The sequence below is a fragment of the Pseudomonas sp. SJZ074 genome (assembly GCF_007828215.1).
Classification (GTDB): domain Bacteria; phylum Pseudomonadota; class Gammaproteobacteria; order Pseudomonadales; family Pseudomonadaceae; genus Aquipseudomonas.
Genome location: NZ_VIUE01000020.1, coordinates 1 through 115008 on the forward strand (window position 1 = coordinate 1; position 115008 = coordinate 115008).

Below are 115008 nucleotides of genomic sequence, written 5' to 3' on the forward strand. Positions count from 1 at the left end.
GGCCTCACAGTTATAACGATTACCGGTCGCCGGTCGTCAGGGAAAGACTGGCGGCGTGAACCTTAAATGGTGTCCAAGAATACTTGACCAGTTCAAGCCCGCTCCCACATTGGATCGGTAGTGGAACACAAAATTTGTGTCCACCGAGGAACCCTGTGGGAGCGGGCTTGCTCGCGAAGGCGGTGTGACAGTCAGTGAAGGTGTTGAATGTGCCGGCCTCTTCGCGGGCAAGCCCGCTCCCACATTGGATCGGTAGTGGGGCACAAAATTTGTGTCCACCGAGGAACCCTGTGGGAGCGGGCTTGCTCGCGAAGGCGGTGTGACAGTCAGTAAAGGTGTTGAATGTGCCGGCCTCTTCGCGGGCAAGCCCGCTCCCACATTGGATCGGTAGTGGAACACCAAATCTGTGTCCGCCGGGGATCCCCTGTGGGAGCGAGCCTGCTCGCGATAGCTGCGCTGCGGTGTTACTGCCCGGCTGGCGCTACTTCACGCATAGGCTTGCCCTTGACCGGCGCGTCGCCAGCCACATAGTACGGTGCGGTGCTGCGTGGCAGTGGCTTGCGGCCGCGGATCTTGTCGGCGATTTTCTCGGCGATCATGATCGTCGGCGCGTTCAGGTTACCGGTGGTAATGATCGGCATGATCGAGGCATCCACCACCCGCAGGCCTTGCAGGCCATGCACGCGGCCTTCGCCGTCCACCACCGCCATGTCGTCGGTGCCCATCTTGCACGAGCAGGATGGGTGGAAGGCGGTCTCGGCGTGTTCGCGGATGAACTGGTCCAGTTGCTCGTCGGTTTGCACCTCGATGCCCGGACTGATTTCGCGCCCACGGAACGGGTCCAGCGCCGGCTGCTGCATGATCTCGCGGGTCAGGCGGATGCCGTCGCGGAATTCCTGCCAGTCCTGCTCGGTGGCCATGTAGTTGAACAGGATGCTCGGGTGCTGGCGGGGATCCTTGGACTTCGCCTGGATCCGCCCTCGGCTCGGCGAGCGCATGGAGCCCATGTGCGCCTGGAAACCGTGCTCCTTTACACCGTTACTGCCGTTGTAATTGATTGCCACCGGCAGGAAGTGATACTGGATGTTCGGCCATTCGAATTCCGGACGGGTGCGGATGAAACCGCCGGCCTCGAACTGGTTGCTGGCACCGATGCCGGTGCCGTTGAACAGCCATTCGGCACCGATGGCCGGCTGGTTGTACCAGAGCAGCGACGGGTACAACGAGACCGGTTGGGTGCAGGCATATTGCAGGTAAAGCTCCAGGTGATCCTGGAGATTTTCACCGACGCCCGGCAGGTCGTGGACCACAGGGATGTCGAGGCTTTCCAGCAATCTGGCCGGGCCGACGCCGGAGCGTTGCAGGATCTGCGGCGAGGCGATGGCGCCGGAGCACAGCAGCACTTCCTTGCGCGCCCTGGCTTCGACGCGTTCTTCAGCGGCGCCCACCAGGTAACGCACGCCCACGGCACGCTTGCCTTCGAACAGGATCTTGTCGGTCAGGGCATGGGTGACGATGGTCAGGGTCGAACGCTTCTTGGCCACATCCAGGTAGCCGCGCGCGGTGCTGGCGCGTCGCCCATTCGGCGTAACGGTGCGGTCCATCGGGCCGAAACCTTCCTGCTGATAGCCGTTGAGGTCTTCGGTGCGCGGGTAACCGGCCTGCACGCCGGCTTCGACCATGGCGTGGAACAGCGGGTTGTTGCCGGGCTTGGGCGTGGTCACGCTGACCGGGCCGTCGCCGCCGTGGTAGTCGTTCGGGCCGATGTCCCTGGTTTCAGCCTTCCTGAAATAGGGCAGGCAGTCCAGGTACGTCCAATCCTCGAGGCCGGGCAGTTTTGCCCAGTTGTCGTAGTCCAGGGCGTTGCCGCGGATGTAGCACATGCCGTTGATCAGTGAAGAACCGCCCAGGCCCTTGCCGCGCCCGCATTCCATGCGCCGACCGTTCATATGTGGCTCAGGATCGGTCTCGTAGGCCCAGTTGTAGCGTCGACCTTGCAGCGGAAACGCCAGGGCGGCGGGCATCTGGGTGCGAAAGTCGAGGCGATAGTCCGGGCCGCCGGCTTCGAGCAGCAGGACGGTGACGCCCTCGTCTTCGGTCAGACGGGTGGCTAATGTATTGCCTGCCGACCCTGCGCCCACAATGATGTAGTCGTATTCTGTAGTCATAGGTTCTCCGGGGAGCTACAAGCTCCAAGCTTCAAGCTGCAAGAAAGAGCAGCGAGCGGTGCGTATGCGAGGGGCGGCAAACCTGAACTGCTTTTACTTGCAGCTTGAAGCTTGCCGCTCGAAACTCCTCAGAACACTGACGCGTAATCGCCCAATTCAACCTGTACCGATTTGATGCGGATGAAGTTGTTCAGCGAACTGATGCCGTTCTCGCGGCCCACGCCCGATTGCTTGTAGCCGCCCACCGGCATCTTGGCGTCGGACTCGCCCCAGGCATTGATCCAGCAGATACCGGCTTCCAACTGGTGGATGATGCGGTGGGCGCGGTTCAGGTCGCGGGTCACAACGCCGGCGGCCAGGCCGAACTCGGTGTCGTTGGCGCGACGGATCACTTCTTCTTCGGTTTCGTAGCTGAGGATTGCCATCACCGGGCCGAAGATTTCTTCCCGCACGATGGTCATCGCGTCGGTGCAGTCGGTGAACACGGTCGGCGCGACGAACGCGCCCTTGGCGAACTCGCCGTCGGTCAAGCGCTTGCCGCCACACAGCAGGCGTGCGCCTTCAGCCTTGCCCTTCTCGATGTAGCCCAGCACGCTCTCCATGTGGGCGAAGCTCACCAGCGGGCCGAAATTGGTATTTTCGTCCTCTGGGTTGCCGATGCGGATGCGCGCCACGCGTTCGGCGATCTTGGCTTCGAACGCCGCCTTGAGATGGCTTGGCACGAACACGCGGGTGCCGTTGGTGCAGACCTGGCCGGAGCTATAGAAGTTGGCCATCATCGCGGTGTCGGCGGCGCGATCCAGGTCGGCGTCGTCGCAGATGATCAACGGCGACTTGCCGCCCAGTTCCATGGTCACGTCCTTGAGCGACGAACTCGAGGCGCTGGCCATGACTTTCTTGCCGGTATCGGTGCCGCCGGTGAACGAGACTTTCTCGATGCGCGGGTGCTCGGTCAGCCAGGTGCCGACTTCACGGCCGCTGCCGGTCAGTACGTTGAACACCCCAGGCGGAACGCCGGCTTCGGTGTAGATCTCGGCCAGCTTCAGGGTGGTCAGTGAAGTGACTTCGCTTGGCTTGAAAATCATTGCGTTGCCGGCGGCCAGGGCCGGTGCGGACTTCCACAGCGCGATCTGGATCGGGTAGTTCCACGCACCGATCCCGGCCACGATGCCCAGGGGTTCGCGACGGGTGTAGACGAACGAGGTATCGCGCAACGGAATCTGCTCGCCTTCGATGGCGGGCACCAGGCCGGCGTAGTATTCCAGCACGTCGGCGCCGGTGACGATGTCGACGTAGCGGGTTTCGGAGTAGGCCTTGCCGGTGTCCAGGGTTTCCAGGGCGGCCAGCTCGTCGTTGCGCTCGCGCAGGATGTCCACGGCGCGGCGCAGGATCCGCGAGCGCTGCATGGCGGTCATGGCAGCCCAGATTTTCTGGCCCTTTTCGGCACTGGCCACGGCGCGCTCGACGTCCTCGAACGTTGCGCGCTGCACTTGGGCAAGCACTTCACCGTTGGCAGGGTTGATGGCTTCGAAAGTGGCGTCGCCGCTGGCATCGCTGTATGCGCCATCGATGTAGAGTTTTTGCAGTTCGAAACGGGCCATAAAGTCCTCGCAAGTGCATAAGTGGTTGGCTGCCCCGTGCGCGTCTTCTAAAGCTGACTACGCAGTTCGGCGGCGGTTCAGGAGTCCAGCGGCTCTGTGTGCTCTGATGCCCCTGCCTTGCCCAGTTGGAAATCCATGTATTCGTAAGCGATCCGGTGTGCCTGGGCGGTGTCGAACGCGTCTCCCGACAGCGCCCCGCGCAGCCACAAGCCGTCAATCAGCGCGGCCAGGCCCCGTGCCGCACTGCGTGCCTCATCAAGGGGCAGGGCGCGACGGAACTGGCAACACAGGTTGGAATACAGACGGTGATCGTTGATCCGCTGCAACCTGTGCAATGACGGGTGGTGCATGCTGGTGGCCCAGAAGGCCAGCCAGGTTTTCATTGCCGGGCCATTGACCTGGCTGGCGTCGAAGTTGCCCTCGATGATTACTTTCAGGTGCGCCCGCGGGCTCTTGTCCTCCAGTGCCAGCCGGCGCGCGGTGACGTTCTCACTCAGCACCGTCATCAGGTACTGGGCCGTAGCCGCGATCAGGCCATTCTTGTCCTGGAAATAGTGACTGATGATGCCGTTGGACACCCCGGCCAAACGGGCGATCAGCGCAATGCTGGCGTCTCCCATGCCGACCTGATCGACGGCCTGCAACGTGGCTTCGATCAATTGCTGACGGCGGATGGGTTGCATACCGACCTTGGGCATTGGGGTCTCTCTCCTCGATCATCCAGCGGACAGAGAGTTGCCCGATGGAGCTGATGAGCAGTCTATTTTGTTTTGATTGAACGTTCAATCAATAAAAAATCGGACGTACGTCAAGGCTCAAAGATCGCTTTCCAGGCATGCAAAACCCTGTGGGAGCGAGCCTGCTCCCACAGGGCTCGCTCCCACAGGGTTGAGGTTCAGCCCAGGTTCTTGCCCAGCAGCGCGTGGTACAGCTCGCTGTCGCCAAGGATCCCGACTACCTTCTGGTTGTCGTGGAGCACCAGCTTGTTACCGGTCTGGTAGCGGATCTGCAGCGCGTCGCGCATGCCGATGTTGGAGTCCACCAGTGTCGGACGACGGCCCAGGCCTTCGACGGGTTGCCCCTGGACCCAGTTCTGCAGGTCCAGTGCCGCGCCGTTCTGGCGTGCACCCTTGATGGTGTTGCCTTCGGCCAGGTCGAGCCAGGAGTCGCCGCCTGGATCCAGGCACACCGAACCGTTGATGCGCTTGCAGTTGTCCAGGGTGCGCATCAGGCTGCGGCCACACAAGACGTTGAGCGGGTTGGTATGGGCGACGAAAGTGCGCACATAGTCGTCCGCCGGGTTCAATACGATTTCTTCCGGCTTGCTGTACTGGATGATCCGGCCGTCTTTCATGATCGCGATCCGGCTGCCCAGCTTCAGGGCTTCGTCGAGGTCATGGCTGACGAACACGATGGTCTTGCTCAATTTGCGTTGCAGTTCCAGCAGTTCGTCCTGCAGGCCTTGGCGGATCAGCGGGTCGAGAGCCGAGAACGGTTCGTCCATCAACAGGATGTCTGCGTCCATCGCCAGGGCGCGGGCCAGGCCGACCCGTTGTTGCATACCGCCAGACAATTCATCGGGCTTCTTGTTGCGCCATTGGGACAGGCCCACCAGCTCAAGTTTCTCATCCACCAGCTTGCGTCGTTCCTTTTCCGGACGGCCCTGCATTTCCAGGCCGAAGCTGATGTTCTCGCGCACCGTCAGCCAAGGCATCAGGGCGAACTTCTGGAACACCATGGCGATACGCTTGGTGCGCATCATCTTCAGTTCGGCAGGGCTGCAGGAGGCAATGTCGATCTGCCGGCCTTCATGCTCGACGAACAACTTGCCACGGCTCACGGTGTTCAGGCCGTTGATGCAGCGCAGCAGGCTGGATTTGCCGGAGCCGGAGAGGCCCATCAGAACGCAGATTTCGCCTTTCTCGATGTCCAGGCTGGCTTTTTCCACGCCGACGATTTGCCCGGTCTTCTTCAGGATCTCGTTGCGGGTCATGCCTTGGTCGAGCAGTTTGAGGGCCTCGCGTGGATCCTTGGCGAAGATCACATCGACCTGGTCGAAGCGGATTATGCTCATGCGTCACCCCCTGCTTTGGCGTCGGGTTGTTTGCAGATACGGTCGAGCATGATCGCCAGCAATACGATCGCCAGACCGGCTTCGAAGCCCAGGGCGATATCAGCGGTGTTCAGTGCGTTGACCACGGGTTTGCCCAAACCGTCGGCACCTACCAGTGCGGCGATCACGACCATCGACAACGACAGCATGATGCACTGGGTGACACCGGCCGCGATGCTTGGCATCGCATGGGGCAGTTCGATGCGCGACAGGAGCTGGCGACGGGAGCAGCCAAAGGCCTTGCCAGCGTCCATCAGTTCTTCCGGAACGTCGCAGATGCCCAGGTAAGTCAGGCGGATGGGCGCGGCAATCGCGAACACCACCGTGGAGATCAGACCCGGGACCACACCCAGACCGAAGAGGGTCAGGGTAGGAATGAGGTAGACGAAGGTCGGTACGGTCTGCATCAGATCGAGTACCGGACGCATCATGGTGTAGAACATCGGCTTGTGCGCGGCAACAATGCCCAGCGGCACACCGATCACAACGCAGACCAGGGTAGCGAACATCACCTGGGCCAGGGTTTCCATGGTTTCCTGCCAGTAACCCAGATTGAGGATCAGCAGAAAGGAGGCAATGACGAATACGGTGAGGCCCCATTTGCGCTGGATGAAATGCGCCAGCAGGGCAATCAGGCCAATCAAGGCCAGGGGGTTGAACCAGGTCAGCGCAAATGTCACGCCGTGAATCATCGTTTCCAGGAACAGTGCGATGGCGTCAAAGGTGCTGGCGCCATGTTGCGTCAACCATTCGACGAAGTCCGCAATGTACTGGCCCAAGGGTATTTTCTGATCAATCAGCATGGTAGTGAACGTCCGCATGCAAGGGATAAACAGCCCGGGCGGGTGGACCCGCCCGGCATAACTATTACTGTGCGAGCTTGGCTTTCACGGCTTCCAGGCCAGGTTTTCCGTCAATGGTGGTCACGCCAGCGAGCCAGGTATCGAGTACCTGTGGGTTTTTCTGCAGCCACGCCTTGGCGGCAGCTTCAGGCTTCATCTTGTCGTCGAGCACGTTGCCCATCAGCGTGCTTTCCATGTTCAGGGTGAATTCCAGGTTCTTCAGCAACTGACCCACGTTGCTGCATTCCTGGACGTAGCCCTTGCGGGTGTTGGTCGCCACGGTGGCGGCACCGAAGTCCGGACCGAAAAAATCATCACCACCGGTCAGGTACTGGATCTTGAAGCGGGTGTTCATCGGATGTGGTTCCCAACCGAGGAACACCACGTCGGTGTTGCGTTTCGAGGCACGTTCGACTTGGGACAGCATGCCCGCTTCGCTCGACTCGACGACCTTGAAACCGGCGTCCTTCAGGCCGAAAGCGTTCTTGTCGATCATGCTCTGGATCAAACGGTTGCCATCGTTGCCGGGCTCGATGCCGTAGATTTTGCCGTCGAGCTCTTTCTTGAATTTGGGGATGTCTTTGAAATCCTGGAGGCCCTTTTTGTACAAGGCTTCGGGAACCGCCAGGGTGTACTTGGCGCCTGTGAGGTTGGTCCGCACGGTTTCCACGGTACCGGCATCGCGGTAGGCCTTGATGTCGTTTTCCATGGTCGGCATCCAGTTGCCGAGGAACACGTCCATGTTCTTGCCGTCGGCCAGGGACTTGTAGGTCACCGGCACGGAAATCATGGTGGTCTTGGTCTTGTAGCCCAAGGCCTGGAGAATGACGCTGGTGGTGGCGGTGGTCACGGTGATGTCGGTCCAGCCGACGTCGGAGAAGTTAACAGTGCTGCACTGTGCGGGTTCAGCAGCGTTGGCCAGCATGGGAAGACTCAGCATGGCGGCCAACAACAACGTCTTGGAACCTTTCATGAGTGGACTCCTGGTGTTTTATTGGCGGTGTCCGGTCGGACAATCGCGCTTTGTATTGGATGTTGCGGTTGGGGCGCGTGAACACTGTCTCGACACGCGGCCTTGAAAACGAGCCGTAACCGATCATGTACCAGCGCAAATCTGTCGCCTACAGGGTGAGTCGTATCCAGTACAGGGAGGGTCGCATCCAGTGTCGGTGACGTCGTTTACAGATTTTTTCCGCCTCTGGCAGGTCTCTGACACGCAAAAAAACGGCGTAGAACCCTGTCATGGGGCCGGCGACGTTGGTGGGCATAATTGCGTCGGTGTCAGACGTCGACCCCTAGGGCAAAAACCGGATGATGCGGCCATCCGGCGTTGAGCGTAGCAGCTCCGTCACCGGGCGCTCCTGCGCCCGGATATGCCCGTTCTGGAGGTTCTAGGCAATGGCAATCAGTGTGTTCGATCTGTTCAAAATCGGTATTGGCCCGTCCAGTTCTCACACGGTCGGCCCGATGCGCGCCGCGGCGCTGTTTGTCGAGGCGCTGCGGGCAAAGGCGTTGTTGAACGACGTGCGGCGGGTCGAGGTTCAGCTCTATGGTTCGCTGTCGGCCACCGGCATCGGCCACGGCAGCGATACCGCGGTCATCATGGGGCTGATGGGCGAGTGGCCGGATGCGATCGATCCGTCGCAGATTGCGCCGCGCATCGCGCGGTTGCGCGAAACCGAGACCCTGCAATTGGACGGTCGCTTGCCAGTACCTTTCGTATGGGCGCGGGACATGCGCCTGATCGACGAAAACCTGCCGTTCCATCCCAATGCCATGACGCTGGTGGCCGAAGGCGCCAGCGGTGAGTTGTTCCGCGACACCTATTATTCAGTTGGCGGTGGCTTTGTCGTCGATGAGGCCCAGGCCTCCAGCGGCGTAGCGGACCTGGACACCACTCAGCTGCCTTATGATTTCTCCAGCGCCGAAGAACTGCTCATGTTGTGTCGCACCCACAACCTGCGCGTGGCCGAACTGATGATGGCTAACGAAAAGGCCTGGCGCTCGGAAGAAGAAATCCGCAGTGGGCTGATGAAGCTCTGGCGGGCCATGCAGGATTGTGTCGAGCAGGGTCTCAAGCACGAAGGTATCCTGCCCGGCGGGTTGAACGTGCGCCGGCGTGCGGCCAAGTTGCACCGCAGTCTGCAAGAATTGAACAAGCCGAATGTTATCGGCTCGACCCTGAGCGCGATGGAGTGGGTCAACCTCTTCGCCTTGGCGGTCAACGAGGAAAACGCCGCCGGTGGACGCATGGTGACGGCGCCGACCAATGGCGCGGCCGGGATCATTCCAGCAGTGCTGCACTATTTCATGAAGTTCAGCGAGGACGTTACCGACGCCAACGTGGTGGATTATTTCCTCGGCGCGGCAGCGGTGGGCATCCTGTGCAAGAAGAACGCCTCGATTTCCGGTGCCGAAGTCGGTTGCCAGGGCGAAGTGGGCTCGGCCTGCGCCATGGCGGCGGCGGGTCTGGCGGAGATTCTGGGGGCCACGCCGGAGCAACTGTGCAACGCGGCGGAAATCGGCCTGGAGCATAACCTCGGCCTGACTTGCGACCCGGTGGGCGGTCTGGTTCAGGTGCCTTGCATCGAGCGCAATGCGATTGCCGCGGTAAAAGCCATCAATGCGGCGCAAATGGCCCTGCGGGGTGACGGCCAGCATTTCATATCCCTCGACCGGGTGATCCGCACCATGCGTGATACCGGCGCCGACATGCACGACAAATATAAAGAGACGTCGCGCGGTGGGTTGGCGGTCAGTGCGGTGGAGTGTTGATCGGATCGCAACGGTCCCTCCTTGTGGCGAGGGGATAAATCCCCTCGCCACAAGCGCCTCTGAAACTGCTCAATAAACGAACATTGCCTCCTGAATCCGCCACCTTTTAGCGCGTCGCAATCAGATAAGACCCTGTTCTCGGATCAGCCGGCGCGCAGCTTTCGACCGTTCGTCTCCCGTGCTTGCGGTGACACTGTGCCGAAAACGGCGCAGCCCAGTTACCACAAGTGCTACCGAACTGCTCACTGCTCGCTGGACCAAGCGCCGGAAGCCTTTGAAGACCCCGATAATCCACACGCGGTATGCGCCTTATATAGACGGCTCGGCATGTCGTTTTCAGGATTTATTGAATGCGTATTCAAATTTAGGCACGGCAATTGCTCTATCCATAACAAAGCCCGTCTCCTGCGTAGAGACCGAGGGCAATCACCAATAAAAAGAGCCTCCGCCTGAGGCCATCACCCGCTTTGTGTGAGGAGATACCGCGATGACGTCGACCCACTCCGGGGCCCAACCCCAGAACCGTGCGCCTCAGTCCATCGGCTTTTTGCTGCTGGACAATTTCACGCTGATTTCCCTGGCGTCCGCAGTGGAGCCCCTGCGCATGGCCAACCAGCTATCCGGTCGCGAGCTGTATCGCTGGACCACCCTCACCGTGGATGGCGGGCAGGTCTGGGCCAGTGACGGTCTGCAGATCACTCCGGACGCGTCCATGCACAAGGCACCGGCTCTGGATACCGTTATCGTCTGTGGCGGCATCGGCATCCAGCGCACCGTTACCCGCGAACACGTGTCCTGGCTGCAGGGCCAGGCCCGCCAGTCCCGCCGCCTTGGCGCGGTCTGCACTGGCAGTTGGGCATTGGCCTGCGCCGGTCTGCTCGATGGGTTCGATTGCAGCGTGCACTGGGAATGCCTGGCGGCGATGCAGGAAGCTTTCCCGCGGGTGTCGATGAGCACCCGCCTGTTCACCCTCGACCGCAACCGTTTCACCAGCTCCGGCGGTACCGCGCCGCTGGACATGATGCTGCATCTGATCAGTCGCGACCATGGTCGCGAATTGTCGGCGGCCATCTCGGAAATGTTTGTCTATGAGCGCATCCGCAACGAGCAGGATCACCAGCGTGTGCCGCTCAAGCACATGCTCGGCACCAACCAGCCGAAGTTGCAGGAAATCGTCGCGCTGATGGAGGCCAACCTCGAAGAGCCGATCGACCTGGACGAACTGGCGGTGTACGTCGCCGTGTCCCGGCGTCAGTTGGAGCGGCTGTTCCAGAAATACCTGCACTGCTCGCCGTCGCGCTATTACCTCAAGCTGCGACTGATCCGTGCACGGCAACTGCTCAAGCAGACGCCGATGTCGATCATCGAAGTGGCATCGGTGTGCGGCTTCGTCTCCACGCCGCACTTCTCCAAGTGCTACCGCGAATACTTCGGCATTCCACCGCGCGACGAGCGCGTCGGTTCCAACACCACGCAACAGGTGGCGATGATGCCATTGCCGCAGGCCCTGGTGCTGTCGCCGTTGTCCGGTCCGTTGTCGGCATTGAGCCAGGCGCGCAACGAGTCGACGTTTGCCAGTGTGAGGCTCTAGACCGAGGCGCCTTCATCGCGAGCAGGCTCGCTCCCACAGGGGATGCTGCGGGTGTCACAGATAGTGTGCACGCCGCAGACCACTGTGGGAGCGAGCCTGCTCGCGATTGGTTTTTCAGGCGCTGTGGTTCTGTTGGTATTGCGCCAGTGCCGGCAACAGCTGCTTGTCGATCGCCTGGCGCACAGCCGGCAAGATGGTAGCGCTGCTGGTGTACATTTCCTTGACCATCCGGCGCAGTTCATTGGCACGAGCCTTGTCCAGGCCGCGCACCGCACACTCGCAGGCCTGCTCGGCGGTAGAGCCGCTGGGTATCTGAAGACCGAGAGCCTTGAACTGGCCCAGCAGGTCTTCCTGGTCGATCAAATCGGCGTGCATCATGACGCTTTTCCTTGTTCCGGGATTGGGGTCTGATCCGATTCTGGTAGCCACCCGAAGCGGCGGCAAGGGCAAATCGTCGCGATGACCTATATGGCTATGAGTGTGTCGTTTTCGGCTAACTGACGCTGATCGGGACTGGGCACACTGGCCTCAAGCTGAATCACGATGGTTTGGTCACCCTCGCGCGACAGCTCCTCCAGTAACGCCTCCTGCCCCGATCCTGTCACGGCTTGATCGGGGATTTTTTTGTCTTCTGCAACTGTAAAATCAGTTTACGACTGCTCGTATGCAAAGGATGGCTACGAGTTGCTGTTTGGCATTAGCATTACGACCAATTCAGATTGGACTGTCTATGCTTGCTCTTCACTTGTTCCGCGCTCGATAGGGCGACGGTTACAGGCTGAAACTCGTCTATCCGGGCCGAACCTCCAGTCAGATGGACAAAACGGAAGGTAACGTAATGCTGAAACTCTTGACCCTTAAAGGTGTTGGCCCGGCAGAGGTCTTCGGGCCTGTCGAGTTTGCTCCTCGTCTGAATTTCATCACTGGCGATAACGGATTGGGGAAAAGTTTTCTGCTGGATGCTGCGTGGTGGGTTCTCACACGAACTTGGGCGAGAGGTATCGAAGCCGTCCCCCGGGAGAGCGCTACCAGTGCCAGTATCGGATTTGCTTTCAGCAAAGTGACAGCGGGAGACAAGGAAGGCGTAATTCCATTCGATGGCGGTATTTGGCGAAAGCCGAAGGCACGCCCTTCTATTCCGGGTGTGGTGATCTATGCCGGAGTGGACGGAAGCTTTTCTGCGTGGGACCCAGCACGAAATTACTGGAGTGACCAGCAAGCGGATGCAGAAGAAAAAATCCGTGCGTTCAATTTTTCACCCGATCAGGTCTGGAAAGGAGCGGTATCCGACAAAGGTACGAATATCTGTAATGGCCTTATTCACGATTGGGTTCGCTGGCAACGAACCAGCGGTGATTCTGCATTCAAGGAATTGACGCTGGCGCTGGATGCTTTATCACCTTCAGGCATCGAGAAGTTATCACCGGGTGAGCCTTGTCACATCGGTGCGCTCGATGAAACTGAATATCCAACGTTGAGGATGTCGTATGGCCTTGATGTTCCGTTGGTGCATGCATCGGCGGGGATGCGTCGTATTGCGGCCCTGGCCTACATGTTGGTCTGGACTTGGAATGGCCATAAGCGCGCGTGCAGACAACGGAAAATCAAACCGGCGAAGGAAATTATTTTTCTCGTCGATGAGGTGGAGTGTCATCTTCATCCTCAATGGCAGCGTCGAATCGTTCCCGCATTGCTCAAGGTCGTTCAAGCCATGACGGGGGAGGAGGTGGCTGTTCAATTGTTGATTGCCACTCACTCTCCTCTGGTCCTTGCGTCTGTTGAGCCTGACTTCGATCAGTCGATCGATGCGGTGTTCAACATCAATCTTGAGGCGGGTGAAGCCCATATCTCCAGAGAGATTTGGGCCAAGCAAGGGGATGTTGTCAATTGGTTGGTCTCGGAGTCTTTTGGCTTGAGGCAGGCTCGGTCCGTGGACGCTGAGCTGGCGATAGAGGCAGCCGAGGCTTGGATGCGAGATGATCGAAAGGATCTGCCTGCGCACCTTGATAGCGAAAAGGAAATTCACGAGGCGCTAATTAAGGCCCTGCCCGAAACCGACCATTTTTGGCCTCGCTGGATTGTCTCTGTGGAGAAGAGCGTTGAAGACAGACGGCGTAGGCGGCAGAAATGATTCCTGTACCTAATCCTATCGATGAGCCAAAAGAATTCGACAAGGACTGTCGCAAGAAAGGAGCCGCTTGGCTCCTGGCCAATCCCGATAAAAGCCGTCCTACAGACTTTTGGTCCGCATTCAAACCGGCCCTTGCACAAGGATTCAGTGACCGTTGTGCATTAGGTGCCATGTGGATATCGGACGGCACCGTTGACCATTTTGTTAGCTGTCATGAAGACATGGCTCTTGCCTACGAATGGTCCAACTATCGATATATGGCAGGCTGGCTGAACAGTTCCAAAAGCAAGAAGAAAGCGGCTGACTTACTTGATCCGTTCCTTGTTGGTGCTGGTTGGTTTGAAATATTACTGCCTTCACTTCAGTTGGCGCTCACAGACGAAGTTCCCCAGCGTTTTCGAAAGCGCGCAGAAAATATGCTGACCAAACTGCCTATTCGAGACGACGAGCGCTTGCTGCGCACTCGCCGCGAATGGTTGCGAATGTATGAAGACGACGAGCTCAGCCTGGAAGGATTGCGTAAGAAAGCACCTCTGATTGCCGCTGCCGTTGAGAAGCGAAACATCAAACAACAGATTGTTGCTCTGTCGCACGAGCAAGTAAGAAATGCCTATGAAAGCGCGTGTAGTGCGGGTCGGGACGCGGTTCGGGAGCAAACAAGACTGAACGGTCGTCGTGGCGAGGATGGTCACAGGCGCCAAATGATAATTTGGACAGCAGAAGGGAGAGCGGATGCCGTCGTTACACTGATAGCCCTTCAGCTTGCCACTCCGAGGGGTGGGGATTTCCATGAGTTGTCCATGGGGGTGGTCGATGCCTCTGGCGATATTGCTTTTCAGGGGGCAAGGCAAGCCGCCGCCAGCTTGACGGATTCGTTGGGAGTGCAATTCCATGCCGGCGATGATCACGTGCTGCGGCGTGATGATTGAATCCAACCAAAGCCCGCGACGGCACGCTTGCCGTGTCTAGCGCTGCAACACCAGGATCCGCGACAGCAACTCATCCCGATCCACATAGCAGCCCTGGAAATGCCGCGCGCCGGTGGCCGGGTCGAAGGCGTTGCGGGCATGGAGGGTGCGGCGGTTGTCGAAGCACCACAACTGGCCGGGCTCCAGCCGCTGCATCAGGCGAAATGACGGTTCGCGGGTCAAGGCGATGAAGCGCCGGTAGGCGCGGTAGAGCCTGGGCATCTGCTCGACCGAGGTGTCGAACGGCCCGCGCAGGAAGTTGGCCATGCGGATTTCCGCAACCTGCCCCAGCGCATCCAGCGCGATGATCGGCGCCAGGCAGCGATAGTCGCTGTGGCGATCCTTGTTGCGAAACTCCACCGGGATCTCGCATAACGCTGCAAAAGCCTCGGGGTCTTCCTGGCGCAGGGCTTGGGCGATGGCGAAACCGTCGACGAAAATGCTCTCGCCGCCGTCCGCGTCATTGACCAGGCAATGCAGGAACTGCAACCCCGGCTGCAACTCCCGGGTCGGCAAGTCGCTGTGCAGGGGCAGGTTGAAGGCGGTATAGGCGTTACTGTCGGCATCGGCCTTGGATTGCACATTGAACAGCACGCCGAAGTTGCTCTCGCGGATAAACGAGATGCGCTGGGCAATCTGTTTCAGCGAGCCGGGTTCGGTGGGTACACCGCGGACCTGGGTCAGGCCGACGTCCCGTACCGCCAGCAGCCATTGCAGCAGCGCGTCGGCATCTTCCATCAGCGCCGGGTAATCGAATACCGGCAATTGCAGATCGTGTTTCCACAATTGGCGCTCGGCCTTGCCTGCCAGACGCTCGGCCCTGGATTCATCATCGTAGGCGTGGGCACGGAGCCAGCCCGGATCGAAACGGCTGCAATGGCCGTCCTGCCAATCCACACACAGGCAGCCTTCGGCATCGAGGCGGATCGCACCAGGCGCCAGGTCTTCAGGCACATCGACGATTTCCAGCACCTGTTCCCGGGTAACGGTATAGACGCACTGCGGGCAGGGGCAGTTATCCCGCAGCCATTGATGATGAAACGGGCTGAGCCGGCCGTCGGCCCAGGTGACCTGTATCCGGTCGGCGAAGGGACTTGCCGCGGTCAGCGCGCAAACCAGGGGATAGCGGCGGAAGTCGGCAAAGGCAGCGGCGGTGTTCATGGCGATCTCCTGTTCGAAGCTTAACGGGCAGGCGGCAGGGCAATGATCCGACCGATGTAGTCCGGCGATGGCAGATCGGATTGTTCAGTGATCAAGGCCTTGAGTTTGCCCAGGGTGGCCTCCGTGAAGGGCGCCGAACGCGGGCCCGACAGATCGACGTGCAGCAGCATCTGCTCGTTACCCGCCAACGCCTTGTCCCCGCCGACCAGGTGCAGGCTGTGATAGAGATGCAGGCGTTTGGCGTCGTGACCGATGATCTGGGTATGCACCTCGACGTCGGCGTCGACCTTCACCTCGTGCAGGTAATTGAGGTGCAGTTCGAGGGTGAACAGCGAGTGGCCGCTGGCGTCGCGGTTCTGGCTGTCCATGTCGAGCATGTCCATCAGCGCGTCGGTGGCGTAGCTGAAAATCAGCAGGTAGTACGCGTCGCGCAGGTGACCGTTGTAATCGACCCATTCGGGGCGAATATGGGTTTGATAGGTGGTGAGGGTGGGCATGATGACAATCCAACTGAAGATTGGGTTTCATGTGGGAGCGGGCTTGCTCGCGAAAGCGGTGTATCGGCCAGAACATCTTTAGCGGATGTACTGGCCTCTTCGCGAGCAAGCCCGCTCCCACAAAGGTTATTCGGTGAAGTTCATGCCATGTTTGGCCTTGGTGGTCTTCACCGCCTCCAGCACCGCCAGCAGGCAGTCGTCACGATAGCGCTCCAGCGCCGCAATGCTGTGGCTGCCCAACTGATCGCTGGTGCCTTCCACCACGTCGTCGATCAACTTCTCAGTCAGTTCCGGTGCCGGTAGGTAGGTCCACGGCAGTTGCAATGCCGGGCCGAACTGGGCCATGAAATGACGCATCCCGGCATCGCCGCCGGCCAGGGTGTACGTCAGGAACGTACCCATGAACGACCAGCGCAGCCCGGCACCGAAGCGGATGGCGTCATCGATTTCGCCGGTGGTCGCCACGCCGTCGTTGACCAGGTGCAATGCTTCGCGCCAGAGCGCTTCAAGCAGGCGGTCAGCGATGAAACCGGGTACTTCCTTGCGCACGTGCAGGGGGCGCATGCCGAGCGATTCATAGACCTGCATGGCGGCCTGGATGGCTTCTGGCGCGGTGTTCTTGCCACCGACCACTTCCACCAGTGGCAGCAGGTACACCGGGTTGAACGGGTGGCCGACCACGCAGCGCTCGGGATGAGTGGAACCTTCGTAGAACTCGCTCGGCAGCAAGCCTGAGGTGCTGGAGCCGATCAACGCGCCCGGCTTGGCGGCGGCGCTGATCCGGCTGTGCAGATCGAGTTTGAGTTCCAGGCGCTCGGGGGCGCTTTCCTGGATGAAGTCGGCATCGCGTACACACTCCTCGATGGTCGCGACAAAACGTAGCCGGTCCTGGGAGGCGCCAGGCGCCAGGCCTTGCTTCTCCAGTGCGCCCCAGGCACTGGCGACGCGTTTGCGCAGCGCTGCCTCGGCACCCGGTGCCGGGTCCCAGGCCACGACGTCCAGGCCGTGGGCCAGGGCTCGGCTGACCCAGCCGCTGCCGATGACGCCACTGCCCAGGGCGGCGAAGGTCTTGATGTCGGTGATAAAGCTCATGGTGGTTTCCTGAATAGTTCGGTGAGCCAATTGTGGGAGCGGGCTTGCTCGCGAAGGGGCCGGTACATCCAATGGCTATCTCGTGAACGGAACACCGTCTTCGCGAGCAAGCCCGCTCCCACATTTGTTCTGTAGCGTACAAAAATCTGGGTTTTCAGTAGGTGTGATGTACAAGCTCGGTTCAGCTACGCTTGACTAACCCCATCTTCTTGCGGCCTTCGGCGGGCGTGAGCACGCGGGCACCGAGGCGGCTGAGAATCTCGCCAGCGCGCTCCACCAGTTGGCCGTTGGTGGCGAGCACGCCCTTGTCCAGCCACAGGTTGTCTTCCAGGCCGACCCGCACGTTGCCGCCGAGCAGCACCGCCTGGGCCGCCATCGGCATTTGCATGCGGCCGATGCCGAAGCCGGCCCACACCGCGTCTGCCGGCAGGTTGTCGACCATGGCCTTCATGGTGGTGGTGTCGGCCGGTGCGCCCCATGGGATGCCCAGGCAGAGCTGGAACAGTGGGTTGTCCAGCAGGCCTTCTTTGATCATCTGCTTGGCGAACCACAGATGGCCGGTGTCGAAGATTTCCAGCTCGGCTTTGACCCCCAGCTCGGTGATGCGCCTGGCCCCGGCCCGCAGCTGCGCCGGGGTCGAGACGTAAATGGTGTCACCGTCGCCGAAATTCAGGGTGCCGCAGTCCAGGGTGCAGATTTCCGGCAGCAGTTCTTCGACGTGGGCCAGGCGGGTCAGCGGGCCAACCAGGTCGGTGTTGGGACCGAACTCCATCGGCCGTTCGCCGGGCCCGATCTCCAGGTCGCCGCCCATGCCGGCGGTGAGGTTGACAATGATGTCCACGTCCGCCTCGCGGATGCGTTCCATCACTTCGCGATACAGCGCCACGTCGCGGCTGAACTTGCCGGTCTGCGGGTCGCGGACGTGGCAATGGACCACCGTGGCCCCGGCCTTGGCGGCTTCCACGGCGGCTTCGGCGATCTGTTTCGGCGTGACCGGTACGTGAGGGCTCTTGGCGGTGGTGTCGCCAGCACCGGTGAGTGCGCAGGTGATGATGACGTCGTGGTTCATGGTGCGGTTTCCTTCAGGCGTAGTGAGTCACTGCGCAGCCAGTCGGGTGCTGCGCAGAGGGATAACGTTCGATCAGTTACTGGTCAGTTTCAGGTTGTCGGCGGCCGGCTTGCCGTCGAAGGTGGTCACGCCTTCGAGCCAGCGCTGCTTGTCCTGGGGGTGGTCCTTGAGCCATTGCCGGGCCGATTCGAGCGGGTCCTTGTGATCCAGCAGTGGCTGCATCATCTTGCTCTCGTCCTTGGCACTGAAGGTCAGGTTGCTCAGTAGCCGGCTGACGTTCGGGCATTGTTCGGCGTAGTTCGGTGCGGTGACGGTCCATACGGTGGCCATGCCTTCATTCGGGCCGAGGGCGTCTTGGCTGCCGGTGAGGTAGGTCATCTGTACGTTAACGTTCATCGGGTGCGGCGCCCAACCGAAGAACACCACGGCTTCCTTGCGCCGCACGGCACGGTCCACGGCGGCGAGCATGCCGGCCTCGCTGGACTCCACCAGTTGGAACTTGCCCAGGCCGAACTGGTTCTTGGCGATCATTGCCTTGATCTGAGTATTGGCGCCGGAGCCGGGTTCGATGCCATAGATCTTGCCGCCCAGTTCCTTCTCGAACTTGGCGATGTCGGCGAAGGTCTTCAGGCCCTTGTCGGCCAGGTAAGTCGGCACCGCCAGGGTGGCGCGGGCGTCCTTCAGGCTGGGTTGCTCCAGTACCTTCACCTGCTTGGCCTCGACGAACGGCGTGATGGTCTGGGTCATCAGCGGGTTCCAGTAGCCCAGGAACAGGTCCAGGCGCTGGTCGCGGATGCCGGCGAAGATGATTTGCTGGGAGGCGCTGGTTTGCTTGGTCTGGTAGCCGAGACCGTCGAGCATCACCTGGGTCAGGGCGCTGGTGGCGATGACGTCGGTCCAGTTGACCACGCCCAGGCGCACGTTCTGGCACGCTGCCGGTTCGGCGGCCAGGGTGGCGGAGCTCATGCCCAGGAAGGTGGTACCGCTGAGTGCAAGAACGCAGGAGCTGATCAGTCGTTTCATGTCGGGTTCCTCGGCAGCTTATTGTTATGGGTTCCGGCGTCTGCGCGCCGGTGATGCCAAGTTACGCAGCCGGCCCTTTCGCAAAACGCACTGCGGCGACCCGCACTTGCACTGCGGCGACCTCTTGAACGGCCCCGGCAAGTGGCGTATCAAGATCTCCACGCTGCCCGTCGACCGAGTGCGCCATGTCCCAGGACTTCTATTTCTTGCTGATGCCGGGTTTTTCGGCCATCGGCTTCATTTCGGCCATCGAGCCGTTGCGGGTAGCCAATCGCTTTCGCGGTGAACTGTACCGCTGGCATGTGTTGAGTGCCGATGGCGGTGCGGTCCTGGCCAGCAACGGCATGTCGGTCAACGCCGATGCTGCGCTGGAGCCGTTGAAGAAAGGCGCGACGTTGTGGGTGGTGGCGGGGTTCGAACCGCTGAAATTCGCCACGCCGGCGTTGGAGCGCTGGTTGCATCGACTGGACAAGGAGGGCGTGACCCTCGGCGGCATCGATACGGGCAGTGTGGTTCTGGCCGACGCGGGGTTGCTGGAAGGGCACCGGGTCACCCTTCACTGGGAGGCCATCGAGGCGTTCAAGGAGTCTTATCCACAGCTCAGCGTGACCCAGGAGCTTTTCGAAATCGATCGTCGCCGCATCACCTGTGCCGGGGGCACTGCTTCCATCGATCTCATGCTGGACCTGATCGGCCAGGCCCATGGCGCGGACCTGGCGATTCAGGTCAGCGAACAATTCGTGCTCGGCCGCATCCGCCCGCGCAAGGATCACCAGCGCATGGAGATTGCCAGCCGCTACGGCATCCGCAACAAAAAGCTGGTGCATGTCATTGGTGAGATGGAAACCCACAGCGAACCGCCCCTGAGCACCCTTGAGCTGGCCGAATCCATCGGTGTCACCCGGCGCCAGCTCGAGCGGCTGTTCCGCCTGCACCTGAACGACACGCCCAGCAACTTCTACCTGCGCCTGCGTCTGGAAAAGGCCCGGCAACTGCTGCGCCAGACCGACATGAGCGTGCTGGAAGTGAGCATAGCCTGCGGATTCGAGTCACCGTCGTACTTCACCCGCAGTTATCGGGCGAGGTTCGAGCGGTGTCCTCGGGAGGATCGGCGCAAGGTGGTCTGATGGCCGAACAAAGGGCCTGTGGGAGCGAGGCATTATTGTTTCATCAACGCCGCACACGCCGCCTTGTACGCCTCATGCTGATACTTGTTCAGCGTCGCCGGCAAAGCGAAGTCATGTTTCTTGCTCTGTGCATTGATGGTCTGTGGCGAAAGCAGGGTCACTTCGCAGCCTTCCAGCAACTGGAAAATCCCTTCGATCTTGAACGTTGTGGGGCCGCCGGCGAATTCGCCCTTCTTGCTGCGTTTCTTGATGGCGATGCGTTCGATGCCGTTCTCCAGCACAAACGCCCGTACTTGAGCAGCGAACGCTTTGACGTTGGCGGCCTCGTCATCCTCGTCCAGGGTGATTTTCTTGGTATTGAGCGCGACGTGGCTCAAGGCCTGTTGATCCAGTGAAGCGACGGCGATGATTGCTTCGCTGCCTTTGATTTCAATGCCGCAGATAATCATTCGAACCTTCGGGATTTGGATATGAGGCTCAAGTCTATCCACATCGAAGCCAGGAGACGTGGTGATTTTGTTGCCTCAGTCCATGGTCTTGCGCAGGTCCAGCATGATTTTGTCGAAGTAGTCGACCCGGATGACGCCGAAGCGGGGGTACTCGAAGTCCAGGATCACATACAACACGCAGACCATGACCGCCGCGTAGCCCAGGCTGTGCAGCCAGTGACGCTGCGCCGTACCGGCCATGCCGTAGCCGATCAGCACGGCACTGACCAGGGTCATGGTCACCAGCATCAGGTAGATGATCAGTGGTGGGTGGGTTTCGTGGGCCACGGCGCGGGTGGTGGTGATGTCGATCATTTCATTCTGCGCCTGCAGCGCACTGACCCCCAGGGTCGGCGTGGGCATCTGCTGCAGGGCGGCGACCGTGCGTTTCCAGATGGTTCGCTGCAACTCATTGGCCCGGTCATGGGCGGTTTCGTCGATCTCGTCCTCGCGCAAGTCGCGGTAGTAGTCGATCCGGGCGTCGACATAATCCCTGAAAACCTGGCGCACCGCCGGTTGCTCGCTGGCCGGCAGCAGGTCCAGACGCAGCCAGGCGGTGCCCATGGCGTTGGTTTCGGCAACGATCAAGGCTCGCCGCTGATCCAGGCGCGAGGCCGCACCGGAGAAGGTAAAGGCAATCAACAGTGCCAACAGGCCGAACACCGCGCCCTCAATAGCCCCGATGCCCTGGCGGGCGCCCTCGGGATCCAGGGTCAGATGGCGATTGCCGATCCGGCGACCGGCCTCGATGCCCAGCACGATGGCGATGAAAATGGCCAGGCCGTAGAGGGGCAGGACGGTGAGCGCATGCATTCGAGAATCCCCGCAAGGCGAAGCGTGGGCTCATCCTAGGATTCTCGTTGTGATCCGCCTACTGTCAGAGTTGACAGTAGGCGGGAGTGACGCCTCTGGGTCACTCCTGTCCGATTGACTCCAAAAACTCCGACCGATCATCGCTCACCTGGGCCATGCAGTCGTTTTCAGCGATCTTGTACGCTTCGCTGCCCGGTTTGGCCGGAAAGGCGGCGATGGCGCAGTCGGCGTCGCGCTGCTTCTGCCACAGTTGCTGGGCGGCCTTGATCTTGGCGGTGATGTCGTTGAGCTGGGCCTTGTCGCTGCCGTAACGGGTCTGCAGGCGTTCGTTGAGGCTTTGCAGGTTTTCGCTCAGCAGCTGTTCGGCGGCCGTCTTGCCGTAGGCGGAGCAGGCGAGGGTCTGGACGTCGTTTTCGACGGCGTCGCAGGGGTTCTGTTCGGTGTCTTCGGTCGCGTGGGCGACGGTGCTGATCAATGCCAAAGCCAGGAAGATTGATTTCATTGCGTTGCCGCTCAAGTCCAGTGAAAACCAGTGATGCAGCGGATTCTGGCGCAAGCGCCGGGCAAAGAACAGACGGCGAGGGTGGGCCTCGCGCAGCCCTTTGTCGCGGATTGACGCTTTCGGCAATTCCCCTGTCGTTTTTGCACCGGGTCGCCACGGCCCTCAGGCATATGCTGGCCCCAAAGCGCCGGCAGACGATTCGGCGCATGAAATCCGATAAAAGGGGACTGCCTGATGAGCCCAGCCGAATTGCACGCCGACAGCATCGTTATCGACGGGCTGATCATTGCCAAATGGAACCGCGAACTGTTCGAAGACATGCGCAAGGGCGGCCTGACCGCAGCCAACTGCACCGTGTCGGTATGGGAAGGCTTCCAGGCCACCATCAACAACATCGCAGCCAGCCAGAAACTGATCCGTGAAAACAGCGACCTGGTGATCCCGGTGAAAACCACCGCCGACATCCGCCTCGCCAAGGAGCAGGGCAAGACCGGCATCATCTTCGGCTTCCAGAACGCCCACGCCTTCGAAGACCAGCTCGGCTATGTCGAGATCTTCAAGCAGCTCGGTGTCGGTGTGGTGCAGATGTGCTACAACACCCAGAACCTGGTGGGCACCGGCTGCTACGAGCGCGACGGCGGCCTGTCGGGCTTCGGTCGTGAAATCGTCGCCGAGATGAACCGTGTCGGCATCATGTGCGACCTGTCCCACGTCGGTTCCAAGACCTCCGAAGAGGTCATCCTCGAGTCGAAGAAGCCGGTCTGCTATTCCCACTGCCTGCCGTCCGGCCTGAAAGAGCACCCGCGCAACAAGTCCGATGAAGAACTGAAATTCATCGCTGATCATGGCGGTTTCGTCGGCGTGACCATGTTCGCGCCGTTTTTGGCCAAGGGCATCGATTCGACCATCGACGATTACGCCGAAGCCATCGAATACACCATGAACATCGTTGGCGAGGACGCCATTGGTATCGGTACCGACTTCACCCAGGGCCACGATCAGGCGTTCTTCGAAATGCTGACCCACGACAAGGGCTACGCCCGTCGTCTGACCAACTTCGGCAAGATCATCAACCCCCTGGGCATCCGCACCGTGGGCGAGTTCCCGAACCTCACCGAGACGCTGCTCAAGCGCGGTCACTCCGAGCGGGTGGTACGCAAGATCATGGGTGAGAACTGGGTGAACGTTCTGAAGGACGTCTGGGGCGAGTGAATACCTCTGGAGCCTACTGCGCTCGCCGATAGCTGCGTCAGGTCCTCGCGCCAAGCTCGCCGTACATGCGTACTGTCTCGCTTGTCGCTCCGGTCCTTCCTTGCTCTCGACGTGCTCGCTACGGCTCCAAAGGCATTCACACAGCTTTTTATAAGAGCAGAAGCAAACGCTTCGCTCAGTAACGATTACGAATTCTGGAGTCAAGTTTTCATGGCCAAAATCGCCCCTCAACTGCCTATCGAAGTCGACAGCGAAACCGGTGTCTGGACCTCCGACGCCCTGCCGATGCTCTACGTGCCGCGTCACTTCTTCGTCAACAACCACATGGGTATCGAAGAAGTGCTGGGCGCCGACGCCTACGCCGAGATCCTCTACAAGGCCGGCTACAAATCCGCCTGGCACTGGTGTGAAAAAGAAGCCGAATGCCACGGCCTGGAAGGCGTCGCGGTGTTCGAACACTACATGAAGCGCCTGTCGCAACGTGGTTGGGGCCTGTTCAAGATCCAGGACATCGACCTCGACAAAGGCACCTGCAGCGTCAAGCTCGAACACTCGGCGTTCGTCTACGTGTACGGCAAGGTCGGACGCAAGGTCGACTACATGTTCACCGGCTGGTTCGCCGGTGCTATGGACCAGATCCTCGCTGCCCGCGGCAGTTCGATCCGTACCGTGGCCGAGCAGGTCTACGGTGGTTCCGAAGAAGGCCACGACGACGGCCTGTTCATCGTCAAGCCGTTGTAAGTCGAGGATTGCGCCATGGCTTTTGAAGCAATGTTCCAGCCGATCCAGATCGGCAAACTGACCATCCGCAACCGCGTGCTCAGCACCGCTCACGCCGAGGTCTATGCCACTGACGGCGGTATGACCACCGAGCGGTACGTGAAGTATTACGAAGAGAAGGCCAAGGGCGGCATCGGTCTGGCGATCTGCGGCGGCTCGTCGGTGGTCGCCATCGACAGCCCGCAGGAATGGTGGAGCTCGGTGAACCTGTCCACCGACCGCATTATCCCGCACTTCCAGAACCTGGCCGACGCCATGCACAAGCATGGCGCCAAGATCATGATCCAGATTACCCACATGGGCCGTCGCTCGCGCTGGGACGGCTTCAACTGGCCGACCCTGATGTCGCCGTCGGGCGTGCGTGAGCCGGTGCACCGTGCCACGTGCAAGACCATCGAGCCGGAAGAAATCTGGCGGGTGATCGGCAACTATGCCCAGGCCGCGCGCCGGGCCAAGGCCGGTGGCCTGGACGGCGTCGAGCTGTCCGCCGTGCACCAGCACATGATCGACCAGTTCTGGAGCCCGCGGGTCAACAAACGTACCGACGAATGGGGCGGCAGCTTCGAAGGCCGGATGAAGTTCGGCCTGGAAGTGCTCAAGGCCGTGCGTGCCGAAGTGGGCGACGATTTCTGCGTGGGCATGCGCATCTGCGGTGACGAGTTCCACCCGGACGGCCTGTCCCATGAAGACATGAAGCAGATCGCCAAGTACTACGACGACACTGGCATGCTGGATTTCATCGGTGTGGTAGGTTCGGGTTGCGACACCCATAACACCCTGGCCAACGTCATCCCGAACATGAGTTATCCACCGGAGCCATTCCTGCACCTGGCCGCCGGCATCAAGGAAGTGGTCAAGGTACCGGTGCTGCACGCGCAGAACATCAAGGACCCGAACCAGGCCACGCGGATCCTGGAGGGCGGTTACGTCGACATGGTCGGCATGACCCGCGCCCACATCGCCGACCCGCACCTGATCGCCAAGATCAAGATGGGCCAGGTCGACCAGATCAAGCAATGCGTCGGCGCCAACTACTGCATTGACCGTCAATACCAGGGCCTGGACGTACTGTGCATCCAGAACGCCGCAACCTCCCGTGAATACATGGGCGTGCCGCACATCATCGAGAAGTCCACCGGGCCGAAACGCAAGGTGGTGGTGGTCGGTGCCGGCCCGGCGGGGATGGAAGCCGCTCGCGTGGCGGCCGAACGTGGGCACGACGTGACCCTGTTCGAGAAGAAGGAATTCATCGGTGGACAGATCACCACCGCTTCGAAAGCCCCGCAGCGGGACCAGATCGCCGGTATCACCCGTTGGTTCCAACTGGAGCTGGCGCGACTGAAAGTCGACCTGCGCCTGGGCGTGGCGGCCGACGCGGCAACCATCATGGACCTGCGTCCGGATGTGGTAGTGCTGGCGGTGGGCGGTCATCCGAACCTGGAGCAGAACGAACACTGGGGCGCCGCCGAAGGGCTGGTGGTCAGCAGTTGGGACGTGCTGGACGGCAAGGTCGCTCCGGGCAAAAACGTGTTGGTCTACGACACCATTTGCGAGTTCACCGGCATGTCGGTGGCCGACTTCCTCGCCGACAAGGGCAGCCAGGTCGAGATCGTCACCGACGACATCAAGCCGGGTGTGGCCATTGGCGGGACGTCGTTCCCAACCTACTACCGCAGCATGTACCCGAAAGAAGTGATCATGACCGGAGACATGATGCTGGAGAAGGTCTACCGCGAAGGCGACAAGCTGGTGGCGGTGCTGGAGAACGAATACACCGGTGCCAAGGAAGAACGCGTGGTGGATCAGGTGGTGGTGGAGAACGGCGTGCGTCCGGATGAGGAAATCTACTACGCCCTCAAGGAAGGTTCGCGCAACAAGGGCCAGATCGATGTCGAAGCCCTGTTCGCGATCAAGCCTCAACCATGCTTGGAGCAGAGCGGCGATGGCTATCTGCTGTTCCGCATTGGTGACTGTGTAGCGCAGCGTAATACCCACGCCGCGATCTACGACGCCCTGCGGCTGTGCAAGGATTTCTAACGGCTTGTGGATAACCCTGTGGGAGCGGGCTTGCTCGCGAAAGCGGTGGATCAGTCGACATCAATGTTGAATGTGAGTCCGCCTTCGCGAGCAAGCCCGCTCCCACAGGAATCGAGCAAGACATCCAGGTTTCTGTGCCTGCAAGACCTGAGGTCTTTGGGAGCTTCACCATGCTGAACACCCTTCTTCCAATCCTGCTGTTCGCCGCCCTGGGCCTCGCGGCCCTTGGCGCCTTGCGGCGGGTGAACATGTGGCGTCGAGGGCGACCGTCCAAGGTCAACCTGATCGGCGGCCTTTTAGCCATGCCCAAGCGCTACATGGTGGATTTGCACCACGTGGTGGCGCGGGACAAATACATTGCCAACACCCACGTTGCCACGGCCGGTGGTGCGGTGGCGTCGCTCGTGCTGGCGATCCTGGTGCACGGTTTCGGCCTGCATAACCGCATCCTTGGTTATGCACTGCTGTTGATGTCGGCGGTGATGTTCGTCGGTGCGATCTTTGTCTACCTGCGTCGGCGCAATCCGCCGGCGCGCCTGTCGAAAGGCCCGTGGATGCGCCTGCCGAAAAGCCTGTTGGCGTTCTCGGCTTCGTTCTTCCTGGTGACCTTACCGGTGGCCGGTATTCTCCCGGAGAACTTCGGTGGCTGGTTGTTGGCGGCGATCCTCGGCGTCGGCGTGTTGTGGGGCGTGTCGGAACTGTTGTTCGGCATGACTTGGGGTGGGCCGATGAAGCACGCCTTCGCCGGTGCCCTGCACCTGGCCTGGCACCGCCGTGCCGAGCGTTTTGGCGGCGGTCGTTCTACTGGCCTGAAACCGCTGGACCTGAACGATCCAACCGCGCCGTTGGGCGTGGAAAAACCCAAGGACTTCACCTGGAACCAGTTGCTCGGCTTCGACGCTTGCGTGCAGTGCGGCAAGTGTGAAGCTGCCTGCCCGGCGTTCGCCGCCGGCCAGCCGCTGAACCCGAAGAAACTCATCCAGGACATGGTCGTCGGCCTGGCCGGTGGCACCGATGCGAAGTTCGCCGGCAGCCCGTATCCGGGCAAACCGGTGGGTGAGCACGGCGGCAACCCGCACCAGCCGATCGTCAATGGCCTGGTGGACGCTGAGACGCTGTGGTCCTGCACCACCTGCCGTGCCTGCGTCGAGGAATGCCCGATGATGATCGAGCACGTCGACGCCATCGTCGATATGCGTCGGCACCTGACCCTGGAAAAAGGCGCTACGCCGAACAAGGGCGCCGAGGTGCTGGAAAATCTCATCGCCACCGATAACCCTGGCGGCTTCGCACCGGGCGGCCGGATGAACTGGGCGGCGGACCTCAACCTGAATCTGCTCAGCGAGAAGAAATCCACCGACGTGCTGTTCTGGGTCGGCGACGGTGCCTTCGACATGCGCAACCAGCGCACCTTGCGCGCCTTCGTCAAAGTGCTGAAGGCGGCGAATATCGATTTCGCCGTGCTCGGTCTCGAAGAACGCGACAGCGGCGACGTGGCCCGGCGCCTCGGCGACGAAGCGACGTTCCAACTGTTGGCCAAGCGCAATATCCAGACCCTGGGCAAATACAGCTTCAACCGCATCGTGACCTGCGATCCCCACAGTTTCCACGTGCTGAAAAACGAATACGGCGCTTTCGATGGCAACTACCTGGTGCAGCACCACAGCACCTACCTGGCGGAGATCATTGACGCCGGTGCGCTGAACCTCGGCCAGCACAAGGGTGACAGTGTGACCTATCACGACCCGTGCTACCTGGGCCGCTACAACGGCGAATACGAGGCACCGCGCCAGGTGCTGCGTGCGCTGGGCATCGAGGTCAAGGAAATGCAGCGTTCCGGCTTCCGTTCGCGTTGCTGCGGTGGTGGCGGCGGTGCGCCGATCACCGACATTCCGGGCAAGCAGCGGATCCCTGACATGCGCATGGAAGACATCCGCGAAACCGGCGCCGAGTTGGTGGCCGTGGGTTGTCCACAGTGCACCGCCATGCTTGAAGGCGTGGTCGAGCCACGGCCGGTGATCAAGGACATCGCCGAGCTGGTGGCTGACGCCCTGCTCGAAGATGCAGCGCCGAGCAAGCCTGCGGCCTCGGTCAAACGTGAACCTGCGGAGGTGCATTAATGAGCGACATCATCCGCCGCGACCCTCGCGCCGAGTGGATCGCCCGCAACCGCCTGCACCCGCTGCACGCGGCCATGCAACCGGTCCAGCACAGCTGGATGGGCCCCAACGGCATCGTTCGCAAGAACGTCCATGGCGTCGGCTTCATCGGCCCCAACGGTATCAAACGTATCGACCGCAGCGGTGCCCAACAGGGTGGCACCGCCAAGCGCAGTGCCGCGACTGAAGTGCAACTGCCGTTGCATCAAGTGCCGCAACCGGCGTTCCACATCTGTGTGGTACCGGACATGGTGGGCGGACGCCTCAGCAGCCACGACCGCGATCTGCTCGGCCTGGCCCATCAGCTGGCCGGTACGGACGGTGCCGTGCTGGCAGTGGTCTTCGGCGAGCACAAGGAAAGCGCGTTCGCCACGGCCGGCGTCGATCGCCTGTTGGTGCTGGACGGCGAGGAGTTCAGCGGTTATGCACCGGAACAACGGGTGCAAGGCCTGCGCGCTGTGGATAACCAGTTCAACCCACGTCATTGGTTGCTGCCTGACAGTCGCAGCGGTGGCGCCGAGCTGGGCCGGCGCTTTGCTGCGGCCCTGGGCGAACGCCCGGCTACCCGCGTCTGGCAAGTCAAGGGCGAGGAGTGCATCGGTCGCGCCGGCGCGGGCTTGCAGGACTTGGCCCGGCCTCTGGCCCGGTTGATCCTGGCCGCCGCCGAATGTGCCGAACCGGTCAGCGAAACCCGACACGAGGCGTTGCCGGTGGAGTTATCCACAGGCGTGGCCCGCAGCCTGTCGCGCATCGAGGATTTGGGTGCGGTGGCGGTGGACCCGGGTGCGATCCCGATGGCCGAAGCCGAATTCATTTTCTCCGGCGGTAACGGGGTCAAGGACTGGGCGCTGTTCCATCAGACCGCTGCGGCCCTGGGCGCCACCGAAGGCGCTTCGCGGGTGGCGGTGGACGATGGGTTCATGGCCCGGGACCGTCAGGTCGGCGCCAGTGGTACCTGGGTCACCGCACGGGTCTATGTGGCCGTTGGGATTTCCGGAGCGATCCAGCATCTGCAAGGCATCGGTGCCTGCGACAAGGTGGTGGCGATCAACCTCGATCCGGGTTGCGACATGATCAAGCGGGCGGATCTGTCGGTGATCGGTGACAGCGCGGCGATTCTCCAGGCGCTGATCGCGGCCGTAGAGGCTTACCGCAACGAAGCCAAACGCGATGCGGCTTAAGTTAAGGATTCAACCATGACGATTCAAGTGATCAGCCTCGTCTCCATCGGTGCCCACCCTACCTCCGGTCGGCCAAGGCGTGCCGATCAGGACGCCCGGGCTGTGGAGTTGGGCTTGCAACTGGCCGGAAGCGACCTGCAAGTACTGCATGCCGGCGACGTGGCCGAACCGGCCCTGCGCGCTTACTTGGGCATGGGCCTGGACGAGCTTCGCGTGCTGGAAAACCCGGCGGGGGCCGACGCGCTACCGGCCCTGACCGATTACCTGCGCGACGCGGGGCCCCAGGTGGTGCTCACCGGTAGTCAGGCTGAGACCGGCGAAGGCTCGGGAATGCTGCCGTTTCTGCTGGCGGAGAATCTGGGATGGCCGTTGGTGGTGGGGTTGGCCCAGGTGGAATCCATCGACAACGGCGTGGCTCTGGTGTTGCAGGCGTTGCCTCGTGGCCAACGGCGACGGCTGAAGGTGCGCCTGCCATTTCTCGCCACTGTGGATAACGCGGCGCCAAAGCCTCGCCAAAGTGCCTACGGTCCGGCCCGACGTGGCGCCTTGCATGCCGAAGAAGTCGAAGTGATCGACGACGAGTTGCTCGCGGCGGCAACGCTGCAGCCGGCCAAGCCACGCCCCAAGCGCCTGAAAGTGATCAAGGCCAAGAGTGGTGCCGATCGCATGAAAGCCGCCACGGCCAAGGCCAGCGGCGGAGGCGGGCAAGTACTCAAGGGCGTCAGCCCGGAGGCCGGTGCCGAAGCGATTCTCAAGTTGTTGGTGGAGGAAGGGGTGGTTCGCTAGTCCGCTGTAACCACTGCAAATCCCTGTGGGAGCGGGCTTGCTCGCGAAGACGGCACGTCAGCAACATTTTCGTCATTGACACACCGTCTTCGCGAGCAAGCCCAAACAAGGGAGTCCGGTTTACCCACAATTCCTGTGTGCGCCTCTGTGGATAAGTCATAAAGGCGTCTGATAGCTACTGGAATCTCCTTTCATGAATATTGAATTTCGCCCGGCTTTACCCGCGGATACGCCCGATATTGCTCGCTTGTTCCAGATTTCCTCCGAAGGTGCTTCGGATTATATCTGGAGCCAGTTGGCGGAGCCTGGGCAGGACCTCGTGGAGGTGGGCGCAGCTCGTTACGCACGTGAGGATGTCGATTTTTCCTACCAGAACTGTGTCATCGCAGAGGCTGAGGGGCGAGTCATCGGAATGATGCATTGCTACGTGATGCGTCATGATCCGCTGGCGACTCCTGTCACCGATCCGGTGCTGGCGCCTTACGCCGATATGGAAATTCCCGATACGCTCTATATATCAAGCCTGGCCTTGCATGAAGGTTGGCGCAACAAGGGCCTGGGCGTGCGCTTTCTCGAGCTGGCACAACAGCGGGCCGATCGATTGAAGCTCAAGGGGTTGAGCCTGATCGACTACGCAGCGAACACTGGCGCCCGGCGCTTCTATGAGCGCCACGGCTTTGAAATCGTTAAAACCTGTCAGATTTTTCCGCATCCGATGATTCGGGTGACGGGAGAAGCGTATCTCATGCATCGGCCCTGACCGCTGAAGGAAAAAATCCTCGAGAGCGAGCGGGTTCTTCCCCAGGATCAGTGCTTACCCACAATTGCTGTATACCCACTTGTGGATAACCTGTTCGCTCCTTGCCATACCCCTTGCCAATCAAGCACTCCAGGCTTGCGATCAAAAATTGAGCAGCTCAACCCACGGTTTTTATTGGCTTTTTCCCGCCACTGCAGACAGGTGTGATGCCCATTTTGCCCCCAATAGTTGTTGGCGCTTTTGTGGATAAGATGTTCGCCGTCCTCTACAAGCCGCGCGGGACGGGCCTTTCACTGAGTTGATCATAAAATGATCAATTCGTCTCTCCGAGAGGAAAACTCCCCATAAAACCTTGGATTAAGGCTCGTGGAAGTGTTTTTCCACAGATTCGTCAAATTTACCCCCAAACGCTGTTGGCGCTTCTGTGGATAAGGTGTTCGCTCACCTCTGCAGGCCATGCAGATCAAGCTCTCACGACTTTTGGTTAAAAAATATCCAATATGGCGGAAGAACCCTTCACTGTGCATAAAACCCGGTTTTTGCTCAGTTTTTTCCTGGGCTCATCTATCTCGGACCGCATTTGTCCCCATTAGCTGTGGGTGGCCATGTGGATAACTTGTTCGCGAAAGGCTGCGGCGCCCGGCGGGCATAGTCTTAAACGCTATAGGTCAAATTTCATACAGTTCTAAGGAACTGCCTTGACGCAAACCTGTCGCGTGTCTTCACTCCAAACCACAAGGACATCAGCGTTTTTATCCACATCTGGTTCAGGGAGAACAGGATGGATAGCCGACACCCTCACTCGTACCTCCCCCCCTCGGTGAATTGCATCCCGACGCCGCCCATGTTGTTGCCCAGGCGCATTCGCCGTCGCGCCGCCAATCAGCGTGCACGCCAATAGCGTTTCACCCACGGCTCGTTTCACCTGCCATACCGTTGACTGCCGCAGGTCCCTCTACGGGACTGTGGCCAGGCGCTTGGACGCCTTCGATTTACAGGCAACCGCAGAGTTGCCCTTTCTGCCTGAGAGGACTTGGACATGACACGGATCTCGACCCCCATCAGTGATATCAAGGAACACTATGACGTGATCGTCATCGGCTCCGGTTACGGCGGCGGTATCGCCGCTTCACGGCTATCCCGGGCCGGGCGCAAGGTGTGCCTGCTGGAGCGGGGCCGTGAGATTCAACCCGGCGAATACCCCAACACCCTGCTGGCGGCCACCGAGGAGTTGCAGGTGCATGACCCTGACGGCCACATCGGCTCGCGCACCGGCATGTTCGACCTGCACGTCAATGCCCAGCAGAACGTGGTGGTGGGTTGCGGCCTGGGCGGCACTTCGCTGATCAATGCCAACGTCTCCCTGGAACCGGAGCCTGGCGTGTTCGAAGACCCACGCTGGCCGTTGGAGGTGCGCGAACACCGTGACACGCTGCTCAAGGACGGTTACGCGCGGGCCAGGGAGATGCTCAAGCCCAATGCCTACCCGTCTTCGGAGCCGAAGCTGCCCAAGCTCGAAGCCCACCGCAAGTCGGCCGACTACCTCAAGCAAACGGCGCATTTCTATCGGCCACCCATCAACGTCACGTTCGACAAGCTGCCCAACAACCTCAACCACGTCGGCGTCGAACAGTTGCCATGCAACGGCTGCGGCGACTGCGTCTCCGGTTGTAACAACAAGGCCAAGAACACCACGCTGATGAATTACCTGCCGGATGCCTGGAACCACGGCGCGGAAATTTTCTGCCAGGCTGAGGTGCGGCACCTGGAGCGCGACGGCGATGGTTGGATCGTGCACTTCCAGTACCTGGATAGCGGTCGCGAATTGTTCTCGGCACCGACCCTGTTCGTGCGGGCCGACATCGTGGTGGTGTCCGCCGGTACCCTGGGTTCTACCGAGATCATGTTGCGCTCCAGGGACAAGGGGCTGTCGATGTCCAATCAGCTGGGCGAGAACATGAGCGGCAACGGTGACATCCTCGGGTTCGGCCACAACTGCGACCAGACCATCAACGGTATCGGTTTCGGCGCCCATTCGGCCAAGGAGCTGGAGCCGGTGGGGCCGTGCATCACCTCGATCATCGACATGCGCACCGAGGGCGACTGGCGCAGCCGCATGGTCATCGAGGAAGGTTCGATCCCCGGCGCCCTCGGCCGGCCGATGGTGCCGAGCATGGCGGCATTCGCCGAGATGATTGGCGTGCCCACCGATAAAGGTTTCGGTGCCAGCCTGAAATACAAGGGGCGGGAAGCCGAAAGCTTCCTGCGCGGCCCGTATTACGGCGCGTTGCACAACATGCAGACCTACCTGATCATGAGCCACGACAACGGCAAGGGCCGCATGGTGCTCGACAGCAAGGACCAGTTGCGCATTGACTGGCCCGGTGTTGGTGAGCAGGAAAACGTCACCCTCGGCAATGAGCGTCTGCATCAGAGCACCAAGGCCCTGGGCGGGATCTGGGTCGAGAATCCGATCTGGACCAAGCTGCTCAAGCACAGCATCGTCTCGGTTCATCCCCTGGGCGGTTGCGTGATGGGCGAGGACGCGACGCAAGGCGTAGTCAACCACAAGGGCCAGGTGTTCAGTGGCACCAGCGGCACGGATGTCTACCCCGGCCTGTATGTGGCCGACGGTGCGGTGATTCCGACGTCCCTGGCGGTCAATCCGCTGCTGACCATTTCGGCGGTGAGCGAGCGCAACATGGGCCTGCTGGCGGCCGATCGCGGCTGGATGATCGATTACACATTGCCCTCAGCCCCGCAAAAGTCGGTGGCGCCGCCAACCCTCGGCGTGCAGTTCACCGAAACCATGAAGGGCTATTTCTCCACCGCCTTCACCCAGGCCCAGGGCACCGATCTCACGCTTTACGAAGCGGCGGCGAAACGCGGAAAAACCGACAACTCGACCATCGAGTTCACCCTGACCATCACCGCCGATGACCTCAATCGCATGATCAAGGAGCCGGAGCACGCCGCGACGTTGGTGGGTACCCTGGATGCGCCCCTGCTCTCGCCGCAGCCGCTGGTTGCCAGCAATGGCGTATTCAACCTGTTCGAGCAATATCAGGAGCAGGTGGGCGTTCGGCACATGAACTACGACATGAAGCTGACCGCCGAGGACGGCAGCGACTATTACTTCAGCGCCTTCAAGACCGTGCCCGAGGACAACGGCGTGCTGAATGTCTGGCATGACACCAGCACCCTCTATGTCACCCTCTATCGCGGGCCGGACAAGACCGGCGCGGTACTCGGCTCGGGTGTGATGCACATCCTGCCGGCGGATTTTGCCAAGCAGATGACCACCATGAAGGTGCTCAACGCCCGTAACGAGCGCGAACGGGTCGAGGCCCTGGCACGGTTCGGCAAGTTCTTTGCCGGCATCCTGTGGGAGAGTTACGGCGGGGTGTTCGCCGGGGATATCTACTTCAACCCGGATGCGCCGCCGAGGATCAAGCGGCCGCTGGACGCACCGGCACCGACCGTGCATTTCTTCGAAACCGAAGACAGCGTCCAGTTGCGCCTGACCCGCTATCAGGCGGGCAGCAAAGGTCCGGTGATGCTGGTTCACGGCCTGGGCGTGGGCTCGAACATCTTTTCCACCGATACCATTCACACCAACCTGCTGGAGTACCTGTGCAAGCATGAGTACGACGTCTGGCTGCTGGACCTGCGGGTGAGCATCCTGCTGCCCGCCAGCAAGCATGAGTGGAACGGCGACCAGGTGGCCCAGTACGACTTCAAGGCAGCCATCGAACAGATCCAGCAGGCGACCCTCGCCCGCGACGTGCAATGCGTGGTGCATTGCTACGGTGCGACGACCTTCTTCATGTCCATGCTGGCGGGCCTGCAAGGCGTGCGCTCAGTGGTCTGTTCGCAGATCGCCGCCGATACGGTGGTTGCCACGGCCACCGGCCTGAAGGCCGGCCTGCACCTGCCGGGCATGCTCGACGCCATCGGCATCAAGTCCCTGACCGCCTACGCCGACACCAAGGAGAACTGGTTCAACAAGCTCTACGACAAAGCGCTGAACGGCTATGCCCGGATCGAGGCCCAGGGCTATTGCACCAACCCGGTCTGCCATCGCATCACCTTCATGTATGCGTCGCTGTACCGCCACGACACCCTCAACGAAACCCTGCACGACAACCTGCATGAACTGTTCGGCGAGTCGAACATGCACACCTTCGAGCACCTGGCGCTGATCGTGCGCAAGGGGCACCTGGTGGACTTCAAGGGCAATGACGTCTACATGCCGCATTTCGATCGGTTGAAGTTGCCGATCTGCTTCATCAGCGGCGCCGACAACCAGTGCTACCTGCCGCAAAGCACCCTCAAGACCTATGAACGGCTGTGCGACATGCATGGCCCGCAACTGTTCAGCCGCCACGAGGTGCCAGGCTACGGCCATATCGACTGCATCTTCGGCAAGGATGCGGTGGTGGATGTGTATCCGATCATCCTTGAGCACCTGGAGAAAACGGCCCTCGGCTGACATCAGATCGAGTCGACTTCTTCGCGAGCAAGCCCGCTCCCACAGGGGCACGCGATCTCCTGTGGGAGCGGGCTTGCTCGCGAAGACGGACTGAAAAGCACCGCATTTCAGGAACAGGCCCCAAGGAAAAAGGATGCCCATGAACACTTACATCCGCTGGTACCAACGCATCATCTGGGTCGGAATTGTCATGAACATGTTCTTCGCGATTCCGGCGTTGTTCGCGCCGGCGTTGCTGACGTCCATGCTCGGGCTGCCGCCTGTGCTGTCCGATCCCTGGCTGGAAAACACTGGCATGTTGCTGGTGGGCATCAGCCTGTTCTACATGCCCTCGGGGTTCAATGCGCCGCGTTTCGTGGTGAATTCGTGGTTGTGCGTGCTCTCGCGACTGGTGGCGGTGGTGTTCTGGATCTACCTGATCAACACCAACAACCAAGGTCCGTTGTTCGTGCCGATGCTGATGGGCGACCTGAGCATGTTCCTGATCCTGGGCGTGCTGCTGTACCTGGGCAGCCCGGTTGCCAATCGCCCCCTGGCCTTGATCTGTGCCGGTTGCCGGGAGTGGCGTGATGGCTGGATACGGCATTGGCACAGTCCCCGCTTCAGGACCGGTGCGCTGGTGGTGGTGCTGGTGCTGGGCTTCATCGGTTACCAGACCTGGTACCAGATGATCCGCGAGGTACCGCAACCGGACTTCGCATCCGACGAAGACCATTACAAATACGCCGCCATCGGCCTCGGCATCGAGGCGCGGATTCCTTACTACCTGTTCGCCGTGCTGCCGCAGATGTGCCCGGAAAAGATGCCCAAGCCTGGCGGTTACGAAGTGTTCGGCTTCCTCTACGAGAACGGTAGGGACCTGCCCATCGGCATGGCCAAGCGGCAACTGGGTTACCCCACCGTGGAGCCGAACTGCGCCCTGTGTCACACCGGCTCCTACCGGGCCAGCGCCACTGATGTCGCGGTTCCGGTCGCGAGCGCGCCGGCCAATACCTTGCAACTGCAAGCCTTCCAGTGGTTCGCCTACGATTGCGCCAGCGACCCGAAATTCACCCCCGATGCGATCATGGCCGCGATCAACGGCAAGTTCCAGCTGGGCTTTTTCGAGAAGCTGTACAACCGCTACCTGATCATCCCGATGGCCAAGAGCGCGCTGCTCAAGCAGAAGCAGGCCTACGCTTGGCAGAAACTGCGTCCGGCCCAGGGGCCCGGGCGGACCGACACCTTCAACCCGACCAAAATGGTGGTGTTCGGCTTCCCGGATGACTCCACCATCGGCACCGTGGACCTGCCGCAGGTCTGGAACCAGAAACCCCGCGAGTCGATGTACCTGCACTGGGACGGCAATAACAACAATATCCACGAGCGCAACTACGCAGCCGCCATGGCTGTGGGGGCGACGCCGGAATCGGTGCTGCCGCCCAGCTTCAACCGGGTGACCAACTGGTTACTGGGGCACAAGGCGCCGGCCTGGCCGTTCGCCCTGGACCAGGCGAAGGTGGCCCAGGGCAAACCGATCTGGGAGAAGAACTGTGCCGGTTGCCACGACTTCGGTCGCACCGACACGGGCCAGGTCACCACCAACATCGACCAGTTGGGCACCGATCCCCATCGCCTGGATTCCTTCACCATCGGGTTGGTGACGGCGTTCCATGGCTTCAAGAAACCGCCGTTCGACTTCAGCGCGTACCGCAAGACCCAGAGCTACAGCAATACCCCCACCGACGGCGTCTGGTTGCGTGCGCCGTACCTGCACAACGGTTCGGTCCCGACCCTCTGGGACCTGCTGCTGCCGCCGGAACAGCGTCCGCAGGTGTTCTACACCGGCTCCGATATCTACGACCCGCAGAAGGTCGGCTTTGTCACCAGTGGTGCGCAGATGAAGGCGTCGGCGGATTTCAAATACGACACCCGCCTGGAAGGCAACCACAACGGCGGTCACCTGTATGGCACGCAACTGTCGGACACCGACAAGCGAGCCCTGATCGAATTCATGAAGACCCTGTAGCCCAGGGCACGGCGAAGGAGCATCCACATGTCATTACTGCACCATTGGGAACATGAGATCGACAAGGTCAAGGTCCGCCTGCATGGGTTGGTCACGCGGCTGGAGATGTCCTGGAAAAAACTCGTCAATGACCTGGAACCCGAGGAGTTCGAGGCCATCGTCAAGCTGTTGCAACGCGGTCACGACCAGGCCCGGCACGTGATCGAGCATGGCGACCTGCCGGACGACGAACCGGCGGTGCCGTGGGAACTGGCCCACGGCCTGTCGATTCTGAAGATCGGCAACGCCAAGCCCTTGCCGCAAAGCGAGGACGAGTTGCCGACCCGGGTACTCAAGGACGGCACGTTGCTGGGCTGTCGCAAATGGGAGCTGTTGGATCTGTTGTGGAGCGAGGCGCTGCTCAAGTGGATCGAGAACCTGCGCCACCACGCGACGTTCGGCACCACGCCGGCACTGGTGAAAATGGACAGCGACGTGGTGCTGGCCATCGCTGGCGACTGGGGCACCGGACCGTTCGACAGCCACGCCCCGGCGGTGGCGGTGGCCAATCAGATGCAACTGGCCCAGGCTGATTTCACCATTCACCTGGGGGATGTCTACTACGCCGGTTCACATTCCCAGGAGGATGTTGACATGGTCGGCTGGCCCCAGGGCAAACATGGCTCGTTCACCCTCAATTCCAACCACGAGATGTACAGCGGTGCCCATGGCTATTTCAAGGAGCTGGCCAAGCGCTTTCCGGGACAGCAGGGCACCAGTTACTTCGCCTTGTACAACGACGACTGGCTGGTGGTCGGCCTCGACAGCGCCTACGCCTCGGACGCCATGAACCTGTACATGGACGGCACGCTCAACAGCCAGCAGATCGACTGGATGAAAAGCCTGCCCAAGCGCAAGAAGCTGATGGTGCTCAGTCACCACCAGGGGTTCGATATTTCCGGGCACAACAAGACCGCGCTATACCAACCGGTGTGCGATGCACTGGGCCGTGAGCCGGATTACTGGTACTGGGGTCACCTGCACAACGGTATCTGCTACGCCACCCAGGGCGGATTGCACGCACGTTGCGCCGGGCATGGGGCGATTCCCTATGGCACCACCAGCGAACTGAACGGGCATGCGCGGGTATTGTGGTCGGAAACGGAACTGGCCGGGGATGAGGTGTATCCGGAGCGAGTATTGAATGGGTATGTGAAGGTGCGGCTGGTGGGGGAGAACATCGAAGAGACGTTCTATGGCGAGGATGGGTCGGTGCGGTGGTCTTCGAAGTGATCGGTGCTGCTTAAGCCGCTTTCGCGAGCAAGCCCGCTCCCACATCAGTCCGGTGTGGGAGCGGGCTTGCTCGCGAAGCTTTTGCTTTTAGGCCTGGACCTTGATGCCCTTGAGGTACGGCGCAGGCTCGGCGCCCAGGTTGTTCAGCATGCGGCCGCTGTACCAGTCCACGAAGTTGACCACGCCAAACTCATAGGTCTTGGAGTATGGGCCCGGCTGGTAGGCCGTGGAGTTGATGCCGCGCTGGTTTTCCTCGGCCAGGCGACGGTCCTGGTCGTTGGTGGCGTCCCAGACTTCGCGCATGCGCGCCACGTCGTAGTCCACGCCTTCGACCGCGTCTTTGTGCACGATCCACTTGGTGGTAACCATGGTTTCCTGGGCGCTGATCGGCCACACGGTGAACACGATGATGTGGTCGCCCATGCAGTGGTTCCAAGAGTGCGGCAGGTGCAGGATACGCATCGAGCCCAGGTCCGGGTTCTTGATGCGGCCCATCAGTTTGGCGCAGCCCTGCTTGCCGTCCATGGTCATCGACACGGTGCCCTTGAGCAGCGGCATGCGCACGATGCGGTTACGCAGGCCGAAGCTGGCGTGGGCGTAAGGGATCTTCTCGGCTTCCCAGGCGGCGGCGGAAGCGGCCACGTGGTCCTTGAACGCCTGGTCGGCGCGCGGATCGGTGACGTCGTCCCATTCCAGCAGGGTCTTGAGCAATTCCGGGTGCGAGCCGCCGCAGTGGTAGCACTCGCGGTTGTTTTCCAACACCAGTTTCCAGTTGGCCTTTTCCATCAAGGTGGTTTGCACCGCCACCTTGGTGTTTTCCATGTCGTAGGGCTCCATGTAATGGGCCAGGGTCGACAGGAAATCATCGATGGCCGGCGGATTCTCTGCCAGGCTGATGAAGATGTAGCCGCCGGCGGTTTTCACGTTCACCGGCTTGAGGCCGTACTGCTTCATGTCGAAGTCGGCGCCCATTTCGGTGCCGGCGAACAGCAGGCGACCGTCCAGCTCGTAGGTCCATTGGTGGTAATGGCAGACCAGCTTGGCGACCTTGCCCTTGTCGCTGGTGCACAGGCGCGAGCCACGGTGACGGCAGACGTTGTGGAAAGCGTGGACCACACCATCAGCGCCGCGGATCACGATGATCGGATTCTTGCCTACTTGCAGGGTCAGGTAGTTGCCCTTGGCCGGGATCTCGCAGGTCATGCCGGCGATCAGCCATTCCTTCTGGAAGATCTCCTGCATGTCGATGTCGAACAGGCGCTCGTCGCTATAGAATGGCTGCGGCAGCGAATAGGTGCGCTCGCGCTCCTGCAGCATCTGCACGGTGGCCTTGCGTGCGGGTTCCAGTGGATCGCCCAGGCTCAGGGTTGTGGTCACGTCCATCGTTTTATCCTCATGGCCATCTGTGTGGCCGGCGAAATATGGCTAATCGGTTGTGCTACGCAAGGCAGAAAACGTTGTTTGTCTGTTGGGGCGAGTGTGGGGCCGCGCCGGGCTGGAACCTTATCCATGGGCGACATGGCCCAATCTGTTCCCGACGCGCCAGAGCCGGTAGTTAGGGGCTGGTCGCGATAAGTATGTGAATGTCGCGAATAGGTAAATGGCTGTTTCGGCGCCTGAGCACAATCACAACCATGAAGGCCGACAGTCGGCCGTGGAGATCAGCATGTCCAATAATTTCCTGAACCCGGTCACCACCCAGACCTGGGCCAATGGCCGACATATCGTGCGTTGCGTCAAAGTCATCCAGGAAACCTGGGATGTGCGCACATTCTGTTTCATGGCCGACCAGCCGATCATGTTCTTTTTCAAGCCCGGGCAGTTCGTCACCCTGGAGCTGGAAATCGAAGGCCAGCAGGTCATGCGCTCCTATACCATTTCCAGCTCGCCGTCGGTGCCCTACAGTTTTTCGGTGACCATCAAGCGCGTGCCGGGGGGCAAGGTTTCCAATTGGCTGCACGACACCCTGCACGAAGGCCAGGAACTGGCCGTGCACGGGCCGGTGGGGTTGTTCAATGCCATCGACTTCTCTGCCCCGAAGGTGCTTTACCTCAGCGGCGGTGTCGGCATCACCCCGGTCATGTCCATGGCGCGCTGGTACTACGACACCAACGGCAACGTCGACATGGTGTTCATTCACAGCGCCCGTTCGCCCAAGGACATCATCTATCACCGCGAGCTGGAACACATGGCGTCGCGGATCGACAACTTCAGCCTGCACCTGATCTGTGAAAAGCATGGCCTGGGCGAACCCTGGGCCGGCTATCGCGGCTACCTGAACCACAAGATGCTGGAGCTGATGGCGCCAGACTTCATGGAGCGCGAAGTGTTCTGCTGCGGCCCGACGCCGTACATGAACGCGGTCAAGCGCCTGCTGGAAGCCGCCGGCTTCGACATGAAGCGTTATCACGAGGAATCCTTCGGCGCCACGCCGCCGGAAGCCCGCGCCGACGCGGTTGAACAGGCCGAGCAAGCCGCCGATGCCCCCGAGGTCGATGCTGCGGACCTGCACCTGGTGGAATTCACCTCCTCCGGCAAGAGTATCCGCGTGGCTCCGGGAGAGACTGTACACGCCGCCGCCGCCAAGCTCGGCATGATGATCCCCAAGGCCTGCGGCATGGGCATCTGCGGCACCTGCAAGGTGTTGAAGCTGGGTGGGGAAGTGGAGATGGACCATAACGGCGGGATCACCGAGGACGACGAGGCCGAAGGCTATATCCTGTCGTGCTGCAGTGTGCCGAAAGGGGATGTGCGGATCGAGTTCTGAGTCGATCGCATGGGGCGCTGAAACCGGAACGCGGAGCGTCCCGAGATGCATTCCCACGCAGAGCGTGGGGAACGAGGTGGCAGGTATTGTGCTGATCGTTCCCACGCTCCGCGTGGGAATGCCGCCAGGGACGATCCGCGTCCCAGCTTCCCAGCCGTCTGCACGCTACCATCGTTGAATCTCGATCAAGCCTTCCATCCCCGCATAATTGCGCGCACTGGAATACCGCCAATGTTCCGGTAATTCCACATACCCACGCTTCACCGGGTTGAAGTGGATGTAATCCAGCTTTTGGCGCATGACCGTTTCGCTATGAATCTGCTCAGCATGTGAGCCTTCCTGCCAAAGCTGATATACCCGGTCCTGCTTATGTGCCCGCTTGCTGAACCTCAGGCGTTGCAGCGCTCGCTCTGCGCCTTTGCTCCGCAGGTCATCAATGATCTGGCGAGTTCGTTTGCAGGCCGAACGCGGAGCGTCCGTGGAGGCATTCCCACGCAGAGCGTGGGAATGATCAGCAGGCCAGGCGCCAGGCCTCAGGCGCTCATCACTTCCCGAATATCCGCCGCCAATTCCCTTACCCGCGCTTCTTCGGTATCCCACGAGCACATGAACCGTGCGCCGCCCTTGCCGATGAAGGTGTAGAAGCGCCAGCCCCGTGCCGTGAGGGCGGCGATGGCGGGTTCCGAGAGTTGCAGGAATACGCCGTTGGCCTGGACCGGGAACATCAGTTCCACGCCAGGGATGTCGCTGACCAATTGTGCCAGCAGTTGGGCGCAGTGGTTGGCATGGCGGGCATGCTTGAGCCAGGCGTCGTTTTGCAGCAGGCCGACCCAGGGGGCGGAGAGGAAGCGCATTTTCGATGCCAATTGCCCGGCCTGTTTGCAGCGGTAGTCGAAGTCCACTGCCAGGTCGTGGTTGAAGAACAGAATGGCTTCACCCACCGCCATGCCGTTTTTGGTGCCGCCGAAGCACAACACGTCCACGCCCACTTTCCAGGTCAGGTCTGCCGGTGAGCAGCCGAGGAAGGCACAGGCATTGGAAAACCGCGCGCCGTCCATATGCAGGTTCAGCCCCAGCTCCTTGCAGGTATTGCTGATGGCGCGGATTTCGTCCGGGGTATAGATGCTGCCGACTTCCGTTGCCTGGGTCAGGGTCACGACCCGGGGCTTTGGATAGTGGATGTCCTGGCGTTTGAGGGCGATTTCACGGATCGAGTCAGGCGTCAGCTTGCCGTTTTCAGTACGTGCCAGCAGTAGCTTGGAGCCGTTGGAAAAGAATTCCGGTGCGCCGCATTCGTCGGTTTCGACGTGGGCGGTTTCCGAGCAGATCACGCTGTGGTAACTCTGGCACAGCGAGGACAGCGCCAGGGAGTTGGCCGCGGTGCCGTTGAACGCGAAGAACACTTCGCAGTCGGTTTCGAACAGGGTGCGGAAATCGTCCGCCGCCCGATGGGTCCATTCATCGTCACCGTAGGCGCGTTGGTGGCCCTGGTTGGCTTCTTCCATGGCAGCCCAGGCTTCGGGACAAATGCCGGAATAGTTGTCGCTGGCGAACTGTTGACTCTTGTCGGTCATGGCCTTGCTCCTGGAGTAGAGGTCCTGGGTAAAGATCCCTGGCAGAAACTCCCGGGTGGGGAGTTTCATGGTTCGGCGTGTTTGATCAACGGCGCCGTGGTCGATATTGGTGCGCACTTTACCCAAGATTAGTGGGGGAACACACCGGATGTTTCTGTCAGGAAATCACAAAGTCGCCGAACGACTGTGCACATGAACCGGCGTGACGGGGCCTTGGATCTGCTCAAATGGCTGGCTTTGTTGGTGATGGTGCTCGATCATCTGCGATATGTCGGTTTTTCCGCCGATTGGCTCTATGTGCCGGGACGCCTGGCGTTCCCTGGGTTCTGTCTGGCGATGGCGGCAAACCTGGTCCGGGACGGGGTCGGTGTCATGCCTTGGCGTTATCTGGGCTGGCTGTTGCTGTTCAGCGCGATCAGTGAAATCCCTTATCGACTGTTCATCCCTGATCCCTCCACGTTGAATGTATTGCCGACGCTGATCCTGGGGCTGCTGGTGGCGCGCGGCTGGCAGGTGCCGCAATGGGAGGCCCGATGCCTGGCGTTGGGGGCGTTGCTGCTGGCGGCACTGTGTGCTTCACGACTGATGTTCGGTTTCTTTGGCGTGCTGCTGCCCCTGGCGATGTTGCTGGTGTTTCGTCGGCCCTGGTACTTCGCATGGTTGCCTGGGCTGGTGTGCCTGGCGGCCAACCAGTGGCGGGTGCTCTATGGCGCCGCGTGGCTGGGGAATGAGGTGGCGGTATGGGGCATGCTGGCTTGCCTGTTTGCGCCAGGGCTCGGGCTGTTGCTCTTGCGCCGGGCGGGGCATTGTCATCCACCGGCGATGCGGCGCTGGGCGTATGCCCTGTATCCCGGGCACTTCCTGGTGTTACTCGCGATCCGCCTGATCGCCGCGTAGCGCGTGTTACCCAGGGCGCTGTGGCGAGGGGATTTATCCCCGCTGGGTTGCGGAGCAGCCCCAAAAGCGCCCAACTCAATCAATATCACACACGCAGACGTCTGGTTTCAGGGCCGCTTCGCGCCCCAGTGGGGATAAATCCCCTCGCCACAATGATTGCGTCATATGCCATGTCGTAAACGCGCCTTTGCGTGGCGTCCATAGGCATTTGACCTGCCTGCGCCAGCCATACCATCGCATCCAAAGGGCACTGTCGAACGGGCGGTGCCTCACCAAGACAAAAAGGCGTACCGACGCCGCTGGGAGAGACGCGATGTTCAGCAAGCAAGACCAAATCCAAGGTTACGATGATGCACTGCTGGCGGCGATGAACGCCGAAGAGCAACGCCAGGAAGATCACATCGAACTGATCGCGTCAGAGAACTACACCAGCAAGCGTGTCATGCAGGCCCAGGGCAGCGGGCTGACCAACAAATACGCCGAAGGTTATCCAGGCAAGCGCTACTACGGTGGCTGCGAACACGTCGACAAGGTCGAGGCCCTGGCCATCGAGCGCGCCAAGCAACTGTTCGGCGCCGATTACGCCAACGTCCAGCCGCACTCCGGTTCTTCGGCCAACAGCGCCGTGTACCTGGCCTTGCTGCAAGCTGGCGACACCATCCTGGGCATGAGCCTGGCCCACGGCGGTCACCTGACCCACGGCGCTAAAGTGTCGTCCTCGGGCAAGCTCTATAACGCCGTGCAGTATGGCATCGACACCACCACCGGCTTGATCGACTACGACGAAGTCGAGCGCCTGGCGGTCGAGCACAAACCGAAAATGATCGTGGCCGGTTTCTCGGCTTACTCCAAGACCCTGGATTTCCCACGTTTCCGTGCAATCGCCGACAAGGTCGGTGCCTTGCTGTTCGTCGACATGGCCCACGTCGCTGGCCTGGTGGCCGCCGGTCTGTACCCGAACCCACTGCCTTACGCCGACGTGGTCACCACCACCACCCACAAGACCCTGCGTGGTCCGCGTGGCGGCCTGATCCTGGCCAAGTCCAACGAAGAAATCGAGAAGAAGCTCAACGCCGCAGTATTCCCGGGCGCTCAGGGCGGCCCGCTGATGCACGTGATCGCCGGCAAGGCGGTGTGCTTCAAGGAAGCGCTGGAGCCTGGCTTCAAGGCCTACCAGCAGCAAGTGATCGAAAACGCCCAGGCCATGGCTGGCGTGTTCATCAAGCGCGGCTACGATGTAGTGTCCGGCGGCACCGATAACCACCTGTTCCTGGTCAGCCTGATCCGTCAGGGCCTGACCGGCAAGGACGCCGATGCCGCCCTGGGTCGCGCTCACATCACTGTCAACAAGAACGCAGTGCCGAACGACCCGCAGTCGCCATTCGTAACGTCGGGCCTGCGCATCGGTACTCCGGCGGTGACCACCCGTGGTTTCAAGGTTTCCCAGTGCGTGACGCTGGCCGGCTGGATCTGCGACATCCTCGACAACCTCGGCGACGCCGATGTCGAGGCCAATGTCGCCCAGCAAGTGGCAGCCCTGTGCGCGGACTTCCCGGTTTATCGCTGAGTCGGTTTTGGAGTAATGACTATGCAACGCTATTCGGGCTTCGGCCTCTTCAAGCACTCTCTCAGCCATCATGAAAACTGGCAGCGGATGTGGCGTACGCCGACACCGAAAAAGGTCTACGACGTGGTTATCGTCGGTGGTGGCGGGCATGGTCTGGCGACCGCCTACTACCTGGCCAAGGAGCACGGCATCACCAACGTGGCCGTGGTCGAGAAAGGCTGGCTGGGCGGCGGTAACACCGCGCGCAACACCACCATCGTGCGCTCCAACTACCTGTGGGACGAATCGGCCCACCTGTACGAACATGCGATGAAACTCTGGGAAGGCCTGTCCCAGGACCTGAACTACAACGTGATGTTCTCCCAGCGCGGTGTGTACAACCTGTGCCACACCCTGCAGGACATCCGCGACTCCGAGCGTCGGGTCAACGCCAACCGCCTCAACGGCGTGGACGGTGAGCTGCTCAACGCCAAGCAAGTGGCCGACGAGATCCCGTACCTGGACTGCTCGAAGAACACCCGCTACCCGGTGCTGGGCGCGACCGTCCAGCGTCGCGGCGGCGTGGCCCGTCACGATGCCGTGGCCTGGGGCTTTGCCCGTGCCGCCGATGCCCTCGGTGTGGACTTGATCCAGCAGACCGAAGTGATCGGTTTCCGCAAGGAAAACGGCGTGTGCATCGGTGTGGAAACCAACAAGGGCTTCATCGGCGCCAAGCGCGTCGGCGTGGTGACCGCCGGTAACTCGGGGCACATGGCCAAGCTGGCCGGCTTCCGCCTGCCGATCGAGTCCCACCCGCTGCAAGCGCTGGTGTCGGAGCCGATCAAGCCGATCATTGACAGTGTGATCATGTCCAACGCCGTACACGGTTACATCAGCCAGTCCGACAAGGGCGACCTGGTGATCGGCGCCGGTATCGACGGCTGGGTCGGCTACGGCCAGCGCGGTTCGTACCCGGTGATCGAACACACCATCCAGGCCATCGTCGAGATGTTCCCGGTGCTTTCGCGGGTGCGCATGAACCGTCAGTGGGGCGGTATCGTCGACACCACGCCGGACGCCTGCCCGATCATCTCCAAGACGCCGGTGCCGAACATGTTCTTCAACTGCGGTTGGGGTACCGGTGGCTTCAAGGCTACCCCGGGCTCGGGCAACGTGTTTGCCGCCAGCCTGGCCAAGGGTGAAATGCACCCACTGGCCGCACCGTTTTCCATCGACCGTTTCCACAACGGTGCGCTCATCGACGAACATGGCGCTGCTGCCGTCGCCCACTAACAGGAGAAATCCCTATGTTGCACATCTTCTGTCCTCACTGCGGCGAACTGCGCTCCGAAGAGGAATTCCATTCGTCCGGCCAGGCGCACATCCCGCGTCCACTGGACCCGAACAGCTGCACCGACGAGGAGTGGGGCGACTACATGTTCTTCCGCGACAACCCTCGCGGCCTGCACCATGAGTTGTGGATCCACGCTGCCGGTTGCCGCCAGTACTTCAATGCGACCCGCGACACCGTGACCTACGAGATCCTGGAAACCTACAAGATCGGCCAAAAGCCGCAATTCACTGACAAGGCTGACAGTCCGAAAGCGGCCGCACAGGCTCTGGGAGAGAAGGTATGAGCCAGATCAATCGCCTGTCCAACGGCGGACGGATCGACCGCAACAAAGTACTGAGCTTCACCTTCAACGGCCAGACCTACAAAGGCTTCGAAGGCGATACCCTGGCCGCTGCACTGCTGGCCAACGGCGTCGACATCATTGGTCGCAGTTTCAAGTATTCCCGTCCACGGGGCATCTTCGCCGCCGGTGCGGAAGAGCCGAACGCGGTGCTGCAGATCGGCGCCACCGAAGCCACGCAGATTCCTAACGTGCGTGCCACGCAACAGGCGCTGTACCAGGGTCTGGTCGCCACCAGCACCAACGGCTGGCCGAGCGTGAACAACGACGTGATGGGTATTCTCGGCAAGGTCGGCGGCAAGATGATGCCGCCGGGCTTCTACTACAAAACCTTCATGTACCCGCAATCGTTCTGGATGACTTACGAAAAGTACATCCGCAAGGCCGCCGGCCTGGGTCGCTCGCCGACCGAGAACGATCCGGATACCTACGACTACATGAACCGTCACTGCGACGTGCTGATCGTCGGTGCCGGCCCTGCGGGCCTGGCCGCCGCTTTGGCCGCCGGTCGCAGCGGTGCACGGGTGATCGTGGCTGACGAGCAGGAAGAGTTCGGCGGCAGCCTGCTCGATTCCCGCGAGAGCCTGGACGGCAAGCCGGCGACCGAGTGGGTCGCGGCGGTGGTGGCTGAGCTGCGTTCGATGCCGGACGTATTGCTGTTGCCACGTGCCACGGTGAACGGTTACCACGACCACAACTTCCTGACCATCCACGAACGCCTCACCGACCACCTCGGTGACCGCGCGCCGATCGGCCAGGTGCGTCAACGCATCAACCGCGTTCGCGCCAAGCGCGTAGTACTGGCCACCGGTGCTTGCGAGCGTCCGCTGGTCTACGGCAACAACGACGTGCCTGGCAACATGCTGGCCGGTGCGGTCTCTACCTACGTGCGTCGCTACGGCGTGGCACCGGGCAAGAAGCTGGTGCTGTCCACCAACAACGACCACGCCTATCGCGTTGCGCTGGACTGGTTCGACGCCGGCCTGCAAGTCGTCGCCGTCGCCGATGCCCGCAGCAACCCACGCGGCGCGCTGGTGGAAGAAGCCCGCGCCAAAGGCATCCGCATCCTCACCGGCAGCGCCGTGATCGAGGCCCGTGGCAGCAAGCGCGTGACCGCTGCCCGCGTCGCCGCGATCGATGTGCGCGGACAAAAAGTCACCAGCCCCGGCGAATGGCTGGACTGCGACCTGGTCGCCAGCTCCGGCGGCTACAGCCCGGTGGTCCACCTGGCTTCGCACCTGGGCGGCAAGCCGATCTGGCGTGAAGACATCCTCGGTTTCGTACCGGGCGAAGCACCGCAGAAACGCGTATGTGTCGGCGGCGTGAATGGCGTCTACAGCCTTGGCGATACCCTGGCCGATGGTTTCGAGGGCGGCGCACGCGCGGCCAGCGAAGCCGGTTTCAAAACCGTGGAAGGGGTGCTGCCTAAAGCCCTGAGCCGCCACGAAGAGCCAACCCTGGCGCTGTTCCAGGTGCCGCACGAAAAAGCTACCGCACGGGCGCCGAAGCAGTTCGTCGACCTGCAGAACGACGTCACCGCCGCCGCTATCGAGCTCGCTACCCGCGAAGGCTTCGAGTCGGTGGAGCACGTCAAGCGCTATACCGCACTGGGCTTCGGTACCGACCAGGGCAAGCTGGGCAACGTCAACGGCCTGGCCATCGCGGCCCGTTCGCTGAACGTGAGCATCCCGCAGATGGGCACCACCATGTTCCGTCCGAACTACACGCCGGTGACATTCGGCGCGGTGGCCGGTCGGCACTGCGGGCACATCTTCGAGCCGGTTCGCTTCACCGCGCTGCATGCCTGGCACGTGAAGAACGGCGCCGAGTTCGAAGACGTCGGCCAGTGGAAGCGCCCTTGGTACTTCCCAAGGAACGGCGAAGACATGCATGCCGCGGTCAAGCGTGAATGCAAGGCCGTGCGCGAAAGCGTCGGCCTGCTGGACGCCTCGACCCTGGGCAAGATCGACATCCAGGGCCCGGACGCCCGTGAGTTCCTCAACCGCATCTATACCAACGCCTGGACCAAGCTCGACGTGGGCAAGGCTCGCTACGGCCTGATGTGCAAGGAAGATGGCATGGTGTTCGACGACGGCGTGACCGCCTGTGTCGCCGACAACCATTTCATCATGACCACCACCACCGGCGGCGCGGCCCGTGTGCTGCAATGGCTGGAGATCTACCAGCAGACCGAATGGCCGGACCTGAAGGTGTACTTCACCTCGGTCACCGACCACTGGGCAACCATGACCTTGTCGGGGCCCAACAGCCGCAAACTGTTGAGCGAAGTCACCGACATCGACCTGGATCGTGACGGCTTCCCGTTCATGACCTGGAAAGAAGGCCTGGTGGCTGGCGTACCGGCGCGGGTGTTCCGGATTTCGTTCACCGGCGAACTGTCGTACGAAATCAACGTGCAGGCCGACTACGCCATGGGCGTGCTCGAGAAGATCGTCGAGGCCGGCAAGAAGTACAACCTGACCCCGTACGGCACTGAAACCATGCACGTATTGCGGGCCGAGAAAGGCTTCATCATCGTCGGCCAGGACACCGACGGCTCGATGACCCCGGATGACCTGAACATGGGCTGGTGCGTGGGCCGTACCAAACCGTTCTCGTGGATCGGCTGGCGTGGCATGAACCGTGAAGATTGCGTGCGTGAAAACCGCAAGCAACTGGTGGGCCTCAAGCCCATCGACCCGAATGTCTGGCTGCCGGAAGGCGCGCAACTGGTCTTCAACCCCAAGCAGGCGATCCCGATGACCATGGTGGGCCACGTGACCTCCAGCTACGCGCACAACTCCCTGGGCTATTCGTTCGCCATGGGTGTGGTCAAGGGCGGCCTGAAGCGCATCGGTGAGCGGGTTTTCTCGCCGCAGGCCGATGGCAGCGTGATCGAGGCAGAGATCGTTTCTTCGGTGTTCTTCGATCCGAAGGGCGATCGGCAGAATATTTGATACCTGATCGTTCCCACGCTCCGCGTGGGAATGCATCCCGGGACGCTCCGCGTCCCAAAGCGGACGCAGAGCGTCCATGGCGGCATTCCCACGCAGAGCGTGGGAACGATCAACTCAAGACAGGTGCTATATGACAGCAGCCAATGTTTACCAACAACGCCCAACCACCGGGGCCAAAGCCGAGTCGTCGTTGCATCATGCCGACCTCGCCAGCCTGGTGGGCAAGGGGCGCAAGAACGCCGGCGTGACCGTGCGCGAGAAAAAACTCCTGGGTCACCTGACCATCCGTGGCGATGGCCACGATGCGGCATTTGCCGCGGGCGTGCACAAGGCCCTGGGCATCGAATTGCCGGGCGCGTTGAGCGTGATCGTCAAGGGTGAGACCAGTTTGCAATGGATGGGGCCGGATGAATGGCTGCTGGTCGTGCCGACTGGTGAAGAGTTCGCCGCCGAAAAGAAACTGCGTGAAGCCCTGGGCGACCTGCACATCCAGATCGTCAACGTCAGCGGCGGCCAGCAGATCCTCGAACTGTCCGGTCCGAATGTGCGCGATGTGCTGATGAAATCCACCAGCTACGATGTACATCCAAGCAACTTCCCGGTAGGCAAGGCCGTGGGCACAGTGTTCGCCAAGTCGCAACTGGTGATCCGCCACACCGCTGAAAACACCTGGGAACTGCTGATCCGTCGCAGCTTCTCCGATTACTGGTGGCTGTGGCTGCAGGATGCGTCGGCTGAGTATGGCTTGAGCGTACAGGCCTGACTTGAGTTGATCGTTCCCACGCTCTGCGTGGGAACGCATCCCGGGACGCTCGGCGTCCCCAAAGGCGGACGCAGAGCGTCCATGGCGGCATTCCCACGCAGAGCGTGGGAACGATCAGAGGAGTATCACGAATGAGCCGCGCCCCGGATACATGGATTTTGACTGCCGACTGCCCCAGCGTGCTCGGCACTGTGGACGCGGTGACTCGCTTTCTGTTCGAGCAGGGCTGCTATGTCACCGAGCACCACTCCTTCGACGACCGGCTTTCGGGACGTTTCTTCATTCGTGTGGAATTTCGCCAACCCGATGGTTTCGACGAGCAGGATTTCCGTACCGGCCTGGCCGGGCGCGCCGAAGCCTTTGGCATGGTCTTCGAACTGACGCCGCCCAACTACCGGCCGAAAGTGGTGATCATGGTGTCCAAGGCCGATCACTGCCTCAACGATTTGCTCTACCGCCAGCGCATTGGCCAGTTGTCCATGGACGTGGTCGCGGTGGTGTCCAATCACCCGGACCTCAAGCCGCTGGCCGACTGGCACCAGATTCCCTACTACCATTTTCCCCTGGACCCGAACGACAAGCCGGCCCAGGAGCGGCAGGTGTGGCAGGTGATCGAAGACACCGGCGCCGAGCTGGTGATCCTCGCCCGCTACATGCAGGTGCTGTCGCCGGAGCTGTGTCGCAAGCTCGACGGCAAGGCGATCAACATCCACCACTCCCTGCTGCCTGGCTTCAAGGGCGCGAAACCGTATCACCAGGCCTACAACAAAGGCGTGAAGCTGGTCGGTGCCACGGCGCACTACATCAATAACGACCTGGACGAAGGCCCGATCATCGCCCAGGGCGTGGAGGTGGTGGACCACAGTCATTACCCCGAGGACCTGATTGCCAAGGGGCGGGATATCGAAGGGCTCACATTGGCCCGGGCCGTGGGATACCACATTGAACGGCGGGTTTTCCTGAACGCCAATCGTACTGTCGTTCTTTAGATGCTTGGCGGCGCTCTGGGGCCCGTTGGCGAGCAGTTCTTCTTTGATAATCCCAGTACTAATCCGAGCACAAACGCGCTGCCTGCCTGGGTGACGCAGTTCCACAAAAACAACAGCGAGGTGAAAGCATGTCCGGTAATCGTGGTGTCGTCTATCTCGGCAACGGCAAGGTCGAAGTACAGAAGATCGACTATCCAAAAATGCAGGACCCGCGTGGCAGAAAGATCGAGCACGGCGTCATCCTGCGCGTGGTATCCACCAACATCTGCGGCTCCGACCAACACATGGTGCGCGGCCGTACCACCGCCCAGACCGGCCTGGTCCTGGGTCACGAGATCACCGGTGAAGTGATCGAGAAGGGCAGCGACGTCGAGAACCTGAAGATCGGTGATCTTGTGTCGGTACCGTTCAACGTCGCGTGCGGTCGTTGCCGTTCCTGCAAGGAACAGCACACCGGCGTCTGCCTGACCGTCAACCCGGCCCGTGCCGGTGGCGCCTACGGCTATGTCGACATGGGTGACTGGACCGGCGGCCAGGCCGAATACGTGCTGGTGCCATATGCTGACTTCAACCTGCTGAAACTGCCGGACCGTGACAAGGCCATGGAGAAAATCCGCGACCTGACCTGTCTGTCCGACATCCTGCCTACCGGTTACCACGGCGCAGTGACTGCCGGCGTGGGGCCTGGCAGCACCGTGTACATCGCGGGTGCCGGTCCGGTCGGCCTTGCTGCTGCGGCTTCTGCTCGTCTGCTGGGCGCGGCAGTGGTCATCGTCGGCGATGTCAACCCGGTTCGCCTGGCTCACGCCAAGGCCCAGGGTTTCGAAATTGCCGACCTGTCCAAGGACACCCCGCTGCATGAGCAGATCGCTAACCTGCTGGGCGAGCCGGAAGTTGACTGCGCTGTCGACGCCGTGGGCTTCGAAGCCCGTGGTCATGGCCATGAAGGTGTCAAGCAGGAGGCTCCGGCCACCGTGCTCAACTCCCTGATGCAAGTGACCCGTGTCGCCGGCAAGATCGGTATCCCTGGCCTGTACGTCACCGAAGATCCGGGCGCGGTCGATGCCGCCGCCAAGATCGGTGCCCTGAGCATCCGCTTCGGCCTCGGCTGGGCCAAGTCCCACAGCTTCCACACCGGCCAGACTCCGGTGATGAAGTACAACCGCGCGCTGATGCAGGCGATCATGTGGGACCGCATCAACATCGCGGAAATCGTCGGCGTACAGGTGATCAGCCTGGACGACGCGCCGAAAGGCTACGGCGAGTTCGACGCCGGTGTACCGAAGAAATTCGTGATCGACCCGCACAAGCTGTTCAGCGCGGCGTAAGGCTGTAGGCAAGACGGAAAAAGGGCGACAGTGATGTCGCCCTTTTTATTTGCGATTTATTTGTCTTTGGTCAGGGTCAGCTCTCGGGTATAGATCACGTTGCCCTGATTGTCTTCCTGGGGATTGCCCCTGTATTGGCAGGTGTCCCCCGTGGGGGAAATGGAGACTGCTTTGAGATTGTGGCTCAGGAAGTCGTCTGAGTTGGATTGAAATTGTGACCCCGACCAAGTGCCTCCGTTTGCATCGGTCGCGGTGTATTTGAAGCCTTCATTATGTGGAGGCGGATAGGATGACGACGCATGAGAAGACTTTATAGTGCCCGGCTGAGGGCATGATGCGATCGTCGAGGCGTGCACAAGGCCAGGTAAAGCCAGCAGCGCAAACATACCGGCAAGTATCAACTTGTCCATAACAGGTACTCCGCTATTCGAAGGGTGATGGTGCTGGCGCTATTCTTTCTTCAATCTTAAATAGGGCGTCGACTTTTCGTTGCCTATAACAACATCTTTTCCGCCGTAGTCGCAGACCTTTCCATTGTCAGAGATTTTCTCTGCCTTCAGCTCATACCTGGGATCCAGGAAGTCATCGGCAGTTGATGACACCTGACCCGTCCAGCCACCCGGGGCCGTGTATTGGAAGCCTTCACCATGAGGGGGCGGAAGGTCCGGATCCGTGTAAGGCGTTGATTTGATATCGCTGACTTCTGGACAGGATCCGATATCCGCGGCATGGGCATTACCTATCAGCCCCATTGTCAAAAGCACGCCGGTGAGGATTATTTTGCACATTCGATGTACTCCGTTACTTGGTTACAGCCCGGATGTTCATCGATAGACAGACCCTCGCCTACTGTCAGAGCTGACAGCACTCAAGGCCGATAAGAAATAGGCTCGCTCGTTTTTATATCCAAGTGTCCGTTCCATTTCCTGTCAGGGATGGATAATCCACTTCAAGGCTGGGTTACGGTTGCCGTTTTGACCCGCTCGCAGAAGTCGGGGTAGAAACCCCAGACATTCGTGTCCTGACATTCATGCTGGGCCTGGGTCAGCGCATCCCTGTCGAATGTGAGGCTTCCAGGTGCGCTGGCGAAGGTGATATAGCCATCCCTTTGGGTCTTGATCCCATCGAATCCTCGCATGTCGTAAACCAGTTCAACGTCGTCGTCGGCAAGGAGTCGAGCCTTGACTGTCACTTGGGCGTACTGCTTGCCCCCGGGGGCGTCATTCAGTGCGGCGAGTCCATGACCAACAACGCGTAACAGCCGGGGAACCCAACCCTCGTCGGTCCCGGCGGCGCCCGGGCGATAAGTCACGGTAAGCGTTTGCTGGTCGCGGGTGACCGCGGTCAGGGACGGGTCGTAGCGCTTGATGCGGTGCTCGATGGTCAGCCAGGTCTTCTGCTCCTCGCTGACACCATCGGCCAATTCCGGATTCAGCGGCCCTCTCAGGCATTCGTTGATACCTAGCGCGATCAGCATGCCCGCCAGGATCACCGCGAGGGTGGCGCCACCAATTTTTATGTCCATAGGCAAACTCTTCAGAGGGAGGCGCACTGTACGGTATCAGCGGACTCCGGGTCATCTGCCTGCGGCGGCTAAGCGATAGATCAATCAGAAACTCAGGTTGAAGTCGTCAGCACCAATGAGCTTGCACACCTCAAGGGCAAGATTTTCGCAGCGCCGATTCGTCCACGCTGAAACAGGCGGCTGTATCTGAAGATACTGCAGCGCCAGGTTGACGGATGCGTATGCGCAAGTGAGGGTCGTACTGCCCGGTGTTGTTGGGGCGTCAATGTCATGGAGAGCAAACTCGGCGCCGTTGAGTTTCATGGATGCCGGATCGTCCATGTTAATGACGCTCTGACTTGCCCACTCTCGTTCATCCTGCACTTCGATGGACTTAACCTCCCAGGGTTTGATGTGTTCAGTGATATTCGCAATGGCAGGACAGGTTATTTCGCCGGCCCTGATATGGTCGATAAACAATAGAAGTAACCACGTGCATCCCGTCAGCGTAATTTTCATGTCCAGGCTCCATTGGCTCCAATAGAACATGGTCGTCATTGGCGCCGATCGGGCTACTGTCAATCCTGACAGTTTTTTATGTCCATTCAGAATATGCGGAGCCGTTCATAGCGCTTTCGGCGATGACTGGCATGTGGGCACGCGGAACGATCCTGGCCCTCCTCAGTCCAATCCACGATTTTATGCCGCCCTTATCGGGCGGCTTTTTCATGGTTCAAGAGGGCGTTCGCAATGAAGGTTTCACGCGGTTTCGCACTGTCCTGTCTGCTGTCGCTGGCGGCCGGTCCGGTCTTCGCGCAGTTCAGCCTCAGTGATGCGGCCAATGCGGTGGCGGCCATGCAGGGCGGACGGGGTGAGCAGGGGGAGGGCGCCGTAGCCGCCGCGCCCGAAGCCGCCGGGCTGCTCAACACGTTGGGTTCGGAGCTGAAGATCACGCCGGAACAAGCCATCGGCGGTGCCGGCGCGATGTTGGGGCTGGCAAAGAACCGTCTCAGCGAGCCGCAATTTTCCGAGCTGAGCCAAAGCGTGCCGGGCCTGGACCAGATTGCTGGCAACAGTGCCATCGGTGGACTCAATGGCCTGGGTGGCCTGCTCGGTGGCGGTTCGCAGAAGAATGCCCTGCTCGATGGCCTGCTGGGCAACGTCAAGGACACCAGGGACCTGAACAATGCCTTCAGTGCCTTGGGCATGGACAGCGGCATGATCGGCCAGTTTGCTCCGGTGATCCTCCAATACCTCGGTCAGCAAGGCGTGGCCGGTTCATTGCTGCAGAACCTCGGTGGCATCTGGGGCACTGGTGCCGGCATCTGATCAGCGGCGCTCGTCGAGCAAGGCGACGATGCGTCGGTCTTTTTCGGTCCAGAGCTGGTTGACCCAGTTCTGGATGTGCTGGCGAAACACGGGATCGTTTTCGTAATCGCCTTGCCACAGCGCAGGGTCCAGCGGGCGGGTCTGGATGTCGATGATGACCCTTGGCACAGAACCGCTGATCAGGTCCCAGAACCCCGGAATCCGCGCCTGCGGATACACCACGGTCACATCCAGGATCGCGTCCAGTTGTTCGCCCATCGCTGCCAGCACGAACGCGACGCCACCGGCCTTGGGCTTGAGCAGGTGGGCAAAGGGTGATTGCTGCTGCTGGCTCTTGGCGGCGGTAAAGCGTGTCCCTTCGAGGTAGTTCACCACGGTGACGGGCTGGCGCTTGAACAGCTCGCAAGCCGCCCGGGTGATTTCCAGATCCTTTCCGGCCAGTTCCGGGTTCTTCGCCAGGAAGGCCTTGGTGTAGCGCTTCATGAACGGATAGTCCAGCGCCCACCAGGCCAGTCCCAGGAACGGTACCCAGATCAGCTCTCTCTTGAGGAAAAACTTGAAGAACGGTGTGCGCCGGTTGAGGACCTGGATAAGGGCGGGAATGTCCACCCATGACTGGTGATTGCTGATGACCAGGTAAGAGGTATCGCCACGCAAGCCTTCGCCACCGCGAATATCCCAGCGGGTGGGAATGCACAGGGCGAAGATCAGTTTGTCGATCTCGGCCCAGGTTTCGGCGATCCACATCACCGCCCACGAGGCGTAGTCGCGAAAGCGTCCGGGCAGGATCAGCTTGAGCAGCGCGAACACCATCAGCGGCCCGAACAGCACCAGGGTGTTGAGCAACAGCAGCAGGGTGACGAAACAGCCGGTGAGCAGGCGGCGCATAAATGACTCTTGCAAGCGGGTGGGCGGGCCATGATAAGCAGCTTCGGGCGGCAGGCCAAATTGAGCCGGACGAATGTTTCACCTTCTGACCGGTATGCTGGGTTTCCAAACAGGCTTTGCCATTACCCCAATCGGGGCGCTTCGCTGTTGCGCGGGAGTAAGCTCCCTCGCCCAGACCGAACGAATCCACCGCCCACGGTCTAAAAAACCACCCCCACAGGAGCCCTATTGCATGAAATCCCTTCTCGCCCTGTTTTCCCTGGTGGCCCTTCCCGTGCTGGCCGCCGAACCGACCCTTTATGGGCGTTACGAATACATCGCGCTGCCGGAAATCGGTGGTGAAGTGCTCAAGGCCAAGATGGACACCGGGGCCCTGACCGCCTCGCTGTCGGCCAAGGACATTGAAACGTTTACCCGCGACGGTGATGACTGGGTGCGGTTCCGCCTGGCGACCAAGGACGCGAGCAACAAGGTCTTCGAGCACAAGATCGCGCGTATCAGCAAGATCAAGACCCGTTCCGAGGAGGATGAGGACGAGGACGAAAAGATCGCCCCCACCAAACGTCCGGTCGTGGACCTGGAACTGTGCCTGGGTAACGTCAAGCGTACCGTCGAGGTCAACCTGACCGACCGCAGCAGCTTCAATTACCCGCTGCTGATCGGCGCCAAGGCCCTGCGCGAATTCGGGGCGGCGGTGAACCCGGCCCGACGTTTCACGGCGGACAAGCCCGACTGCTGATTTCCCCGATTGACGTGCCCCGAGGCTTGGGGCACCGTTCCGGCAACTTTACTGTCGGGCTCGCAAGACATGCCTCATATTCTGATCGTCGAAGACGAAGCCGCCATCGCTGATACGCTGGTGTTCGCCCTGCAAGGCGAGGGCTTCGAGACCACGTGGCTGAGCCTTGGCGTTGCCGCGCTCGAGCACCAGAAAAACACCCCCGCGGACCTGATCATCCTCGACGTAGGGCTGCCAGATATCAGCGGTTTCGAGACTTGCAAGAATCTCAGACGTTTCAGCGACGTTCCGGTCATTTTTCTGACAGCTCGGGATGGTGAGATCGACCGGGTCGTGGGCCTGGAGATCGGCGCCGATGATTACGTAGTCAAACCCTTCAGCCCTCGCGAGGTGGCGGCCAGGGTCCGCGCCATCCTCAAGCGGGTAGCGCCAGCGCCTCGCCCGGCCACGGAACTGGGCACGGCGTTGTTCCAGGTGGACAGCGATCGCGTGCAGATCAACTATCGCGGCAAACCGCTGAACCTCACTCGCCACGAGTTTCGCCTGCTGAACTGTCTGCTGGAGCAACCGGAGCGGGTATTCAGTCGCGAACAACTGCTCGACGCCCTGGGCGTGGCCAGCGACGCCGGCTACGAGCGCAGCATCGACAGCCATATCAAGAGCGTGCGCGCCAAGTTGCGCCTGGTCAGGGCCGAGGCCGAACCGATCCAGACCCATCGTGGCCTCGGCTACAGCTACAGCCCGGGGCACAGCTGATGCCGCTGGGGATCCGCATCTTTCTGGTCTATGTGCTGTTCATCGGCCTGACCGGGTATTTCGTGCTAGGCACGGTGATCGAGCAGATCCGTCCCGGCGTGCGTCAGTCCACCGAGGAAACCCTGGTGGACACGGCCAACCTGATGGCCGAGATCCTGCGGGACGATTTCAAGGCCGGGACCCTCAACCAGAATCGCTGGCCACAGTTGCTCAAGGCCTACGGCGAGCGTCAACCGGCGGCGACGATCTGGGGCCTGCCGAAGAACCAGGTCAGCCATCGCATCTATGTCACGGATGCCAGGGGCATCGTGGTACTCGACTCCAGCGGTGTGGCCGTGGGCCAGGACTATTCACGCTGGAACGATGTCTACCTGACCCTGCGCGGTCAATACGGCGCCCGCTCGAGTCGCAGCGTGGCGGATGACCCGAGTTCTTCAGTGATGCACGTCGGTGCGCCGATCCGTGATAACGGCCGGATCATTGGCGTGGTCACCGTGGCCAAGCCCAATAGCTCGCTGCAGCCTTATATCGACCGCACGGAACGGCGACTGCTGCTCTACGGGGTCGGCTTGATCGGCCTCGGCCTGGTACTGGGGGCGTTGCTGTCGTGGTGGCTCAGTTCGGCGCTGCGCCGCCTGACCGCCTATGCCCAAGCCGTCAGCCAGGGGCAACGGGTGGAAGTGCCGCATTATCGCGGTGGCGAGTTCGAACAACTGGCGCACGCCCTGGAGCACATGCGCACGCAGCTCGAAGGCAAGGCTTACGTCGAGCGCTACGTGCACACCCTGACGCACGAACTCAAGAGCCCGCTGGCGGCGATTCGCGGCGCCGCCGAGCTGTTGCAGAGCGACATGCCCGCCGCGCAGCACCAACGCTTTGTCAGCAACATCGACAGTGAAAGCGTGCGCATGCAACAGCTGATCGAGCGTTTGCTCAACCTGGCCCAGGTCGAACAGCGCCAGGGGCTGGAAGAACAGGTCGCGGTGCCGCTGGCGGGGTTGCTGGAGGAACTGATGGAGGCCCGTAGTGGCTGGATCGAACGCCGGCAATTGCGGGTCGAGCGGCACATCGCCGCCGACCTGGCGCTGACCGGCGAGGCGTTTCTGTTGCGCCAGGCCCTGGGCAACCTGCTGGACAACGCCCTGGATTTCACTCCTTCAAACGGGTTGTTGCGCATCAGTGCCGGGCGCAGCGGCAATCGTATCGAGATCCGCCTGTTCAATCAGGCCGAGCCGATTCCCGACTACGCCCTGCCGCGCCTGAGCGAACGTTTCTATTCCCTGCCGCGTCCAGACAGCGGCCGCAAGAGTACCGGCCTGGGGCTCAACTTCGTGACGGAAGTGGTGCAGCTGCATGGCGGTGAGTTTGGTATCGGCAATGTCGAGGGCGGGGTGGAAGTGGTGCTGCGGCTGCCCTGAAAGCCAATCTGTCGGTCAATACACACCTTGTGGGAGCGGGCTTGCTCGCGAAGGCGATGAACCAGTCGACACTGTTGTCACTGACCCACTGCCTTCGCGAGCAAGCCCGCAGGTTCTCCAGTCTCCACACAATCTCCACATTGCCCACATAAACAGCCCACACAGCGCCGCCAGACTCTTCCCATTCGAACAGGGAGAGCCCCACATGAACCGCAGCCTCGCCATAAAACTGGGCATGATCGCCCTATTGATTCTCTTGTTGATGATTCCGCTGTTGATGATCAACGGCCTCATCGACGAACGCCAATCCCTGCGCGACGGTGTATTGCAGGAGATCGCCAGCAGCTCCAGCCACAGCCAGCAGCTTATCGGACCGATGATCGTGGTGCCGTTTCGCAAGGATGTGCGGGTCTGGAACACCAACGAGAAGACTGGTGTGCGTTTCCTGGAAACTGTCGAGCAGAGTGGTGAATTGTATTTCCTGCCGGAGCAGTTCGAACTCGACGGCCAGGTCCGGACCGAGACCCGTGCCCGAGGGATCTACGAGGCGCGGTTGTTCCACGCCGAGAACCGGATCGATGGCCGCTTCAAGGTGCCTGAGCGCTATGGCCTGGCCGCCAAGGATCTGGCCGATTACCGCTTCGACGAACCCTACCTGAGCGTGGGCATCAGCGACATCCGTGGTATCGAGAATGCACTGACCCTGAAACTCAACCAGCAGTCGGTGGATTTCTTGCCCGGCTCGCGGGTCGGCTGGCTGGGGCAGGGGGTGCATGTGCCACTGCCGATGGTCAACGCCCAGAACAGTGCCGAACTGACCTTCGGTTTCGATCTGAGCCTGCAAGGCACCGGTGAGTTGCAGATTCTGCCGGTGGGCAAGACCAGCAAGGTCCACCTGACCGCCGATTGGCCGCACCCGAGCTTCATCGGCAACTACTTGCCTGTCAGTCGCGACATCAACGAGAAAGGCTTCAGCGCCGACTGGCAGACCTCGTTCTTCTCTACCAACCTTGAAGAGGCGCTGCAGAACTGCGTGTCGGGCGAGAGCTGTGAAACGTTTCGCAGCCGTGCCTTCGGCGTGAGCTTCATCGACCCGGTGGACCAATACCTCAAGAGCGACCGGGCGATCAAATATGCATTGCTGTTCATCGCCCTGACGTTCGCCGGCTTCTTCCTGTTCGAAGTGCTCAAGAGTCTGGCGGTGCACCCGGTCCAATACGCTCTGGTGGGTGTGGCGCTGGCCTTCTTCTACCTGTTGCTGCTGTCACTGTCGGAGCACATCGGCTTTGCTCCGGCGTACCTGTTGTCGGCCAGCGCCTGTGTACTGCTGATCGGGTTCTACGTCTGCCATGTACTGCGCAGTGTGAACCATGGCCTGGGTTTCTCGGCGGGGTTGGCGGCGCTGTATGCCTTGCTCTACGGCCTGTTGAGCGCCGAAGACTACGCACTGTTGATGGGCTCGCTGTTACTGTTCGGCCTGTTGGGTGTGTTCATGGTGCTGACCCGCAAACTGGACTGGTACGGGGTCGGATCGAAGCCTGCGCCTGTCATGACTTTCGATCTGGGGGAGGTGAAATGAGCCGGTCGCTGGGGTTGCGGGAGGATCGGCGGGAGCGGGCGAGGCTGGTGGCATTGATTGCCGGGCTGTTTCCTTTGGACTTGTGTCGGCCTCTTCGCGAGCAAGCCCGCTCCCACAGGCCCGGCTCAGATCCTGTGGGCGCGGGCTTGCCCGCGAAGAGGCCGGCACAATCGATACAAACCTAAACCCTGGGTACCGTCTCCAGCATCGAAGGCCGCAAGCTCACCTCGGCAAACCATGCCGCCAGCTGCGGACGGGCCTTGCGCCACTCCAGGTCGGGATGGCGCAGGTCCAGGTAACCCAAGGCGCAGGCGACGCTGATGGACGCCACGTCAAAATGGCTGGCCAGTTCGGCAATCGCCTCGGCTTCGAGCATGTCCAGGGCACGGCGAATCTTGTCCCGTTGGGCATCGAGCCATTCGTCCCAGTGCTTTTCCGTCGGACGCAGGGCGGTTTCATAGCGGATCATCACCGCCGCATCCATGATCCCGTCGGCCAGGGAGGCCAGGGTCAGACGCCGCCAGCGGGTCGCGCCGTCACGGGGGATCAGCGGGTTGCCGACATGCTGGTGGTCGAGGTAATCGAGGATGACGCGGCTGTCGTGGATCACGCTGCCGTTGGCCAGGCGCAGGGCCGGGATTTTGCTCAGCGGGTTGTCATCGATCAGCTTCTGGTCCGGCTTGACGGGCGTGAGCTGGCTGAGCTGCAACGCGACGCGGTCCTGCTGGCCGGTTTCGTGCAACAGCACCAGGACCTTGCGAACGAAGGGAGAGGCGGGGTTGTGGAACAGCGTCATGCTGGGAACGGACATGGCAACGTCTCGATCAGGGGAGGATATCGCGCAGCATAACGCGATCGTCCAGGCGCAAGGCAGGGGGACCGGGTCGCAGTGACCCGGTCTGTGTCTTGGATCAGGTGGCTGGTTGGAGGGTATGCGGCTCCAGCGGTGCTGGCGTTGCCGGTTGTTGCTTGAGTTCCCGGGCGACGGTCCAGACGATGAACGCGGCAATCACGTCAAAAATCGCCAGCATCACGAACAGCGGGCTGTAGCCGATTTGGGTCACCATCACGCCAAACAACAGCGTGAAGGCCGCAGCGCCCAGGTAACCGAACATACCGCCCATACCGGTGGCGGTGGCGACTTCATTCTTGCCGAACGAGTCGGATGTGATGGCATACAACGCCCCCGACAAGGTCTGGTGGGCAAAGCCGCCAATGCACAGCAGGGCAATTGCGGTGTACGGACTGTCCACCAGGCCGATGCAGGCCGGGCCAAGCATGCAGGACGCGCCGAACAGCAAGACCATCTTGCGGGAGGTGAACAACGACACCTTGCAGTATTTGTGGAAGAGCGGACTCAGGTAACCGCCTAGCACGCAACCCAGGTCGGCGGCCAGGAACGGCAGCCAGGCGAACATCGCGATCTCCTTGATGTTCATGTGTCGCTCGGTCATCAGGTACAGTGGGATCCAGGCGTTGAAGGTCTGCCAGGCCGGCTCGGAGAGGATCCGGGCGCTGGCGATGGCGTAGAAGTTGCGGCTGGCGATGATCTTTTTCCAGCTGCCTTTCTTCGGGTTCTGCTCCTGGAAGTGGGCTTCCTGGCCGCTGATGATGTAATCGCGTTCGGTGTCGCTCAGGCGCTTCTGGTCGCGCGGGTGCTTATAGAGAACCAGCCAGAGAAACGTCCAGGCGATGCCCAGGCCGCCGACGATCAGAAACGCCAGTTCCCAGCCACTGTTCAGAATTGCCCAGACCACCAGCGGCGGAGCCAGGACGGCACCGATCGACGAGCCGATGTTGAACCAGCCGATGGCGACCGAGCGCTCCTTGGCGGGGAACCATTCGGTCGAGGCCTTGACAGCGGCGGGCAGCCCGGCCGCTTCCGTCAGGCCAAGCAGGCCGCGGAAAAATGCCAGGCCTTGCCAGCCCGAGGCCATTGCTGCTGCGGCGCAGGCGATGGACCAGGCAAAGGCGAAAATGGCGAAGCCCATCTTGGTGCCGATCGCATCGATGATGTAGCCGGCCACCGGCTGCATCAGCGCATAGCAGACTTGCCAGGCGACGACGATGTGGGAGTACTGCTCGGTGGAGATACTCATCTCGCTCATCAGGGTCGGAGCCGCTACCGAGAGGGTATTACGGGCCAGGTAGTTGACCATCAGGCCGGCCGTGACCAGGCCGACCATCCACCAGCGGATGCCTTTGATTTTCATCACTTCACCATCAATTATTTTTGGAGTTGGTGTCGCTGTTGTAGGTTGTCGTACAACATTGGCCTTTATAGGAGTGCAAGGAATAATTTGTCAACAAATATGTCAGAGACTTGGCGCTTTCAGGGCGCCCAAGGGCAGGGGTGTCGTCGTATGACTTGGCGGTGAATGGGGGCTTTCGATTGCAGCGTTCTGCCAACTCAGCGGCGCGGGACCAGTCCCCACACCGCCACAACAGAAGGGATGCCCAGCCCCAGCCAGCTCATGGCATCCCAGGGGCCATCGCCGAGCAATGCGCTGAACAGCCCGGCTGCGCAAAGAGCGCCGATTGCTGTGGGTATGCCGAACACTTTCCAGAAACTTGACTGTCGGGGCTTCACGAAAGCGCCTCCCTGTCGACAGCCGTGCGCCGGGTCGCTCGACGCCGCGCTATCCAGAGATAAACACCACTGCCAAGGACGATGATGGTCAACACGTCCAGGGTCGCCCAGAAGACCTGCATCGGCCTGCCGCCGTAGTCGCCGAAATGCAGCGGCAGCGACAGGCTCATGACGTCCATGTACCAGGGCCGCTCGGCCACGGCGGTGACATCCAGGGTGCTGGCGTCGATCAATACCGGTGTCAGCAGATGGGAGGTCAGGTGGGTGTTGCCTTTCATGAACACGCCATAGTGGTGCTGGCTGGAAAACAGCGTGCCGGGGAACGCGATAAAGCTCGGCTCCATGTCTGGAGCAGCTTCTCTGGCGATGTCGAGCAGGCGCGTGGCCGGCGCCAACTGAGTCAGCGGCGGGGCGTTGCGGTAGGGGTCGATCATGGTGCTGAGGCTGTCGTTGCGCCAGGCGGCAATGATCAGCTCGGCGCACGCGGCAATCACACCGGTCACGCCTACTGTCAGCGCCCAGACCAGCGTGACCACGCCAATCAGGTTGTGCAGGTCGAGCCAGCGCAGGCGGGTCGACTTGTCCTGGCGTACGGTGGCGAACTTCAAGCGCCGCATGAACGGCAGGTACAGGACCACGCCGGAGATAAGGGCAATCACGAACAGCAGGCCCATGAACGCCAGAAACAACTTGCCTGGCAGGCCGGCGAACATGTCCACATGCAGGCGCAGCATGACCATCATGAAGCCGCCATTGGCCGACGGCATTTCCAGGACCTCGCCAGTGCGCGCATCGAGCATGAAGGTGTGGGAGGCGTTGGGTTCGGTGTCCGGCGTCGGTGCCATGATGGTGATGACGCCGTTGGGGTCGTCTTCGTCCCAGCCAAAATACTGCACCACTTCACCTGGCCGATGGGCCTTGGCTTTCTCCACCAGTTGCTGAAGGTCCAGCTGTGGAGTGTCGGCGGGCATTTCCCGGAATTTGGGGGCATCGCCCAACAAGTGCTCGATTTCGTGATGGAAAATCAGTGGCAGCCCGGTAATTGCCAACATCAGCAGGAACATCGTGCAGATCAGACTGCTCCAGGTGTGGATGAAGGACCAGCGGCGGATGGTTTTGCTTTTCATGGAGGATCCGAATGCGGAAGGTTCATGCAACTAGGTCCAAGTTCATTGTGGCGAGGGGATAAATCCTCTCGCCACAAGCGCCCCCCAAAGGCTAACTGATTACCATTTGTAATTCACGCTCGCGACGACGTTGCGCTGGTCACCGTAGTAGCAATAGAAGCCGTCGCAGGTGGAGAGGTAGTCCTTGTTGAAGATGTTCTTCGCGTCCACCGCCACCGATACGCCTTTGAGGGAAGGGCTCACGCGACCCAGATCGTAATGGGCCGAGGCGTCGTAGACGGTGTAGGAGCCGACATGGCCCCAATCGGTATTGGTGGTGTTGCCGTAGGTGTCACCGACATAGCGCACACCGGCGCCGACACCGAAGCCGTCGAGCGAGCCGTTGTGCCAGGTGTAGTCGGCCCACGCGGTGGCCTGGTTGCGCGGTACCTGGGCCATGCGCTTGCCTTTTTCAGCTGCGGTGCCCTTGGTGATTTCGCTGTCGTTGTAGGTGTAGGAGCCGATGAGTTTGAGGTTGTCGGTCACCTCGCCCGAGGCTTCCAGCTCCAGGCCACGCACCTGCACTTCGCCCACTTGGCGGGTGATGTTGTTTTCACTGACGGCGTTGTTCTTTTGTGTCAGGTCGAACACCGCTGCCGTGAGCAAGGTCTTGGTGCCGGGCGGCTGGTACTTGATGCCGGCTTCGTACTGTTCGCCTTCGGTCGGCTTGAACGCGTCGGTGCTGTTGACGGTTGAGCCCGCCGCCGCCTGGAAAGACTGGGCGAAGGAAATGTAGGGCGTGACGCCGTTGTCGAAGACATAGCTCAATGCTGCGTTGCCGCTGAATTTCTTGTCGCGCTGGGTGTTGGTCGCATCGTTCTGGTTGTGGAACACGGTGCCGGTGTGAATCCAGTCTTCACGTCCACCGAGGGTCAGGCGCCAGTTGTCCAGGGCGATCTGGTCCTGGACGTACAGACCAGTCTGGTTGGTCTTCTGGTTGTAGTCGTACATGGTGAAGTACTGGACGTTGGAGAAATCCTGTCCGTAGATCGGGTTGTGGATGTTGCTGGTCGGCACGCCGGTCGAACCCCAATCCCAACGCGAATTGCTATTGGAGCGTTGGTGATCCAGGCCCAGCAGCAGGGTGTGGCTGAGGGCGCTGGTCTGGAAGTCGGCCTGGAAGTTGTTGTCCACGGCGAACTGGCTGATGTCTTCGTCAATGACACTGGCACTGCGCTTGATGGTGCCATCGGCGCTCACCGCTTCCTCAGGACCCGCCGGCCAGAATTGCCCGCCAGCGGAGATACCCTGGGTCTCCAGGTCGCTCTTGGTGTAGCGCAGGTTCTGGCGGAACTGCCAGGTGTCGTTGAAACGGTGCTCGAACGCATAACCCAGCGCGTAGTAGGTGCGGTCGTAGAACTCCCAGTCCGGATCGCCCAGGTTCTTGTGGTGGGAAATCTTGCCGGCCGGCGAGGACAGCTTGGTGCCTTGCAAGGGCAGGAATTGCCCGGTGATCCCGGTATCGTCACGGGTGTACTGGGACAGGAAGGTCAGGCGAGTGTCGTCGTCGATGTTCCAGGTCAGGCTCGGCGCGATGTTGTAGCGCTTGTCCGGGATGTGATCGACCTGGGCATTGCTGTCGCGCACGGTGCCGCTGAGCCGATAGAGAAACTGGCCTTCGTCGTCGACCTTGCCGGTGCTGTCGAAGTTGATCTGCTTGTGTTCATAGCTGCCGGCCTGCAACTCGACTTCGTGGCTGCTCTCGGCTTGTGGGCGACGGCTGACCATGTCGAGCATGCCGCCGGGTGGCGTCTGGCCGTAGACCGACGATGCCGGGCCACGTAACACGGCGATGCGCTCCAGGTTCCAAGGCTCGATTTTCGGTGTGATGTAGTTGCCCTTGGGCAGTGGCAGGCCATCGAGGAATTGGGTCGGTACGAAGCCGCGCACCAGCAGCCAGTCATTACGCGAATCCGAGCCGTAACCGCTGCTCTGCACGCCGGCTGTGTAGCGCAGGGCGTCATTGAGGTTGAGCACCGAGCGATCTTCCATTTGCTGGCGCGTTACCACCGAGACCGAGCGCGGCAACTCGACGATCGGCGTATCGGTCTTGGTGCCTGCGGCGGTGCGGGTGGCCGCATAGCTCTCGCTCGGGCCCCAGGCGCTTTCGCTCAGGCCGGCGCCGATCACGCTGGTTTCCGGCAGGGCCATGACACCTTCGGGCACAGCCACCAGGCTGTAGGTGCCGGTGCTGCTTTGCAGCAGTTGCAAACCGGTGCCGCGCAAGGCTTCGCGCAATGCGCCCGCGGCATCGAACTGGCCCTGGACCGGAGCCGAGGTTTTGCCTGCGGCCAACGCCGGGTCCAGGCTCAGGGCGAGACCAGCCTGGCTGGCGATCTGGTTCAGGGTGCTGGCCAGTGACGCAGCGGGCAGGTTGTAGGCACGCACGCCGGATGCCTGCTCAGCCGCCAGCAGGGGGCCGCTGGTCAACGGGACGGCAAGGACGATCGCAACGGCCAACAGGCTGGGGCGCAACAAGGTGTCTAGCGGGCGGGACATACGCGGCTCCTGAATGGAAATATTTCTCAATTGCCTGGATGCCGGATGAAAATTGAAAAGTGATAGGGCTGGATGAAAATAATTTAGATTTAGATCGGGGGCAGGGTGATTTATCCGAGTTTTATAGTGAGGCGGATGGCCTCATCGCGAGCAGGGCTTGCCCACAGTGACCGCGTTGTCCGCAATGTTGTGCCCGGCGCCAACCCCTGTGGGAGCGAGCCTGCTCGCGATAGCCATCTGTCAGACACCTCATATCTCAAGGCTTGGCCTCACCCCTCGGCCCCACTACCACCCACCACCTTGTGTGATGCTCGATCTGCACCGGCAAGGTCGGCAGCAGTGCGCTCAGGGCCAGGTCGGTGTCATGCAGCGGGAAGCTGCCTGTAATGCGCAAATCCGCCACTTTCGGCTCGACACCCAGATAACCACGACGGTAACGCCCCAGCTCCTGCACCAGATCTTCAAGGCGAGCGTTGTCTACCACCAGCATGCCCCGGGTCCAGGCATCGGCGCCGGGACTCAGGGCCAGGGCAGGGCCTAGGCCATCGCGGTGCATCAGCACCTGTTGGCCTTCATGCAGGATCTGTTCTTGCTCCGTGGCCTGTGGATGGGCGGCCACGGCGGATTTCAATACACTCAGGTGCGTGCCGTGGTCCTCGCGCTTGACCAGGAACCGAGTGCCCAGGGCGCGCAGGCTGCCTTCGCGGGTCTCGACGATAAACGGACGCGGGTCGTTGTGGCCGGTCTCCACCAGGATCTCGCCTTCCTGAAGAACGATGCGCCGTTGCCTGTCGTCGAAACGCACGTCGAGGGCGCTGTGGGTATTGAGGTTGATCAGCGTGCCGTCGGCCAGGCGCAGAATGCGCTGTTCGCCGGTGGCGGTGCGTTGGTCGGCCAGCCAGTAGCCCAGCGGCAGGTAACGTTCACCGGCAAACAAGGCCAGACCAATGACCGCGACAATACTGGCCAGGCTGCTGCCGACCTTGCGGATCCGGCGACGGATACTCACCCGCGACTGCAATAGCGCGGCTCGCGCCGGTCCGTTGGCAACGCCGAAGCGCTGATCGAGCATGCTCAATTGCCGCCAGGCCCGGGCATGTTCTTCGTCGGCGGCATGCCAGCGGGCGAACGCTTCCCGCTCCTGGGCGCTGTCGCTGCCTGAATCCAGTGATAACTGCCAGGCAATGGCGGCATCCAATACGCTGACCGAGACCGGCTTGGAATAGGGCGGGTTCATGTCGGCTCCCCGTAGAGTGCGATGTAGCACTGTCGGATGCCCTGGGCCAGATACTGGCGTACCCGCGGCACCGAAACCCCCAGGCGCTTGGCGATCTCGGCGTGGCCGAGGCCGTCGAGCCGGTTGTACAGGAACGCGGCGCGAGCCTTGCTCGACAGCTTGCCGAGCAGGCGATCGATCTGCCTGAGGTCTTCGAGGATCAATTGCTGTTCTTCCAACGACGGCTGTTCGCCCTCGGGAATCAACATCAGTTCGGTAAGGTATGCCTGCTCCAGGGCGGCCCGGCGGAAATAGTCGAACAGCAGGCCTTTGGCGATGGCCACCAGGAATGCCCGGGGTTCGCGGGGGGCCGTCAGCTCATCACGGCCCAGCAGGCGCACGAAGGTATCCTGGCTCAAGTCCTCGGCCCGTTGCGGACAGGCCACGTTGCGCCGCAACCATGCCAGCAGCCAACCGCGATGATCACGGTACAACGCACCAACCAGATCGTTGTGGGGGCCAGGGACTGACGACACGAAGCATCACCGATGTTTTAAGTAACGAGAATTGTTCGCGATTGTGGCAGAGGCGGGGGCGGGAATGCAATTGGCGCCGGTCGGGATGATCCAGTGCACAATTTGGTGGGAGCGAGCAGGCTCGCTCCCACCGGGTAGGGCGTCGCGGAGGAGCCTAAATCGAAGGCGCCTGCCGCCGGCGCTTCCACTGACCCAGACATTGCTGCAGGTCGAGCGGGCTATGGATCTGCTGTTGGCGGGCACGACTGAACAGGATCAGCGCCAGTTCGGCCGTGGCCAGGGCGTCGGCGCTGGCGTTGTGACGATCGGCCACTTGCAGTTTGAAAGCGGTGATCCAGTCATCCAGGCCTGCCTTGCGCAGCGCTGCCTGAGGACAGAGCATCGGCGCCAGGTCGGCTACGTCGAGGAAGGTGTGCTGCAAGCGATAACCCAGGTGGTCTTTCAGGGCGCGGCCAAGCATGTGGGCGTCGAAAGGCGCGTGGAAGGCCAGCAGCGGGCTGTCGCCGACGAACTCCATGAAGGCCAGCAGTGCTTCGGCCGGCTCGCTGCCGGCGGCGATTGTGCTCGGTGCCAGGCCATGGATCAACACGCTCGGCCCGAGCTTCTGTTTCTCACATTGCAAGGTGCGCTCGAACTGTTGGCTGAAATCGATGGCGCCGTCTTCGATCACCACCGCGCCGATGGACAGCACCTGATCCTTGTTCAGATTCAGGCCGGTGGTTTCCAGATCCACTACGACCCAGCGCTGCTCCCGCAGGCTGCGCTCATCCAAGGGCGACGGCGGCGAGAGGTTTTCCAGGCGTCGCTGCGACGCTTGCGGCAACATCGGCGCGGCCGGGCGCAACCAGGAAAACAGGTTCACAGTTGATACCTCAGCGTCAGGCTGCTTTGCAGGCGTTGGGCCTGGCGCAGGGATTCACGCAGGATCCGCCGATCCAGGTGATTGAGGCTGTCGGGATCGACACGGTTGGAGTAGGGCAAGTTCTCGCGGGTCTGCAATTGGTGTTGCTGCATGCGGGTCTGCTGGATGAAGTGGTAGGCCTCCTCATAGGCCGCGCCATCGAGGGGGTCGATCGCTTCCCGGGCGACCAACTGCCGCAGGCGTTCCAGGGTGTTGTTGGCTTCGATGCCATTGGCCAGTGCCAGCAGGCGGGCGCCGTCGACGAAGGGCGTCAGGCCCTGCACTTTCAAATCCAGGGTGGCCTTCTCACCGTTTTTGCGGCTCAGCACGAAATCCCTGAAACGCCCGACCGGTGGGCGATGACGCAAGGCGTTCTCGGCCATCATGCGCTGGAACAGACGGTTATCGCCCACCTGATCGAGAATCTGTCGACGCAACTGTTCGCAACCTTGCTCATCGCCCCAGACCACCCGCAGGTCGAAATAGATGCTGGAGCCCAGCAGGTTTTCTGGCGTCGCTTCGCGAATGAAGGCGGCAAAGCGTCGGGACCATTCGGCGCGGGACAGGCACAGTTCGGGGTTGCCGGCCATGATGTTGCCCTTGCACAGTGTGAAACCGCACAGCGCCAGGCTCTGGTTGATCTGTTGGGCGATGGGCAGCAGCAGGCCGCGGATCTGCGCCGCGTGGGCCGCGTCCCGGGCCTCGAACAGGATGCCGTTGTCCTGATCGGTGTGCAGGGTTTGCTCGCGCCGGCCTTCACTGCCGAAGCACAACCAACTGAACGGCACTCCCGGATCGCCTTTCTCCGCCAGGGTCAGTTCGATGACCCGGCTCACGGTGTGGTCGTTGAGCAAGGTGATGATGTGGGTGATCTGGGTCGACGACGCGCCGTGGGCCAGCATGCGCTCCACCAGTTGGCCGATCTCGCCCCGCAGGGCCACCAGGTTTTCCACCCGTGGGGCGCTGCGAATGGTCCGGGCCAGGTGCACCAGGTCAACCCGTTGCAGGGAAAACAGGTCCCGTTCCGACACCACGCCACACAGGCGCTGTTCCTTGACCAGGCAGACATGGGCAATGTGGCGCTCCGTCATGGCGATCGCCGCGTCGAAGGCGCTGTGATCCGGCGAGAGAAAAAACGGTGCCTGGGTCATGTGCGCCGCGATGGCCTGGGAAAAGTCCCCGGAGCCGTCGGCCACCACATGCCGCAGGTCGCGTAGGGTAAAAATCCCCAGCGGCGCCTTGTGTTTGTCCACTACCACGATGCTGCCGACCTGCTGTTCGTGCATCAGCTTCACGGCTTCGCGCAGGGGGGTATCAGGGCTGCAACTCACCGGATGCCGCATCGCCAGTTCACCCAGCCGCGTATTGAGGGAGTATTGGGTGCCCAGGGTTTGCGCGGATTTCTGCTGGACCTGCTGGTTGACCTGGTCGAGCAGGCTGCTGACCCCGCGCAGGGCGAAATCGCGAAACGGGCCGGACAAGGCAAACAGTTTGATGAAGGCCTGCTTGTTCAACTGCAGGCAAAACGTATCTTCGCCAGCCCGGTGCTCGGTGCGCGTGGCCCGCTCCCCCAGCAATGCGGCAAGGGGAAAACATTCGCCGGTGGTGATTTCGAAAGTGGTCTCGGTGCCACCCTTGGCCGAATGCGGACGCTCTCCTACCACCCGGCCCTGCTTGACGATGTAGAAGTGCTCCACCGGACCATCGGCCGGCTTGATGATGGTTTCACCCGGCGCGTAGAAGCGCAGCAGGCATTGTTCCACCAGGTAGGCCAGGTGAGCATTCTCCATCTGGTTGAACGGGGGGAAGCGCTGGAGGAACTGCAACGTGCCCTGGATGTTCTGCAACACCGCGGTTTTCCCTGCCTGGATGAAGGCGTCCGCTTTTTTCATAACCATTGCGCAATCTTTTTTGAATTGTTGTGGTCGGATCTGTTCCCCATGGTCGACCTCTGAAGAGGGAGTGCCCATTGGACGTAAGTCTAGGTTCCGGCAACGGGGCCAGACCTGCAGAAAAGTCCGGCACGAGCCCTGAAAAAATCTTCATTGAATTTTCTTGGAAAAAAATCCGACGAAGTGCACATTGAAGCGCTGCCGAACGATGTCTGACCACTGTGCCAGGGGATCGATTCAAGGAATGTAGAGACCATCATGTCAGACCACGATATTTTGAGTGACGCCGAGCGCGAAGCGTTGAGTGCCGTCATGCTGGAGCCAGATCTGCCGCCGCAGCGAGTCTTGATCGTCGATGACGACAAAGACGCTCGCGAGCTGCTGTCGGAAATCCTGGCGCTGGACGGTATCCACTGCATGACCGCCGCCAGTGGCGAAACCGCACTCAGGATGCTGGAAACACGGCCGTCGATCGGTCTGTTGATCACCGATCTGCGTATGGGCAATGTCGATGGCCTGGAACTGATCCGCCTGATCCGCGAGTCGGAGCGGGCCGCGCTGCCGATCATCATCGTGTCTGGCGATGCCGACGTGAAGGACGCCATCGAGGCGATGCACCTGAGCGTGGTGGACTTTCTGCTCAAACCCATCGATACGGAGAAATTGCTGGGGTTGGTCAAGCGGGAGCTGGGGATGGATCTTTAAGATCCCTTGTGGTGATCGTTCCCACGCTCCGCGTGGGAATGCAGCCTGGGACGCTCCGCGTTCCGAAGAGCCGAACGCGGAGCGTCCGTTGCGGCATCCCCACGCAGAGCGTGGGGACGATCGGTTCCGTGAAGAACCACAAAAAAGGCCCTGATCGCAAGAGCGGGGCCTTCTCATTTATCGCTACCGCTCAATCACAACCCATTGGCCGCCTTGAACTCACGGCGACGACGGTGCAGTACCGGCTCGGTGTAGCCGTTGGGCTGCCGGGTGCCTTCGATCACCAGCTCGACCGCTGCCTGGAAAGCGATGTTGCGGTCGAAGTCCGGTGCCAACGGACGGTATAGCGGGTCGCTGGCGTTCTGACGGTCCACCACCGGCGCCATGCGCTTGAGGCTTTCCATCACCTGGTCCTGCGTGACGATGCCGTGGCGCAGCCAGTTAGCGATGTGCTGGCTGGAAATGCGCAGCGTCGCGCGGTCTTCCATGAGGCCGATGTCGTTGATGTCCGGCACCTTGGAGCAGCCGACGCCCTGGTCGATCCAGCGCACCACGTAGCCGAGGATGCCCTGGGCATTGTTATCCAACTCGTTTTTGATCTGCTCTGGCGTCCAGCTCGGGTCGACCGCCAGCGGGATGGTCAGGATGTCGTCCACCGAGGCGCGAGTCCGCTTGGCCAGTTCGGCCTGACGGGCGAACACGTCGACCTTGTGGTAATGCAACGCGTGCAACGCGGCGGCGGTCGGCGATGGAACCCAGGCGGTGTTGGCACCGGCCATCGGGTGGGCGATTTTCTGTTCGAGCATCGCCGCCATCAGGTCAGGCATGGCCCACATGCCTTTGCCGATCTGCGCGCGACCTTGCAAGCCAGTGCTCAGGCCGATGTCGACGTTCCAGTTTTCGTAGGCGGCAATCCACTTCTCGGCTTTCATGTCGGCCTTGCGCACCATCGGGCCGGCTTCCATCGAGGTATGGATTTCGTCACCGGTGCGGTCCAGGAAACCGGTGTTGATGAACACCACGCGCTCGCTGGCAGCCTTGATGCAGGCCTTGAGGTTGACCGTGGTACGGCGCTCCTCGTCCATGATCCCGACCTTGAGGGTGTTGCGTGGCAGGTTCAGTACGTCTTCGACACGGCCGAATAGCTCGTTGGTAAACGCGACCTCTTCGGGGCCATGCATCTTCGGCTTGACGATGTACACCGAGCCGGTGCGGCTATTACGGCGCGAGGTATTGCCGTTGAGGCTGTGGATCGCCGCCAGGCTGGTCACCAGGCCATCGAGAATACCTTCCGGCACTTCGTTACCGTCTTTGTCGAGGATCGCGTCGATGGTCATCAAGTGGCCGACGTTGCGCACGAACAACAGCGAGCGACCATGCAGCGTCAGGCTCGAACCGTCGACGGCGGTGTACGCACGGTCGGGGTTCATGGTGCGGGTAAACGTCTGACCGCCCTTGGCGACCTGTTCCGACAGATCGCCTTTCATCAGGCCGAGCCAGTTACGGTAGATCACTACCTTGTCATCGGCATCGACGGCGGCAACCGAGTCTTCGCAGTCCATGATGGTGGTCAGCGCGGCTTCCATCAGAATGTCTTTGACGCCGGCAGCGTCCGTCTGGCCGACCGGGGTGTTGGCATCGATCTGGATTTCGAAGTGCAGGCCGTTGTGCTTCAGCAGTACCGCGGTGGGGGCCGAAGCGTCGCCCTGGAAGCCGATCAGTTGGGCATCGTCACGCAAACCGCTGTTGCTGCCGCCCTTGAGGGCGACCACCAGCTTGCCGTCGACGATCTTGTAACCAGTGGAGTCGACGTGGGAACCGGCTGCCAAGGGGGCAGCTTCGTCGAGGAAGGCGCGGGCGAAGGCAATGACCTTGTCGCCACGAACCTTGTTGTAGCCTTTGCCTTTTTCCGCGCCGTTGGCTTCGCTGATGGCGTCGGTGCCGTACAACGCGTCGTACAACGAACCCCAGCGGGCGTTCGAGGCGTTGAGGGCGAAACGGGCATTCATCACCGGCACTACCAGCTGCGGGCCGGCCATGCGGGCGATTTCGTCATCGACATTTTGAGTCGTAGCCTGGAAATCCGCGGCTTCTGGCAGCAGATATCCAATGTCTTGCAGGAAGGCTTTGTAAGCCACAGCATCAAAGGCCTGGCCGGCCTTCGACTGGTGCCAGGCATCGATCCGAGCCTGGAAATCATCGCGTTTGGCGAGTAGGGCTTTGTTCTTCGGCGCCAGATCGTGAATGACCTTGTCGGCACCGGCCCAGAACTGGTCGGCGGTCAGACCGGTACCGGGGATGGCTTCGTTGTTCACGAAGTCGAACAGGACTCTGGCGACCCGAAGGCCACCGACTTGAACGTGTTCAGTCATTGCTTGCCTCTCACTCTGCTCAGCTATTTCGCTTTTCAGCTCTTCGATTTTGACAATGAAGCCTCGGGACATTTAAACCACAAACCCCGGAACCAGTACATGCCATCGCTGGCGGCTGGGTGGGACCTATCACGGGCGTTAAGCCTTGCTGACGGGGCTTTCAGGGATGCGACTGCGCCTTAAGCAGACATCGGTCCAACATTATGTAGTGCTTGCTGCGGCATACTACATGAACAGTTGCGGTTGTGAAAATTAGACTAATTGCGTCGTTCCGCGACCGACTAAAGCAGTACGGTCACGACGAGGTATCTGATGTTCTCAAAAAACCTATGAATTGTTCCAGATAATTCTATAAGTCGTACACAGGATGATGGCCTGGGAGCGTATCTGTGCGGATGGCGTGGCTTGCCTATACTCTTGCTTCTCACAACAAGAGGGCTGCGCCATGGACCATCTCGTCATCACCGTTTTCGCCCCGGACAAACCCGGGCAGGTCGAGCGCATCGCCCAATGCATTGCCGAGCATGGCGGTAACTGGCTGGAAAGCCGCATGTCGCATCTGGCGGGGCAGTTTGCCGGGATACTGCGTCTCAGCGTTCCGGCCGAATCCCATGAGGATCTGATCGAAGCCTTGCAGGGGTTGGCGAGCCACGGTATTCGCGTGCTCATCGCAGAAAGCACGATCGAAGAATCCTGCAGTTGGAAACCCATCGCCATGGAGCTGGTGGGCAACGACCGTCCCGGCATCGTGCGGGACATCACCCGGTTGTTGAGTGAGCAGGGGGTCAATGTCGAGCGGCTGGTGACCCATGTCGGGCCGGCGCCGATGAGCAGCGAATTACTGTTTCATGCCGAAGCGATCCTGGGCGTGCCGCTGACCTTGTCGTTGGACACGTTGCAGGAGCGTCTGGAAACCTTGGCTGACGAATTGATGGTGGAGCTCAAACTGAGCGATGAAGCGTGAGCCGGTTATCCAAGGAAAAGCTGCACCTGCCTGTGGATAACCTGTAGAGACTCAGCGCCAGCCCACGCCCGGCTTGCCTTCCCCAGCGATGATCAAAAAATCGCCAGTTTTTCAATGGCTTGTGCACAAACGGCGGGGATGACGCTGTGGATAACCTTGGGGCGGATCAACGCAGGCCACGTCCGGCGTGGCCTGTAGAGGGGTGTACGATTTTTGATCAGTTGCGTCGGCGCATACTGATCACTGCATCGATGCTGTATACCGCAAGCCCGGCCCAGATAAACAGAAATGCCACCAAGGTGCTGGACGACAGATGCTCGCCGAACAACAGCACTGCCAGCAGCAACACCAATGTCGGTGCGATGTACTGAAGAAATCCCAGTGTGGTGTAGGGCAGATGCCGGGCGGCGGCGTTGAAGCACACCAGCGGAACCAGCGTCACCGGGCCGGCGGCCACCAGCCACCAGGCTTCGGAGGTCGTCCAGAAAGCTGCCTGAGCACTGGTGGCCGTCGGATTGAACAGCAACCAGGCTATGGCGATCGGTACCAGCATCCAGGTTTCCACCACCAGCCCTGGCAAGGCCTTGACCGGGGCTTGCTTGCGAATCAGGCCGTAGAAGCCGAAGGTCAACGCCAACGCCAGGGACACCCACGGCAAACTGCCGACCTGCCAGACCTGCTGCGCTACGCCAACCGCCGCCAACCCCACCGCCAGCCATTGCATGCGCCGTAGCCGTTCGCCGAGGATCAGCATCCCCAACAACACATTCACCAGTGGGTTGATGTAATAACCCAAGCTGGCTTCGAGCATGCGACCATTGTTCACCGCCCAGACGTAGATCAGCCAGTTGGCCGCGATCAATGTGCCACTCAAGGCCAGGATCGCGAAGCGACGTGGATTGTCCCGCAGCTCGCGCCACCAGCCCGGGTGTTTCCAGACCATCAGCAACGCCGCGCCGAACAGCGCCGACCACAGCGCCCTGTGGATGATGATCTCCACGGCCGGCACGCTGGCGATGGCTTTGAAGTAAATGGGGAACAAGCCCCAGATGATGTAGGCGCTCAGGCCCAGGATATACCCGCGACGCGGGTTGGCGGCTTGCATGCAGAATCCTTGCTTAGGCAGCTAACAAAGGAGTGATTGTAAGTAGATTTGTCAGGTTGGGGGTGAACCTTTGTAAACAGCGATGCAGATCCCTGTGGGAGCGGGCTTGCTCGCAAATGCGGTGGGTCAGGTCACTCTACTTTGCCTGACCCGCTGCATTCGCGAGCAAGCCCGCTCCCACGACGAATCAGAACAACCTCAATGGCTCTTCATTGAGCGCCGCCAGCTGCTCGCGCAACGCCAATACCTGGTCGCCCCAATAGCGTTCGCTGCCGAACCACGGGAAGCTGCGGGGAAACGCCGGGTCGTCCCAGCGGCGCGCCAGCCAGGCGCTGTAATGCATCAGGCGCAGGGCACGCAGGGGTTCGATCAGCGCCAGTTCCCGTGGGTCGAAGTCATGGAACTCCTGGTAGCCGTCCATCAATTCCGATAACTGGCCCAGGCATGCCTGGCGGTCTCCGGCCAACATCATCCACAGGTCCTGTACCGCAGGTCCCATGCGACAGTCGTCCAGGTCGACGATGTGGAAGATTTCATCGCGACACATCATGTTGCCCGGGTGGCAGTCACCGTGCATGCGAATGTTCTGGTGGGGCGTGGCAGCGTAGATGTCTTCGACACGCTTGAGCAGATCCCTTGCCACCGACTCGTAGGCCGGAAGCAGGCTGCGGGGGACGAAACCGCTTTCCAGCACGGTGGCCAGTGAGTCATGGCCGAAGTTCTTCACCGCCAGGGCCTCACGGTGTTCGAACGGACGGCTGGCGCCTACCGCGTGCAGGCGTCCGAGCAATTGCCCCAGGCGATACAACTGGTCGAGATTGCCTGGCTCCGGTGCACGGCCGCCGCGCCGAGGAAACAGGGTGAAGCGAAACCCCGCGTGTTCATGCAGGCTGGCGCCGTTGTGAACCAACGGAGCCACCACCGGTACCTCGCAATCGGCGAGTTCAAAAGTGAAGCGGTGTTCTTCCAGGATCGCCTCGTTGGTCCAGCGCTGGGGGCGATAGAACTTGGCGATCAGTGGCTCGGCGTCTTCGATGCCGACCTGATAGACGCGGTTTTCATAACTGTTGAGGGCCAGCACACGGGCGTCGCTGAGCAAGCCCATGCTTTCTACGGCATCGAGCACCAGGTCGGGCGTGAGAGTTTCGAAGGGATGGGACATGCTGACTCCTGCGCAGCGGCAGGGCTGCCGCGTTCGGCTCAGCATGGTAGCGCAGACGGAGGCAGATAGGTGGTGACTGTGCTGAAGCCATCGCGAGCAGGCTCGCTCCCACATTGGATTTTCAATGTTGCTGATCCTTGTGGGAGCGAGCCTGCTCGCGATGGGCCTTATCAGCCGCCGATGATGCCGCCATCCTCACGGGTAATCACCATTACCGACGAGCGTGGCTTGCCGTTGGGCAGGTGTTCCGGGAACGTCGAACCGCCGTACTCACCCGGATGTTGGATGCCGACGAACAAAGCCTTCTGGTCCGGCGCGAAGCTGATGCCGGTGACTTCGCAACCCACCGGTCCGACCATGAACCGGCGGATTTCGCCGCTGTCGGGGTCGGCGCAGAGCATCTGGTTATTGCCCATGCCGGCGAAGTCCCCGGTGTTGCTGACATCGCCGTCGGTGAGGATCCACAGTCGGCCGGCCTGGTCGAATCCCAGGCCATCGGGGCTGTTGAACATGTTCTGCGGGTTGACGTTGGAGGAACCTGCCTTCGGCGTGCCGGCATGTACGGTCGGATTGCCGGCCACCACAAACAGGTCCCAGCTGAAGGTCATGGATGCGTGGTCATCGCGGTCGGTGCGCCAGCGCAGGATCTGTCCATAGACGTTCTTGGCCCGAGGGTTGGGGCCGCCCACCGGTTGGCCGTCTTCGCCGCGCTTGGCGTTGTTGGTCAGGGTGCAATAGACCTGACCGTCTTTCGGGCTGACTACGATCCATTCCGGACGGTCCATTCGTGTGGCGCCCACGGCGCTGGCAGCCAGGCGCGCATGGATCAGCACTTCGGCCTGGTCGGCGAAGCCGCTGCCGGCATCGAGGCCGTTCTTGCCCTGGGTCAGCTCGATCCACTGGCCCTTGCCTTTCGGATGGTCCGGGTTGCCGTCGCCGGCGTCGAAGCGCGCCACATATAAGGTGCCATGGTCCAACAGGTTGCGGTTGGCCTTGGGATTCTTGTGATCGATGCGCTCGCGGCTGACGAACTTGTAGATGAATTCGCCACGCTCGTCGTCGCCCATGTAGACCACGGCATGACCACCCTTGGTTTGTGCCAGGGCGGCGTTCTCATGTTTGAAACGGCCCAGGGCGGTGCGCTTCACTGGCGTCGACTCGGGGTCGAACGGATCGATTTCCACCACCCAGCCGTGACGATTGAGTTCGTTGGGGTTCTTCGCCAGGTCGAAGCGCGGATCGAACAGGTGCCAGTTGATCTCACGGCTGGTGACGGTGGCACCGTAGCGCTTTTGCGCTTCATCGAACTGCAGATCGGAAGTGCTGCTGCCAAAGCAGTCGGTGAAGTTTTCTTCGCAGGTCAGGTAAGTCCCCCACGGCGTCATGCCGTTGGCACAGTTCTGGAAAGTGCCGAGGACTTTCCTGCCGCTCTTGTCAGCGCTGGTTTTCAGCAGTTGATGTCCGGCCGCCGGCCCGCTCAGTTCAATCGGCGTGTTGCCATGGATCCTGCGGTTGTAGCGCGACCCCTGGACGAACTGCCATTGGCCACCCTGGCGCTTCACTTCGATCACCGACACGCCTTCACTGGCCTGGGCCTTGTGCACGTCTTCGGCCGACTGCGGCTGGCCGCCATGGGCGAAGAGGTAGCGGTAGTTGGTGTATTCATTGTTGATCGCCATCAGCGCGCGATTCTCGTCGCCAGGGAACGGGAACAGGCTCATGCCGTCGTTGTTGTCGCCAAATTGCATTTCCTGGTCGCGTGCGGTGCCATTGCCACTGGGGTCGAACGCGGCGGCGTTCTTCTGCAACGGCTGGCCCCAACTGATCAGCACCGAGGATTTGTAGCCAGGTGGCAGGGTGAGGGTGTCGGCCGTGGCGGCAGCGATGCTGTCGAAGCCCAGCAACTTGCTGTTACCTTGGCTGACGGCGGCGGCCAGGGCGCTGCGGCTCAGCAGGTTGCCGCCCAGGAACATGGCCGCGCCACACAGGGCGCCGGCGCCGATAAAGCTACGGCGGCTCAGGCCGACGATCTTTTCCAGGTCGGTGGATTGGTTTTCTTCTAATAGGCTCATCTCAGGCTCCCTGCTGGTTTTGGCAGTCACCTTAAAGCGGGCCGATGAAGCTTTTGTTTCAGTGCGCTTATAGCGGGGTTCCGAGCAACACATTCGTTGCTGAAAACACCACTTGCACTGGTGAGCCGGTGTTCAGGTTGCGCGCTTGCAATTGGAATGGGTCGGCCAGGGCACAAAGGGTCTGGCCATTGGGCAAGCCGATGCGCACTTCGCTGGGGCCGTCGGTGGCCGTGGCGATATGCTCGATGACGCCTTGCAGAACATTCATCCCCGATGTTTCCAAGGGCCCGCTTGGAAACAGTTCCAGCCAGCCGGCCTTGATCAGCGCAACCACTTCGGTGCCGATAGCCAGCTCCAGGCGTACCGTGCTGTCGTGGGTTATCTGCGCATCGATGACCAGGCCACGGGCCAACTCCAGGCGCACCCGGTCGTTATGGCCCTGGGTTTCGATGCCGAGGACTTTGCCGTGCAGTTGATTGCGGGCGCTGGTGCGCAGCATCAGGCGACTCAGCAGGCCGAAGTCTCCGGCATCTTCGCTCGCTTCCAGCAACTGCGTCTGCAAGGCTTGCAAGCGCAGGTACAGGCGCAGCACACGCTGCCCTGCTTCCGACAGCCTGGCACCACCGCCGCCCTTGCCGCCGACGCTGCGCTCCACCAACGGTTGGTTCGCCAGGTTGTTCAACTCATCGATGGCGTCCCACGCCGCCTTATAGCTCAGGCCTGCGCTCTTGGCGGCACGGGTGATGGAGCCTTGCTCGGCGATGTGCTGTAACAGGGCGATGCGTTGCGGACGCCGGACGATATGCTGGGTCAGGAGCGTAGGTAATGACATGGTGGAAACTGCGCACAGGATGAATGAATGGACGTTGGCGCCTCGGCTCCCGCGCGTCAAGCCGGTTCACCGGGTTTTGGCGTGCGCGCCAGGCAATACACGTCGACCCGGGCGGCACCGCCATCGAGCAGCAATTGAGCCAGTGTCTGGGCCGTGGCCCCGGTGGTGAGCACATCGTCCACCAGGGCCAGGTGGCGGTTGCGCAGCGCTGCATCGGGCGCGAGAGCGAAGGCCTGGCGCAGATTCCGACGCCGAGCCCTGGCGTCGAGTGCCTGTTGCGCCGGGGTGTCGTGGATGCGCAGCAGCAGATGTTCTTCGCAGGGAAGCTGCAACGCAGCACCGAGCCAACGCGCCAGCAGGGTCGCCTGGTTGAACCCGCGCTGGCGCAGGCGTCGACCCGCCAGCGGCACCGGGACCAGCGCGTCGGGCCGTTCCAGGCCTTCATCGAATTGATGCTGCAGCGACTGCGCCAACAGTTCACCCATGAGGCGACCGAGGGGCCATTTTGCCTGGTGCTTGAAGCGGGTGATCAGGCTGTCCACCGGGAAATCGTAAGCCCAGGGCGCCAGGACCCGTTCGAAGGCCGGTGGTTGCGCAGCGCATTGCCCACAACGCAGCCCGGACATGGGCAGCGGCAGGGCACAGATGGCGCATTGATCACCGAGCCAGGGCAATTCACTTTCGCAAGGCGTGCAGATCGGCTGCTGTGTGTCGGTGACGTCACCACACAATAGACAAGATTGTTTGTTTTTTAACCAGATGTAAACTGACCCTTCGTATCGTGGTTGACAGCGCATGACTCTTCCTTAAATATGCCGAACATCCGTGTCGCGCCTGTGGGTATTGCGTGCCCCCAGTCGCCAGCCAAGCATAATCAAGGAAATACCCATGAGCGCCAGCACCACTGCCAACCTGCGTCATGACTGGTCTTTGGCCGAAGTCAAAGCACTCTTTGTCCAGCCGTTCAATGACCTGCTGTTCCAGGCGCAGACCGTGCACCGCGCGCATTTCGACGCCAACCGCGTCCAGGTTTCCACGCTGCTGTCGATCAAGACCGGTGCCTGCCCGGAAGATTGCAAATATTGTCCGCAGTCCGGCCACTACAACACCGGGCTGGACAAGGAAAAACTGCTGGAAGTGCAGAAGGTCCTCGAAGAGGCCGCGCGCGCCAAGGCCATCGGTTCGACCCGTTTCTGCATGGGCGCGGCATGGAAGCATCCATCGGCCAAGGACATGCCGTACGTGTTGGAAATGGTCAAAGGCGTGAAGGCCATGGGCCTGGAAACCTGCATGACCCTGGGGCGTCTCGACCAGGAGCAGACCGAGGCACTGGCCCAGGCCGGCCTGGATTACTACAACCATAACCTCGATACCTCGCCGGAGTTCTACGGCAGCATCATCACCACCCGGACCTACAGCGAGCGCCTGCAAACTCTGGCCTATGTGCGTGATTCCGGGATGAAGATCTGCTCCGGCGGCATCCTCGGCATGGGCGAGTCCCTGGACGACCGCGCCAACCTGCTGATCCAGCTGGCGAACCTGCCGGAGCATCCGGAGTCGGTGCCGATCAACATGCTGGTCAAGGTCGCCGGCACGCCGCTGGAAAATGCCGAGGACGTCGACCCGTTCGATTTCATCCGCATGCTCGCCGTGGCGCGGATCCTGATGCCCAAGTCCCATGTCCGTCTGTCCGCCGGTCGCGAGGCGATGAACGAACAGATGCAGGCCCTGGCGTTCCTGGCCGGCGCCAATTCGATTTTCTACGGTGACAAACTGCTGACTACCGCCAACCCGCAGGCCGATAAGGACATGCAATTGTTCGCACGCCTGGGCATCCAGCCCGAAGCCCGTGAAGAACATGCCGATGAGGTGCACCAGGCCGCGATTGAACAGGCGCTGGTGGAACAGAAGAGCAGCGAGCAGTTCTATAACGCGGCGGTGTAAGTCGACGCGGAGTTAAATGTGGGAGCGGGCTTGCTCGCGACTGCGGCGTGTCAGGCAACCTTGTTTCGCCTGACACGCCGCAGTCGCGAGCAAGCCCGCTCCCACAGGGAAAACCTTCAGTCTTTAAATAGCGTCACCGAGGCCAGCATGCCCTTCGATCTCGCCGCACGCCTGGCTGCCCGTCGTGCCGAAAATCTCTATCGCCAGCGTCCGCTGCTCGAAAGCCCACAGGGGCCGGAGGTGGTGGTGGATGGCCAACCGTTGCTGGCGTTCTGCAACAACGACTACCTGGGCCTGGCCAATCACCCGCAGGTGATCGAAGCCTGGCGTGCCGGGGCGGCTCGCTGGGGAGTGGGTGGCGGTGCTTCCCACTTGATGATCGGCCATAGCGGTCCGCATCACGCCCTGGAGGAAGCCCTTGCCGATCTCACCGGTCGTCCGCGGGCGCTGCTGTTTACCACCGGCTACATGGCCAACCTCGGTGCTGTGACCGCGCTGGTCGGGCAGGGCGATACGGTGCTGGAGGACCGGCTCAATCATGCGTCGTTGCTGGACGCCGGGCTATTGTCCGGCGCGCGTTTCAGCCGTTATCTGCACAACGATGCGCAAAGTCTGGCCAGCCGTCTGGAGAAGGCCACCGGTAATACCCTGGTGGTCACCGACGGGGTCTTCAGCATGGACGGCGACGTTGCCGATTTGCCGGCCCTGGTCCATGAAGCCAAGGCCAGGGGCGCTTGGCTGATGGTCGACGATGCCCACGGTTTCGGTCCGTTGGGCGCGAACGGAGGCGGTATCGTCGAGCACTTCGGTCTCAGCCAGGAAGACGTGCCGGTGCTGGTCGGCACACTGGGCAAGGCCTTTGGCACCGCTGGGGCTTTTGTGGCTGGTAGTGAAGAACTGATCGAGAGCCTCATCCAGTTTGCCCGCCCCTATATCTACACCACCAGTCAACCGCCGGCCCTGGCCTGCGCCACGCTCAAAAGTCTTGAGCTGCTGCGCAGCGAGCATTGGCGACGCGAGCATCTGCAGGTGTTGATCCGTCAGTTCCGCCATGGCGCGGAGCAGATCGGCCTGCAACTGATGGACAGCTTCACGCCGATCCAGCCGATTCTGATTGGTGACGCCGGTCGAGCGATGCGCCTGTCGCACATGCTGCGCGAACGAGGGCTGATGGTCACTGCAATACGGCCACCCACCGTGCCGGCCGGCAGCGCCCGTTTGCGCGTGACCCTGACGGCCGCCCACAGCGAGACCCAGGTGCAACTATTGTTGAATGCACTGGCCGAGTGTTTTGCCCGACTGGGACCGGAGGCAAGCCATGCGTGATCGATTGATATTGCTGCCCGGTTGGGGGCTGGGCGTTTCCCCGCTGGAGCCGTTGGCCGCTGCGCTGCACGGGCTCGATGAGCATCTGCGGGTGGAAATCGAACCGTTGCCGGCCCTGACCACGAGCGATCCCGAAGAATGGCTCGACGAACTGGACGCCTGCGTGCCCCAGGACGCCTGGTTGGGTGGCTGGTCCCTGGGCGGCATGCTGGCCTCGGAGTTGGCCGCGCGTCGGGGCGAGCGATGCTGTGGATTGTTGACCCTGGCGAGCAACGCAGCGTTTGTGGCCCATGAACAATGGCCGAGCGCGATGGCCGGTGATACGTTCGACGGCTTCCTCGCCGGCTGTGCCGCCGATCCACGCCAGACCCTCAAACGCTTCAGTTTATTGTGTGCCCAGGGTTGCAGCGATCCCCGCGGGTTGGCGAGGCTGCTGCTGGCCGGCGCACCGAACACTGCGCCGGAGGTGTCGATGGCGGGTCTGCAATTGCTGGCGCAGTTGGATACTCGTGCCGCTTTGCAGCGCTTCCGTGGTCCGCAACTGCATCTGTTTGCCGGGCTCGACGCCCTGGTGCCGGCCGAGGCCGCGAGTGAATTGCTGGCATTGTTGCCGGATGTCGAGATCGGCCTGATCGAACAGGCCGGTCATGGATTTCTCCTGGAAGACCCGCACGGCGTCGCGGGGGCGATCCAGGCCTTCTTGCATGAGTCCGGTGATGACTGATCTATCCCTTCCCAAATTGCCCGGCGCCTTGCCTGACAAGCGCCAGGTGGCGGCTTCGTTTTCCCGGGCGGCGGCCAGCTATGACAGCGTGGCCGAATTACAGCGCGACGTGGGCCAGCAGTTGCTGGCGCAGTTACCTGCCCCGTCCATGCCGGGACGCTGGATGGACGTGGGTTGCGGTACCGGTCACTTCACCCGGGCGCTGGGCGCGCGCTTCGGCATGGCGGGCGGCGTTGCGCTGGATATCGCTGAAGGGATGCTCAATCATGCCCGGCCTCAGGGCGGGGCTGCGTATTTCGTGGCCGGTGACGCGGAGCGCTTGCCTCTGCAAGCGTCGAGCTGCGACCTGGTGTTCTCCAGCCTTGCGGTGCAGTGGTGTGCGGATTTTCCCTCGGTGTTGAGTGAGGTGCATCGTGTACTGAAGCCGGGCGGGGTTTTTGCTTTCACCAGCCTCTGCATTGGTACGTTGTACGAATTGCGCGACAGCTGGCGCCAGGTAGACGGCCTGGTGCACGTCAACCGTTTTCGGGAGTTCGAAACCTATCGACAGCTGTGCATGGAAAGCGGGTTGAAGGTCGTCAGCCTCGAGAACCGTCCCCATGTGTTGTATTACCCGGACGTACGCAGCCTGACCCATGAATTGAAATCCCTTGGCGCCCATAATCTGAATCCCGGCCGCCCGGGTGGGTTGACCGGCAGAGCGAGGATCCTGGGGATGATGGAAGCCTATGAGCAATTTCGTCGGGCAGAAGGGTTGCCCGCGACCTATCAGGTGGTCTATGCCGTGCTGGAGAAATCCCTATGAGCCAGGCTTACTTCATCACCGGCACCGACACCGATGTGGGCAAGACCACTGTTGCGGCCGGCCTGCTACACGCAGCACGACAGGCCGGGATGAGCACCGCCGCCGGCAAGCCCGTGGCCTCGGGTTGCGAGGTCACGCCCAAAGGCCTGCGCAATGCTGACGCCCTGGCCCTGCTCGCGGAATGTTCGGTGCCACTGACGTATGCCCAGGTCAACCCGGTGGCGTTCGAACCGGCCATCGCACCGCATCTGGCGGCCCGGGAAGCCGGCGTGGCATTGACGGTGCAGTCGTTGTTGGGGCCGATGCGTGACGTACTGGCCCTGCAAGCCGATTTCACCTTGATTGAAGGCGCGGGCGGCTGGCGTGTTCCGTTGGCCGATCAGGACAATCTCTCGGATCTGGCAATGGCCTTGGGTCTGCCGGTGATCCTGGTGGTAGGGGTACGGCTGGGCTGTATCAGTCATGCGTTGCTCACCGCTGAAGCCGTCGCCCGGGACGGCCTGCAACTGGCCGGTTGGGTGGCGAATATCGTCGATCCCAAGACGTCGCGCCTGGAGGAAAACCTGGCCACGCTTGCCGAACGCCTTCCGGCACCGTGCCTGGGCCGGGTGCCACGAATCAAAGGCGTGACGGCGGAAACCGTGGCTGGGCACCTGCATCTGGACCTGCTGGATTAGGGTTTGCCTATAACAAGGCACTGTGCCATTAGTGTTTTTGTCGGGCCTTTTCCTATTGCTTCTGATTCAATGGCTCCGTCAGACCCTTCAAGAAACGAGCCTTGCCATGGAAATCTCAGGAAATACCGCATTCTATGCCGGTCTGAGCACTATTCAGACAGGCCAGAACCGCGTCGATCAGGCCTCCTCCCAGATCGCTAACAACACCATCGAGCGTGCGGTTACCAGCCAGTCGTCCGAAGTTCAGGTCGATCGCCTGCGGTCGGTGGATCGCAGCCAGCAATCGGACCTTGCCAGCAACATGGTTGAAATGGCCCAGGGCAAGTTCCAGGTACAGGCGGGCGTGAATGTGGCCAAGGCATCCGATGAGATGCTGGGTACGTTGATCGATACCTTCGCTTGATCTTGAATCTCCGATTTGCCAAAAACGCCGCGACTATTCGCGGCGTTTTCGTCTCTAACTCCTTCACGCTCAACTAATCTTTTCTTCACGCGCTGTGGGCGTACAGCGCGCAGGACGCACTTGTCTGACATTTTTCGATGTGACGATGACGAACGGCAAAAGATCGGCGCTTGACAAGATTTAGGCGTAAACGTATGTTTCAAACAACTGTTTGACCGTCACAATAAATCTACGCGGTCGTTCATCCCCGGTTACATCAGCAGAGGTTATCGCTATGCCTGACTACAAGGCCCCCTTGCGTGATATTCGCTTCGTTCGTGACGAACTGCTTGGCTATGAAGCGCATTATCAGAGCCTTCCGGCTTGCCAGGACGCAACTCCGGATATGGTTGACGCCATTCTCGAAGAAGGCGCCAAGTTTTGTGAGCAGGTGCTGGCTCCGCTGAACCGCGTGGGTGACACCGAAGGTTGCACGTGGAGCGAGTCCGGTGTGAAAACCCCGACCGGGTTCAAGGAAGCCTACAAGCAATTCGTCGAAGGTGGCTGGCCAAGCCTGGCCCATGACGTCGAGCATGGCGGCCAAGGCCTGCCGGAGTCGCTGGGCCTGGCGGTCAGCGAAATGGTTGGCGAAGCCAACTGGTCCTGGGGTATGTACCCGGGCCTGTCCCATGGCGCGATGAACACCATTTCCGAGCACGGTACGCCCGAGCAGCAAGAGGCTTACCTGACCAAGCTGGTATCCGGTGAATGGACCGGCACCATGTGCCTGACCGAACCCCACTGCGGTACCGACCTGGGCATGCTGCGCACCAAGGCCGAGCCACAGGCCGACGGTTCCTACAAGGTGACCGGCACCAAGATCTTCATTTCGGCCGGCGAACACGACATGGCCGACAACATCGTCCACATCGTGCTGGCACGCCTGCCGGACGCTCCGGCCGGTACCAAGGGCATTTCGCTGTTCATCGTGCCCAAGTTCCTGCCTGAGGCCGACGGCACCATCGGCCAGCGCAACGCGGTGAGCTGTGGTTCGATCGAACACAAGATGGGCATCCACGGCAACGCCACCTGCGTGATGAACTTCGACGCGGCCACCGGTTTCCTGATCGGCCCGGCGAACAAAGGCCTGAACTGCATGTTCACCTTCATGAACACCGCACGCCTGGGCACCGCCTTGCAAGGCCTGGCCCACGCTGAAATCGGTTTCCAGGGCGGCCTGAAGTACGCTCGTGACCGCCTGCAGATGCGCTCCCTGACTGGCCCGAAAGCGCCGGACAAGGCTGCCGACCCGATCATCGTGCATCCCGACGTGCGCCGCATGCTGCTGACCATGAAGGCCTTCGCCGAAGGTAACCGGGCAATGGTTTACTTCACTGCCAAGCAGGTCGACATCGTCAAGTATGGCGTCGATGAAGAAGAGAAGAAAAAGGCCGATGCGCTGTTGGCGTTCATGACGCCGATCGCCAAGGCGTTCATGACCGAAGTCGGCTTCGAATCGGCCAACCACGGCGTACAGATCTATGGCGGCCACGGCTTCATCGCCGAGTGGGGCATGGAGCAGAACGTTCGCGACAGCCGCATCTCGATGCTGTACGAAGGCACCACCGGCATCCAGGCTCTCGACCTGTTGGGCCGCAAAGTCTTGATGACCCAGGGCGAAGCGCTCAAGGGCTTCACCAAGATCGTCCACAAGTTCTGCCAGGGCAATGAAGGCAACGAAGCGGTCAAGGAGTTCGTTGGACCGTTGGCCGCGCTGAACAAGGAGTGGGGCGAGCTGACCATGAAGGTCGGCATGGCAGCCATGAAAGACCGCGAAGAAGTCGGCGCGGCCTCGGTGGACTACCTGATGTACTCCGGCTACGCCTGCCTGGCCTACTTCTGGGCCGACATGGCGCGTCTGGCGGCGGAAAAACTGGCTGCCGGCACCACCGAAGAAGCCTTCTATACCGCCAAGCTGCAGACGGCGCGTTTCTACTTCCAGCGCATCCTGCCGCGTACCCGTACCCACGTGGCTGCCATGTTGTCGGGTGCCAATAACCTGATGGACATGAAAGAAGAAGACTTCGCACTGGGTTACTAAGCCTCAGGCGGTTCGTCACCAAAGCCGCTGCCTCCTTCGGGACGCAGCGGCTTTTTCATGGCCGTCATACAAACTTGTGGGAGCGAGCCTGCTCGCGATGCTGTGTGTCAGTCGACAAAGATACTGTCTGATATACCGCTATCGCGAGCAGGCTCGCTCCCACAGGGTTACGCGGTGATTCTGAAACAATATTCATCCAACCGGCCCCTAAGAAAAAATCTCCTCCTGCCGTTACAGCGATGGCAGTGTGACATCTGTCACATCTCTCGTGCCTTATTGCCCTGATAGCAGGCACAATGCCATCTTTGATCAGCCGGGTTGGAGCTTTACCCTTGCCGCGTTCTTCCGCTGTACGTTTCAGTCATTTCCTACCTTCGCTGCTGCTGTTGCTGGCGGGGCTTGCGGCTGCCTACGTCAAGGATCTCAACGTCTTCTTCACCTCGTTGTTCAACGTTCTTCCTACCCTGGTGCTGCTGTTGGGCGGCGCGTACTGCGCGGTTTACCGACGCCAGCGCGAGCTGTTCTTGATGGTTACGGTGTACATCGGCTACTTCCTGTTGGACACCCAGACCGATTTCTACCGGGACAACGGCAGGGTGCGCGAAGACGCCGCCGTGGTGTTCCACCTCATCTGCCTGTTGCTGCCGCTGTTGTTCGGCTTGTTCGCGGCGTGGCAAGAGCGTACCCACCTGTTCCAGGACATGGTGGCGCGTTTTGCGGTGCTACTGGCTTTTGGCGGTGTAGCCCTGGCCTTGGAGCAGAGCTTTCCCCAAGCCTTGTTGCTGTGGCTTTCGGAGATCCGCTGGCCGGCGTTGCATGGTGCGTGGATGAGCCTGATCCAGTTGTCCTATCCGGTGTTCATCGGCGTATTCCTGTTGCTGTCATGGCAGTACTGGCGTAATCCCCGGCCCCTGCACGCCGCGCAATTGGTGGGCGTGCTGGGGCTGTTCTGGATGTTGCCGAAAACCTTCATCCTGCCATTCACCCTGAACATCATGTGCAGCCAGGTGATGCTGATGATCGCTGCGGCGGTTGCCCATGAGGCCTATCAGATGGCGTTTCGGGATGAGCTGACCGGCCTGCCGGGACGGCGGGCGCTGAATGAGCGCATGCAACGGCTGGGTCGCAACTATGTGCTGGCCATGAGCGATGTGGACCACTTCAAGAAATTCAACGACACCCACGGTCACGACGTGGGCGACCAAGTGCTGCGCCTGGTGGCCAGCAAACTGTCGAAGATCGGTGGCGGTGGTAGGGCTTATCGCTACGGTGGCGAGGAGTTTGCGTTGGTATTTGCAGGCAAAACCATCGATGAGTGTATGCCTCATCTTGAGGTCATCCGCCAGTCCATCGAGACGTACGTCATTCAACTGCGCAATCCCGACAGTCGCCCCCAGGATGACCAACAAGGCCGCCAGCGCCGCTCCGGGGCGGGTGCATCCAGCGTGTCGGTAACGGTCAGCATTGGCGTCGCGGAGCGCCTCGAGCAGCGTACGCCTGAAGAAGTCCTCAAGTCCGCCGACCAGGCCCTCTATAACGCCAAGGGCGCCGGACGCAACTGTGTGGTTGCCTTTGGTCAGAACCGCCGTGGCGCGGTGCGCATGGAAGCCGCCGCGGGTTGAGTGATGACGGCGCATTCAGCGTCTGGACTGTGATTGTGAGCCCCGGTGGCCGGCAGTAGGTTTGAACGATCTGCTACCGGAGAAAACCACCATGCCCGAGTACAAAGCTCCCCTGCGTGACATGCGCTTCCTGATCGACCACGTTTTCGATTTCCATGGCCGTTATGCCGAACTGGGGGCCAGCGATGCCAGTCCGGACATGGTCAACGCGATCCTCGAGGAAGGTGCACGCTTTTGTGAGAACGTACTGGCGCCGCTCAATCGTTCCGGCGACGAAGAGGGCTGTCATTTCGACAACGGTGTGGTGACCACGCCTACAGGTTTCAAAGAGGCTTTCGCACAGTACGTGGAGGGCGGCTGGCACGGGTTGGCCGCCGATCCGGCCTATGGCGGCCAAGGCCTGCCCGGTTCCCTGGGCCTGGTCATCAGCGAAATGATCGCCTCCAGCAACACGTCCTGGGGCATGTACCCGGGCCTGACCCACGGCGCCATGTCGGCCATTCAAGCCCACGGCACCGAAGAGCAGAAACAGACTTACCTGAGCAAGCTCACCGCCGGCCAATGGACCGGCACCATGTGCCTGACCGAAGCCCATTGCGGCACGGACCTGGGCATCATCAAGACCCGCGCCGCGCCCCAGGCCGACGGCAGCTACAGGATTTCCGGCAGCAAGATCTTCATTTCCGCCGGTGAACACGACATGAGTGAAAACATCGTTCACCTGGTGCTGGCCAAACTGCCGGACGCTCCCGCCGGCACCAAGGGCATCTCGCTGTTCATCGTGCCCAAGTTCCTGCCTGACGCCACGGGTGAGGCGGGAGAACGCAATGGCGTGACCTGCGGTTCGATCGAACACAAGATGGGCATCAAGGCTTCCGCCACCTGCGTGTTGAACTTCGACGACGCCAAGGGATTCCTGATCGGTGAGCCCAACAAGGGTCTGAATTGCATGTTCACCATGATGAATCATGCCCGGCTCGGCACCGGCATGCAGGGCTTGTGCCTGGGTGAGACGAGCTTCCAGGGCGCGATCAGATACGCCAACGACCGCTTGCAGATGCGCTCGCTTACCGGCCCCAAGGCACCGGAGAAAGTCGCGGACCCGATCATTGTCCATCCCGACGTGCGCAGGATGTTGCTGACCATGAAAGCCTTTAACGAAGGCAATCGGGCGTTGACCTACTTTACTGCGCAACTGCTGGACACGGCGCACCTGGGCGCCGCCGAAAGCGCCCGTCAGGAGGCTGAGGATCTGTTGGCCTTTCTCACTCCGATCTGCAAGGCCTTCATGACAGAGACAGGGCTTGAGGTGACGAATCATGGCATGCAGGTGTTTGGCGGCCATGGCTTCATCCGCGAATGGGGGATGGAACAGTTGGTGCGGGACTGCCGCATCGCGCCGATCTATGAAGGCACCAACGGTATCCAGGCACTGGATTTGTTAGGGCGCAAAGTGCTGGGCAGCCAGGGCAAGCTGCTGCGAGGGTTCACCAGGATCGTCCACACATTCTGCGCCACGAATACCGCGCACCCACAGCTCAAGGACTACGTCGCACAACTCGACGGGCTCAACCGGCAGTGGGGCGAACTGACCACCCGGGTCGGCATGGCCGCCATGAAAAATCCGGACGAAGTGGGCGCCGCTTCTGTGGATTATCTGATGTACAGCGGCTACATCATCCTGGCCTATCTGTGGCTGCGCATGGCATTGGTGGCCCAGGCGCAACTTGACAGTGGTAACGGCGATGCCGATTTCTGCCGAGGCAAACTGGCGACCTGCGAGTTCTACTTCAAGCGCCTGTTGCCGCGCACGGCTGCCCATCGGGCCGCCATCGAGGCGGGGAGTGATTGTCTGATGAGTTTGCCTGCCGAGCTGTTTGCCCTTTGATTTAGAGGGAGTGCCGACAAGGATCGCAGGCTTCGCCAGCTCTTACAGGGAATACGCATTTTCATGTAGGAGCTAACGAAGGCTGCAATCTTTTCTGGTGACTAAAAATAACAAAATAGTCATGGGTTGACCCTATGTGTCGCAAAAGTTGTTGAGGTACACTCCGACCATTGCAAAAACCGTTTTCCCACGGACCAACTGTTTAGATCCTACGAGGTTTGCCATGGCTGACTACAAAGCGCCCCTGCGCGATATGCGCTTCGTCCTCAATGAAGTGTTTGAGGTCGCGAAGCTCTGGGCCGAACTGCCGGCATTGGCCGAGACCGTCGACGCTGAAACCGTCGAAGCGATTCTGGAAGAAGCCGGTAAAGTCACCAGCAAAAGCATTGCGCCCCTCAGCCGTGCCGCTGACGAAGAAGGCTGCCATTGGGCGAACGGTGCCGTCACCACGCCGGCAGGTTTCCCACAGGCCTACCAGACTTACGCTGAAGGTGGTTGGGTCGGCGTTGGCGGCGACCCTGTCTACGGTGGCATGGGCATGCCCAAGGCTGTTTCGGCCCAGGTCGAGGAAATGGTCAACTCTGCCAGCCTGTCCTTCGGTCTGTACCCGATGCTGACCGCAGGGGCTTGCCTGTCGATCAATGCTCACGCCAGCGAAGAATTGAAAGCGGCGTACCTGCCGAACATGTACGCCGGCATCTGGGCGGGCTCCATGTGCCTGACCGAGCCCCATGCCGGTACGGATCTGGGGATCATTCGCACCAAGGCCGAACCCCAGGCCGACGGCTCCTACAAGGTCAGTGGTACCAAGATCTTCATCACCGGCGGCGAACACGATCTCACCGAGAACATCATTCATCTGGTGCTGGCAAAATTGCCGGATGCGCCGGCCGGCCCGAAAGGTATTTCGCTGTTCCTGGTACCCAAGTTCATGGTCAACGCCGACGGCAGCCTGGGTGCGCGCAACGCCGCCAATTGCGGGTCGATCGAACACAAGATGGGCATCCAGGCGTCTGCCACCTGCGTGATGAACTTCGACGAAGCCGTCGGTTATCTGGTCGGCGAGCCGAATAAAGGCCTGGCGGCGATGTTCACCATGATGAATTACGAACGCCTGGGTGTTGGTATCCAAGGTTTGGCGTCCGGTGAGCGCTCCTACCAGAACGCTATCGAATACGCCCGTGATCGCTTGCAGAGCCGTTCGCCTACCGGCGCGCAGAACAAGGACAAAGTCGCTGACCCGATCATCGTCCACCCCGATGTGCGGCGGATGTTGCTGACCATGAAAGCCTCGAACGAAGGCGGCCGGGCATTTTCCACCTATGTGGCGATGCAACTGGACACCGCCAAGTTCAGCGAAGATCCGGCCACCCGCAAGCGTGCCGAAGACCTGGTTGCGTTGCTGACGCCAGTGGCGAAGGCGTTCCTGACGGATCTGGGCCTGGAAACCACCGTGCATGGCCAGCAGATTTTCGGCGGCCACGGTTACATTCGCGAGTGGGGCCAGGAGCAGTTGGTGCGTGATGTGCGCATCACCCAGATCTACGAAGGCACCAACGGTATCCAGGCGCTGGACTTGGTAGGGCGCAAGATCGTCGGCAGTGGCGGCGCGTTCTACAAGCTGTTCGCCGACGAAATCCGCCACTTCACCGCCACCGCGAGCAGCGATCTGGCCGAGTTCACCAAGCCATTGAATGATGCCATCGGTACCTTGGATGAGCTGACCGACTGGGTGCTGGACCGGGCGAAAAGCAACCCGAACGAAATCGGCGCGGCTTCGGTGGAGTACCTGCAGGCGTTTGGTTATACCGCCTACGCCTATATGTGGGCGTTGATGGCCAAGGCGGCGCTGGGCAAGGAAAGCCAGGATGACTTCTACGCCAGCAAACTGGGGACTGCGCGGTTCTATTTCGCCCGCCTGCTGCCGCGAATCCATTCCTTGAGCGCTTCGGTGAAGGCAGGTAGTGAGTCGCTGTTCCTGCTGGATGCAGCGCAGTTCTGAAAACAGCGTAATGTAAGCAAATGCTTACATTACGTGATGCCGATTTCCCTCTATCGGTCAATTGGATCCAAGGCTAATCTACTTCACATGGACGTCGCGCAGGATGCGCAGAGCAACAACACGGACACGTAGGATTCCGCCAGGATGGCGGAGTGAAAGGGATATCAGGGAAACAGTCTGCAAAGCCCCGCTTCGGCGGGGTTTTCTTTTGCCTGCGTTTTTTGTTCCTGCCAGGCTTCGCACTCATCACTGATGGTTTGAACCCTGACGAGCGGTCACGGGTCAATGAGCTATGTGGCAATGTAGCCATCGTCCATCAGGAGCCCATCATGGATTTCATTCGCATCATCATCGCCATTCTGTTGCCGCCGCTGGGCGTGTTCCTGCAAGTCGGCTTCGGCGGGGCTTTCTGGTTGAATATTCTGCTGACATTGTTGGGTTACATCCCCGGCATCGTCCATGCGGTGTACATCATCGCCAAGCGCTGAGCATTGCAGCAAAACCCATGCGGGAGCGAGCCTGCTCGCGATAGCTGTCTGTCATCCAACATAGATGTCGATTGATCCACCGCTATCGCGAGCAAGCTCGCTCCCACAGGTTCTTAATTTCCTTACAGCTCCATCACCTTCCGATAGAACAACCACTCATGCTCCAGCGCATGGGCCTGGTTCGCCGCCTTGCGAAAGCCGTGGCGCTCATCCGGGTAGTAATGCGCTTCGACCGTCACGCCATTGTCCTCCAGCGCCCTGACCATGTCGCGGGTTTGCTGTGGCACGACCACGGCGTCCAGTTCGCCCTGAAAGAAAATCACCGGTGCGCGGATCTGGTCGGCATGCAGCAATGGAGTACGGGCGCGGTAACGCTCGACGTCCCGTTGCGGGTCGCCGATCAACCAATCCAGGTAATCGCTTTCAAACTTGTGCGTGGCGCGGCCCAGGGCGACCGGGTCGCTGACACCATAAAGGCTGGCGCCGGCACGAAATACATCGTGAAACGCCAGGGCGCAGAGGGTCGTGTAGCCACCGGCACTGCCGCCGCGAATGAATGCACAGCGGCCATCGATCAGGCCTTGTTTATCCAGATAGCCAACCACCGCGCAGGCATCCTCGACGTCTACCACGCCCCAGTTCAAATGCAGCGCTTGCCGATAGGTCCGGCCATAGCCGCTGCTGCCACGGTAATTCAGGTCCGCGACGGCAAAGCCGCGCTGAGTCCAGTACTGGATGCGCGGATCGAACAGGGGATAACAGGCCGAGGTGGGGCCGCCATGAATGAATACAACCAGTGGCGGCTTGGTTTCCGCTCCCATGGCTGGGTAAAAGAATCCATGGGCCATGCCCGAGGTCGACGGATAGTGCAGGGTCTGCGGGCGGCTGATCTGTTCGACGGGCAGAGGCGCGACGCCGCCGGCCAGGACCTGTGTGTCGTGGCTGTTGCGTTCAATCGCGATGACTGCGGATGGGCTGACCGGTGATGCGACGATGGCGTAAATGAACCGCTCGTCCAGCGCCAGGCTGCGAAAGCGGGTGTAGACGCCGGTGAAATCTTCCTGCCCAGCGTCCCCGCGGCACAGGCCAAGCCGCCCGGAACCCGCTTCGGTCCAGCTTGCCAGGTATGTCGTGCCATCCAACGGCAGCCAGGTACAACCACCGAGTTGCCAAGGTGCGGGAGCGTGATCGGCTTCAGCGCAGGGCAACGGTTGCAAGCCGTCGTTCGACTCAACCCACGGCTGCCAGTAGCCGCCGCGATCGCTCAGGCAGTACAAGCGGCTGGCATGATCGAAACGCGGCTGTTGGATGGATTCCTCTTCAGCGTTGCCCGCCACGCAGCGTGGTTCACCCCAACCGGAAGCGGTACGCTCGGCCAGCATCAATCGCGTGGCCGTCCACGGCTGATGCGGACGGCTCCACTCGATCCAGGCCAGCCGCTGGCCGTTGGGGCTCATAGTCGGCGCGGCATAGAAGTCAGCGCCTTCGGCCAATAAATGCCGCTGCCGATCTGCCAGGCCGATCGAGACCAGGCGATGCCGCTTGGCCTGTTCCTCCACTGCCAATACCTGGCCGGCGGCAAAACCGAGATCGCCGTATCGACAGTCGCCCGACGTCAGCGCCACGGGCGTCTCGCCGCTCAACAGTTGGTGGTACAGCTGCTGGTCCGTGTCGTTGACGAACAGCACGCCGTTATCACCCAGGCAGAACGATCCGCCGCCATATTCATAGACCCGGCTGCGCGCGCTGAAGCCCTCCGGGGTCAGGCAGCGGGCCTTGGCGTCTTGCCATTGCCAGATCCGGCAGGCCCCGTCTTCCGGGCGATATTCGTTCCAGAACAGGCCCCGTGGGCCGAGCTGCAACTCGGCGAAGTCGATCCCCGCCGCAACGGCCTGGGCGGCGCTGAAGGGGTCAGCTTTTGGCGATGAGGTGCGAGTTTCGTTCATTGCGGAAGGCCAGTTGCTCGATGGTCTGGGTGGCGTGCTCGGCTTCTTCCCGGGCCTTGAGGATTACCCCGTGATGTTCGGATTTGCTGCATACCGGGTCGGCGTTGCTGGCGTCGCCCGTGAGCATGAACGCCTGGCAGCGACAACCGCCGAAGTCCTGTTCCTTTTCATCGCAGGAGCGGCACGGCTCGGGCATCCAGTCATAACCGCGGAAGCGGTTGAAACCGAAGGAGTCGTACCAGATGTGCTGCATGCTGTGGTCGCGCACGTTGGGGAATTGCACCGGCAGCTGTCGGGCGCCGTGACAAGGCAATGCGGTACCGTCCGGCGTTACCGTCAGGAAAAGGCTGCCCCAGCCGTTCATGCAGGCCTTGGGACGTTCTTCATAGTAATCCGGGGTGACGAAGATCAGCTTGCACGGATGCCCCTGGGCTTCGAGCCTGGCGCGATACTCGTTGGTGATGCGTTCGGCACGTACCAGTTGCTCCCGGGTAGGCAGCAGCCCCACTCGGTTGAGCTGCGCCCAGCCGTAGAACTGGCAGGTGGCGAGTTCGACGAAATCGGCCTCAAGGGCTATGCACAGCTCGATGATGTGGTCGATCTTGTCGATGTTGTGCCGATGGGTGACGAAGTTGAGCACCATCGGGTAGCCGTGGGCCTTCACCGCCCGGGCCATTTCCAGTTTCTGTGTGAAGGCTTTCTTCGAGCCGGCCAGCAGGTTGTTCACCTGCTCGTCGCTGGCCTGGAAACTGATCTGGATATGATCCAGGCCGGCCTTCTTGAAGTCGCTGATTTTCTGTTCGGTCAAACCGATGCCGGAGGTGATCAGGTTGGTGTAGAAACCCAGCTTGCGCGCCTCGCCGATCAGTTCGGCGAGGTCTTGGCGCACCAGCGGTTCGCCACCGGAAAAGCCCAGCTGCGCGGCGCCCATTTCCCTGGCTTCGCGAAAGACCTTGAACCACTGCTCGGTGCTCAGTTCCTTGCCCTGCTCGGCAAAGTCCAGCGGGTTGGAGCAGTAGGGGCATTGCAGCGGGCAACGATAGGTCAGCTCCGCCAGCAACCACAGCGGCAAGCCGATCGCTGGCTGGTCAGGCAAGTTCGATCCAGTGCTCTGCACGGGCGACCTCCATGAATTGCTCGATGTCATCACCGAGTTCGGGCACGTCGGGAAACTGCTTGGCCAGCTCGTCGATGATGGCTGCGACGTCACGCACACCGTCGATCAGGCCGCCGATCAGCGCAGCGCTGTCGTTGAGCTTGATCATGCCTTCAGGATAGAGCAACACATGACCTTTCTGCGCCGGTTCGTACTGGAAGCGATAGCCGGGGCGCCAGCGAGGGGTTTTGCTGCGGTCGAAACTCATAAAGGGATTCCTTTGTGCCAAACCCGTTGTCCGGTCACGCTGTGGTAGGGCGGGCGGTTCAATTCGTAGGCCATGCTCATCGCGTCGAGCATGCTCCAGAGGATGTCCAGTTTGAACTGGAGAATCTCCAGCATGCGCTCCTGGCCCGCGCGGGTGGTGTAATGCTGCAAGGTAATCGCCAGGCCATGTTCCACGTCACGGCGGGCCTGCCCCAGGCGGGTGCGAAAGTATTCATAGCCGGCCGGGTCGATCCACGGGTAATGCTGGGGCCAGCTGTCCAGGCGCGACTGGTGGATTTGTGGAGCGAACAGTTCGGTCAGCGAGCTGCTGGCGGCCTCTTGCCAACTGGCCCGGCGAGCGAAGTTGACATAGGCGTCCACCGCGAAGCGTACCCCCGGCAACACCAGCTCCTGGGAGCGCAGTTGATCGGGATCCAGGCCCACCGCCTGGCCTAGCCGTAGCCAGGCTTCGATGCCGCCGTCTTCGCCGGGCGCGCCATCATGGTCGAGCAGGCGCTGGATCCACTCGCGACGGATTTCCCGGTCCGGGCAGTTGGCCAGGATCGCGGCGTCCTTGAGGGGGATATTCACTTGATAGTAGAAGCGGTTCGCGACCCAGCCCTGGATCTGCTCGCGAGTGGCACGGCCTTCATACATCGCCACGTGATACGGGTGGTGGATGTGGTAATACGCGCCCTTGGCACGCAGGGCCGCTTCGAACTCGGCGGGGGACAGGGGGGTATCAGTCATTGCGGTTCTCCGGGCAATTCCCGTGGGTTCTGTGGGGCCAGGGCCGGCCCCATCGCGAGCAGGCTCGCTCCCACATGGGTTTTGTAGTGCATGAAATATCCGATGTCACTCAAGCCTCTGTGGGAGCGAGCCTGCTCGCGATGAGGCCGGCCCAGCCAACATCAACATTGCCTGGCCCACCCCCACATTCATCCCACCCTCCCTATAACTCAATACTCATTCCGTCGTAGGCCACTTCAATCTTTCGGCGTACAAGTTCGGCCCGTTCCGGTGAGTCTTCATCAAGAATCGGATTGGTATTGTTGATATGGATAAGCACCTTGCGTGGCCCGGGCAGTTGCTCCAGCACTTCCAGCATACCGCCGGGACCGTTCTGCGCCAGGTGGCCCATTTCCCGGCCTGTCCGGGTGCCAACGCCACGGCGCTGCATTTCATCGTCGTCCCACATCGTGCCGTCCACCAGCAGGCAATCGCTGCCGGCCATGATCTCCAGTAACGGACCATCGACCTGGCCCAGGCCTGGGGCATAGAACAGTTTGCCGCCCGTGCGCAGGTCTTCGACGATCAGCCCGATGTTGTCGCCCGGGTGCGGGTCGAAGCGATGGGGTGAATAGGGCGGTGCGGCGCTGCGCAGGGGCAGCGGCGTGAAGCGCAGGTTCGGGCAGGCCTGAACGGTAAAGCTCTGGTCGAGTTCAATGCGATTCCAGCTCAGCCCGCCGTTCCAGTGGGTCAGCATATTGAACAGCGGAAAGCCCGTGCTCAGGTCTTCATGGACCATGTCAGTGCACCAGACTTGATGCGGGCAGCCTTCGCGCAGGCTGAGCAGGCCGGTGGTGTGGTCGATCTGGCTGTCCATCAGGATGATGGCGCCGATGCCGGTGTCCCGCAGGGCTCGGCCCGGCTGCATCGGAGCGAAGCTCTGGAGCTGGGCACGGATGTCCGGAGAGGCGTTGCACAGTACCCAGCTCACACCGTCATCGGAAATCGCGATGGATGACTGAGTGCGCGCCTGGGCCCGCAGGCTGCCGTTGCGAAAGCCGGCGCAATTGGCGCAATTGCAGTTCCATTGAGGGAAACCGCCGCCGGCGGCGGAACCTAGAATCTGGACGAACATGGCCGCTCCATCTGCAAACCGAAATAAAAAACGCCCCGGGTGACCGAGGCGTTTGCTGCGCGTTCAACCGACTGCAGCAATCAACGGTTGGCGAAGTACATGGTGACTTCGAAACCGATACGCAGGTCGATATATGCGGGTTTGGACCAGGACATGGAAATACTCCTTTGGTTGGGGTGGGACGGTTCGGATCTATACATATAGTCCACCTCCGCTCGGAGATGTTCAGATGCTTAGGCAGCTATGTTACTAAATTAAACAATTTAGTACGCCTCGATTCTCCGAGAAAGCTCGTTGCAGACGCTGTAACGATCATTTCGGCAGGTACCGATGTGTGTCCGGGCAAGCGCCGTTGCTCAGGCAATATCGGCCACCTTCGGCGTCGAGCAGGCGGCGGGCGGCATCGAGCAATTGCGCGCGATTCAACCCTGCGATTGCATCGCTGAGTTGCTCAAGGTAATCCGACGGCCGGCCGGCCAGCTTGCCCTGCCAAAGCAGCTCGGCCGCTTGGGCGCAGGGCAGAGCATCGCTGTGGAACTGGGACGCGAGTGTCCGTTGTTGGCCTAGCAAGGTCGAATCGTCGATCTGTCGGATCAACTCTGGTAATCCCATCAGGAACACGTCGATGTGGCTGATCAACCCAGCCGCTGAGGCACTGGGGGATTGGGCACCGAACAGCAGGCCGGCCTGCCCGTTGATCTGTCTCAATCCGCTGAACACCGCGTAGCCCAACTGCAACTCGACCCGCAGGCGTTGGTAGAACGGCGTTTGACACAACTGTGCCAGTAACCGCCAAGCGGCCTCGTCGGACAACGCCAGGGTGGGCGTCGGACAAAACAGCAACACGGCCTGTTCGTCGCCCTGGCTTGGCAACGTGTACCAGATGCGCTGCGCCAGGAGTGGCACCGGTTCGACGGGCTGGCCGGCGATGCCAGGCACCCTGGCCAGGGCAGGGCCGATGATGCCCTGGGTCGTTTCAGAAAGGCCGATGGCCAGGCCGTCCCACTCGGCGCTTGCCCACAGGTTTTGGTCGCTGTCGGGCTTCGACAGCGTTTCCGGTGGAGACGACGGCCGGCAATGGTCCGCCAGCGCCTTCAACAAATGTCGAATCGGTATCAGCGGCGCTTCGTTTACAGCATTGGGCAGCGGCTCTCCCAACTTTTTTAGAACCTGTTCGAGCACCAACGGCATCGGTGCCTGCAAACCGACCAGCTTCAGCAGGCATTGGCCTTCGGTGGCTTCCACAGTGACCTCCACCCCGGCCTGCCGGGCCTCTTCTCGCAAATCCTGCAGGTGCCGTTCCAGCCTGGCTTGAAGGTCATGCGGTGGCTGAGCTGACAGACGCCAGCGCAGGTATACCACGCCTTCGTGGCTGTTATCCGTCAGCCCCTGCCTGAACTGTATGGGCGAGCGGTCCCGCCGCCCCCGGGAGCGATCCTGAGCGAAGGTTCGCAAACCGCGATGGGCGCTCCTCTGGCCGCGTATCAGTCCGGCGCGGGGTGGCTCGGCAGCCGTTTGCAGGAACGGGTTGGGTGCGGGCAACTGCCATGCTTCGGTGAAGTGAGACGCCGGTTGCAACTGCCTGAGGATTTCCCTGAGCCGCACGAGATCGTTCTCCGACAGGGAGGCTCCCCGTCCTTCATTGTCCGAGCGAGCCAGTTGCAGCGCCGATCCTGTGATCTGCCGGCAGTGGAACATGGCGACCGACTCCTTGCGCAAGGACGTCCAGTCGTCCTGGGCGGCAAAAAATCCCAACCAGTCGTGCAGCAACGGCTCTATTTCGTCCTGCCGTTGAGGCTCATCGAGCTTGAGTTCAATGTGCAGCAGCGCCTGTCCGGCAAATTCATACAGTGGCGTGGCGTTGAGGCTGTCAACCAGCCCACGTTGGCGCAAGGTGGCCAACAAGCCGCCGTGTTTGCCGGTGTTCAGCCAGGTGCAGAGAAAATCCAGGGCCTGGGGCGAAGCGTCGGGCAGGTCTTCGAACGCGAATAGCAGATCGAGGCGACCGTCGCTGACCTGTTGATAACCTGCATCGGACGACTCCATCAGTCTCGGTGGTGACTGCCGGGCAGCTATGTCGCCGGCAGGCAAGCCGTTGCCGAATGATTCTGCCAGTGCGCCCAGCTCATCAACGCCTTGCGGGCCAGCCAGGCTCAGGGTCATTTGACCGCTGTGGTAGAACCGTCGGTAAAAATCCCGCAGTGCCGTCTGGAATTCGGGCTGCTCCACCGCCAGGCTGTCACGGTTACCCGCGTGAAAACCCCTTAGCGGATGGGCTGTCGAGAGGCCATCAATCAGGGCAACCTGGCGCTGGGCCGCCGCGTCCTGGGACCAGGCGATGAACTCTGCCTGCAACACTTCCCGCTCCCGCAACTGATCGTCTTCGTCGAGGCGCGGATGGGCAAGCATGTCCTGCAGACGCTCCAGTCCGCCGGCGAAGGCAACGGGCGGCAACTCGATGAAAAAGTCTGTGGTGCGTTCGCTGGTCCGCGCGTTGACTTGGCCGCCATGCCGTTGCACGTAGGCCATCAAATGTTCTCCCGTGGGAAAACGCTCAGTTCCAAGGAAGAAAAGGTGTTCGAGGAAATGTGCCATGCCCGGCCAGGCCAGCGGCGCATCATGGCTGCCAGCGGCCACCCGCAGCACGGCTGCGCTGCGTTTGAGGCCGGATGCATGACGCAATGTCACCCTCAGGCCGTTGGCCAGGGTTTCGGTAGAGGGGAGGAGGGAGTCGGGGGCCGGCATGAGCGCTTCCAAGGCAGAGATGCGCTCATGCTAGCGGATTGGAGGATGTTCTCAATCAGTGCTTGCGCAAGTCGCCGTAAAGCGCAGGGCGGCGGTCATGCAGGTAGTTGTAGGCTGCCCGGGAGTCGTCCATCAACTGACGGTCCAGTTCACCCACGATCAAGGCTTCATCCAGTCCCGCAAGGGCGGGGCGGCTGCCGTCCGGCGCGGCAATGCTGCTCTGGCCGCAATACTGCAATTCACCTTCATGGCCGCAGTAATTGGCGTAGGCCACGAAGCACTGGTTCTCGATAGCCCGGGCGCGCACCGTAACGTCGGCAATGAACTCATAGGGCTGCATGTTGGCGGTTGGCACCAGGATCAGTTCGGCGCCGGCCAGGGCCAGGCGTCGGGCGTTCTCCGGGAACTCCAGGTCGTAGCAGATCAGGAAGCCGAGCTTCCAGCCGTTGAGGCTCACGATCGGCAATGAGTCGTCGCCCGCACTGAACATCGCATGATCGAGGTCACCGAACAGATGGCTCTTGCGATAGTTGGCCAGGCGCTCGCCCTGGGCGTCGATCAACTGGACCGAGTTGTAGATCTGCCCATCCTCGTTGCGCTCAGGGTAGCCATAGAGAATCGCCAGGCCGGCGGCCTTGGCAATGCGGCCGATCTGCTGCGCCCATTCACCGTTGTAGACCTCGGCCAATACATTCACCGCGTCGACGCCGATGTTGTAGCCAGTCATGAACATCTCTGGCAGCACCAGCACATCGGCGCCCCTGGCCTCCAGCGCTACCTGATGCAGGCGTTGCAGATTGGCGACCGGATCCAGTGGCAGCGGTGGGCATTGATAGAGGGCTACGCGCATCGACAACTCCTTTTATTCGGGCCGTTTCATTCAGGCAATGCGATCGGACCGATCTCGTTGAATACATCACCTGGACCCGGGTTCTCGGCGTGAGTTTCACCGCCGAAGTGCTTCATGATTCCCCACACGGCATTGAGTGAGGTCTGCACCGCGCCTTCAACCCAGGCCGGTGTCCATGAGACGTCATCGCCAGCGATAAAGATCCCTCTTTGTTCTGCCGGCATGTCGTCTTGCATGAAGTGTGCATACATGCGCTGGTTGTAGCGATAGTGACCCGGCAAGGCTCCCTTGAAGGCGCCGAGGAAGTGCGGGTCGGCTTCCCAGGAAACGGTGATCGGATCGCCGATGATCCGGGCGGCAATGTCCACCTTGGGGTAGATCTTCTTCAGGGCATCGAGGGCCAGTTTCACGCGTTTTTCCACGGGATGGGGCAGCATTTTCAGGGCATCGCTCATCCAGGAGTACGACAGGCAGATGACGCCTGGCTTGTCATCGCCGTTGTCGAACAGGTAGGTGCCGCGTGTGAGGCGGTCGGTGAGGGTCATGCTCATCAGGTCGCGGCCGGTTTCCGGGTCTTTGTCTTTCCAGAACGGGCGGTCGACCATGACAAAGGTCTTCGATGATTGCATGTAGCGAGTGCGGTCCAGGGCCATCCACATCTTTTGCGAGAACAGCGCCTCTTCACATTCGATCTGGGTGGTCAGCAGCCAGCTCTGGCAGGTGACCAGCACCGCGGCGTATTCCCGGGTGTCGCCCCAGACATCCGTCACGCTGAACCGGCCATCCTCGGCGCGAGCGATGCGTTTCACACCACTGCGGGGCGCGCCCAGGTGCAGCGAACTCAGGCTGGTGCCTTTCGGCCAGTGTGCACAGCGTTCCGGCACGTGTTTCCAGATGCCGTGGGGCACCTGTTCGACGCCGCCCACCACCAGGTGCTGGTGATCGTCGCAGTTGGTCATCACCACGCGGAAGATTTCCAGCATCGAGTTGGGGAAGTCCGAATCCCAGCCACCGGTGCCGAAGCCGACCTGGCCGAATACTTCACGATGCTGGAACGAAAGTTTGGCGAATGCCTTGGAGGTGGCGACGAAATCATAGAAGGTGCGGTCGTCCCACAGCGGCACCAACGTGTTCCACAGCTCCTTGAGGCGCGACACGTCACGGTCGCGAATCGCCTGCTGGATCTCGCTGAAGCGTGAGCCGTCCTCCAGCGCATCGGTCCAGGCGTCGGCCACTTCCTGGAACAACGCGGGAAGGTCCGCCAATTTCTGCGCGTAGAAAGTCTGCCCCTCCAGGTCGATGACGGTGCTGCCAGAAGCCGGGGTCAACGGGTTGGGAAACGGCTTGGTTTCCAGTCCGAGCTTGTCGACGTAGTGGTAGAACGCCGTGGACGACACCGGGAAGCGCATGCCCCCCAATTCGGCAACAATGCCTTCGGCACCATTGAACGCCTGGGAGCGCAACCGCCCGCCCATTTTCGACGCCTCGTAGACTACCGGCTTGAGGCCCAGCTTCATCAACTCGTACGCTGCCACCAGGCCAGAGATCCCAGCCCCGACGACCGCCACCTCCGCTCCGAGGTTGTCAGCCGGAATACTGCCCAGGCCGGCCGGATGCTCGATCCAGTCGTCGAAGGCGAAAGGAAAGTCCGGCCCGAAAATGGTGATGGGCTTCTTACCGTCTGCTGGATGGCGATTGTGCTTGTTCATGGCTGACCTTGTGGGGCGACCCGACGCTGGCTCGCGTCTGAGTATAGGAAAGATGCCGGCCATTCTAGAGAGCGTGGAACACGTTAATAAGACGCAATGTGTCGTCGTTTTGGTTTGCCTGGATTCATTATGAAGTGCGCACAAGACAAAGTGACGAAGTGCAGTCCCCGTGGGAGCGAGCCTGCTCGCGGTAGCGTCAGTCCAGTCAACATCTATCTGGACTGACACTGCGCAATCGCGAGCAGGCTCGCTCCCACATTGACTCGGCTGACACAGGCCCTAGACCGGCTGCCCTCGATCGATCTTGCTGCTGAGAATGATCGAGGTGGTTGTCTTCTCCACGCCATCCACGCTGCCGATCTGGTCCAGCAACTGGTCCAGCTGTTCCGGTGAGTCGGTGCGCAGCCAGGCCACGTAATCGAATTCGCCACTGACCGCGCATAACTGCTGGACCTGGGCCATGGCGCTCAGGCGCCGCAACACGTCCTTGCCGGAGCGCGGTTGGACCTTGATGCCGACGTAAGCCTGCAGGCCGCCATCGACCACCCGTTGTCCAAGGCGCACGCCATAGCCGGTAATCACCTTGGTTTTTTCCAGCCGGGCCAGCCGCGAGGTCACGGTCGTCCGGGCGATGCCCAGTTGCCGGGCGAGCATGGCGACGCTTTCCCGGGCATTGATTTGCAGGGCGGCGATCAGTTGACGGTCGATTTCGTCGAGGACGGGAGGGCGGGTGTCAGACAAGGTGGGCTCCGGCGTGGGCATCGGTGGTGGGCATGTTACAGGCTCTTGTGCCCGAAATAGTTGCTGGCAGGTAATGCCAAGGCTTGCCAGTAGGACGCCAGATGTACGTGCGAGGCCTGGAGCCAGAAACCATCCTGGCAGACCAATTGTTCACCGGGTAGTTGCAGCAACAGCGCCAGTGGCAGTGACCGCAAGGAACCTGGGTCCTCATCGTCCTCCGCTTCCCAATCCCGTTCAAAGCAGCGTAGGTGCACATGTTGCTCGTCGAAACCTTCAAACAGCGGACGGTTGCCCAACCATTGTGGATGCACCCGCAGCGTGTGCGCTTGAACGTCGAGTAGCAGCAACAGCCAGCCGCGATAGCTTCCACAGAGCTCCGTCACATCGGTGGCCATGCGGGTCAGCGCGAGATAGCGGCCGTCCGGCGACCAGATCATCGAGGGCGCAAGGTCACTCAATGCACAGCCGGATGCGGTCAACAGATGACCGCCGAGCCGCGGTGCATTCGCACGGACCCAACTGTCGGCATATTCCGTCTCGCTGCCGAACAGCCAGGCGGCATCCCGATGGGTGGAGGAGGGCTGGATGAAATCGCCCTCGGCAATGGCAGCCTGCGGGCGATCCACCAGGCGCCAAGGGGCAACGCGGTAGAGCTGTGACTCGGTCACCCGCAACTCCACGGTGGTGTAGAACAGCCGGGATTGCTCGTCGGGATGAAAGAACGAAGGATCGCCACCGACCTTCGGCGCAGGCACATTGAAGCGTTGCAGCGCATTGCCGTTCAGGTCCTGATCCAGGCGGCCGGCGATCGCCGCCAGACTCAGTAGGCCGGCACGGAAATCGAGTAGGCGGGCCACCCACATGCTGGGCCCTTCCAGCACGCATCGCGCCTTCACGTCGACAACCGCCGCGTGGGTCGCGACTGTCATCGAATCTGCAAAAGGTAACAGCGCCAGATAACGACCGCAGTCGGAAACCCGATGATCCAGTAGCCAGCGCCCCGGCAACTGCCAGTCACCGATCTGACAGCGATAAGCCCCCAATCCTTCGTTGTTGTCGCAAAGCCAGATCAAGTGAGCGCAGATACCGCCCAGCATTGGCTGCGTCGCTATGAACGACTCACCTCGCCGGCCCTGACCGTCCCGCGGCATCGCAATGCTCATTCGGGTCAGTTGAAACTCGGCGACCTGCACCCGACCCTGGGCGTCATGGCCCGCCTGGATTTCGGTATCGCTGTGGATGCTATCGAGGCGATAGCCATAGCGGCCGAGGGATGGACGCGGGTAGTCGAGGTACGACTCGATATGCACATGGTGCTCGTCGAGGCTCGACACGTCATGCCAATAGAAAGAGGGTTCGGCCTCACGCTTCACCCACGGCGAAGGCAGTGCCCGCCAGCCCTGGTCAACCTGCCACAACCAGTAGCGGTCGCCGCTCGGATGCCCGGTTTGTTCCTGGGCCTGACACACCAGCGCGCGTTGATCGGTGCTCCATACCAATGCTGTGTCGGCGGCCATCAGCAGAGCCGACGGTTGTCCATTGACGCTGATGGCATAGCGCGGTGAACGCAATGGTTCCAAAGGCTGGGGCAGATCGCGAAAAGCCGCAGGCAAGACGATGTCACCTACCAGGCATTGTTGCCCGTCAGCGGAGCGCCGTTCGAAGGTGCACGCGATATTGTCCGGGTAACTGCCAGGTTCCAGCCAAAGGTCAGCAACGGGTAGCAGATCGTTGGCGCTGGCGGCTTGCAACAGCTCATCGATCCGAGTCTGGCGAACACTGTTATCCACCAACGGGCTATAACGACCGCTCAGGCGATCAAGGTCCAACGTGTCCAGTTCCCAGAACTCACTGTTGTCGCAGCGGTAGACCCGGCGCTGTTGACGATCCAGGACGACCAGCCCCCAGGCCTGCCGGGACGGCACCGGTGCGGCGAAATAACGCCCATCGCTGGAAAACACCGCTGAGGAACCAAGGCCTTGCAGGAGCACGCCATCAGGAAACAGATAGTCGCAATAGGTCGGGCCGCCCATGGCGATTTCGCCGTGGTTGAACGTCCGGATCGGCTCACCCTCAGGAGTCAGTTGCGGCTCGGATCCGCCCCAGGCACTTGGCCCTTTGATAGGGTCCGACACCAGGCCGAGACGGCGCTCCCATTTGCTGACGCAGGCGAGCCCGCCGATGATGGCGGCGATTGCCGCCAAAATACCCCACCACTCGGGCAGCGCCCTGCCCAGGCTGAAACCCAGGCCAAAGACGGCGCCGATCATCAACCGGGCACAGCCCCGTCCCACTGATAAGAAACCCAGTCTCGCCGCGATGCCCATCAACAGGCCGAAGAGCAGCACCGTTAGCAGTGCCAGCGGGGGTGGCATGACCGTGACGAAAAAGGCCGGAACCAGGAGGATGGCGAGTTGCCAGAATAGCTCTAGGAACAGTCGGGGGAGGGTGGCGATGATGAGCGTCTCGGTGAGGGATTTGAGTGAAAGGATTCGGCGCGGGATGGCTTTCACCGTTGTCAGCCCACGGAGTATTGCTTCTGGTGAACCAGGGGAGCAAGGGAGGGGGGCTTAAAATCCAGGCGCCAGACACGCGAAAGCCGCGCATTGCGCGGCTTTCAAGTTGGTGGGCCCACACGGACTCGAACCGTGGACCAAAGGATTATGAGTTTGCGCGTGATACTAAAAGGCTAGTAGAGTTTCGCGTAGCCTACGTAAAACTGGGTATCAGAGCGAGAAATTGGCTTCTGTATCCAGCAGTAATCAAGCGAAGCTCCAAAAAGTTTAGCACTGTACCTCCAGTGTACCTGCGCTGGATAACAAAATCTTCCATGGACGACATGCATGACCACCCAAATTTGCATCCAAGACCCCGATTACCAAGCCTCTGTCTCACTACATGAGGCCCTGAACGCAGCGGGCGAGGGCGCGACGTCCGCTGCTGGCGCTTACGCTTTCGTTTCAAAAGGCGGTGTTGATTTGCTAATGGGCGCGCCTTCATTTAGCCAAATGCTTGGAAAAAACCCTATTCAGCTCGTCGTAGGTATGGATGCAATCACGAATGAAGCAGCTATAGGTGCACTGCAAGCCCTTCAGGGTCGTCATCATGGGCTTGAGATCACGGCCTTTGTTCATGACAAAAAAGGGGCAGTCTTCCATCCAAAAGTTTGCTGGTTTAAAAACGATCAAGGTGGTGTGGTGGTCACAGGGTCTGGCAACCTTACGGTCGGTGGTCTCAGAAAAAATCGCGAAGTATTCTCCGTTGCACAAGTCGATGCTGAAGAGATCAACTCCATTGAGCAAAACTGGGATGCTTGGATTGAGTCAAACAGGAATAACTTGCATTCGCTTGATAGCGAGGTTGTGTCGGAACGAGCTAAGCTAAACAACATCCGCAAAGCTGTATTTCTTGACGATCTGGAAAATGTAGACGTTGTTGGAGAGAAACAGCTTCAAGAAGTTCAAGTCTTTGATGTCGCTGATATGGAGGCGGCAGAAGACTTAGATGACTGGAGTTTCAGTTCCGACGCCATTTTTCTGGTTGCAGAAATTCCTAAAAGTGGTCGACGCTGGAAGCAAGCTAACTTTACACTTGAAACCTTTGTAGGTTTCTTTGGTGGTATTCGAGGTGACAACTCTAAGCGCTTAGTGCTCCGAGCTATTTACGACTCGGGAGAATATGGCAATCTAGAAGATCGTCCTTGTGTGACTGTGGCAAGTGACAATTTTAGAGTCGAACTCGAAGCGGCGTCGGGATTGGACTATCCAGTCGAAGGGCGACCGATAGGGGTCTTTGTTCGAATTTCTGTCCGAATGTTTGCATACTATCTGAGTATGCCTGGAACTCGCTCTTATGAGTCTCTACGGAACTGGCTTGATGAAAACGCGGGTGGAGAAAGTGTAAGGCGAGTGGTTTCTTCAGTGAATAACTCGCCTGAGGTTATTGATGCAACGCCACTCGCAAGGTTTTTGAAAAACTAATTTTTGCAAATTATTAGAATTTCACCATGCGGCTTTTGCTCGAAACTATTTTCTCGGCTATTTAATTTGTTGTGCTTGAACTCTCCAGGGCACACTGTATAAATTTCTTGGAAGTGGCTACGAGCAAGCGCTGTCAAATCTTCTATCGTCATAACTCTCGGGTGTTCTCCTTCACGGACAACGTGCGGGGAATAGGAGAGGACTAAGCTTGCTCCCAACTTCGAAACTTTACTGAATAGTGTAGTGAAGGCCTGGGGGGCTTGTGAACGGATGCAGAATGGAGATTGATGGCGCTGCTCCCTATAAAGCCCACGACTGAGGCGCAAACTTCCGCCAATTTTGGTTCGTGAAACGGTTGGGGAGTCTCTAAGGCAAAGTGTCTCAAGGACATGATAAAAACGACTGTAGTGATCACGCGTGTAGGGTGGATCAGCATATACAACCCGAGTGTTTTTGGGTAATTGATCTAGCGCGTCCGAAAAGTCCATGCATAGAGCTTGATGTGGAAGGTTGTTACATTGCAACCCTACATATTTTTTTAGGTTCTCGGAAAAAACATCAAAAATATCGATCTCTCTATCTTTCTTGACTTTTGCGGCTATGCCTTTCTTGGGCTGTCCATTAGACATGCGGGGCTGTATTGGTTGAGCGAACTGTTTGCCGATTGTATTTACTGCATTGCTGACAGCACTGAGCAATGCTGCAAGTAACGTATCTTTATCGCGAGATTCAGAGTTTTCTATTTCATAAAGGATGGCATCAATAGCTGCCGTTTGTTTAAATGAAAAATAGATGCCGCCATAGTATAGAGTAGCAGTGCACAAGCCTTCGAACTTGCTCTCTAGTCGCATAAGTTTTTTATGTGAAGCTTTTAGGGCATATTCCAGAAGTCCAGAGCAGTTGAGGTAGTTTTCATCGGCGGATTTTATTAAAGACGCCTCCTCCAAAAACTCACACAGTTGCAAAGGCAGCCCTTCAAGTGCTCTTGAAATTGCTTCGCTCTCATACTCTAAAACTTCTGTGCATGATTCAATTAATGCAGCGTGCATGGTTGAAGAACGGCACTTGTCAATAAATATATCAGGCTGAATGGAATTGCTTGGATTTAAAACAGCTGAGCATATGACTCGAGAATACTCCTGAATGTCGGCCGAAATTACCGTTCTGGCTTGGGACAGGAATCTGGACACGGAGCCAGAGCCAGCAAACAAATCTGCAACTACATCATTAGGCGATGAAAGCTCATCAATAACTTCACCGATAGCGTCAAGCATCCTTAGTTTGCTCCCAAGATAATTGAGAGATCGGAAAAAGTACTTCTTGTTATTGGTAAGCGATGGTATAATCCGCTCATTTTTGATAAGCGATTCAAAGTTTTCAGGGGGCGCTATCTGATTCAAAGTTGTCCCCTTTGAGACTTGATGGCTAGTGAGCAAATTGCAAAATGTTGAAAAAGATTAAGAAACATAGTTGCGATGAGGGTGGTGTAAGCGGAGAGATTATACACGGAGACAATCTCCTGGTGCTACAGGATCTTTCAAAAAAATATTGCGGCGCCGTCAAGTGTGTGTATATAGATCCGCCCTATAATAATGGCGAGGACTATAGTCATTATATGGATAATCGAGAGCATTTGGAGTGGCTCTCGATGATCGAGGTCAGGCTTAAGTTGTTACGGGATCTCCTCGCAGATGACGGGAGTATTTGGATTTCCATCGATGACGGAGAGGTTCATTATTTAAAAGTGGCGGCAGACAAAATATTCGGCCGAGAAAATTTTGTTACCACTGTAATATGGCAGCAACGAACTACGCGTGAAAATCGGAAAGCCTTTTCCAATAATCATGAATATATTCTCGTTTATGCCAAGAACTGTAAGCGCTTTGCGGCTGTGGCCAACAAATTGCCCGGCACGCAAGAAATAATAGATCGGTATAAAAATCCCGACAATGATCCACGGGGCCCTTGGCAATCTGTTTCAGCGAATGTACAGGCAGGTCATGCAGTGCCTAGCCAGTTCTATGAGATAACGTCTCCGAGCGGTCGAGTTTATTCGCCTCCTAACGGTAGATGCTGGGCGTATAACAAAGCCAGAATGGATAAGGAAATAGCTGAAAATAACGTTTGGTTCGGAAAGGACGGTACTGGCGTGCCTAGAGTCAAAAAGTTTCTTAGGGATAAGGTTATAAAGGTCACGCCTGAGACAATCTGGCTTGCGGAAGAATGTGGAACGAGTAAGAGCGCCAAAAAACACCTGCTAAAAATGTTTCCTGATGAGACCGTTTTTGACACCCCGAAGCCAGAAGAACTAATCAGAAAGGTTTTGTCTATCGCTACTAATCCTGGAGATCTGGTGCTGGACGCTTTTTTAGGCTCGGGCACCACTGCTGCGGTAGCTCACAAAATGAATCGTCGATACATAGGTATTGAAGCTGGTGATCATATTGTAGATATAGTTGTTCGGCGGCTTCGTTATGTAATAGACGGGGACACTGATGGTATTACAAAAGTCGAAGGGTGGCGCGGCGGCGGCGGATTCGAATTCCTCCGCTATACAGCCGATTAATTGGAAGTGCTGATAAGGGGGTTGAGATTTTGAGGTCCCTCGGCTGATTGTCGGATACTCCAATTTTCTCAACGGGCCCTGATATTGTTGCTGCACTAGTCCACCTACACCTTTGCAACATGGTGAGGGGACTGGGTAATTGCGCTCTACCGTACCACCCGTTTGCATTCACTTGCCCACTCATTTTCATTCGACCTGACCAGTCGTTTACGTCGGATTTGACCAGCATACTGGGTAGCCTGGCTCTCAGAAGTCGACCCATAGCGGGCCTTGGTGGAGGGCGGCAAACGGCAAAAAGCAGACTGTTCAGCAATGGTCTAACAACAGGTACGTTGAGGCTTGGAGGTGTCTTCGAATCCGTAGCGCTTCAAACGGCCGCAATCGACTAACGATAGGCATGCGTGCTGTACCGCTCTTAACGTCCGTTCAAGGGCGGCCATAACCTGAGTGAACTGCAATAGCCTACCTGTCAAAAGGCCATTACACTGGAAATCACCAAACGGAAGCGGAGTGAAGGAGCGATGGCAAGTCCAACAGAGATACCTTTCCACACTGCACGCCAGTTGCTGGACCACTTGTCCCCTCTAAACCCTATTTGGGGTACTGGAAGATTCATCTTTAGAGGCCAGCCAAGTGATGAGTACAAGCTGACACCATCAGTGTGCAGGCGTGGAACAGGATCATTCGCCTATGGCTCGCCAAGAAGGATGTTTGATGTCTCAACGGCTGGGCAAGTAGCCTTCGAGCTGGAGATCTTGAGGAAATTTCTGATCGGCTGTGATCGCTCAGGGCTAAATGTTCCGGGTTACACGGAACAGTTGAGCAGAACACTTGCCGATGGTTGGGGTTCGCTCCAAAGCCCGCATACCCCTTGGCCGTCTACTCAACTATACGAAATCATGGCCGTAGCTCAACACTACGATGTGCCCACTCGCCTCCTAGACTGGACTGAGAGAAGCTTTGTCGCTTGTTACTTCGCTGCCTCATCGGCAAACCTTGAGATTGATAACAGGGAGATGCCGAGGCTGGCAATCTGGGCTCTGGACACCACTTATGCGATGCACTGGAAAACAGTGAAGGTGATTAGAACTCCAGGGGGAACGAGCAAAAATCAGGCGGCTCAGTCTGGTTTATTCACTACGCATGAGGTTAAGGGATATAACCCAGACGACTTGTATCAGGTAGAAGCGCTAGAGGATGTTGAAGAGATTTACAGCATGGCAGGGAGCCACACACCACTTGTCAAAATGACCTTGCCGATTGAGGAAGCTCCCGCCTTACTCGACCTTTGCTCGCGCCTTGGCGTAGATGGCTCAACGCTCTTTCCCGGCTTCCATGGTGTGGCAAAAAGCGTAAGAGATTGGGCTAACGTTGAGGTTGGTGTGAGGCCGTCTCAGTCCCTCATTCAAGAATACAATGAAGACGGCTACGATCCAGACTTCCATTAAATAGCAGTCGCTGCGGGGTATTCGAAGCAACAAACTGAATCGCCCCTGATTTCCTGGACGCCTTCGACTGGCTCTTTTGGCAGACTTCCGCCGCTCGATCCACCCGGTTGCTGGTCAAGTCCGATGCAAACGACGGGTCGAGTCGGTCCTAACTGCGACTGGTGAATTATATCGATTCTCTTGGATCGTCCGTAACGGTGTTGTGCGCACAGTGTTCCGGTGTTTGGCCTATCCTGCCTTAGCCCTCCATAGCGCCTGCATAGTGTGTTTTTTCGTCATGACGAAATTTTCGTCGCTAATGAGGGGCAGCGGTTTTGCTCACTCACTTCTAAATGAGCCTGTATGACGAAGTTACGTATCCGTCCGGCCAAGTCACCTACCAAGCCCCGCAAAGCCAAGACATGGTGTGCACTTAAATTAGTGGACACCAGTTCTAGCCTTTTAAGCGG

General features: G+C 60.4%; 94 protein-coding genes and 1 pseudogene. 45 read left to right on the forward strand and 50 right to left on the reverse strand.

Features of this window, described 5'->3' with window-relative positions:
- Positions 1 to 464: 464 nt before the first annotated feature.
- From betA to FBX99_RS19395, 6 genes are all read right to left on the reverse strand, one after another.
- Positions 465 to 2168: a choline dehydrogenase gene (gene betA, locus FBX99_RS19370; RefSeq protein WP_144926364.1), complete on the reverse strand. Its 1704-nt coding sequence runs from the start codon at positions 2166 to 2168 to the stop codon at positions 465 to 467.
- Positions 2169 to 2296: 128 nt separating this feature from the next.
- Positions 2297 to 3769, reverse strand: a complete 1473-nt coding sequence (betB, locus tag FBX99_RS19375; protein ID WP_145132569.1) for a betaine-aldehyde dehydrogenase — start codon at positions 3767 to 3769, stop codon at positions 2297 to 2299.
- A 77-nt stretch (positions 3770 to 3846) separates the two neighbouring features.
- The gene (betI, locus tag FBX99_RS19380) at positions 3847 to 4467 is read right to left on the reverse strand and encodes a transcriptional regulator BetI (protein ID WP_144926370.1); all 621 of its coding nucleotides are present in this window, start codon (positions 4465 to 4467) and stop codon (positions 3847 to 3849) included.
- A gap of 197 nt (positions 4468 to 4664) precedes the next feature.
- Positions 4665 to 5843: a choline ABC transporter ATP-binding protein gene (choV, locus tag FBX99_RS19385; protein ID WP_144926372.1), complete on the reverse strand. Its 1179-nt coding sequence runs from the start codon at positions 5841 to 5843 to the stop codon at positions 4665 to 4667.
- Positions 5840 to 6685 carry a choline ABC transporter permease subunit gene (gene choW, locus FBX99_RS19390; RefSeq protein WP_144926375.1) on the reverse strand — a complete coding sequence of 282 codons (846 nt, stop codon included), beginning with the start codon at positions 6683 to 6685 and terminating at the stop codon, positions 5840 to 5842. The genes choV and choW overlap by 4 nt, the downstream gene beginning before the upstream one ends.
- A 64-nt stretch (positions 6686 to 6749) precedes the next feature.
- Positions 6750 to 7697, reverse strand: a complete 948-nt coding sequence (locus FBX99_RS19395; RefSeq protein WP_145132571.1) for a choline ABC transporter substrate-binding protein — start codon at positions 7695 to 7697, stop codon at positions 6750 to 6752.
- A 425-nt stretch (positions 7698 to 8122) separates the two neighbouring features.
- Here FBX99_RS19395 and FBX99_RS19400 point away from each other — a divergent pair, with 425 nt between their 5' ends.
- Positions 8123 to 9499 carry an L-serine ammonia-lyase gene (locus tag FBX99_RS19400; protein WP_144926381.1) on the forward strand — a complete coding sequence of 459 codons (1377 nt, stop codon included), beginning with the start codon at positions 8123 to 8125 and terminating at the stop codon, positions 9497 to 9499.
- A gap of 487 nt (positions 9500 to 9986) precedes the next feature.
- The gene (locus FBX99_RS19405) at positions 9987 to 11090 is read left to right on the forward strand and encodes a GlxA family transcriptional regulator (RefSeq protein ID WP_024776554.1); all 1104 of its coding nucleotides are present in this window, start codon (positions 9987 to 9989) and stop codon (positions 11088 to 11090) included.
- Between the two features lie 114 nt (positions 11091 to 11204).
- On the opposite strand, the gene FBX99_RS19410 is transcribed toward FBX99_RS19405, so the two are convergent.
- Positions 11205 to 11468 (reverse strand): hypothetical protein, encoded by a 264-nt coding sequence (locus FBX99_RS19410; protein WP_144926384.1) that lies wholly within the window; start codon positions 11466 to 11468, stop codon positions 11205 to 11207.
- A gap of 460 nt (positions 11469 to 11928) precedes the next feature.
- Here FBX99_RS19410 and FBX99_RS19415 point away from each other — a divergent pair, with 460 nt between their 5' ends.
- Positions 11929 to 13221: an AAA family ATPase gene (locus tag FBX99_RS19415; protein WP_144926387.1), complete on the forward strand. Its 1293-nt coding sequence runs from the start codon at positions 11929 to 11931 to the stop codon at positions 13219 to 13221.
- Positions 13218 to 14150 carry a hypothetical protein gene (locus FBX99_RS29035; RefSeq protein ID WP_218570568.1) on the forward strand — a complete coding sequence of 311 codons (933 nt, stop codon included), beginning with the start codon at positions 13218 to 13220 and terminating at the stop codon, positions 14148 to 14150. The genes FBX99_RS19415 and FBX99_RS29035 overlap by 4 nt, the downstream gene beginning before the upstream one ends.
- Positions 14151 to 14186: 36 nt before the next feature.
- Here the strand turns inward: FBX99_RS29035 and FBX99_RS19425 are convergent, their stop codons facing one another.
- The 5 genes from FBX99_RS19425 to FBX99_RS19445 all read right to left on the reverse strand — a co-directional run bounded on the left by FBX99_RS19425 (position 14187) and on the right by FBX99_RS19445 (position 19031).
- Complete coding sequence (locus FBX99_RS19425; RefSeq protein WP_145132573.1) at positions 14187 to 15350, reverse strand: gamma-butyrobetaine dioxygenase; 1164 nt, start codon at positions 15348 to 15350, stop codon at positions 14187 to 14189.
- A gap of 20 nt (positions 15351 to 15370) precedes the next feature.
- On the reverse strand, positions 15371 to 15847 hold the full coding sequence (locus FBX99_RS19430; protein ID WP_144926393.1) for a thioesterase family protein: 477 nt from the start codon (positions 15845 to 15847) through the stop codon (positions 15371 to 15373).
- A 126-nt stretch (positions 15848 to 15973) separates the two neighbouring features.
- Positions 15974 to 16939, reverse strand: coding sequence for an L-carnitine dehydrogenase (locus tag FBX99_RS19435; protein WP_144926396.1), 966 nt, complete (start codon positions 16937 to 16939; stop codon positions 15974 to 15976).
- 181 nt (positions 16940 to 17120) lie between these two features.
- The gene (locus tag FBX99_RS19440; RefSeq protein WP_144926399.1) at positions 17121 to 18008 is read right to left on the reverse strand and encodes a 3-keto-5-aminohexanoate cleavage protein; all 888 of its coding nucleotides are present in this window, start codon (positions 18006 to 18008) and stop codon (positions 17121 to 17123) included.
- 72 nt (positions 18009 to 18080) lie between these two features.
- On the reverse strand, positions 18081 to 19031 hold the full coding sequence (locus FBX99_RS19445; protein ID WP_144926402.1) for a choline ABC transporter substrate-binding protein: 951 nt from the start codon (positions 19029 to 19031) through the stop codon (positions 18081 to 18083).
- Between the two features lie 185 nt (positions 19032 to 19216).
- Here FBX99_RS19445 and FBX99_RS19450 point away from each other — a divergent pair, with 185 nt between their 5' ends.
- A complete protein-coding gene (locus FBX99_RS19450; protein WP_047702367.1) occupies positions 19217 to 20158 on the forward strand; it encodes a GlxA family transcriptional regulator in 942 nt (313 codons plus the stop codon).
- A gap of 32 nt (positions 20159 to 20190) precedes the next feature.
- Here FBX99_RS19450 and FBX99_RS19455 read toward each other — a convergent pair whose 3' ends face one another.
- The 3 genes from FBX99_RS19455 to FBX99_RS19465 all read right to left on the reverse strand — a co-directional run bounded on the left by FBX99_RS19455 (position 20191) and on the right by FBX99_RS19465 (position 21961).
- Positions 20191 to 20607: a DUF3010 family protein gene (locus tag FBX99_RS19455; protein ID WP_144926406.1), complete on the reverse strand. Its 417-nt coding sequence runs from the start codon at positions 20605 to 20607 to the stop codon at positions 20191 to 20193.
- A 75-nt stretch (positions 20608 to 20682) separates the two neighbouring features.
- Complete coding sequence (locus tag FBX99_RS19460; RefSeq protein WP_144926409.1) at positions 20683 to 21459, reverse strand: DUF4239 domain-containing protein; 777 nt, start codon at positions 21457 to 21459, stop codon at positions 20683 to 20685.
- 100 nt (positions 21460 to 21559) lie between these two features.
- Positions 21560 to 21961, reverse strand: coding sequence for a lysozyme inhibitor LprI family protein (locus FBX99_RS19465; RefSeq protein WP_144926565.1), 402 nt, complete (start codon positions 21959 to 21961; stop codon positions 21560 to 21562).
- A gap of 234 nt (positions 21962 to 22195) precedes the next feature.
- On the opposite strand from FBX99_RS19465, the gene FBX99_RS19470 reads away from it, so the two are divergent.
- The 10 genes from FBX99_RS19470 (at position 22196) to FBX99_RS19515 (ending at position 38648) form a co-directional block, all read left to right on the forward strand.
- A complete protein-coding gene (locus FBX99_RS19470; RefSeq protein WP_072342246.1) occupies positions 22196 to 23173 on the forward strand; it encodes a dipeptidase in 978 nt (325 codons plus the stop codon).
- Positions 23174 to 23383: 210 nt separating this feature from the next.
- Complete coding sequence (locus FBX99_RS19475) at positions 23384 to 23914, forward strand: DUF5943 domain-containing protein (RefSeq protein WP_024776567.1); 531 nt, start codon at positions 23384 to 23386, stop codon at positions 23912 to 23914.
- Between the two features lie 15 nt (positions 23915 to 23929).
- Complete coding sequence (dgcA, locus tag FBX99_RS19480) at positions 23930 to 25990, forward strand: dimethylglycine demethylation protein DgcA (RefSeq protein WP_144926412.1); 2061 nt, start codon at positions 23930 to 23932, stop codon at positions 25988 to 25990.
- A gap of 170 nt (positions 25991 to 26160) precedes the next feature.
- The gene (gene dgcB, locus FBX99_RS19485) at positions 26161 to 28110 is read left to right on the forward strand and encodes a dimethylglycine demethylation protein DgcB (RefSeq protein ID WP_144926415.1); all 1950 of its coding nucleotides are present in this window, start codon (positions 26161 to 26163) and stop codon (positions 28108 to 28110) included.
- The gene (locus FBX99_RS19490; RefSeq protein ID WP_144926418.1) at positions 28110 to 29330 is read left to right on the forward strand and encodes an electron transfer flavoprotein subunit alpha/FixB family protein; all 1221 of its coding nucleotides are present in this window, start codon (positions 28110 to 28112) and stop codon (positions 29328 to 29330) included. Before dgcB ends, FBX99_RS19490 begins: the two co-directional genes overlap by 1 nt.
- Positions 29331 to 29345: 15 nt before the next feature.
- On the forward strand, positions 29346 to 30116 hold the full coding sequence (locus FBX99_RS19495) for an electron transfer flavoprotein subunit beta (protein WP_047702359.1): 771 nt from the start codon (positions 29346 to 29348) through the stop codon (positions 30114 to 30116).
- A gap of 193 nt (positions 30117 to 30309) precedes the next feature.
- Positions 30310 to 30876: a GNAT family N-acetyltransferase gene (locus FBX99_RS19500; protein WP_144926421.1), complete on the forward strand. Its 567-nt coding sequence runs from the start codon at positions 30310 to 30312 to the stop codon at positions 30874 to 30876.
- Between the two features lie 1039 nt (positions 30877 to 31915).
- Entirely contained in the window at positions 31916 to 35368 is a 3453-nt protein-coding gene (locus tag FBX99_RS19505; RefSeq protein ID WP_144926424.1) for a GMC oxidoreductase, read from the forward strand.
- A 139-nt stretch (positions 35369 to 35507) separates the two neighbouring features.
- Positions 35508 to 37376: a hypothetical protein gene (locus FBX99_RS19510; protein ID WP_144926427.1), complete on the forward strand. Its 1869-nt coding sequence runs from the start codon at positions 35508 to 35510 to the stop codon at positions 37374 to 37376.
- 27 nt (positions 37377 to 37403) lie between these two features.
- Entirely contained in the window at positions 37404 to 38648 is a 1245-nt protein-coding gene (locus FBX99_RS19515) for a metallophosphoesterase (protein ID WP_144926429.1), read from the forward strand.
- Positions 38649 to 38735: 87 nt separating this feature from the next.
- On the opposite strand, the gene gbcA is transcribed toward FBX99_RS19515, so the two are convergent.
- Positions 38736 to 40031 carry a glycine-betaine demethylase subunit GbcA gene (gbcA, locus tag FBX99_RS19520; protein WP_047702354.1) on the reverse strand — a complete coding sequence of 432 codons (1296 nt, stop codon included), beginning with the start codon at positions 40029 to 40031 and terminating at the stop codon, positions 38736 to 38738.
- 283 nt (positions 40032 to 40314) lie between these two features.
- Between gbcA and gbcB the strand changes: the two genes are divergently transcribed.
- Positions 40315 to 41415: a glycine-betaine demethylase subunit GbcB gene (gene gbcB / locus FBX99_RS19530; RefSeq protein ID WP_144926432.1), complete on the forward strand. Its 1101-nt coding sequence runs from the start codon at positions 40315 to 40317 to the stop codon at positions 41413 to 41415.
- 165 nt (positions 41416 to 41580) lie between these two features.
- Here gbcB and FBX99_RS29240 read toward each other — a convergent pair.
- Both FBX99_RS29240 and FBX99_RS19540 read right to left on the reverse strand, forming a co-directional pair.
- Positions 41581 to 41862: pseudogene (locus FBX99_RS29240) on the reverse strand (transposase); the annotation flags it as partial.
- A gap of 86 nt (positions 41863 to 41948) precedes the next feature.
- Positions 41949 to 42989, reverse strand: coding sequence for a low specificity L-threonine aldolase (locus FBX99_RS19540; protein WP_144926435.1), 1041 nt, complete (start codon positions 42987 to 42989; stop codon positions 41949 to 41951).
- A gap of 192 nt (positions 42990 to 43181) precedes the next feature.
- Here FBX99_RS19540 and FBX99_RS19545 point away from each other — a divergent pair, with 192 nt between their 5' ends.
- The 8 genes from FBX99_RS19545 (at position 43182) to fdhA (ending at position 53163) form a co-directional block, all read left to right on the forward strand.
- The gene (locus FBX99_RS19545) at positions 43182 to 43886 is read left to right on the forward strand and encodes a TraX family protein (protein ID WP_145132575.1); all 705 of its coding nucleotides are present in this window, start codon (positions 43182 to 43184) and stop codon (positions 43884 to 43886) included.
- Positions 43887 to 44199: 313 nt separating this feature from the next.
- Positions 44200 to 45453: a serine hydroxymethyltransferase gene (gene glyA, locus FBX99_RS19550; RefSeq protein ID WP_047702350.1), complete on the forward strand. Its 1254-nt coding sequence runs from the start codon at positions 44200 to 44202 to the stop codon at positions 45451 to 45453.
- Positions 45454 to 45474: 21 nt separating this feature from the next.
- A complete protein-coding gene (locus tag FBX99_RS19555) occupies positions 45475 to 46725 on the forward strand; it encodes a sarcosine oxidase subunit beta family protein (RefSeq protein WP_144926441.1) in 1251 nt (416 codons plus the stop codon).
- Between the two features lie 14 nt (positions 46726 to 46739).
- Positions 46740 to 47069 carry a sarcosine oxidase subunit delta gene (locus FBX99_RS19560; RefSeq protein ID WP_024779445.1) on the forward strand — a complete coding sequence of 110 codons (330 nt, stop codon included), beginning with the start codon at positions 46740 to 46742 and terminating at the stop codon, positions 47067 to 47069.
- Complete coding sequence (locus tag FBX99_RS19565) at positions 47066 to 50083, forward strand: sarcosine oxidase subunit alpha (protein WP_145132577.1); 3018 nt, start codon at positions 47066 to 47068, stop codon at positions 50081 to 50083. The genes FBX99_RS19560 and FBX99_RS19565 overlap by 4 nt, the downstream gene beginning before the upstream one ends.
- 130 nt (positions 50084 to 50213) lie before the next feature.
- Positions 50214 to 50846, forward strand: a complete 633-nt coding sequence (locus FBX99_RS19570; RefSeq protein ID WP_144926448.1) for a sarcosine oxidase subunit gamma — start codon at positions 50214 to 50216, stop codon at positions 50844 to 50846.
- Positions 50847 to 50977: 131 nt separating this feature from the next.
- Positions 50978 to 51835, forward strand: a complete 858-nt coding sequence (gene purU, locus FBX99_RS19575) for a formyltetrahydrofolate deformylase (protein ID WP_144926451.1) — start codon at positions 50978 to 50980, stop codon at positions 51833 to 51835.
- A gap of 128 nt (positions 51836 to 51963) precedes the next feature.
- The gene (gene fdhA / locus FBX99_RS19580; protein ID WP_145132580.1) at positions 51964 to 53163 is read left to right on the forward strand and encodes a formaldehyde dehydrogenase, glutathione-independent; all 1200 of its coding nucleotides are present in this window, start codon (positions 51964 to 51966) and stop codon (positions 53161 to 53163) included.
- A 56-nt stretch (positions 53164 to 53219) separates the two neighbouring features.
- Here the strand turns inward: fdhA and FBX99_RS19585 are convergent, their stop codons facing one another.
- The 4 genes from FBX99_RS19585 to FBX99_RS19600 form a co-directional block, all read right to left on the reverse strand.
- Positions 53220 to 53573, reverse strand: a complete 354-nt coding sequence (locus FBX99_RS19585; RefSeq protein ID WP_144926454.1) for a hypothetical protein — start codon at positions 53571 to 53573, stop codon at positions 53220 to 53222.
- A gap of 39 nt (positions 53574 to 53612) precedes the next feature.
- Positions 53613 to 53951 (reverse strand): hypothetical protein, encoded by a 339-nt coding sequence (locus tag FBX99_RS19590; RefSeq protein WP_178112008.1) that lies wholly within the window; start codon positions 53949 to 53951, stop codon positions 53613 to 53615.
- 161 nt (positions 53952 to 54112) lie between these two features.
- Complete coding sequence (locus tag FBX99_RS19595) at positions 54113 to 54688, reverse strand: hypothetical protein (RefSeq protein ID WP_145132581.1); 576 nt, start codon at positions 54686 to 54688, stop codon at positions 54113 to 54115.
- An 84-nt stretch (positions 54689 to 54772) separates the two neighbouring features.
- On the reverse strand, positions 54773 to 55186 hold the full coding sequence (locus FBX99_RS19600; RefSeq protein WP_144926460.1) for a DUF3757 domain-containing protein: 414 nt from the start codon (positions 55184 to 55186) through the stop codon (positions 54773 to 54775).
- A 231-nt stretch (positions 55187 to 55417) separates the two neighbouring features.
- Here FBX99_RS19600 and FBX99_RS19605 point away from each other — a divergent pair, with 231 nt between their 5' ends.
- On the forward strand, positions 55418 to 55996 hold the full coding sequence (locus FBX99_RS19605; protein ID WP_144926463.1) for a DUF2780 domain-containing protein: 579 nt from the start codon (positions 55418 to 55420) through the stop codon (positions 55994 to 55996).
- Here the strand turns inward: FBX99_RS19605 and FBX99_RS19610 are convergent, their stop codons facing one another.
- The gene (locus FBX99_RS19610; protein WP_144926466.1) at positions 55997 to 56884 is read right to left on the reverse strand and encodes an acyltransferase; all 888 of its coding nucleotides are present in this window, start codon (positions 56882 to 56884) and stop codon (positions 55997 to 55999) included.
- Between the two features lie 232 nt (positions 56885 to 57116).
- Here FBX99_RS19610 and FBX99_RS19615 point away from each other — a divergent pair, with 232 nt between their 5' ends.
- The 4 genes from FBX99_RS19615 to creD all read left to right on the forward strand — a co-directional run bounded on the left by FBX99_RS19615 (position 57117) and on the right by creD (position 61376).
- A complete protein-coding gene (locus tag FBX99_RS19615) occupies positions 57117 to 57623 on the forward strand; it encodes an ATP-dependent zinc protease (RefSeq protein WP_144926469.1) in 507 nt (168 codons plus the stop codon).
- Positions 57624 to 57692: 69 nt separating this feature from the next.
- A complete protein-coding gene (gene creB, locus FBX99_RS19620; RefSeq protein ID WP_047702340.1) occupies positions 57693 to 58379 on the forward strand; it encodes a two-component system response regulator CreB in 687 nt (228 codons plus the stop codon).
- Positions 58379 to 59797, forward strand: a complete 1419-nt coding sequence (gene creC / locus FBX99_RS19625) for a two-component system sensor histidine kinase CreC (protein WP_144926472.1) — start codon at positions 58379 to 58381, stop codon at positions 59795 to 59797. Before creB ends, creC begins: the two co-directional genes overlap by 1 nt.
- A gap of 205 nt (positions 59798 to 60002) precedes the next feature.
- Positions 60003 to 61376, forward strand: a complete 1374-nt coding sequence (creD, locus tag FBX99_RS19630) for a cell envelope integrity protein CreD (RefSeq protein ID WP_144926475.1) — start codon at positions 60003 to 60005, stop codon at positions 61374 to 61376.
- Positions 61377 to 61557: 181 nt separating this feature from the next.
- Here creD and FBX99_RS19640 read toward each other — a convergent pair whose 3' ends face one another.
- The 9 genes from FBX99_RS19640 to FBX99_RS19680 all read right to left on the reverse strand — a co-directional run bounded on the left by FBX99_RS19640 (position 61558) and on the right by FBX99_RS19680 (position 72182).
- Positions 61558 to 62187, reverse strand: coding sequence for a glutathione S-transferase (locus FBX99_RS19640; RefSeq protein ID WP_145132583.1), 630 nt, complete (start codon positions 62185 to 62187; stop codon positions 61558 to 61560).
- A gap of 100 nt (positions 62188 to 62287) precedes the next feature.
- Complete coding sequence (locus FBX99_RS19645; RefSeq protein WP_144926484.1) at positions 62288 to 63589, reverse strand: MFS transporter; 1302 nt, start codon at positions 63587 to 63589, stop codon at positions 62288 to 62290.
- A 197-nt stretch (positions 63590 to 63786) separates the two neighbouring features.
- Positions 63787 to 63966 carry a hypothetical protein gene (locus FBX99_RS19650; RefSeq protein WP_145132585.1) on the reverse strand — a complete coding sequence of 60 codons (180 nt, stop codon included), beginning with the start codon at positions 63964 to 63966 and terminating at the stop codon, positions 63787 to 63789.
- The gene (locus FBX99_RS19655; RefSeq protein WP_145132586.1) at positions 63963 to 65093 is read right to left on the reverse strand and encodes a PepSY domain-containing protein; all 1131 of its coding nucleotides are present in this window, start codon (positions 65091 to 65093) and stop codon (positions 63963 to 63965) included. Before FBX99_RS19655 ends, FBX99_RS19650 begins: the two co-directional genes overlap by 4 nt.
- Positions 65094 to 65192: 99 nt before the next feature.
- Positions 65193 to 67631, reverse strand: a complete 2439-nt coding sequence (locus FBX99_RS19660; RefSeq protein ID WP_145132588.1) for a TonB-dependent siderophore receptor — start codon at positions 67629 to 67631, stop codon at positions 65193 to 65195.
- 256 nt (positions 67632 to 67887) lie between these two features.
- Positions 67888 to 68868 (reverse strand): FecR domain-containing protein, encoded by a 981-nt coding sequence (locus FBX99_RS19665; protein WP_145132590.1) that lies wholly within the window; start codon positions 68866 to 68868, stop codon positions 67888 to 67890.
- Complete coding sequence (locus tag FBX99_RS19670) at positions 68865 to 69383, reverse strand: RNA polymerase sigma factor (protein ID WP_144926501.1); 519 nt, start codon at positions 69381 to 69383, stop codon at positions 68865 to 68867. Before FBX99_RS19670 ends, FBX99_RS19665 begins: the two co-directional genes overlap by 4 nt.
- A 154-nt stretch (positions 69384 to 69537) precedes the next feature.
- Positions 69538 to 70245, reverse strand: a complete 708-nt coding sequence (locus FBX99_RS19675; RefSeq protein WP_144926504.1) for a PolC-type DNA polymerase III — start codon at positions 70243 to 70245, stop codon at positions 69538 to 69540.
- Complete coding sequence (locus FBX99_RS19680) at positions 70242 to 72182, reverse strand: putative nucleotidyltransferase substrate binding domain-containing protein (protein ID WP_144926507.1); 1941 nt, start codon at positions 72180 to 72182, stop codon at positions 70242 to 70244. The genes FBX99_RS19675 and FBX99_RS19680 overlap by 4 nt, the downstream gene beginning before the upstream one ends.
- A gap of 252 nt (positions 72183 to 72434) precedes the next feature.
- Between FBX99_RS19680 and FBX99_RS19685 the strand changes: the two genes are divergently transcribed.
- Positions 72435 to 72881 (forward strand): response regulator, encoded by a 447-nt coding sequence (locus FBX99_RS19685; RefSeq protein WP_047702329.1) that lies wholly within the window; start codon positions 72435 to 72437, stop codon positions 72879 to 72881.
- Between the two features lie 194 nt (positions 72882 to 73075).
- Here FBX99_RS19685 and FBX99_RS19690 read toward each other — a convergent pair whose 3' ends face one another.
- Entirely contained in the window at positions 73076 to 75253 is a 2178-nt protein-coding gene (locus FBX99_RS19690) for a malate synthase G (protein ID WP_144926510.1), read from the reverse strand.
- Between the two features lie 445 nt (positions 75254 to 75698).
- Here FBX99_RS19690 and FBX99_RS19695 point away from each other — a divergent pair, with 445 nt between their 5' ends.
- A complete protein-coding gene (locus FBX99_RS19695) occupies positions 75699 to 76217 on the forward strand; it encodes a glycine cleavage system protein R (RefSeq protein ID WP_145132592.1) in 519 nt (172 codons plus the stop codon).
- A gap of 217 nt (positions 76218 to 76434) precedes the next feature.
- Here the strand turns inward: FBX99_RS19695 and rarD are convergent, their stop codons facing one another.
- From rarD to FBX99_RS19720, 5 genes are all read right to left on the reverse strand, one after another.
- Positions 76435 to 77322 carry an EamA family transporter RarD gene (gene rarD / locus FBX99_RS19700; RefSeq protein ID WP_145132594.1) on the reverse strand — a complete coding sequence of 296 codons (888 nt, stop codon included), beginning with the start codon at positions 77320 to 77322 and terminating at the stop codon, positions 76435 to 76437.
- 187 nt (positions 77323 to 77509) lie between these two features.
- Positions 77510 to 78484 carry a serine/threonine protein kinase gene (locus FBX99_RS19705; RefSeq protein ID WP_144926521.1) on the reverse strand — a complete coding sequence of 325 codons (975 nt, stop codon included), beginning with the start codon at positions 78482 to 78484 and terminating at the stop codon, positions 77510 to 77512.
- Between the two features lie 170 nt (positions 78485 to 78654).
- Positions 78655 to 80556 carry a PhoX family phosphatase gene (locus FBX99_RS19710; protein WP_145132596.1) on the reverse strand — a complete coding sequence of 634 codons (1902 nt, stop codon included), beginning with the start codon at positions 80554 to 80556 and terminating at the stop codon, positions 78655 to 78657.
- 67 nt (positions 80557 to 80623) lie between these two features.
- Positions 80624 to 81388 (reverse strand): TOBE domain-containing protein, encoded by a 765-nt coding sequence (locus FBX99_RS19715; RefSeq protein ID WP_145132598.1) that lies wholly within the window; start codon positions 81386 to 81388, stop codon positions 80624 to 80626.
- A gap of 56 nt (positions 81389 to 81444) precedes the next feature.
- On the reverse strand, positions 81445 to 82185 hold the full coding sequence (locus tag FBX99_RS19720; protein WP_145132601.1) for a ComF family protein: 741 nt from the start codon (positions 82183 to 82185) through the stop codon (positions 81445 to 81447).
- A 91-nt stretch (positions 82186 to 82276) separates the two neighbouring features.
- On the opposite strand from FBX99_RS19720, the gene bioB reads away from it, so the two are divergent.
- The 11 genes from bioB to FBX99_RS19775 all read left to right on the forward strand — a co-directional run bounded on the left by bioB (position 82277) and on the right by FBX99_RS19775 (position 95347).
- Entirely contained in the window at positions 82277 to 83332 is a 1056-nt protein-coding gene (bioB, locus tag FBX99_RS19725; protein ID WP_024779415.1) for a biotin synthase BioB, read from the forward strand.
- A 147-nt stretch (positions 83333 to 83479) separates the two neighbouring features.
- On the forward strand, positions 83480 to 84658 hold the full coding sequence (bioF, locus tag FBX99_RS19730) for an 8-amino-7-oxononanoate synthase (RefSeq protein ID WP_145132603.1): 1179 nt from the start codon (positions 83480 to 83482) through the stop codon (positions 84656 to 84658).
- Entirely contained in the window at positions 84651 to 85382 is a 732-nt protein-coding gene (locus tag FBX99_RS19735; protein WP_144926538.1) for an alpha/beta fold hydrolase, read from the forward strand. Before bioF ends, FBX99_RS19735 begins: the two co-directional genes overlap by 8 nt.
- Positions 85375 to 86187: a malonyl-ACP O-methyltransferase BioC gene (bioC, locus tag FBX99_RS19740; RefSeq protein WP_144926541.1), complete on the forward strand. Its 813-nt coding sequence runs from the start codon at positions 85375 to 85377 to the stop codon at positions 86185 to 86187. Before FBX99_RS19735 ends, bioC begins: the two co-directional genes overlap by 8 nt.
- On the forward strand, positions 86184 to 86864 hold the full coding sequence (gene bioD / locus FBX99_RS19745) for a dethiobiotin synthase (RefSeq protein ID WP_144926544.1): 681 nt from the start codon (positions 86184 to 86186) through the stop codon (positions 86862 to 86864). Before bioC ends, bioD begins: the two co-directional genes overlap by 4 nt.
- A 106-nt stretch (positions 86865 to 86970) precedes the next feature.
- Positions 86971 to 87267, forward strand: coding sequence for a pyrroloquinoline quinone biosynthesis protein PqqE (locus FBX99_RS19750; RefSeq protein WP_144926547.1), 297 nt, complete (start codon positions 86971 to 86973; stop codon positions 87265 to 87267).
- Positions 87268 to 87541: 274 nt separating this feature from the next.
- On the forward strand, positions 87542 to 89347 hold the full coding sequence (locus FBX99_RS19755) for a phenylacyl-CoA dehydrogenase (RefSeq protein ID WP_144926550.1): 1806 nt from the start codon (positions 87542 to 87544) through the stop codon (positions 89345 to 89347).
- Positions 89348 to 89679: 332 nt separating this feature from the next.
- Positions 89680 to 90969 carry a diguanylate cyclase gene (locus tag FBX99_RS19760; RefSeq protein ID WP_145132605.1) on the forward strand — a complete coding sequence of 430 codons (1290 nt, stop codon included), beginning with the start codon at positions 89680 to 89682 and terminating at the stop codon, positions 90967 to 90969.
- 91 nt (positions 90970 to 91060) lie between these two features.
- Entirely contained in the window at positions 91061 to 92857 is a 1797-nt protein-coding gene (locus FBX99_RS19765; protein ID WP_144926556.1) for an acyl-CoA dehydrogenase C-terminal domain-containing protein, read from the forward strand.
- A gap of 223 nt (positions 92858 to 93080) precedes the next feature.
- A complete protein-coding gene (locus tag FBX99_RS19770; RefSeq protein WP_144926559.1) occupies positions 93081 to 94859 on the forward strand; it encodes an acyl-CoA dehydrogenase C-terminal domain-containing protein in 1779 nt (592 codons plus the stop codon).
- Positions 94860 to 95188: 329 nt separating this feature from the next.
- On the forward strand, positions 95189 to 95347 hold the full coding sequence (locus tag FBX99_RS19775) for a YqaE/Pmp3 family membrane protein (RefSeq protein ID WP_003177654.1): 159 nt from the start codon (positions 95189 to 95191) through the stop codon (positions 95345 to 95347).
- A gap of 122 nt (positions 95348 to 95469) precedes the next feature.
- Here FBX99_RS19775 and FBX99_RS19780 read toward each other — a convergent pair whose 3' ends face one another.
- The 11 genes from FBX99_RS19780 to FBX99_RS19835 all read right to left on the reverse strand — a co-directional run bounded on the left by FBX99_RS19780 (position 95470) and on the right by FBX99_RS19835 (position 109069).
- Positions 95470 to 97293, reverse strand: a complete 1824-nt coding sequence (locus tag FBX99_RS19780) for a S9 family peptidase (protein WP_145132607.1) — start codon at positions 97291 to 97293, stop codon at positions 95470 to 95472.
- The gene (gene pqqE / locus FBX99_RS19785) at positions 97259 to 98410 is read right to left on the reverse strand and encodes a pyrroloquinoline quinone biosynthesis protein PqqE (RefSeq protein WP_144931532.1); all 1152 of its coding nucleotides are present in this window, start codon (positions 98408 to 98410) and stop codon (positions 97259 to 97261) included. The genes FBX99_RS19780 and pqqE overlap by 35 nt, the downstream gene beginning before the upstream one ends.
- Positions 98382 to 98657, reverse strand: coding sequence for a pyrroloquinoline quinone biosynthesis peptide chaperone PqqD (pqqD, locus tag FBX99_RS19790; RefSeq protein ID WP_144931534.1), 276 nt, complete (start codon positions 98655 to 98657; stop codon positions 98382 to 98384). The genes pqqE and pqqD overlap by 29 nt, the downstream gene beginning before the upstream one ends.
- On the reverse strand, positions 98654 to 99406 hold the full coding sequence (gene pqqC, locus FBX99_RS19795) for a pyrroloquinoline-quinone synthase PqqC (protein WP_139640633.1): 753 nt from the start codon (positions 99404 to 99406) through the stop codon (positions 98654 to 98656). The genes pqqD and pqqC overlap by 4 nt, the downstream gene beginning before the upstream one ends.
- A 202-nt stretch (positions 99407 to 99608) precedes the next feature.
- Positions 99609 to 100520, reverse strand: a complete 912-nt coding sequence (pqqB, locus tag FBX99_RS19800; RefSeq protein ID WP_145132609.1) for a pyrroloquinoline quinone biosynthesis protein PqqB — start codon at positions 100518 to 100520, stop codon at positions 99609 to 99611.
- 80 nt (positions 100521 to 100600) lie between these two features.
- Positions 100601 to 100675, reverse strand: coding sequence for a pyrroloquinoline quinone precursor peptide PqqA (gene pqqA / locus FBX99_RS19805; RefSeq protein WP_053156473.1), 75 nt, complete (start codon positions 100673 to 100675; stop codon positions 100601 to 100603).
- A 157-nt stretch (positions 100676 to 100832) separates the two neighbouring features.
- On the reverse strand, positions 100833 to 103265 hold the full coding sequence (gene pqqF / locus FBX99_RS19810; protein ID WP_145132611.1) for a pyrroloquinoline quinone biosynthesis protein PqqF: 2433 nt from the start codon (positions 103263 to 103265) through the stop codon (positions 100833 to 100835).
- Positions 103266 to 103320: 55 nt separating this feature from the next.
- The gene (locus FBX99_RS19815) at positions 103321 to 104115 is read right to left on the reverse strand and encodes a carbon-nitrogen hydrolase family protein (protein ID WP_145132613.1); all 795 of its coding nucleotides are present in this window, start codon (positions 104113 to 104115) and stop codon (positions 103321 to 103323) included.
- A 26-nt stretch (positions 104116 to 104141) separates the two neighbouring features.
- Entirely contained in the window at positions 104142 to 105824 is a 1683-nt protein-coding gene (locus FBX99_RS19820) for an NAD(P)/FAD-dependent oxidoreductase (protein WP_145132615.1), read from the reverse strand.
- Positions 105825 to 106103: 279 nt separating this feature from the next.
- Complete coding sequence (locus tag FBX99_RS19830; RefSeq protein ID WP_144931543.1) at positions 106104 to 106565, reverse strand: Lrp/AsnC family transcriptional regulator; 462 nt, start codon at positions 106563 to 106565, stop codon at positions 106104 to 106106.
- Positions 106566 to 106600: 35 nt separating this feature from the next.
- Positions 106601 to 109069: a hypothetical protein gene (locus FBX99_RS19835; protein WP_372241322.1), complete on the reverse strand. Its 2469-nt coding sequence runs from the start codon at positions 109067 to 109069 to the stop codon at positions 106601 to 106603.
- Between the two features lie 339 nt (positions 109070 to 109408).
- Here FBX99_RS19835 and FBX99_RS19840 point away from each other — a divergent pair, with 339 nt between their 5' ends.
- On the forward strand, positions 109409 to 110545 hold the full coding sequence (locus tag FBX99_RS19840; protein ID WP_145132617.1) for a phospholipase D family protein: 1137 nt from the start codon (positions 109409 to 109411) through the stop codon (positions 110543 to 110545).
- Here FBX99_RS19840 and FBX99_RS19845 read toward each other — a convergent pair.
- Positions 110542 to 111945: a DNA adenine methylase gene (locus FBX99_RS19845; RefSeq protein ID WP_145132619.1), complete on the reverse strand. Its 1404-nt coding sequence runs from the start codon at positions 111943 to 111945 to the stop codon at positions 110542 to 110544. The two genes, FBX99_RS19840 and FBX99_RS19845, sit on opposite strands and share 4 nt — an antisense overlap.
- Before the next feature lie 44 nt (positions 111946 to 111989).
- On the opposite strand from FBX99_RS19845, the gene FBX99_RS19850 reads away from it, so the two are divergent.
- Positions 111990 to 113111 (forward strand): site-specific DNA-methyltransferase, encoded by a 1122-nt coding sequence (locus FBX99_RS19850; RefSeq protein WP_145132621.1) that lies wholly within the window; start codon positions 111990 to 111992, stop codon positions 113109 to 113111.
- Positions 113112 to 113632: 521 nt separating this feature from the next.
- Positions 113633 to 114559: an FRG domain-containing protein gene (locus FBX99_RS19855; protein WP_256664096.1), complete on the forward strand. Its 927-nt coding sequence runs from the start codon at positions 113633 to 113635 to the stop codon at positions 114557 to 114559.
- The last annotated feature ends 449 nt before the right edge of the window (positions 114560 to 115008 follow it).

Bases quoted from the DNA above. Each gene is read 5' to 3' on its own strand.
- FBX99_RS19495 (WP_047702359.1), top strand. From the start codon at position 29,346: ATGACGATTCAAGTGATCAGCCTCGTCTCCATCGGTGCCCACCCTACC.
- FBX99_RS29035 (WP_218570568.1), top strand. From the start codon at position 13,218: ATGATTCCTGTACCTAATCCTATCGATGAGCCAAAAGAATTCGACAAG.
- FBX99_RS19765 (WP_144926556.1), top strand. From the start codon at position 91,061: ATGCCCGAGTACAAAGCTCCCCTGCGTGACATGCGCTTCCTGATCGAC.
- FBX99_RS19855 (WP_256664096.1), top strand. From the start codon at position 113,633: ATGGCAAGTCCAACAGAGATACCTTTCCACACTGCACGCCAGTTGCTG.
- pqqF (WP_145132611.1), bottom strand. From the start codon at position 103,265: ATGCCGGCCCCCGACTCCCTCCTCCCCTCTACCGAAACCCTGGCCAAC.
- FBX99_RS19450 (WP_047702367.1), top strand. From the start codon at position 19,217: ATGTCCCAGGACTTCTATTTCTTGCTGATGCCGGGTTTTTCGGCCATC.
- FBX99_RS19640 (WP_145132583.1), bottom strand. From the start codon at position 62,187: ATGTCCGTTCCCAGCATGACGCTGTTCCACAACCCCGCCTCTCCCTTC.
- FBX99_RS19545 (WP_145132575.1), top strand. From the start codon at position 43,182: ATGAACCGGCGTGACGGGGCCTTGGATCTGCTCAAATGGCTGGCTTTG.
- bioF (WP_145132603.1), top strand. From the start codon at position 83,480: ATGCCCTTCGATCTCGCCGCACGCCTGGCTGCCCGTCGTGCCGAAAAT.
- FBX99_RS19665 (WP_145132590.1), bottom strand. From the start codon at position 68,868: ATGAACCCGCCCTATTCCAAGCCGGTCTCGGTCAGCGTATTGGATGCC.
- gbcB (WP_144926432.1), top strand. From the start codon at position 40,315: ATGTCCAATAATTTCCTGAACCCGGTCACCACCCAGACCTGGGCCAAT.
- bioB (WP_024779415.1), top strand. From the start codon at position 82,277: ATGAGCGCCAGCACCACTGCCAACCTGCGTCATGACTGGTCTTTGGCC.
- FBX99_RS19610 (WP_144926466.1), bottom strand. From the start codon at position 56,884: ATGCGCCGCCTGCTCACCGGCTGTTTCGTCACCCTGCTGCTGTTGCTC.
- glyA (WP_047702350.1), top strand. From the start codon at position 44,200: ATGTTCAGCAAGCAAGACCAAATCCAAGGTTACGATGATGCACTGCTG.
- FBX99_RS19715 (WP_145132598.1), bottom strand. From the start codon at position 81,388: ATGTCATTACCTACGCTCCTGACCCAGCATATCGTCCGGCGTCCGCAA.
- FBX99_RS19435 (WP_144926396.1), bottom strand. From the start codon at position 16,939: ATGAGCTTTATCACCGACATCAAGACCTTCGCCGCCCTGGGCAGTGGC.
- FBX99_RS19815 (WP_145132613.1), bottom strand. From the start codon at position 104,115: ATGCGCGTAGCCCTCTATCAATGCCCACCGCTGCCACTGGATCCGGTC.
- FBX99_RS19560 (WP_024779445.1), top strand. From the start codon at position 46,740: ATGTTGCACATCTTCTGTCCTCACTGCGGCGAACTGCGCTCCGAAGAG.
- FBX99_RS19555 (WP_144926441.1), top strand. From the start codon at position 45,475: ATGCAACGCTATTCGGGCTTCGGCCTCTTCAAGCACTCTCTCAGCCAT.
- FBX99_RS19585 (WP_144926454.1), bottom strand. From the start codon at position 53,573: ATGGACAAGTTGATACTTGCCGGTATGTTTGCGCTGCTGGCTTTACCT.
- FBX99_RS19680 (WP_144926507.1), bottom strand. From the start codon at position 72,182: ATGGTTATGAAAAAAGCGGACGCCTTCATCCAGGCAGGGAAAACCGCG.
- FBX99_RS19660 (WP_145132588.1), bottom strand. From the start codon at position 67,631: ATGTCCCGCCCGCTAGACACCTTGTTGCGCCCCAGCCTGTTGGCCGTT.
- FBX99_RS19405 (WP_024776554.1), top strand. From the start codon at position 9,987: ATGACGTCGACCCACTCCGGGGCCCAACCCCAGAACCGTGCGCCTCAG.
- creD (WP_144926475.1), top strand. From the start codon at position 60,003: ATGAACCGCAGCCTCGCCATAAAACTGGGCATGATCGCCCTATTGATT.
- FBX99_RS19710 (WP_145132596.1), bottom strand. From the start codon at position 80,556: ATGAGCCTATTAGAAGAAAACCAATCCACCGACCTGGAAAAGATCGTC.
- betI (WP_144926370.1), bottom strand. From the start codon at position 4,467: ATGCCCAAGGTCGGTATGCAACCCATCCGCCGTCAGCAATTGATCGAA.
- FBX99_RS19505 (WP_144926424.1), top strand. From the start codon at position 31,916: ATGACACGGATCTCGACCCCCATCAGTGATATCAAGGAACACTATGAC.
- FBX99_RS19600 (WP_144926460.1), bottom strand. From the start codon at position 55,186: ATGAAAATTACGCTGACGGGATGCACGTGGTTACTTCTATTGTTTATC.
- FBX99_RS19565 (WP_145132577.1), top strand. From the start codon at position 47,066: ATGAGCCAGATCAATCGCCTGTCCAACGGCGGACGGATCGACCGCAAC.
- FBX99_RS19465 (WP_144926565.1), bottom strand. From the start codon at position 21,961: ATGAAATCAATCTTCCTGGCTTTGGCATTGATCAGCACCGTCGCCCAC.
- betA (WP_144926364.1), bottom strand. From the start codon at position 2,168: ATGACTACAGAATACGACTACATCATTGTGGGCGCAGGGTCGGCAGGC.
- FBX99_RS19755 (WP_144926550.1), top strand. From the start codon at position 87,542: ATGCCTGACTACAAGGCCCCCTTGCGTGATATTCGCTTCGTTCGTGAC.
- dgcB (WP_144926415.1), top strand. From the start codon at position 26,161: ATGCTGAACACCCTTCTTCCAATCCTGCTGTTCGCCGCCCTGGGCCTC.
- creB (WP_047702340.1), top strand. From the start codon at position 57,693: ATGCCTCATATTCTGATCGTCGAAGACGAAGCCGCCATCGCTGATACG.
- FBX99_RS19460 (WP_144926409.1), bottom strand. From the start codon at position 21,459: ATGCATGCGCTCACCGTCCTGCCCCTCTACGGCCTGGCCATTTTCATC.
- FBX99_RS19410 (WP_144926384.1), bottom strand. From the start codon at position 11,468: ATGATGCACGCCGATTTGATCGACCAGGAAGACCTGCTGGGCCAGTTC.
- FBX99_RS19705 (WP_144926521.1), bottom strand. From the start codon at position 78,484: ATGTCCCATCCCTTCGAAACTCTCACGCCCGACCTGGTGCTCGATGCC.
- FBX99_RS19570 (WP_144926448.1), top strand. From the start codon at position 50,214: ATGACAGCAGCCAATGTTTACCAACAACGCCCAACCACCGGGGCCAAA.
- FBX99_RS19440 (WP_144926399.1), bottom strand. From the start codon at position 18,008: ATGAACCACGACGTCATCATCACCTGCGCACTCACCGGTGCTGGCGAC.
- FBX99_RS19510 (WP_144926427.1), top strand. From the start codon at position 35,508: ATGAACACTTACATCCGCTGGTACCAACGCATCATCTGGGTCGGAATT.
- FBX99_RS19605 (WP_144926463.1), top strand. From the start codon at position 55,418: ATGAAGGTTTCACGCGGTTTCGCACTGTCCTGTCTGCTGTCGCTGGCG.
- rarD (WP_145132594.1), bottom strand. From the start codon at position 77,322: ATGCAAGCCGCCAACCCGCGTCGCGGGTATATCCTGGGCCTGAGCGCC.
- FBX99_RS19770 (WP_144926559.1), top strand. From the start codon at position 93,081: ATGGCTGACTACAAAGCGCCCCTGCGCGATATGCGCTTCGTCCTCAAT.
- FBX99_RS19690 (WP_144926510.1), bottom strand. From the start codon at position 75,253: ATGACTGAACACGTTCAAGTCGGTGGCCTTCGGGTCGCCAGAGTCCTG.
- FBX99_RS19850 (WP_145132621.1), top strand. From the start codon at position 111,990: ATGTTGAAAAAGATTAAGAAACATAGTTGCGATGAGGGTGGTGTAAGC.
- FBX99_RS19840 (WP_145132617.1), top strand. From the start codon at position 109,409: ATGACCACCCAAATTTGCATCCAAGACCCCGATTACCAAGCCTCTGTC.
- choV (WP_144926372.1), bottom strand. From the start codon at position 5,843: ATGAGCATAATCCGCTTCGACCAGGTCGATGTGATCTTCGCCAAGGAT.
- FBX99_RS19395 (WP_145132571.1), bottom strand. From the start codon at position 7,697: ATGAAAGGTTCCAAGACGTTGTTGTTGGCCGCCATGCTGAGTCTTCCC.
- FBX99_RS19540 (WP_144926435.1), bottom strand. From the start codon at position 42,989: ATGACCGACAAGAGTCAACAGTTCGCCAGCGACAACTATTCCGGCATT.
- FBX99_RS19425 (WP_145132573.1), bottom strand. From the start codon at position 15,350: ATGAACACCGCCGCTGCCTTTGCCGACTTCCGCCGCTATCCCCTGGTT.
- FBX99_RS19490 (WP_144926418.1), top strand. From the start codon at position 28,110: ATGAGCGACATCATCCGCCGCGACCCTCGCGCCGAGTGGATCGCCCGC.
- gbcA (WP_047702354.1), bottom strand. From the start codon at position 40,031: ATGGACGTGACCACAACCCTGAGCCTGGGCGATCCACTGGAACCCGCA.
- FBX99_RS19515 (WP_144926429.1), top strand. From the start codon at position 37,404: ATGTCATTACTGCACCATTGGGAACATGAGATCGACAAGGTCAAGGTC.
- pqqC (WP_139640633.1), bottom strand. From the start codon at position 99,406: ATGACTGATACCCCCCTGTCCCCCGCCGAGTTCGAAGCGGCCCTGCGT.
- FBX99_RS19720 (WP_145132601.1), bottom strand. From the start codon at position 82,185: ATGCGCTGTCAACCACGATACGAAGGGTCAGTTTACATCTGGTTAAAA.
- FBX99_RS19645 (WP_144926484.1), bottom strand. From the start codon at position 63,589: ATGAAAATCAAAGGCATCCGCTGGTGGATGGTCGGCCTGGTCACGGCC.
- dgcA (WP_144926412.1), top strand. From the start codon at position 23,930: ATGGCTTTTGAAGCAATGTTCCAGCCGATCCAGATCGGCAAACTGACC.
- FBX99_RS19615 (WP_144926469.1), top strand. From the start codon at position 57,117: ATGAAATCCCTTCTCGCCCTGTTTTCCCTGGTGGCCCTTCCCGTGCTG.
- choW (WP_144926375.1), bottom strand. From the start codon at position 6,685: ATGCTGATTGATCAGAAAATACCCTTGGGCCAGTACATTGCGGACTTC.
- fdhA (WP_145132580.1), top strand. From the start codon at position 51,964: ATGTCCGGTAATCGTGGTGTCGTCTATCTCGGCAACGGCAAGGTCGAA.
- FBX99_RS19500 (WP_144926421.1), top strand. From the start codon at position 30,310: ATGAATATTGAATTTCGCCCGGCTTTACCCGCGGATACGCCCGATATT.
- bioC (WP_144926541.1), top strand. From the start codon at position 85,375: ATGACTGATCTATCCCTTCCCAAATTGCCCGGCGCCTTGCCTGACAAG.
- pqqD (WP_144931534.1), bottom strand. From the start codon at position 98,657: ATGAGTTTCGACCGCAGCAAAACCCCTCGCTGGCGCCCCGGCTATCGC.
- FBX99_RS19595 (WP_145132581.1), bottom strand. From the start codon at position 54,688: ATGGACATAAAAATTGGTGGCGCCACCCTCGCGGTGATCCTGGCGGGC.
- pqqB (WP_145132609.1), bottom strand. From the start codon at position 100,520: ATGTTCGTCCAGATTCTAGGTTCCGCCGCCGGCGGCGGTTTCCCTCAA.
- FBX99_RS19820 (WP_145132615.1), bottom strand. From the start codon at position 105,824: ATGAACAAGCACAATCGCCATCCAGCAGACGGTAAGAAGCCCATCACC.
- FBX99_RS19750 (WP_144926547.1), top strand. From the start codon at position 86,971: ATGGAAATCTCAGGAAATACCGCATTCTATGCCGGTCTGAGCACTATT.
- FBX99_RS19445 (WP_144926402.1), bottom strand. From the start codon at position 19,031: ATGAAACGACTGATCAGCTCCTGCGTTCTTGCACTCAGCGGTACCACC.
- FBX99_RS19470 (WP_072342246.1), top strand. From the start codon at position 22,196: ATGAGCCCAGCCGAATTGCACGCCGACAGCATCGTTATCGACGGGCTG.
- FBX99_RS19400 (WP_144926381.1), top strand. From the start codon at position 8,123: ATGGCAATCAGTGTGTTCGATCTGTTCAAAATCGGTATTGGCCCGTCC.
- FBX99_RS19780 (WP_145132607.1), bottom strand. From the start codon at position 97,293: ATGAACGAAACTCGCACCTCATCGCCAAAAGCTGACCCCTTCAGCGCC.
- FBX99_RS19590 (WP_178112008.1), bottom strand. From the start codon at position 53,951: ATGTGCAAAATAATCCTCACCGGCGTGCTTTTGACAATGGGGCTGATA.
- FBX99_RS19685 (WP_047702329.1), top strand. From the start codon at position 72,435: ATGTCAGACCACGATATTTTGAGTGACGCCGAGCGCGAAGCGTTGAGT.
- FBX99_RS19775 (WP_003177654.1), top strand. From the start codon at position 95,189: ATGGATTTCATTCGCATCATCATCGCCATTCTGTTGCCGCCGCTGGGC.
- bioD (WP_144926544.1), top strand. From the start codon at position 86,184: ATGAGCCAGGCTTACTTCATCACCGGCACCGACACCGATGTGGGCAAG.
- FBX99_RS19415 (WP_144926387.1), top strand. From the start codon at position 11,929: ATGCTGAAACTCTTGACCCTTAAAGGTGTTGGCCCGGCAGAGGTCTTC.
- FBX99_RS19655 (WP_145132586.1), bottom strand. From the start codon at position 65,093: ATGAAAAGCAAAACCATCCGCCGCTGGTCCTTCATCCACACCTGGAGC.
- creC (WP_144926472.1), top strand. From the start codon at position 58,379: ATGCCGCTGGGGATCCGCATCTTTCTGGTCTATGTGCTGTTCATCGGC.
- purU (WP_144926451.1), top strand. From the start codon at position 50,978: ATGAGCCGCGCCCCGGATACATGGATTTTGACTGCCGACTGCCCCAGC.
- FBX99_RS19695 (WP_145132592.1), top strand. From the start codon at position 75,699: ATGGACCATCTCGTCATCACCGTTTTCGCCCCGGACAAACCCGGGCAG.
- betB (WP_145132569.1), bottom strand. From the start codon at position 3,769: ATGGCCCGTTTCGAACTGCAAAAACTCTACATCGATGGCGCATACAGC.
- FBX99_RS19430 (WP_144926393.1), bottom strand. From the start codon at position 15,847: ATGCCCACCCTCACCACCTATCAAACCCATATTCGCCCCGAATGGGTC.
- FBX99_RS19735 (WP_144926538.1), top strand. From the start codon at position 84,651: ATGCGTGATCGATTGATATTGCTGCCCGGTTGGGGGCTGGGCGTTTCC.
- FBX99_RS19475 (WP_024776567.1), top strand. From the start codon at position 23,384: ATGGCCAAAATCGCCCCTCAACTGCCTATCGAAGTCGACAGCGAAACC.
- FBX99_RS19455 (WP_144926406.1), bottom strand. From the start codon at position 20,607: ATGATTATCTGCGGCATTGAAATCAAAGGCAGCGAAGCAATCATCGCC.